The organism is Mesorhizobium sp. M1334, from assembly GCF_040317995.1.
Taxonomy (GTDB): Bacteria; Pseudomonadota; Alphaproteobacteria; order Rhizobiales; family Rhizobiaceae; genus Mesorhizobium.
Window position 1 is genome coordinate 509,054 of record NZ_JAMYLM010000001.1, and the last position, 113,468, is coordinate 622,521.

At 63.5% G+C, this 113,468-nt stretch carries 103 protein-coding genes, 1 tRNA gene and 2 pseudogenes; 55 read left to right on the forward strand and 51 right to left on the reverse strand.

The window, feature by feature from the left end:
* The first annotated feature begins 353 nt into the window (after window positions 1–353).
* From NKH17_RS02465 to NKH17_RS02475, 3 genes are read left to right on the forward strand one after another with little or no spacing between them, the layout of a single operon-like run.
* The gene (locus tag NKH17_RS02465) at window positions 354–773 is read left to right on the forward strand and encodes an HIT family protein (protein WP_352448577.1); all 420 of its coding nucleotides are present in this window, start codon (window positions 354–356) and stop codon (window positions 771–773) included.
* A 38-nt stretch (window positions 774–811) separates the two neighbouring features.
* Complete coding sequence (nudC, locus tag NKH17_RS02470) at window positions 812–1,753, forward strand: NAD(+) diphosphatase (RefSeq protein WP_352899557.1); 942 nt, start codon at window positions 812–814, stop codon at window positions 1,751–1,753.
* 25 nt (window positions 1,754–1,778) lie between these two features.
* Window positions 1,779–2,081: a Dabb family protein gene (locus tag NKH17_RS02475; RefSeq protein WP_254816201.1), complete on the forward strand. Its 303-nt coding sequence runs from the start codon at window positions 1,779–1,781 to the stop codon at window positions 2,079–2,081.
* 25 nt (window positions 2,082–2,106) lie between these two features.
* Here NKH17_RS02475 and NKH17_RS02480 read toward each other — a convergent pair whose 3' ends face one another.
* From NKH17_RS02480 to NKH17_RS02510, 7 genes are all read right to left on the reverse strand, one after another.
* Window positions 2,107–3,048, reverse strand: a complete 942-nt coding sequence (locus NKH17_RS02480; RefSeq protein WP_352899560.1) for a 2-hydroxyacid dehydrogenase — start codon at window positions 3,046–3,048, stop codon at window positions 2,107–2,109.
* A 95-nt stretch (window positions 3,049–3,143) separates the two neighbouring features.
* A complete protein-coding gene (locus NKH17_RS02485) occupies window positions 3,144–4,772 on the reverse strand; it encodes an ABC transporter ATP-binding protein (protein WP_352899563.1) in 1,629 nt (542 codons plus the stop codon).
* Window positions 4,769–5,908: an ABC transporter permease gene (locus NKH17_RS02490; protein WP_254816204.1), complete on the reverse strand. Its 1,140-nt coding sequence runs from the start codon at window positions 5,906–5,908 to the stop codon at window positions 4,769–4,771. The genes NKH17_RS02485 and NKH17_RS02490 overlap by 4 nt, the downstream gene beginning before the upstream one ends.
* A complete protein-coding gene (locus NKH17_RS02495; protein ID WP_352970019.1) occupies window positions 5,908–6,999 on the reverse strand; it encodes a microcin C ABC transporter permease YejB in 1,092 nt (363 codons plus the stop codon). Before NKH17_RS02495 ends, NKH17_RS02490 begins: the two co-directional genes overlap by 1 nt.
* Window positions 7,000–7,029: 30 nt before the next feature.
* Window positions 7,030–8,898 carry an extracellular solute-binding protein gene (locus NKH17_RS02500; protein WP_352899568.1) on the reverse strand — a complete coding sequence of 623 codons (1,869 nt, stop codon included), beginning with the start codon at window positions 8,896–8,898 and terminating at the stop codon, window positions 7,030–7,032.
* Complete coding sequence (locus NKH17_RS02505) at window positions 8,898–10,781, reverse strand: extracellular solute-binding protein (protein ID WP_352899570.1); 1,884 nt, start codon at window positions 10,779–10,781, stop codon at window positions 8,898–8,900. Before NKH17_RS02505 ends, NKH17_RS02500 begins: the two co-directional genes overlap by 1 nt.
* Before the next feature lie 173 nt (window positions 10,782–10,954).
* Window positions 10,955–11,608, reverse strand: coding sequence for a c-type cytochrome (locus NKH17_RS02510; RefSeq protein ID WP_352476004.1), 654 nt, complete (start codon window positions 11,606–11,608; stop codon window positions 10,955–10,957).
* A gap of 192 nt (window positions 11,609–11,800) precedes the next feature.
* Between NKH17_RS02510 and NKH17_RS02515 the strand changes: the two genes are divergently transcribed.
* Both NKH17_RS02515 and NKH17_RS02520 read left to right on the forward strand, forming a co-directional pair.
* Window positions 11,801–12,529 (forward strand): 3-deoxy-manno-octulosonate cytidylyltransferase, encoded by a 729-nt coding sequence (locus NKH17_RS02515; protein WP_352899573.1) that lies wholly within the window; start codon window positions 11,801–11,803, stop codon window positions 12,527–12,529.
* Window positions 12,530–12,559: 30 nt separating this feature from the next.
* Entirely contained in the window at window positions 12,560–13,423 is an 864-nt protein-coding gene (locus NKH17_RS02520) for a prephenate dehydratase (protein WP_254816209.1), read from the forward strand.
* Between the two features lie 7 nt (window positions 13,424–13,430).
* On the opposite strand, the gene NKH17_RS02525 is transcribed toward NKH17_RS02520, so the two are convergent.
* Both NKH17_RS02525 and NKH17_RS02530 read right to left on the reverse strand, forming a co-directional pair.
* A complete protein-coding gene (locus tag NKH17_RS02525) occupies window positions 13,431–13,787 on the reverse strand; it encodes a hypothetical protein (RefSeq protein WP_352476005.1) in 357 nt (118 codons plus the stop codon).
* A gap of 55 nt (window positions 13,788–13,842) precedes the next feature.
* Window positions 13,843–14,787, reverse strand: coding sequence for a methyltransferase domain-containing protein (locus tag NKH17_RS02530; RefSeq protein WP_352476006.1), 945 nt, complete (start codon window positions 14,785–14,787; stop codon window positions 13,843–13,845).
* A gap of 108 nt (window positions 14,788–14,895) precedes the next feature.
* Between NKH17_RS02530 and NKH17_RS02535 the strand changes: the two genes are divergently transcribed.
* Together NKH17_RS02535 and NKH17_RS02540 are read left to right on the forward strand one after the other, a co-directional pair.
* The gene (locus tag NKH17_RS02535; RefSeq protein ID WP_352805500.1) at window positions 14,896–15,906 is read left to right on the forward strand and encodes a ligase-associated DNA damage response exonuclease; all 1,011 of its coding nucleotides are present in this window, start codon (window positions 14,896–14,898) and stop codon (window positions 15,904–15,906) included.
* 22 nt (window positions 15,907–15,928) lie between these two features.
* A complete protein-coding gene (locus NKH17_RS02540; RefSeq protein WP_352476008.1) occupies window positions 15,929–17,530 on the forward strand; it encodes a cisplatin damage response ATP-dependent DNA ligase in 1,602 nt (533 codons plus the stop codon).
* Window positions 17,531–17,632: 102 nt separating this feature from the next.
* Here NKH17_RS02540 and NKH17_RS02545 read toward each other — a convergent pair whose 3' ends face one another.
* Window positions 17,633–18,784, reverse strand: coding sequence for a hypothetical protein (locus NKH17_RS02545; protein ID WP_352476009.1), 1,152 nt, complete (start codon window positions 18,782–18,784; stop codon window positions 17,633–17,635).
* 341 nt (window positions 18,785–19,125) lie between these two features.
* Here NKH17_RS02545 and NKH17_RS02550 point away from each other — a divergent pair.
* A tRNA-Thr gene (locus NKH17_RS02550) sits at window positions 19,126–19,201 on the forward strand.
* Between the two features lie 317 nt (window positions 19,202–19,518).
* Here NKH17_RS02550 and NKH17_RS02555 read toward each other — a convergent pair.
* The 5 genes from NKH17_RS02555 to NKH17_RS02575 form a co-directional block, all read right to left on the reverse strand.
* Window positions 19,519–21,108 (reverse strand): indolepyruvate oxidoreductase subunit beta family protein, encoded by a 1,590-nt coding sequence (locus NKH17_RS02555; RefSeq protein WP_352899766.1) that lies wholly within the window; start codon window positions 21,106–21,108, stop codon window positions 19,519–19,521.
* Window positions 21,101–23,254 carry a thiamine pyrophosphate-dependent enzyme gene (locus tag NKH17_RS02560; RefSeq protein WP_352476011.1) on the reverse strand — a complete coding sequence of 718 codons (2,154 nt, stop codon included), beginning with the start codon at window positions 23,252–23,254 and terminating at the stop codon, window positions 21,101–21,103. The genes NKH17_RS02555 and NKH17_RS02560 overlap by 8 nt, the downstream gene beginning before the upstream one ends.
* Before the next feature lie 45 nt (window positions 23,255–23,299).
* Window positions 23,300–23,779 carry a MarR family winged helix-turn-helix transcriptional regulator gene (locus NKH17_RS02565; protein ID WP_352455076.1) on the reverse strand — a complete coding sequence of 160 codons (480 nt, stop codon included), beginning with the start codon at window positions 23,777–23,779 and terminating at the stop codon, window positions 23,300–23,302.
* Window positions 23,779–25,350 carry a phytoene desaturase family protein gene (locus NKH17_RS02570; protein ID WP_352476012.1) on the reverse strand — a complete coding sequence of 524 codons (1,572 nt, stop codon included), beginning with the start codon at window positions 25,348–25,350 and terminating at the stop codon, window positions 23,779–23,781. Before NKH17_RS02570 ends, NKH17_RS02565 begins: the two co-directional genes overlap by 1 nt.
* A 312-nt stretch (window positions 25,351–25,662) precedes the next feature.
* The gene (locus tag NKH17_RS02575; protein WP_352822559.1) at window positions 25,663–26,454 is read right to left on the reverse strand and encodes a cyclase family protein; all 792 of its coding nucleotides are present in this window, start codon (window positions 26,452–26,454) and stop codon (window positions 25,663–25,665) included.
* A gap of 117 nt (window positions 26,455–26,571) precedes the next feature.
* On the opposite strand from NKH17_RS02575, the gene NKH17_RS02580 reads away from it, so the two are divergent.
* From NKH17_RS02580 to NKH17_RS02655, 16 genes are all read left to right on the forward strand, one after another.
* Window positions 26,572–28,146 carry a phytoene desaturase family protein gene (locus NKH17_RS02580; protein WP_352899771.1) on the forward strand — a complete coding sequence of 525 codons (1,575 nt, stop codon included), beginning with the start codon at window positions 26,572–26,574 and terminating at the stop codon, window positions 28,144–28,146.
* A gap of 107 nt (window positions 28,147–28,253) precedes the next feature.
* Entirely contained in the window at window positions 28,254–29,780 is a 1,527-nt protein-coding gene (locus NKH17_RS02585) for an ABC transporter substrate-binding protein (RefSeq protein WP_352899773.1), read from the forward strand.
* Between the two features lie 64 nt (window positions 29,781–29,844).
* Complete coding sequence (locus tag NKH17_RS02590; protein WP_352895780.1) at window positions 29,845–30,852, forward strand: ABC transporter permease; 1,008 nt, start codon at window positions 29,845–29,847, stop codon at window positions 30,850–30,852.
* Complete coding sequence (locus NKH17_RS02595) at window positions 30,845–31,693, forward strand: ABC transporter permease (protein ID WP_352899776.1); 849 nt, start codon at window positions 30,845–30,847, stop codon at window positions 31,691–31,693. The genes NKH17_RS02590 and NKH17_RS02595 overlap by 8 nt, the downstream gene beginning before the upstream one ends.
* Entirely contained in the window at window positions 31,690–32,580 is an 891-nt protein-coding gene (locus NKH17_RS02600; protein ID WP_352899779.1) for an ABC transporter ATP-binding protein, read from the forward strand. The genes NKH17_RS02595 and NKH17_RS02600 overlap by 4 nt, the downstream gene beginning before the upstream one ends.
* Window positions 32,573–33,403 carry an ATP-binding cassette domain-containing protein gene (locus NKH17_RS02605; RefSeq protein ID WP_254816228.1) on the forward strand — a complete coding sequence of 277 codons (831 nt, stop codon included), beginning with the start codon at window positions 32,573–32,575 and terminating at the stop codon, window positions 33,401–33,403. Before NKH17_RS02600 ends, NKH17_RS02605 begins: the two co-directional genes overlap by 8 nt.
* A gap of 80 nt (window positions 33,404–33,483) precedes the next feature.
* Complete coding sequence (locus NKH17_RS02610) at window positions 33,484–34,083, forward strand: VOC family protein (protein ID WP_352903174.1); 600 nt, start codon at window positions 33,484–33,486, stop codon at window positions 34,081–34,083.
* Between the two features lie 143 nt (window positions 34,084–34,226).
* Complete coding sequence (locus NKH17_RS02615; RefSeq protein ID WP_352903176.1) at window positions 34,227–36,521, forward strand: bifunctional salicylyl-CoA 5-hydroxylase/oxidoreductase; 2,295 nt, start codon at window positions 34,227–34,229, stop codon at window positions 36,519–36,521.
* Window positions 36,518–37,291 carry an SDR family NAD(P)-dependent oxidoreductase gene (locus NKH17_RS02620; RefSeq protein WP_352970031.1) on the forward strand — a complete coding sequence of 258 codons (774 nt, stop codon included), beginning with the start codon at window positions 36,518–36,520 and terminating at the stop codon, window positions 37,289–37,291. Before NKH17_RS02615 ends, NKH17_RS02620 begins: the two co-directional genes overlap by 4 nt.
* A complete protein-coding gene (locus tag NKH17_RS02625; RefSeq protein WP_254816232.1) occupies window positions 37,285–37,755 on the forward strand; it encodes a MarR family winged helix-turn-helix transcriptional regulator in 471 nt (156 codons plus the stop codon). Before NKH17_RS02620 ends, NKH17_RS02625 begins: the two co-directional genes overlap by 7 nt.
* Window positions 37,752–38,564, forward strand: a complete 813-nt coding sequence (locus NKH17_RS02630) for an enoyl-CoA hydratase family protein (protein ID WP_352476021.1) — start codon at window positions 37,752–37,754, stop codon at window positions 38,562–38,564. Before NKH17_RS02625 ends, NKH17_RS02630 begins: the two co-directional genes overlap by 4 nt.
* A gap of 237 nt (window positions 38,565–38,801) precedes the next feature.
* The gene (locus tag NKH17_RS02635; protein ID WP_352897338.1) at window positions 38,802–39,950 is read left to right on the forward strand and encodes an acyl-CoA dehydrogenase family protein; all 1,149 of its coding nucleotides are present in this window, start codon (window positions 38,802–38,804) and stop codon (window positions 39,948–39,950) included.
* Window positions 39,951–40,023: 73 nt separating this feature from the next.
* Window positions 40,024–40,419, forward strand: a complete 396-nt coding sequence (locus NKH17_RS02640; RefSeq protein ID WP_254816235.1) for a RidA family protein — start codon at window positions 40,024–40,026, stop codon at window positions 40,417–40,419.
* 177 nt (window positions 40,420–40,596) lie between these two features.
* Window positions 40,597–41,388 (forward strand): ABC transporter substrate-binding protein, encoded by a 792-nt coding sequence (locus NKH17_RS02645; protein ID WP_352878317.1) that lies wholly within the window; start codon window positions 40,597–40,599, stop codon window positions 41,386–41,388.
* Between the two features lie 108 nt (window positions 41,389–41,496).
* On the forward strand, window positions 41,497–42,171 hold the full coding sequence (locus NKH17_RS02650; protein WP_292656040.1) for an amino acid ABC transporter permease: 675 nt from the start codon (window positions 41,497–41,499) through the stop codon (window positions 42,169–42,171).
* A gap of 71 nt (window positions 42,172–42,242) precedes the next feature.
* On the forward strand, window positions 42,243–43,535 hold the full coding sequence (locus tag NKH17_RS02655) for a cysteine desulfurase-like protein (RefSeq protein ID WP_352805531.1): 1,293 nt from the start codon (window positions 42,243–42,245) through the stop codon (window positions 43,533–43,535).
* Here the strand turns inward: NKH17_RS02655 and NKH17_RS02660 are convergent.
* Window positions 43,466–44,337, reverse strand: a pseudogene (locus tag NKH17_RS02660) (NAD(P)H-dependent oxidoreductase). The gene NKH17_RS02655 and the pseudogene NKH17_RS02660 overlap by 70 nt on opposite strands.
* Before the next feature lie 93 nt (window positions 44,338–44,430).
* Between NKH17_RS02660 and NKH17_RS02665 the strand changes: the two are divergent.
* A complete protein-coding gene (locus NKH17_RS02665; protein ID WP_352897344.1) occupies window positions 44,431–45,351 on the forward strand; it encodes a LysR family transcriptional regulator in 921 nt (306 codons plus the stop codon).
* Between the two features lie 22 nt (window positions 45,352–45,373).
* On the opposite strand, the gene NKH17_RS02670 is transcribed toward NKH17_RS02665, so the two are convergent.
* The 5 genes from NKH17_RS02670 to NKH17_RS02690 are packed head-to-tail and all read right to left on the reverse strand — an operon-like array spanning window position 45,374 to window position 50,658.
* Complete coding sequence (locus NKH17_RS02670) at window positions 45,374–46,204, reverse strand: dipeptide ABC transporter ATP-binding protein (RefSeq protein WP_352897346.1); 831 nt, start codon at window positions 46,202–46,204, stop codon at window positions 45,374–45,376.
* Window positions 46,201–47,076, reverse strand: a complete 876-nt coding sequence (locus NKH17_RS02675; RefSeq protein WP_352822789.1) for an ABC transporter ATP-binding protein — start codon at window positions 47,074–47,076, stop codon at window positions 46,201–46,203. Before NKH17_RS02675 ends, NKH17_RS02670 begins: the two co-directional genes overlap by 4 nt.
* 4 nt (window positions 47,077–47,080) lie before the next feature.
* Window positions 47,081–47,998, reverse strand: a complete 918-nt coding sequence (locus NKH17_RS02680; protein ID WP_023676823.1) for an ABC transporter permease subunit — start codon at window positions 47,996–47,998, stop codon at window positions 47,081–47,083.
* 1 nt (window position 47,999) lies between these two features.
* Window positions 48,000–49,007, reverse strand: a complete 1,008-nt coding sequence (locus NKH17_RS02685) for an ABC transporter permease subunit (protein WP_254816243.1) — start codon at window positions 49,005–49,007, stop codon at window positions 48,000–48,002.
* A gap of 58 nt (window positions 49,008–49,065) precedes the next feature.
* The gene (locus NKH17_RS02690) at window positions 49,066–50,658 is read right to left on the reverse strand and encodes an ABC transporter substrate-binding protein (RefSeq protein ID WP_254816244.1); all 1,593 of its coding nucleotides are present in this window, start codon (window positions 50,656–50,658) and stop codon (window positions 49,066–49,068) included.
* A gap of 414 nt (window positions 50,659–51,072) precedes the next feature.
* Between NKH17_RS02690 and NKH17_RS02695 the strand changes: the two genes are divergently transcribed.
* The 3 genes from NKH17_RS02695 (at window position 51,073) to NKH17_RS02705 (ending at window position 53,816) form a co-directional block, all read left to right on the forward strand.
* Window positions 51,073–51,291: a hypothetical protein gene (locus NKH17_RS02695; protein ID WP_352970038.1), complete on the forward strand. Its 219-nt coding sequence runs from the start codon at window positions 51,073–51,075 to the stop codon at window positions 51,289–51,291.
* 61 nt (window positions 51,292–51,352) lie between these two features.
* Window positions 51,353–53,098 (forward strand): long-chain fatty acid--CoA ligase, encoded by a 1,746-nt coding sequence (locus NKH17_RS02700; protein ID WP_352970040.1) that lies wholly within the window; start codon window positions 51,353–51,355, stop codon window positions 53,096–53,098.
* A 7-nt stretch (window positions 53,099–53,105) separates the two neighbouring features.
* Window positions 53,106–53,816, forward strand: coding sequence for a class I SAM-dependent methyltransferase (locus NKH17_RS02705; protein ID WP_352897351.1), 711 nt, complete (start codon window positions 53,106–53,108; stop codon window positions 53,814–53,816).
* A gap of 8 nt (window positions 53,817–53,824) precedes the next feature.
* Here NKH17_RS02705 and NKH17_RS02710 read toward each other — a convergent pair whose 3' ends face one another.
* The 3 genes from NKH17_RS02710 to NKH17_RS02720 form a co-directional block, all read right to left on the reverse strand.
* Entirely contained in the window at window positions 53,825–54,547 is a 723-nt protein-coding gene (locus tag NKH17_RS02710; protein ID WP_352897353.1) for an HAD family hydrolase, read from the reverse strand.
* A 5-nt stretch (window positions 54,548–54,552) separates the two neighbouring features.
* The gene (gene pgi / locus NKH17_RS02715; protein ID WP_352897354.1) at window positions 54,553–56,196 is read right to left on the reverse strand and encodes a glucose-6-phosphate isomerase; all 1,644 of its coding nucleotides are present in this window, start codon (window positions 56,194–56,196) and stop codon (window positions 54,553–54,555) included.
* A gap of 93 nt (window positions 56,197–56,289) precedes the next feature.
* The gene (locus NKH17_RS02720) at window positions 56,290–56,445 is read right to left on the reverse strand and encodes a hypothetical protein (protein WP_254816186.1); all 156 of its coding nucleotides are present in this window, start codon (window positions 56,443–56,445) and stop codon (window positions 56,290–56,292) included.
* A gap of 5 nt (window positions 56,446–56,450) precedes the next feature.
* Between NKH17_RS02720 and pdxR the strand changes: the two genes are divergently transcribed.
* Both pdxR and NKH17_RS02730 read left to right on the forward strand, forming a co-directional pair.
* Complete coding sequence (pdxR, locus tag NKH17_RS02725; RefSeq protein ID WP_352800342.1) at window positions 56,451–57,944, forward strand: MocR-like pyridoxine biosynthesis transcription factor PdxR; 1,494 nt, start codon at window positions 56,451–56,453, stop codon at window positions 57,942–57,944.
* 192 nt (window positions 57,945–58,136) lie between these two features.
* Window positions 58,137–59,726: a trimethylamine methyltransferase family protein gene (locus NKH17_RS02730; RefSeq protein ID WP_352897356.1), complete on the forward strand. Its 1,590-nt coding sequence runs from the start codon at window positions 58,137–58,139 to the stop codon at window positions 59,724–59,726.
* 3 nt (window positions 59,727–59,729) lie between these two features.
* Here NKH17_RS02730 and chrA read toward each other — a convergent pair whose 3' ends face one another.
* From chrA to NKH17_RS02750, 4 genes are all read right to left on the reverse strand, one after another.
* The gene (chrA, locus tag NKH17_RS02735) at window positions 59,730–61,118 is read right to left on the reverse strand and encodes a chromate efflux transporter (RefSeq protein ID WP_352800338.1); all 1,389 of its coding nucleotides are present in this window, start codon (window positions 61,116–61,118) and stop codon (window positions 59,730–59,732) included.
* Window positions 61,115–61,954 carry a chromate resistance protein ChrB domain-containing protein gene (locus tag NKH17_RS02740; protein ID WP_352897359.1) on the reverse strand — a complete coding sequence of 280 codons (840 nt, stop codon included), beginning with the start codon at window positions 61,952–61,954 and terminating at the stop codon, window positions 61,115–61,117. Before NKH17_RS02740 ends, chrA begins: the two co-directional genes overlap by 4 nt.
* 271 nt (window positions 61,955–62,225) lie before the next feature.
* Window positions 62,226–64,031, reverse strand: coding sequence for an IlvD/Edd family dehydratase (locus NKH17_RS02745; RefSeq protein ID WP_352897361.1), 1,806 nt, complete (start codon window positions 64,029–64,031; stop codon window positions 62,226–62,228).
* A gap of 235 nt (window positions 64,032–64,266) precedes the next feature.
* Window positions 64,267–65,451 carry an Mrp/NBP35 family ATP-binding protein gene (locus NKH17_RS02750; protein ID WP_352476039.1) on the reverse strand — a complete coding sequence of 395 codons (1,185 nt, stop codon included), beginning with the start codon at window positions 65,449–65,451 and terminating at the stop codon, window positions 64,267–64,269.
* Between the two features lie 195 nt (window positions 65,452–65,646).
* On the opposite strand from NKH17_RS02750, the gene NKH17_RS02755 reads away from it, so the two are divergent.
* Window positions 65,647–66,024, forward strand: a complete 378-nt coding sequence (locus tag NKH17_RS02755) for a VOC family protein (protein WP_352644573.1) — start codon at window positions 65,647–65,649, stop codon at window positions 66,022–66,024.
* Between the two features lie 38 nt (window positions 66,025–66,062).
* Here NKH17_RS02755 and NKH17_RS02760 read toward each other — a convergent pair whose 3' ends face one another.
* Window positions 66,063–67,067, reverse strand: coding sequence for an inorganic phosphate transporter (locus NKH17_RS02760; RefSeq protein WP_254816178.1), 1,005 nt, complete (start codon window positions 67,065–67,067; stop codon window positions 66,063–66,065).
* The gene (locus NKH17_RS02765; protein ID WP_254816177.1) at window positions 67,067–67,708 is read right to left on the reverse strand and encodes a DUF47 domain-containing protein; all 642 of its coding nucleotides are present in this window, start codon (window positions 67,706–67,708) and stop codon (window positions 67,067–67,069) included. The genes NKH17_RS02760 and NKH17_RS02765 overlap by 1 nt, the downstream gene beginning before the upstream one ends.
* Before the next feature lie 193 nt (window positions 67,709–67,901).
* On the opposite strand from NKH17_RS02765, the gene NKH17_RS02770 reads away from it, so the two are divergent.
* The 10 genes from NKH17_RS02770 to NKH17_RS02815 all read left to right on the forward strand — a co-directional run bounded on the left by NKH17_RS02770 (window position 67,902) and on the right by NKH17_RS02815 (window position 78,021).
* Window positions 67,902–68,801, forward strand: a complete 900-nt coding sequence (locus NKH17_RS02770; protein ID WP_254816176.1) for a LysR family transcriptional regulator — start codon at window positions 67,902–67,904, stop codon at window positions 68,799–68,801.
* 133 nt (window positions 68,802–68,934) lie between these two features.
* Window positions 68,935–69,414 carry a formate dehydrogenase subunit gamma gene (locus NKH17_RS02775; protein WP_352897364.1) on the forward strand — a complete coding sequence of 160 codons (480 nt, stop codon included), beginning with the start codon at window positions 68,935–68,937 and terminating at the stop codon, window positions 69,412–69,414.
* Window positions 69,411–70,967 carry a formate dehydrogenase beta subunit gene (locus NKH17_RS02780; protein ID WP_352897366.1) on the forward strand — a complete coding sequence of 519 codons (1,557 nt, stop codon included), beginning with the start codon at window positions 69,411–69,413 and terminating at the stop codon, window positions 70,965–70,967. Before NKH17_RS02775 ends, NKH17_RS02780 begins: the two co-directional genes overlap by 4 nt.
* A gap of 12 nt (window positions 70,968–70,979) precedes the next feature.
* Window positions 70,980–73,892 (forward strand): formate dehydrogenase subunit alpha, encoded by a 2,913-nt coding sequence (gene fdhF, locus NKH17_RS02785; protein WP_352897368.1) that lies wholly within the window; start codon window positions 70,980–70,982, stop codon window positions 73,890–73,892.
* 3 nt (window positions 73,893–73,895) lie between these two features.
* On the forward strand, window positions 73,896–74,726 hold the full coding sequence (fdhD, locus tag NKH17_RS02790) for a formate dehydrogenase accessory sulfurtransferase FdhD (RefSeq protein ID WP_352897370.1): 831 nt from the start codon (window positions 73,896–73,898) through the stop codon (window positions 74,724–74,726).
* Window positions 74,716–75,021 carry a formate dehydrogenase subunit delta gene (locus tag NKH17_RS02795; RefSeq protein WP_352895724.1) on the forward strand — a complete coding sequence of 102 codons (306 nt, stop codon included), beginning with the start codon at window positions 74,716–74,718 and terminating at the stop codon, window positions 75,019–75,021. Before fdhD ends, NKH17_RS02795 begins: the two co-directional genes overlap by 11 nt.
* A 105-nt stretch (window positions 75,022–75,126) precedes the next feature.
* Window positions 75,127–76,680 carry an alpha/beta fold hydrolase gene (locus tag NKH17_RS02800; RefSeq protein WP_352897372.1) on the forward strand — a complete coding sequence of 518 codons (1,554 nt, stop codon included), beginning with the start codon at window positions 75,127–75,129 and terminating at the stop codon, window positions 76,678–76,680.
* 111 nt (window positions 76,681–76,791) lie between these two features.
* Entirely contained in the window at window positions 76,792–77,265 is a 474-nt protein-coding gene (locus NKH17_RS02805; RefSeq protein ID WP_352448517.1) for a carboxymuconolactone decarboxylase family protein, read from the forward strand.
* An 82-nt stretch (window positions 77,266–77,347) separates the two neighbouring features.
* On the forward strand, window positions 77,348–77,710 hold the full coding sequence (locus NKH17_RS02810; RefSeq protein ID WP_352702422.1) for a nuclear transport factor 2 family protein: 363 nt from the start codon (window positions 77,348–77,350) through the stop codon (window positions 77,708–77,710).
* 131 nt (window positions 77,711–77,841) lie between these two features.
* Complete coding sequence (locus NKH17_RS02815) at window positions 77,842–78,021, forward strand: hypothetical protein (protein ID WP_352897374.1); 180 nt, start codon at window positions 77,842–77,844, stop codon at window positions 78,019–78,021.
* A gap of 91 nt (window positions 78,022–78,112) precedes the next feature.
* On the opposite strand, the gene NKH17_RS02820 is transcribed toward NKH17_RS02815, so the two are convergent.
* Window positions 78,113–78,613, reverse strand: a complete 501-nt coding sequence (locus NKH17_RS02820; protein WP_254816394.1) for an MmcB family DNA repair protein — start codon at window positions 78,611–78,613, stop codon at window positions 78,113–78,115.
* A gap of 132 nt (window positions 78,614–78,745) precedes the next feature.
* Here NKH17_RS02820 and NKH17_RS02825 point away from each other — a divergent pair, with 132 nt between their 5' ends.
* Window positions 78,746–78,934, forward strand: coding sequence for a DUF1059 domain-containing protein (locus NKH17_RS02825; RefSeq protein WP_352897376.1), 189 nt, complete (start codon window positions 78,746–78,748; stop codon window positions 78,932–78,934).
* A gap of 628 nt (window positions 78,935–79,562) precedes the next feature.
* Here the strand turns inward: NKH17_RS02825 and NKH17_RS02830 are convergent.
* The 4 genes from NKH17_RS02830 to NKH17_RS02845 all read right to left on the reverse strand — a co-directional run bounded on the left by NKH17_RS02830 (window position 79,563) and on the right by NKH17_RS02845 (window position 82,426).
* Window positions 79,563–79,754 carry a hypothetical protein gene (locus NKH17_RS02830; RefSeq protein WP_352970051.1) on the reverse strand — a complete coding sequence of 64 codons (192 nt, stop codon included), beginning with the start codon at window positions 79,752–79,754 and terminating at the stop codon, window positions 79,563–79,565.
* Window positions 79,732–80,487: a hypothetical protein gene (locus tag NKH17_RS02835; protein ID WP_352897379.1), complete on the reverse strand. Its 756-nt coding sequence runs from the start codon at window positions 80,485–80,487 to the stop codon at window positions 79,732–79,734. The genes NKH17_RS02830 and NKH17_RS02835 overlap by 23 nt, the downstream gene beginning before the upstream one ends.
* A gap of 587 nt (window positions 80,488–81,074) precedes the next feature.
* On the reverse strand, window positions 81,075–82,022 hold the full coding sequence (locus NKH17_RS02840; RefSeq protein WP_352897381.1) for an IS1595 family transposase: 948 nt from the start codon (window positions 82,020–82,022) through the stop codon (window positions 81,075–81,077).
* Between the two features lie 104 nt (window positions 82,023–82,126).
* Window positions 82,127–82,426 carry a DUF1330 domain-containing protein gene (locus NKH17_RS02845; RefSeq protein WP_352476053.1) on the reverse strand — a complete coding sequence of 100 codons (300 nt, stop codon included), beginning with the start codon at window positions 82,424–82,426 and terminating at the stop codon, window positions 82,127–82,129.
* A 153-nt stretch (window positions 82,427–82,579) separates the two neighbouring features.
* On the opposite strand from NKH17_RS02845, the gene NKH17_RS02850 reads away from it, so the two are divergent.
* The 4 genes from NKH17_RS02850 to NKH17_RS02865 all read left to right on the forward strand — a co-directional run bounded on the left by NKH17_RS02850 (window position 82,580) and on the right by NKH17_RS02865 (window position 84,275).
* Entirely contained in the window at window positions 82,580–82,906 is a 327-nt protein-coding gene (locus NKH17_RS02850; RefSeq protein WP_352476054.1) for a GYD domain-containing protein, read from the forward strand.
* A 159-nt stretch (window positions 82,907–83,065) separates the two neighbouring features.
* The gene (locus tag NKH17_RS02855) at window positions 83,066–83,194 is read left to right on the forward strand and encodes a hypothetical protein (RefSeq protein ID WP_352702424.1); all 129 of its coding nucleotides are present in this window, start codon (window positions 83,066–83,068) and stop codon (window positions 83,192–83,194) included.
* On the forward strand, window positions 83,195–83,320 hold the full coding sequence (locus NKH17_RS02860) for a hypothetical protein (protein ID WP_352476056.1): 126 nt from the start codon (window positions 83,195–83,197) through the stop codon (window positions 83,318–83,320). It begins immediately after the preceding gene.
* A gap of 337 nt (window positions 83,321–83,657) precedes the next feature.
* Window positions 83,658–84,275, forward strand: a complete 618-nt coding sequence (locus tag NKH17_RS02865) for a L,D-transpeptidase (protein WP_254816165.1) — start codon at window positions 83,658–83,660, stop codon at window positions 84,273–84,275.
* Window positions 84,276–84,430: 155 nt separating this feature from the next.
* Here NKH17_RS02865 and NKH17_RS02870 read toward each other — a convergent pair whose 3' ends face one another.
* The 5 genes from NKH17_RS02870 to NKH17_RS02890 form a co-directional block, all read right to left on the reverse strand.
* Window positions 84,431–85,000 (reverse strand): NifU family protein, encoded by a 570-nt coding sequence (locus tag NKH17_RS02870; RefSeq protein WP_023676386.1) that lies wholly within the window; start codon window positions 84,998–85,000, stop codon window positions 84,431–84,433.
* Window positions 85,001–85,278: 278 nt separating this feature from the next.
* Window positions 85,279–85,770: a universal stress protein gene (locus tag NKH17_RS02875; protein ID WP_023717912.1), complete on the reverse strand. Its 492-nt coding sequence runs from the start codon at window positions 85,768–85,770 to the stop codon at window positions 85,279–85,281.
* A 209-nt stretch (window positions 85,771–85,979) separates the two neighbouring features.
* Window positions 85,980–87,056: a tryptophan--tRNA ligase gene (gene trpS, locus NKH17_RS02880; protein ID WP_352897383.1), complete on the reverse strand. Its 1,077-nt coding sequence runs from the start codon at window positions 87,054–87,056 to the stop codon at window positions 85,980–85,982.
* Window positions 87,057–87,337: 281 nt separating this feature from the next.
* Window positions 87,338–88,936, reverse strand: a complete 1,599-nt coding sequence (murJ, locus tag NKH17_RS02885; protein WP_352476058.1) for a murein biosynthesis integral membrane protein MurJ — start codon at window positions 88,934–88,936, stop codon at window positions 87,338–87,340.
* 46 nt (window positions 88,937–88,982) lie between these two features.
* Window positions 88,983–91,781 (reverse strand): [protein-PII] uridylyltransferase, encoded by a 2,799-nt coding sequence (locus NKH17_RS02890; RefSeq protein ID WP_352897385.1) that lies wholly within the window; start codon window positions 91,779–91,781, stop codon window positions 88,983–88,985.
* 228 nt (window positions 91,782–92,009) lie between these two features.
* Here NKH17_RS02890 and NKH17_RS02895 point away from each other — a divergent pair, with 228 nt between their 5' ends.
* From NKH17_RS02895 to NKH17_RS02905, 3 genes are all read left to right on the forward strand, one after another.
* Window positions 92,010–94,514 (forward strand): heavy metal translocating P-type ATPase, encoded by a 2,505-nt coding sequence (locus NKH17_RS02895; RefSeq protein WP_352476060.1) that lies wholly within the window; start codon window positions 92,010–92,012, stop codon window positions 94,512–94,514.
* A gap of 42 nt (window positions 94,515–94,556) precedes the next feature.
* Window positions 94,557–94,943 carry a CopM family metallochaperone gene (gene copM / locus NKH17_RS02900; protein ID WP_352455040.1) on the forward strand — a complete coding sequence of 129 codons (387 nt, stop codon included), beginning with the start codon at window positions 94,557–94,559 and terminating at the stop codon, window positions 94,941–94,943.
* 109 nt (window positions 94,944–95,052) lie between these two features.
* Complete coding sequence (locus NKH17_RS02905) at window positions 95,053–95,898, forward strand: aldo/keto reductase (protein ID WP_352476061.1); 846 nt, start codon at window positions 95,053–95,055, stop codon at window positions 95,896–95,898.
* Window positions 95,899–95,983: 85 nt separating this feature from the next.
* On the opposite strand, the gene mutS is transcribed toward NKH17_RS02905, so the two are convergent.
* Window positions 95,984–98,632, reverse strand: a complete 2,649-nt coding sequence (mutS, locus tag NKH17_RS02910; protein ID WP_352476081.1) for a DNA mismatch repair protein MutS — start codon at window positions 98,630–98,632, stop codon at window positions 95,984–95,986.
* A gap of 202 nt (window positions 98,633–98,834) precedes the next feature.
* Between mutS and NKH17_RS02915 the strand changes: the two genes are divergently transcribed.
* Window positions 98,835–101,114, forward strand: coding sequence for an NADP-dependent malic enzyme (locus NKH17_RS02915; protein ID WP_352476062.1), 2,280 nt, complete (start codon window positions 98,835–98,837; stop codon window positions 101,112–101,114).
* Between the two features lie 297 nt (window positions 101,115–101,411).
* Here the strand turns inward: NKH17_RS02915 and NKH17_RS02920 are convergent, their stop codons facing one another.
* Window positions 101,412–102,368: an IS5 family transposase gene (locus NKH17_RS02920; protein WP_352897388.1), complete on the reverse strand. Its 957-nt coding sequence runs from the start codon at window positions 102,366–102,368 to the stop codon at window positions 101,412–101,414.
* 91 nt (window positions 102,369–102,459) lie between these two features.
* Window positions 102,460–103,452, reverse strand: a complete 993-nt coding sequence (locus NKH17_RS02925; RefSeq protein ID WP_352479882.1) for an adenosine kinase — start codon at window positions 103,450–103,452, stop codon at window positions 102,460–102,462.
* Between the two features lie 208 nt (window positions 103,453–103,660).
* On the opposite strand from NKH17_RS02925, the pseudogene NKH17_RS02930 reads away from it, so the two are divergent.
* A pseudogene (locus NKH17_RS02930) lies at window positions 103,661–104,068 on the forward strand (DMT family transporter); the annotation flags it as partial.
* Window positions 104,069–104,153: 85 nt separating this feature from the next.
* Window positions 104,154–104,849: a sulfate transporter family protein gene (locus NKH17_RS02935; protein WP_352479881.1), complete on the forward strand. Its 696-nt coding sequence runs from the start codon at window positions 104,154–104,156 to the stop codon at window positions 104,847–104,849.
* Here the strand turns inward: NKH17_RS02935 and NKH17_RS02940 are convergent.
* The 4 genes from NKH17_RS02940 to NKH17_RS02955 form a co-directional block, all read right to left on the reverse strand.
* The gene (locus NKH17_RS02940; RefSeq protein ID WP_352479880.1) at window positions 104,846–105,844 is read right to left on the reverse strand and encodes a proline racemase family protein; all 999 of its coding nucleotides are present in this window, start codon (window positions 105,842–105,844) and stop codon (window positions 104,846–104,848) included. The genes NKH17_RS02935 and NKH17_RS02940 overlap by 4 nt on opposite strands.
* Window positions 105,845–105,858: 14 nt before the next feature.
* Window positions 105,859–106,662 carry an isocitrate lyase/PEP mutase family protein gene (locus NKH17_RS02945; RefSeq protein ID WP_352897390.1) on the reverse strand — a complete coding sequence of 268 codons (804 nt, stop codon included), beginning with the start codon at window positions 106,660–106,662 and terminating at the stop codon, window positions 105,859–105,861.
* Between the two features lie 77 nt (window positions 106,663–106,739).
* Window positions 106,740–107,597, reverse strand: a complete 858-nt coding sequence (locus NKH17_RS02950; RefSeq protein WP_352808030.1) for a hypothetical protein — start codon at window positions 107,595–107,597, stop codon at window positions 106,740–106,742.
* A gap of 75 nt (window positions 107,598–107,672) precedes the next feature.
* Window positions 107,673–108,083: an SRPBCC family protein gene (locus NKH17_RS02955; protein WP_352897392.1), complete on the reverse strand. Its 411-nt coding sequence runs from the start codon at window positions 108,081–108,083 to the stop codon at window positions 107,673–107,675.
* 81 nt (window positions 108,084–108,164) lie between these two features.
* Between NKH17_RS02955 and NKH17_RS02960 the strand changes: the two genes are divergently transcribed.
* Window positions 108,165–108,749 carry a TetR/AcrR family transcriptional regulator gene (locus NKH17_RS02960; protein WP_352808029.1) on the forward strand — a complete coding sequence of 195 codons (585 nt, stop codon included), beginning with the start codon at window positions 108,165–108,167 and terminating at the stop codon, window positions 108,747–108,749.
* Window positions 108,750–108,775: 26 nt separating this feature from the next.
* Here the strand turns inward: NKH17_RS02960 and NKH17_RS02965 are convergent, their stop codons facing one another.
* From NKH17_RS02965 to NKH17_RS02975, 3 genes are all read right to left on the reverse strand, one after another.
* Window positions 108,776–109,432, reverse strand: coding sequence for an HAD family hydrolase (locus tag NKH17_RS02965; protein ID WP_352808028.1), 657 nt, complete (start codon window positions 109,430–109,432; stop codon window positions 108,776–108,778).
* Window positions 109,432–109,917 carry a dUTP diphosphatase gene (gene dut / locus NKH17_RS02970; RefSeq protein ID WP_352808027.1) on the reverse strand — a complete coding sequence of 162 codons (486 nt, stop codon included), beginning with the start codon at window positions 109,915–109,917 and terminating at the stop codon, window positions 109,432–109,434. The genes NKH17_RS02965 and dut overlap by 1 nt, the downstream gene beginning before the upstream one ends.
* An 84-nt stretch (window positions 109,918–110,001) precedes the next feature.
* Entirely contained in the window at window positions 110,002–110,472 is a 471-nt protein-coding gene (locus tag NKH17_RS02975; protein WP_352808026.1) for an Lrp/AsnC family transcriptional regulator, read from the reverse strand.
* Between the two features lie 115 nt (window positions 110,473–110,587).
* On the opposite strand from NKH17_RS02975, the gene NKH17_RS02980 reads away from it, so the two are divergent.
* Together NKH17_RS02980 and NKH17_RS02985 are read left to right on the forward strand one after the other, a co-directional pair.
* A complete protein-coding gene (locus NKH17_RS02980; protein ID WP_023717932.1) occupies window positions 110,588–110,803 on the forward strand; it encodes a DUF6356 family protein in 216 nt (71 codons plus the stop codon).
* Between the two features lie 170 nt (window positions 110,804–110,973).
* The gene (locus tag NKH17_RS02985) at window positions 110,974–112,347 is read left to right on the forward strand and encodes an amidase (protein WP_352897474.1); all 1,374 of its coding nucleotides are present in this window, start codon (window positions 110,974–110,976) and stop codon (window positions 112,345–112,347) included.
* Here NKH17_RS02985 and NKH17_RS02990 read toward each other — a convergent pair.
* A complete protein-coding gene (locus tag NKH17_RS02990) occupies window positions 112,341–113,417 on the reverse strand; it encodes an NAD(P)/FAD-dependent oxidoreductase (protein ID WP_352897395.1) in 1,077 nt (358 codons plus the stop codon). The genes NKH17_RS02985 and NKH17_RS02990 overlap by 7 nt on opposite strands.
* Window positions 113,418–113,468 lie beyond the last annotated feature (51 nt).

The window sequence follows — 113,468 nt, forward strand, 5'->3', positions numbered from 1 at the left end:
TCCATATCGGCAATCCGGCGATGAAATGCAAGTGCGGATGATAGGGGCCCTGAGCGGCGACGAAAGCTGAAACCAAAACCCGCCTCGGCGGGCGGGTCATTGGTGCGAATAATCACCATAGCGAGATTAGTAGCATAGCTGCCGGCACAAAGCAAGAACAAAATGTGGCCGCGATCAAAATCGTCGATCTCGGCGGGCAGCGCCAACCTGATGCAATTTGCCCGGGCCTTCACTTTCTTCGCGCACAATCAGCGCCGCGACGGCCAATGTTGCTTGCTGCCCCTTGCGGCCCTTCGGAAGCCGCTCTAGCGTCGATAGAGTTCAAAAAACGTCAAAAAGTGAGGGAAACGCCGATGCTGCCGGGCCTCAAGGCCGGATTCACGCTTGACGCCCAGCTGGAAGCCGACAGCGAACAGCTGATGTGGCTCGGCCTGTGCGAACTGCGCGTCATGAACGACCGCCGCTGGCCATGGCTGCTGCTGGTGCCGCAGCGGCCGGGCATCGAGGAAATCCACGATATGACGCCGCTCGACCAGGCGATGCTGACCTTCGAGACCAACATGGTGGCGCTGGCGCTGAAGCGGGTGACCGGCTGCACCAAGATCAACACCGGCGCACTCGGCAACATCGTGCGCCAGTTGCACGTACACGTCGTTGCGCGCTCGGAAGGCGATCCCGGCTGGCCTGGCCCGGTGTGGGGGCACGGCCTGCGCGAGCCCTATCAGCGCTCCGACCTTCGCAAGTTTGCGGAAAAGATCAAGGCAGCGCTATAAGCCTCCCCCGTGTCCATCTTGAACCTTCCCGAGTCTGCATGAGCTTTCGCCTGTTTGACGCGCCCTTGCGCGAGCCGAGCCAGTTCGTCGGCTTCGCCGGCAACATTATCGACCGGCAGTCCGAAAACCGCGCCGACGATTCCGTCGAAAAGGCGCTCGCCGATCCTTCGGCACGGCTTTTGCTGATGCGTGGCGGCCGGCTCTATCTGAAGCTTGCGCAAGGCGCATTCGACCCCTGGTTCGGCGTGGCCGAATGCCGGCCGCTCGAAGCATCGCTCGAAAACGGCGTGCTGCTCGGTTTTTCCGAAAGCGGCCCGGTGCTGGCGGTGCCGGCCGGGGTCGAGCCGGAGCAGCTTCCCGAGACGATCAAGGCCATCGACTATCGCTCGGTCTATATGCAGGGGCTGATCGACGAAGCGGCCGCCGGCGCGCTGGCGCAAGGGGCGGCGCTGCTTGCCTGGCATGCCAGCCATCGCTTCTGCAGCAAGTGCGGCACCGAAGCCGAGATGCGGGCGGGCGGTTACAAGCGGCATTGCCCGGCCTGCGGCACGGAGCACTTTCCGCGCACCGACCCGGTGGCGATCATGCTGACGGCGACGCGCGAAAAATGCCTGCTCGGCCGCGGCCGGCATTTCGGGCCCGGCATGTATTCGGCGCTCGCCGGTTTCATCGAGCCGGGCGAGACGATCGAGGCGGCGGTGCGCCGCGAAACGCTGGAGGAAGCCGGCATTCGGCTAGGCCGCGTCGTCTACCACGCCAGCCAGCCCTGGCCGTTTCCCTATTCGCTGATGATCGGCTGCTTCGGCGAACCGCTCAACGACGATATCCACCCCGACCTCAACGAGTTGGAAGATTGCCGCTGGTTCTTTCGCGACGAGGTGCTCTCGATGCTGGCCCGTGAGCATCCGGGCGGCCTGGTGACGCCGCCGAAGGGGGCGATCGCCTATAATCTCATCCGCGCCTGGGCCGACAGCGCGTGATACGAAGACATCGCAGGAGCAAAAAATGATCCGTCACACCGTCGTGTTCACGCTAAAGCACCCGCCGCATTCGCTCGAGGAAAAAAGGTTCCTCGCCGACGCCAAGACGATCCTCACGGCGATAAAGGGCGTCACGCATTTCGAGCAGTTGCGGCAGGTCAGCCCCAAGAACGACTACCGTTTCGGCTTCTCGATGGAGTTCGCCGATCAGCGGGCTTACTCCGGCTACAACGACCATCCCGACCACGTCGCCTTCGTCCGCGACCGCTGGATCCCGGAGGTCGAGGCGTTTATGGAGATCGACTACGTGCCGCTCGGCTGGGGCTGAGACTGAAAAGCGACGTTCTAAAAAATCAATACCCCGCGTCGCGATCCACCACATTTTCCAGCGCTTCGCCGCGCTCGAAGGCGTCCATCTGACGCAGCATGATCGGCGCCAGGTGGACCGGATCGGAAGTTGCCGCCGCGTGCGGCGTCACGAACACTTTCGGGTGGCTCCATAGCGGGCTGGTCTTCGGCAGCGGTTCGACCTCGAACACGTCGAGGCTGGCTTCCTTCAGCGTGCCGTCGTCCAGCGCGCGCAAAATGTCGGCGTCCTTCTGCAGCCTGCCGCGCCCGGCATTGATCAGCACCGAGCCGCCGAGGCCGTTGCGCTTGCGCAGCTCCTTCAGCACGCCGTGGTTGATGATGCCGTGCGTCTGTGGCGTCAGCGGCAACAGCACCACCAGGATATCGGTGGCGTTGAGGAACGGGATCAGGCCGGCCTCGCCCGCGTAAGTCGAGACACCTTGCATCGGCCGATCGCTGCGCGACCAGCCATTAACGGGAAAGCCGAGCGACAACAGCACCGACGCCGCCGCGCGGCCAAGCGTGCCGAGCCCCATAATGCCGACCGAGATGTCGCCGGCCGGCCGCTGCTGCGGCTCGTGCCAGATCTTCTTCTGCTGCTGGGCGCGGTAGAGCATGCCCTGGCGATGGTGGTCGAGCACCCGCCAGACTACGTATTCGGTCATGTACTGGGTCAGGTTGTCGGCCACCACCTTGACGACCGGTACGTCGGGCAAGGTGGGATCGGCGAAAATGTGGTCGACGCCGGCGCCGATCGAGAAGATAGCCCGCAGATTGGGCAGCGACGACAACAGGTTCGGCCGCTGTTTCCACACCACCGCATAGGTAATCGAGGGATCGCCGGCGCCATTCGGCTCGAGCACCACTTCGCGCTCCGCCGACAGCAGTTCGCGCCAGCGCAGCGGATGAATACCGGTGAGGGCAAGCAAGATGCGGCCTTTTTCCATTGCGGATTGTTTTTCCCTTTTACCAACAGCGTTCGCGTCCGGACTCGCAAGGGCGCGGCAGCGTTTTGATTTTGTGCATGATCTCTGGCGAAAATCTACTCGCTGACGATACCGACCGGCGCCGTTTCGATCTTGAAGGCGGCCGAGATCAACGCCTTTGTATAGTCGGTCCGCGGGTTGCCGAAAATCTGTTCGGAAGGACCGGCCTCGACGATCCTGCCGTTGCGCATGACGATGACTTCGTTGGCGAGCGCGCGGATGACCCTCAGATCGTGGCTGATGAAGAGGTAGGCGAGGTCGTGCTTGGCCTGCAGGCTGCGCAAGAGGTCGACGACCTGCGCCTGCACGCTCATGTCGAGTGCCGAGGTCGGCTCGTCCAGCATGACGAAACGCGGGTTGAGCACCATGGCGCGCGCGATGGCGACGCGCTGGCGCTGGCCGCCGGAGAATTCGTGCGGATAGCGATTGCGCGTCGCCGGATCGAGGCCGACTTCCTTCAGCACGTCGACGACACGCTCGTCGCGCGCATCAGGAGACAGTTTCGGCTCGTGGATCTTCAACCCTTCCTCGATGATCTCGGCGACCGACATGCGCGGACTGAGCGAACCGAACGGATCCTGGAAGACGATCTGCAACTCGCGCCGCAACGGCCGCATTTCGCTGAAGGACAGCTGATCGATGCCGCGTCCGTTGAACTGGATGGTCCCCGTCGACGAGATCATCCTGGCCAGCGCCAGGCCGAGTGTCGTCTTGCCTGAGCCGGATTCGCCGACGACGCCAAGCGTCTGACCGGCCCGCACGGTGACGTCGATGCCGTCGACCGCCTTCACATTGTCGACGGTGCGCCGGAAGAAGCCCTTCTTGATCGGAAACCAGACCTTGACGTCCTTGCCGACCATCACCGGCTTGGCGGCCTGGTTGGCCGCCGGCGGCTTGCCTTTCGGCTCGGCGGCAAGCAGATGCCGCGTGTAGGCGTGCTGCGGATTGGCGAATATCTCCTTGGTCGGGCCGGTCTCGACGATTTTGCCCTTGGTCATCACGCAGACCCGGTCGGCGATCTTCCTGACGATGCCGAGATCGTGGGTGATGAACAGCATCGACATGTTCTTGCGGCTTTTCAGGCCGGCGAGCAATTCGAGGATCTGCGCCTGGACGGTGACGTCGAGTGCCGTCGTCGGTTCGTCGGCGATCAACAGTTCAGGCTCGTTGGCGAGCGCCATGGCGATCATGACGCGCTGGCGCTGGCCGCCGGAAAGCTGGTGCGGATAGGCGTCGAGCCGTTTTTCCGGTTCCCGGATGCCGACCTCGTGCAGAAGTTCCAGCGTGCGCGCCTTGGCGTTGCGATCGCCCAGGCCCTGGTGCAGCTTCAGCACCTCGACGATCTGCTGCTCGATCGTGTGCAGCGGGTTGAGCGAGGTCATCGGCTCCTGGAAGATCATGGTGATCTTGTTGCCGCGCACGCGGCGCAAGTCTCTCTCGTCCGCGGCAAGCAGGTCGGCGCCGAGGAACAGGATCTTTCCCGACGGGTGGCTGGCGGTCGGATAGGGCAGCAGCTTCAGCACCGACAGCGCGGTGACCGACTTGCCAGAGCCGGATTCGCCGACCAGCGCCACCGTCTCGCCCCTGGCGAGGTCGAAGGAGATATGGTCGACGGCGATCGACTGGCTGCCGCTTTGCGTGAAGGCGACGCTGAGGTCCTGGACCGAGAGGAGAGGGGCGGTCATCTGAACGTCTTGCGCGGATCGAAGGCGTCGCGGGTGGCCTCGCCGACGAAGACCAGCAGCGACAGCATCAGCGAGATGACGACGAAGCCGGAAATGCCGAGCCAGGGGGCGTTGAGGTTGCGCTGCGCCTGCTTCAACAGTTCGCCCAGCGAGGCGGAGCCGGGCGGCAGGCCGAAGCCGAGATAGTCGAGCGAGGTCAGCGTCGAGATCGAGCCACTGAGCAGGAAGGGCAGAAAGGTCAGCGTCGCCACCATGGCATTGGGCAGCAGATGCCGGAACATGATGGTGATGTTGGGCACGCCGAGCGCGCGCGCCGCATTGACATATTCGAAGTTGCGGGCGCGCAGGAACTCGGCCCGCACCACGCCGACCAGCGCCACCCAGGAGAACAGCAGCATCAATCCGAGCAGGATGAAGAAGCCGGGCGGCAGGATGGCGGCGACGATCAAGAGCAGGTACAGCACCGGGATCGCCGACCAGATCTCGATGAAGCGCTGGAACAGAAGGTCGGTCCAGCCGCCGAAATAGCCCTGCAAGGCGCCGGCCGCCACGCCGATCAGCGCCGAGCCGGCGGTCAGGATCAGGCCGAACAGCACCGAGATCCTGAAGCCGTAGATGACGCGCGCCAGCACGTCGCGGGCCTGGTCGTCGGTGCCCAGCCAGTTCCAGTTGCCGACGTTGCAATTGGGGTCCGCTTCACCTTTCGGATACTGGTTGCAGCGCGTCTTCTTGTCGTAGAGCCAGGACGGCTTGGTCGGTGCTGCTTCGGGAATGGCGTTGTTGACGGTCTGGTAGGAGTAGCGCACCGGCGGCCAGACCATCCAGCCATTGGCATTGATCTCGTCCTGGATGACCGGGTCGCGGTAGTCGGTGACCGCATAGAAGCCGCCGAACTTCTCCTCGGGATAGGCGACCAGGACCGGAAACAGGATCTCGCCCTTGTAGGAGGCGATGATCGGCTTGTCGTTGGCGATCAGTTCGGAAACCAGCGACAGCACGAACAGGAACAGGAAAATCCACAACGACCAGTAGCCGCGCCGGTTGGACTTGAAGTTCTGCAGGCGCCGCTGGTTGAGCGGCGACAGAAAGGGCCGCGCGATCCGAGGCGGCGCCGTTTCGGCTGTCGCCTGCGCCATCAGACGTCTCTCCGCTCGAAGTCGATGCGCGGATCGACCCAGGTATAGATCAGGTCGGACAGCAGCCCGACGAACAGGCCAAGCAGCGAGAAGATGTAGAGATTGGCGAAGACCACCGGATAGTCGCGCTGCACCACCGAGTTGAAACCAAGCAGGCCGAGGCCGTCGAGCGAAAAGATGTTCTCAATCAGCAGCGACCCGGTGAAGAATGCCGAGATGAAGGCACCGGGGAAACCGGCGATGACGATCAGCATGGCATTGCGGAAGACGTGGCCATAAAGCACCTGCCGCTCCGACAGGCCCTTGGCGCGGGCTGTGACCACATATTGCTTGCGGATTTCCTCGAGGAAGGAATTCTTGGTGAGCAACGTCGTCGTGGCGAAGGCCGACAGCACCAGCGCCGTCAGCGGCAGGGTCATGTGCCAGAAATAGTCTCCGATCCGCTGCGGCCACGACAGTTGGTCCCAATTGTCGGAGGTGAGGCCGCGCAGCGGAAACCAGTCCCAGAACGAGCCGCCGGCAAACAGCACCATCAGCAATATGCCGAACAGGAAGCCCGGAATGGCGTAACCGACAATGACGACACCGCTGGTCCAGACGTCGAAGGTGGAGCCGTCCTTGACCGCCTTGCGGATGCCGAGCGGGATCGAGATCAGATAGGACAAAAGCGTGATCCACAGCCCGATCGAGATCGACACCGGCATCTTTTCCAGGATCAGGTCGAGCACCGATATGTCGCGGAAATAGCTGTCGCCGAAATCGAAGCGGAGATAGTTCCACAACATCATGCCGAAGCGCTCGAGCGGCGGCTTGTCGAAACCGAACTGCTTCTCCAGCTTTTTGATGAATTCAGGGTCGAGCCCTTGGGCGCCGCGGTATTTCGAGCCGACGTCGCCGGCAACGTCGAAATTGGCGCCGCCGGCATCACCGCCGCCGCCAAGGCGATCGCTGCCGCCCTGGTTGGTCAGTCTGGCAATGACCTGCTCGACCGGCCCGCCCGGCGCGAACTGGATGACGGCGAAGGATACCGCCATGATGCCGAACAGGGTCGGGATCATCAACAGGATGCGGCGCAGTATATAGGCGCCCATCAGGTTCCCTGCCTCGCTTGTGCAAAAATCTCAGCCTTTGCCAATCTTTGCCGCCTTGTCTTTGTCGAACCACCACGACGTCTCGACCGGAAAGTCGTAATCCGGCTTTTGAGCGGGAAAGCCGAACATGTCCCAGAAGGCTGCTCGGTGATTCGCCAGATGATATGTTGGAATCCAGTCTAGCCGCGCGCGCAAGACCCGATCGAGCGTGTTGAGCGCGGTGACCAGTTCGATCCGGCTCTGCGCCTTGCCGGCTGCCTCGATCAGCGCGTCGATGGCTTTGCTTTCCGTACCCGGATAGTTGCGCATCCCCGGCGTTTTCGCCATTCGGGAAGCGTAGAGAATCTCCAAACCGTCGGCGGTGGGCGTCGCTCCGATCGACCATGCGAGCATGTTGAAGTCGAAGTCGAAATTGCTCTGCCGCGCTTCAAATTGCGTCGAGTCGACCTGCCGGATCGAAGCGTCGATGCCGATCGCCTTCATGTTCTCGGACCACGGCGCGAAAATACGAACGAGACCCTCGTCCTCGGCAAGCATTTCCACGCGCAGGCGCTCGCCTTTGTCGTTGAGGACGAAATTTCCCGCTCGCTTCCAGCCGCCTTCGGCAAGCAGCCTCGAAGCCTCGCGCAGCAGCTTACGGTCGTGCCCGGAACCGTCGGAGACGGGTTGCATCACCGGTTCGCCGAAGGTCTCCGGCGGCAACTCGGCTCGAAACGGCTCCAGCAGGGCCAACTCCTTGGGTGAGGGCAGGCCCTTGGCCTTGTAATCCGATCGCTCGAAGTTCGATTGCGAACGCTCGTAGGAGTCGAAAAACAGAACCCGCCGGGTCCATTCGAAGTCGAAGCAATAGGCGATTGCCCGTCTCACGCGAATGTCGCGGAACTGCGGACGGCGCTGGTTCAGCGCGACAGCCTGCATGGATGGCGTTTTCTCGCCGGGAAATTCGCGTTTGACGACCCTGCCATCCTTCAGTGCTGGAAAGTCGTAGCCGGTCGCCCATACCCGCGAGGTGAACTCCTCGCGAAAATGCGTATCCCCTTTCTTGAACGCTTCAAAGGCTGCCTGGCGATCAAGGTAGAAATCGATACGGATGCGGTCGAAATTATAACTGCCGCGATTCACGGCCAGATCGCGGCCCCAATAGTCGGCGACGCGTTCATATTCGACAGTCTGCCCGGCCACCACCCGTCCAACCCTGTATGGTCCGGAGCTGAGCGGTGGCGTCATCGTCGAGGCGTCGAAATCATTGGCGGTGTAGAAAGCTTTCGACACGATCGGCATTACGACGATGGCGAGGATATTCTGCGCGGACTGTTGGCCGTTGAAGGTGAGGTTGACTGTAAGCGGATCGATTGCGACCGCTTCCGTCATATGCCGCAGCGCTTGGGAAAGGTTCGGATGTCCCCGGTCTTTGTAGAGGTTCAAGGCGAAGGCAATGTCTTCGGCGGTCAGCGGCGACCCGTCATGGAAGCGCGCTTGTGGCCGCAGGCTGAAGCGGTAGTCATTGCGATCCTGCGACAAGGTAACGGATTCGGCAAGCAGGCCGTAGACCGCATCCGGTTCGTCGACTGCCCTTGCCATCAGCGAATCGAAGCAGAGCTCGGTGCGCGGCGGCGAGTCCCCCTTCAACACCAGTGAGTTCAGCGTGTTGAAAGTCAGGAAGCTCTGATTGAGGGTGGAGTTCGGCGGGGCGAAATTCATCCGGCCGCCCTTGGGAGCGTCCGGATTGACATAGTCGAAATGCGTGAAATCCGGCCCGTATTTGAGATCGCCAAAAGCCGACAACCCGTGCAGTTTTACGCCGGTTGGAATGGCCGCGAAAGCCCGGCGGGGCAGCAGCGCTGCGGCCGCGGCGGCACCGCCCAGGGCGAGGAAGTCGCGACGGGGCAGCGCCGCCATCAATTACCGCTCTTGTATTTGGCCGCCAGCGCCTTTTCCTTGGCCGGGTCGATCCACCAGGAATTCTGGTCGACGCCGCTATAGGCGGGCTGCTTTTCCGGCATACCGAACTTGTTCCAGTAGGCGAGCCAGACCACGGCGCGGTAATATTGCGGCACGACGTAGAAATTCCACAACAGCACCCGGTCGAGCGCATGGGTGGCGGCAACGAGATCGGCCCGGTCGGTGGCATAAATGATCCGGTCGACCAGCGCATCGACGACCGGATTCTTGATGCCGGCGTAATTGCGCGATCCCGGCGAATCGGCGGCCTTGGAGCTCCAGAAATCGCGCTGTTCATTGCCGGGAGAGTCCGACTGGCCGAGTATCGAGGTGACCACGTCAAAGTCGAAATGGGTGACGCGGTTGATATACTGGGTCTGGTCGATCAGGCGCAGCGTGGCGTCGACGCCGATTTTGCGCAGATTGGCGATATACGGGCTGGCGATGACCTGATCGGTGTCGTTCCAGCCGAGGATCTCGAATTTGAACGGTTCGCCGGTCTTGGCGTTGACCATCTTGCCGCCCTTGATCACCCAGCCTGCCTTGGCGAACAGATCGACCGCGGCCTTCAGGTATTTGCGCTCCGCCTGCGGGGTGTCGTAGACCGGCAGCTTGAATTCCTGGGTGAAGACTTCGGGCGGCAGCTTGTCGCGGTACTGCTCCAGGATCTCCAGTTCCTTGCCTTGCGGCAGGCCGCTCGACGCCAGTTCCGTGCCCTGGAAATAGCTGCTGGTGCGGGTGTTGGAACCGAAGAACAGGGTCCGGTTCATTGTCTCGAAGTCGAACGGGTACATCAGCGCGGCGCGCACCAGGCGATCTTGGAACAGCGGGCGCCTGGTGTTGAGCATGAAGGCCTGCATCGGTTCCGGCGACGCGGTCTTAAATTCCTTCTTGATGACGTCGCCGGCCTGGACAGCCGGGAAATTATAGGCCGTGTTCCAGCGTCTCGAACTGTTCTCCGGCTTGATGTCGTCCAAGCCGCCCTTGGTGAAGGCCTGCCAGGCGGCATTGTCGTCGAGAAAATAGGTGAAACGCTGCCTGTCGAAATTCTCGCGGCCAATTTTCACGGGCAGCTTGGCCGCCCAGTAATCGGGCACGCGCTGCCAGATGATTTCGGAGCCCGGCTTGAAGCTGGCGACCTTGTAGGCGGCCGAGCCGAGCGGCGGCTCCTGCGTCGGCCTGGTGACGTCGCGTTTCTTGCCGCTGGCGTCCGTGCCTTCCCACCAGTGCTTGGGCAACACGACGAGGTCGCCGATGATCTTCGGTAGCTCCCGGTTGCCTTTCTGACTGAAGTGGAACTCGACCTCGCGGTCGGAGATGGCGACGGCGTCGGTGACGTTCTCGAAATAGCGGCTGTATTGCGGACTGTTGGCCTTCAGCACCTGAAACGACCAGATCACGTCGTCGGTGGTGATCGGCTGGCCGTCATGCCACTTGGCCCGCGGGTCGAGCCGGTAGGTCGCCGAGGAATAGTCGGCCGGATATTTGTAGGCGTCGGCGATCAGCGGATGGCTGGTGCTGCCTTCGTCGGTCGCCTGCTCCATCAGCGTGTCGTAAAGCAGGCCGCCGCCGAACTGCGCGAAGCCGGCGGCCGGCGAACCCTGCACGATGTAGGGATTGAAGCTGTCGAACGTGCCAAGCACCACGGAATTCACCGTGCCGCCCTTCGGTGCATCCGGATTGACGTAATCGTAATGCTGGAAATTGTCGCCATATTTGGATTCGCCGATCAGCGACGAGGTCGTGCGCCATTCGTCCGCGAAGGCCACCTGCAGGCCGCCGGCAAAGGCAGCCAGCATCAGCACTGATTTCAGAAGCGTCCGCGCTCGGCCAACCGTCATGCGTTCTCCTCTTCGCGATATAGCGCCGTCACCATAGCGTCTGGGCCCAATCTAGATCATTTGGCGGCGCTGAAAACCGCAACCGAGTGGCTTTGTCGTCGCATATGCATTTTCCCTAACGAAAAAGCCGGGCTGAACCCGGCTTTTTCAAGGATTATGTCATTACAGTTTTGTTATTTTGCGGGTGCGGCCGGAGCGGCCGGAGCCGCGCCTTCTGCCGGCTTGGCAGGGGCTGCACCTTCGGCCGGCTTGGCGGGCGCGTTCTCGGCCGAGGCGCCGGGCGCCGGCAGCGGCTTCGGATTGTCCGACAGCGTGCGCAGATAGGCGATGACGTTGGCGCGGTCCTCATCCTTCGGCAGGCCGGCGAAGCCCATCGCCGTGCCCTTCACGAACTTCTTCGGCGAGGTGATGAAGTGGTTGAGATTGTCGTAGGTCCACTTCTCGCTGCCGCCCTTGGAGAACTCCTTCATGCCGGCCGAATAGGCAAAGCCCTCATGCTCGGCGACCGGACGGTCGATGATGTCCCACAGATCGGGGCCAACCTTGTTGGGGCCGCCTTTTTCGCCGGAGTGGCAGGCCTGGCATTTCTTGAAGATGGCGGCACCCGCTTCGGCGTTGGCGGTGGCCAGCAGCTCGGCGATCGGCTTGGCCTCCGCGGCGGGAGCGGCCGGGCCGCCTTCGGCGGGCTCGGTCGCCTCGATGGCGAAGCCGGGCTTTTCCGGCGTCGGCGAGGCAAACAGCGCGTCGGATACGATGCCAACGGAAAAGACGATGAACACCGTGCCGAGGAAACCGGCGAGCAGCTTATTGACTTCGTTGGAATCCATACGCCCCAGGCTCCCTTTTCCGGCGGACCGATCCGTCCACTCCGTCCGTCGGTATCGTGAACCACCCTGCGAGGCGGTCAAATCGCGCGGAAACTAGGTCTTTTGCTCCGGCGTTGCAACACCTATAAGGGCGCTGCCAGTGAGACCTTTTGCCACTTTTGTCCCCCTCTTTTTCGAGCCCCTGCCCGCCTCATGTCCACGCTCATCCTGATCCCGGCCCGCATGGCCTCGACCCGCCTGCCGGGCAAGCCGCTGGCCGACATTGCCGGCACTCCGATGATCGTCCACGTCGCCCGCCGTGCTGCCGAGGCGGGGCTCGGCCGGGTGGTCGTCGCCACCGATACGCAAGGCGTTGCGGAGGCGGTGCGCGCCCATGGTTTCGAGGCGGTGATGACGCGGGCGGACCACGAAACCGGCTCCGACCGCATCTTTGAAGCGCTGACCATTCTCGACCCTGGCAACAGCGTCGAGACCATCGTCAATGTGCAGGGCGATCTGCCGACCATCGACCCCCTTGTTATCGGTGCCGCGCTGAAGCCTTTCGAGAACGCGGCGGTGGATATCGCCACGCTCTGCGTCGAGATCGTCCGCGATGAGGAAAAGACCAATCCGAACGTCGTCAAGCTGGTCGGCTCGCCACTCTCGACGACGCGGCTCAGGGCGCTCTATTTCACCCGCGCCACCGCCCCTTGGGGCGAAGGCCCGCTCTACCATCATATCGGCCTCTATGCCTATCGCCGCGCCGCACTCGAATGCTTCGTTGCGCTAAGGCCGTCGCCTCTGGAGCGCCGCGAGCGGCTCGAGCAGTTGCGGGCGCTGGAGGCTGGCATGCGCATCGATGCCGAGATCGTGCAGTCGGTGCCGCTTGGCGTCGATACGCCGGACGATCTCGAACGCGCCAGGGCGCTCCTTTCCAACTAAGAAATTCCCCCAATTCCCGAGACTCCGCGCATGCCTGAAAAGACCAACAAAATATCCTTCCAGGGCGAGCCGGGCGCCAATTCCGACACCGCCTGCCGCAACATGTTCCCGTCGATGGAGCCGTTGCCGTGCCCGACCTTCGAGGACGCCTTCAACGCCGTCGAGACCGGCAAGGCCGATCTGGCCATGATCCCGATCGAGAACACCATTGCCGGCCGCGTCGCCGACATCCATCACCTCTTGCCGGAATCGAAGCTGCACATCATCGGCGAATACTTTCTGCCGATCCACTTCCAGCTGATGGTGCTGCCGGGCGTCAGGCGCGACGAGATCAGGACCGTGCACAGCCACATCCACGCGCTCGGCCAATGCCGCAAATACATCCGCAAGAACGGCTGGAAGGCGGCGGTTGCCGGCGACACCGCGGGCGCCGCCAAGATGGTCGCCGCGATGAAGGACCGCACCATGGCCGCGCTGGCGCCGGCGCTGGCCTCGACCCTCTACGGGCTCGACATCATCGAGGAGAATGTCGAGGACACCGACAGCAACGTCACCCGCTTCGTGGTGCTGACCAAGAACAAGCAATGGGCCGAACGTCCCTCGGCCGACGCCAAGATGATGACGACCTTCATCTTCCGCGTCCGAAACGTGCCGGCGGCGCTCTACAAGGCGATGGGCGGGTTTGCCACCAACGGCATCAACATGACCAAGCTGGAAAGCTACCAGCTCGGCGCGTTTACAGCGACGCTGTTCTACGCCGACATAGAGGGCCATCCCGACGATCCGCTGGTGAAGCTGGCACTCGACGAGTTGCGCTTTTTCTCGCGCGAAATGCGCATTCTCGGCGTCTATCCCGCCAGCGCCTCGCGCGAGCAGTGGAAGGTGGCGGATTAGGATCCGGTCAGGTCAGGCCGAGCTTGTTCTTTTTGGCCGGCTTGCCGCATTCGCGGCGGGCAATCGACCGGTTCATGGCGTCGATCTTGCCGCTTGCCTGGTCGGCGTCGCGCTTGGCTTTTGAGCGCATATCCGGCGTGAACGGGCCAAAGCCCGTCGCCGGGTTGGAGAAGGACGGCTTGGCGTCCACCGGCAGATGATATTGCTGCGCCAGGCCGTTTCGTTGCGCCAGCAATTGATCGCAAGGCACCTTGTCATACAGCAGCGAGGACTGGACGTTTTCGTCCTGCCGTTCGGACATCGAATTGCCGACGCAGCCGGCCATCGCCAGGCAAGATGCCAAGACCGTCATGTTCCAGCGCATGAACGTGCTCCTTGTCTTTCGCAGCTGCGGCTTCTCATGCGCAGCGGCAGAAGTCTTAGCCAGATTTTACGCTGCCGGAAAGCAAGCTTGCCACTACGGCCAGCCCTTCGACCGGTTCGCGGCGATCCTGCCGGATGATCGTTGCCTGCAGCGACAGGACCGAAAAGCCGTCGGCATCCAGAACCCGCTCTATATAGCCTTGCCAATGCGCGTAGCGGCGCGACGGCTGCAGGGCGAAGCCGGCGCGGTCAGACGATTCTCCGCCCGGGAGCGTCTCGACAGAGAACGCAAACAGACCGCCGCCGGCAAGCATTCCGGCAATCTTGTTCACCACCCTGTCGAGTGCGCCGACATAGATGAACACATCGGCCGCCGTCACCAGATCGGCTTTCGGGCCAGAATAGCAAAAATCCTGCAGGTCCGTCTTGACGAGCAGATCGTAGAGGCCTTTGGCGCGCGCCTGCCGCAGCATGCCGGCCGAGATGTCGTAACCCTCCAGCCGATCGGCGATCGGCCGCAGCTTCTGGCCCATGAGGCCGGTGCCGCAGCCGAGATCGAGTGCCAGCGAAAACCGGCCCGGCCGTGCTGCCCGAATGGCGCGGTCGAGGCATTCGGGCAGACGGTAGCCGAGCCTGTCGACCAGCTCAGCCTCGAAGCTTTCGGCATAGTAGTCGTAAAGCGTCTCAACAAAGGCGCTGGGCGGCGCCTGGGCAGCCGCTGCCCTGCCGATCAATTGCAGCTTGAGCACCGCGCCGAGCCTGTCCGCCGGGTCGAGCCGCAGTGCCGTCGTCCAGGCCTGCGCGGCACGATCGGGCGCGCCCGCCGCTTCCTGCATCTCGCCGAGGCGGAACCAGCCGGCTGGCCATTGCGGCGCCAGTTCGAGCGCGCCGAGCAGCAATTCCGCGGCGGCCGCATGATCGCCGGATGCATGGAGCATTTCGGCATAGTCGGCGCGGCGGTCGGCAGTCAAATCGCCGGACGAGGTCTGGAGCGGTTTCATCGTGATCGAATTCCGCCGGGTGTTTGCAGCCGGCTTGCGCTCTATGCTGGAGTCAGCAGTGACTTACAACAGGCTTCCCGCGCCGGAATTAGTGCCTATCTTGGGGCCATGCGCGCCAGCGACCTGCTTCATCCCCGGCCGGAAGGGCTGTATTGCCCGCCCGGCGATTTCTTCATCGACCCGGTGCGGCCGGTCAACCGGGCGCTGATCACGCATGGCCATTCCGACCATGCCCGCTCCGGCCACCGCTCGGTAATGGCGACGCAGCAGACGCTCGATATTATGGGGCTGCGTTATGGCGAAGGTTTTGCCGGAACGACGCAAGCCGCCGTGCTCGGCGAGACGATTGCGCTTGGCGGTGTGGCCGTCAGCTTTCACCCGGCCGGCCATGTGCTGGGCTCGGCGCAGATCAAGGTCGCGCATCAGGGCACATGCATCGTCGCGTCCGGCGACTATAAGCGCCAGAAGGACGCGACTTGCGAGCCGTTCGAGCCGCTCAAGTGCGACGTCTTCATCACCGAGGCGACGTTCGGCCTGCCGGTGTTTCACCATCCGCCCGATTCCGACGAGATCGCCCGGCTGCTGAAATCGACCGAACAGTTTCCCGAGCGCACGCATCTGGTCGGCGCTTATGCGCTGGGCAAGGCGCAGCGTGTCATGCGGCTGCTGCGCCATGCCGGCTACGAAAAGCCGATCTACATCCATGGTGCGCTGGCCAAACTCAGCGAATATTACCAGAGCCAGGGCATCGATCTCGGCACGTTGGAGCCGGCGACGGTCGAGGCCGGCCAAAAAAGCGACTTTGCCGGCGCCATCGTCATCGGCCCGCCATCCGCCTTCGCCGATCGCTGGGCGCGGCGTTTTCCCGATCCGATGTCGTGCTTCGCCTCAGGCTGGATGCGCATCCGCCAACGCGCCAAGCAGGGCGGCGTCGAGCTGCCGCTGATTATCTCCGATCACTCCGACTGGGACGAGCTGACAGCAACGATCAAGGAGACCGGCGCGGAAGAAATCTGGGTGACGCATGGCCGCGAGGAGGCGCTGGTGCGCTGGTGCGAACTCGAAGGCATCGCCGCCAGGCCGCTGCATCTCGTCGGCTATGAGGACGAGGGCGATTGATGGTACTCATGGCGCTCCGCTCATGAACCGCTTCGCCGAGCTTCTCGACCGGCTGGTGCTGACGCCGTCGCGCAACGGCAAGCTGACGCTTTTGACCGACTATTTCCGCAGCGTCGAGGATCCGGATCGCGGGCTGGCGCTGGCGGCCATTACCGGCGATCTTTCCATCGCCGCGGTCAAGCCGGCAATGCTGCGCACGCTGGTCGTCGAGCGCATGGATCCCGTGCTGTTCGGCTATTCCTACGACTATGTCGGCGACCTGGCCGAGACCGTGTCGCTGGTCTGGCCGCAAGCGCCTCTCGATATTGCGAACCACGCGCCGACGCTGGCCGAGGTGGTGGCCAAGCTGCAGGCGGCAAGCCGTTCCGACGGGCCGCAGGTGCTGGCCCGGCTGCTCGACAGCGCCAGCACGTCCGCGCGCTTTGCCATCATAAAGCTGGTCACCGGCGGCCTGCGCATCGGTGTCTCGGCGCGGCTCGCCAAGCAGGCGCTGGCCGATTTCGGCAAGGTCGATATCGCCGAGATCGAGGAACTCTGGCACGGGCTGACGGCGCCTTATGCGGCTCTGTTCGCCTGGCTGGAGGGCAAGGCGGAAAAACCCAGGAAGACGGCGCTGGCGCTGTTTAGGCCAGTGATGCTGTCGAACGCCGTCGGCGACGGCGACCTCGAAAAGCTCGACCCGGCCGACTACGCGGCCGAATGGAAATGGGACGGCATCCGCGTCCAGGCGGTTTGCGAAGGCGGCATTCGCCGGCTCTATTCGCGCACCGGTGACGATGTCTCCGGCGCCTTTCCGGATCTTGCCGAGGCGATGGATTTTTCAGGCGCCCTCGACGGCGAGCTTCTGGTCGGTGACCCCAGGCAGGCGACGGGCACGTTCTCGGACCTGCAGCAGCGGCTGAACCGCAAGAGCGTGTCACCCAAGATCCAGCAGCAATACCCCGCCTTCATGCGCTGCTACGATGCGCTGCAGATTGGTGACGAGGATGTGCGGGGATTGCCCTTCCGCCAACGACGCGGCCGGCTCGAGGCCTTCGTGAGGACACTCGATCCGAGTCGCTTCGATCTGTCGCCGCTGGTCGAATTCACCACCTGGCAGGCGCTGGAGGAATTGCGCCGCAAGCCGCTGCATCCGGTCATCGAAGGCGTCATGCTGAAGCGCTGGGATTCGCCCTATGTGGCCGGGCGACCGAAGGGCCCGTGGTTCAAATGGAAGCGCGATCCGCACACGGTCGACGCCGTGCTGATGTACGCCCAGCGCGGCCACGGCAAACGCTCGAGCTTCTATTCCGACTACACATTCGGCGTCTGGTCCGGGCCGGAAGGATCGGAGGAGCTGGTGCCGGTGGGAAAGGCCTATTTCGGCTTCACCGACGAGGAACTGAGGCAAATCGACAAATATGTTCGCGACAATACGATTGAGCGCTTTGGCCCGGTGCGCTCGGTACGGGCCGACCGCAGACATGGCCTGGTGCTGGAGGTGGCGTTCGAAGGGCTTAACCGTTCGACGCGGCACAAATCCGGCGTCGCCATGCGCTTTCCGCGCATTTCGCGGCTTCGCTGGGACAAGCCGGCCGCGGAAGCCGACCGCATCGAGACGCTGCAGGCGCTGCTCGATAGTTAATGCATGTCGCGCAAAAAGCGTGCAGCGGTTTTGCGGTACCGACATGCATCAAAACAAGAATTTAAACTGCGTCGCATGAGGCCGGTCCGAACGCGACGTGCTTTACGGAACGACCGAGACGCGAATCTCGTAGATGTCGACCGACTTGCCCTGCTTGTCGAAGTCGGAATTGATGGCGATGGTGCCGGCAGCACCCGGATGCTTGTCGGGAAAGCGCACGTCGAACAGATATTCATTGCGCTCGCGACCGACGGCATAGCGTTTGCGGCCGCAGTCGCCGAGTTCGCCGAAATTGCAATCGACGGAAATCTGCGTCTCCTGGCCCTCCTCGGAGCGCGCGATGATGTCGAATGTGGCATGCTTGCCGGCGAGTTTTTCCAGCACGCCTTGCCCGACGTCGAAGCTGATGGCCGAACCGGATGCACCCGAGCGGATGCGCAGGAAGGAACCGCTTTCGTCCTGGATGACGTCGGCCTTGGCGTCCGACGGTGCGTTGACCTGCGTCGGGTCACCCGGCGAAAAGACGTTGATCCAGTCGCGCGCCTGGTCCTGCTCGCCCTGCTTCGGCGGCGAAGCGGTGTCGTCCGGCGTGAAATCATCGCCATCGACCGTTGGCGGCGCTTCCGGCGGCGCCGTGTCGAGTTCGGTCGCCGATTTGAAGACGCCGGTCTGGTTGGCGAAATAAAGGCCGATGCCGGCGGCTGCGAGCAGCGTCACGCCGAAGAAGATCGCGGTCAAAGGCAGGCGCCGCCGCCTCGCCCGCCGGTCGTCGCGGTCGGGCGTCACTTCCGCGTCGTCTGTTTCGGCGTCGGCTTCGGTCGGAGCCGAGGCCCCCATGTCGATCACCGGCGCGTCGGGAACAGGCGCATCGGGCATTATGTCGGGGACGACCGGCAGGACGCGCGACCGGGGCGCATCGGATTCGGGCGGCTGTGCCGGACCGTCAATGACGACATCGGGCGACGGCGCGGGCTCGGCTTCGGCCGGAGGCTCCACCTCCGGTGCTGCCTCCAAACTGTCGGTCGGCGCGGCGACGTCGGCAACCGCCGGCAGGAATTCCGATTCGATTTCGGTGATCTTCGCCTGGACCGCCTTGCGGCGCTTGATGGCGACTTCCACGGTGACGTTTGGATTGGCCTGCAGGGCACGGTCGAGTGCCGCGAAAGCCGATCGATAGACCCGCTCGCGAAACGCCCGGTCGTCGGCATTGCCTTTCTCGAAGGCGTTGCGGATCGCTTTTTCGATCGCGTCCAAACGAATTCCCTCTGCAATTTCACTCACATTGTCATGATCGTTAGCCGCAGGCGACCAATCAATCAACAAGCGAGCGGCTGCATTCTGCCTTGCGGAGGGATACAAAGCTCATTTCGGCGGTTTTCGGTAAAGAAATCAACCTTTTTCGCTGATTTTCCGTCACGGCCCCGACGTGACGGACGGGGCGGCCTGCCGATACGGCATCGCATCGGCGCGGCGGCTGCCCTTGTGCCCGTCCTGGGACGGAGACGAATTGCTCGTCCTGAATTCGCGGCAGCCATCTTGAATTCGCGGCCAGTTGCGTCTATCACCCAGCCCATCTTGGAAGCACGGCTTCCCGGGCCGCTTTAGCTCAGTTGGTAGAGCACATCATTCGTAATGATGGGGTCGCGTGTTCGAGTCACGCAAGCGGCACCAGTTATCCCTTGGAATTGCGGCAAATTTAGCCCTGTCTGTTAGAGACGTTATTTGGACGCAAGCCCCAATAAGCGAAACCCATGTCCGTAGACGACACGTCGGGCACCCCGGATTTCCAGGGTGCCCTTCGTAGTTCAAGCAAGCGCCGGTTGCTTCTCGTAATAGAGCGAGATCTGTTGCGCCTGTCGCGGGGGTAGAAGTCGGCGTGCTGGAGGCGGCGATCGCTGAGATCATTGGCCTGAGAATTGCCGTGCAGACCGCCGCGTCGAAGGCGACATGGACGACAGACTGAGTTGCAGCCCGGTCGAACGTGCGCCTCAGCTCGGCGAGGTGTCGCCCAGCGACGCCACGGTCTTCAGCGCGCCGTCGAGCATGTCGCCCTTCTCGTCCTTCAGCGCCGCTTCGCGCAGGCGCCGGATCCAGTCGGCGGCGTCCGGGCGGCCCTTGACCATGTCCAGCGCCGACAGCACCCGGTCGAATTTCGACTGCGCGCGGGCGTGGGTGTCGCTGTAACCCTTGATCAGCCGGCGGCAGTTGAGGATCTCCGTACCAAGCGCGTAATCCTGGCCGACCTGGCCCAGCGCCAGCGCATACCAGCGATCGAGATGCGCGGTCTCGACCTTGTGGCGCAACAGGCGGCGGCGCCAGCGGCGCAGGCCGCCGATGAACCACAAAGCGGCAAAGCCGGCGAAACTGTCGGTGCGGATGTGGCGGCCGCGATTGATGCGGCGGTCGAGAAAGGCGGCGAGCTTCGGCCGGTCCTCGATGTAGCTGCCGAGCCCGGCCGGCAGCGTGCCGCAGAATTCCTCAATGCGCGGATGGAAATATTCCGTCACCTGCAGGACTGAGCCTTGCTTGACACCGACTTCGCGGCGTACGCGGTGGTCGCGCGTCGAGCGTGTCTTCAGATCGGCGACGCGGATCATGTCGTCGTAGCACATGGCGTTGGCCAGATGCTTGGCCGCGGCGATCGACAGCACGTAGTCATGTTCGGCATTGTCCAGGACGACCGCCCGGTCGAGCCGGTCGACATACTCGCCGCCATAGGCGACGTCCTGGTAGTCGACGACTTTTTTCAGGCCGCGAAGCGCCATGTCGTGCACGGGTAAAGGCAAAGCAGCGACGCGCGCCGCCAGTTGTTGCCAGCCCTTCAACAGGCTTTCCGGGCCGCTGACATTTGTCGCCGCGGCCGAGCGGGTTTCAGCGGCCGCCGGCTGTACAGTCTTGTCGCCCGAAGGCGCACTCGCGATGGCGCGCGCCCGATCGTAGGCGGCGGCGAAGGCAGCGAGGCTTGCCTTGACGCCGCGGCCGCCGGCGCCGATGGCCTGCTCATAGCTCTCGCGTGTGAACGGCAAGGCATCGGACCCGGCCAGCGCGCCGAGCAAGCTGGCCGAGATCATCGAGCCGTTATCGACGGCGATCTTCTCCATGTCGAAGGCGATGAAGCGCTTGGCCGCGGCTTCAGCCGTGGCATGGACCTTCGAGGACGATGCGCGGCCGTCGCCGGGTTCGATCTTCTCGGAGACCGCTGCGATGCGGTGCGACGAGGCGATCAGCGTGGTGCGCTCCGGCGTGACGAACCCGCGGATGATGGCGCGGCCGGCTTCCATCAGTTCGGCGGCGATCAATATATCGACGTCGCCCTGCGACGGCGACAGCGCGAAGACCGGCAGCCGGCCGGTGTCGCGGCACATTTCGACATAATAGATGGTGGCGCCGGTGCGCTGGGCGACGCCCGCAACCGAGGTCGATTGGGCGACGTAGCCGTTGCGCTCGGCGACGTCGGTGATCCAGTCGGCCAGCACGCCGCCGCCCTGGCCGCCGACCGCCAGCACAGCAAGCTTTATGACGCGCTCATCGCCCTGCGCGCCGGCCTTGGAACGGGTTGATGGGACAGCGTCAAGCATCGGCAAATATCAGCCGCCGGCTTTCGCGGCGGCGCTGCAAGAGGCGGATCGTGGCGCGCCGCGCGGCTTCAAGCAAACGGTCCCAGCGGCTTGGATTATGCACCACGTCGGCTCTGTAGAAGGATGGGCACAGCACCGCCGCATCGGCAACCTCGCCGCAATTGCCGCAGCCGACGCAGCTCTGGTCGATATGCGCCACCGGATCGTCGCGCAGCGGGTCATCGAGCGACTTCACCGACAGCGACGGACAGCCGGAGAGCCGCATGCAGGCATGGTCGCCGGTGCAGATGTCCTCGTCGACGCCGAATTTCGGCTTGACGACCCGCTCACCGCCCTTGATCGCCTTTTCGACCAAAGGCTTCTCGCGACGCTGGCGGTTGAGCATGCATTCGGACGAGGCGACGATGACTTTCGGGCCCTTCTCGTCCGTCGTCAGCGCCTCGCGCAGCGTGTCTTGCATCCTGGTCACATCATAGGTGCGGTCGATGTGGCGCAGCCATTTGACGCCCATGCCTTTCACCGCCTCGGTGATCGGATGCTTGGTCGACTTGGTCTTGTTGCCGGCGCGGGAGGAAAGGATATCCTGCCCTCCCGTCGCCGCCGAATAGAAATTATCGACGATGACGATGACGCCATCGTTCTTGTTGAACACGGCATTGCCGATCGAGGACGTCAGGCCGTTGTGCCAGAAGCCGCCGTCGCCGACGAAGGAGATCGAGCGGCGCTTGGCATCGGGCGAGTTGAACGCCGAGGCCGAGGCCGGCCCCAGCCCGTAGCCCATGGTGGTGGCACCTAGCTCGAAAGGCGGCATGATCGAGAACAAATGACAGCCGATGTCGGAGGCGATGTGGTGCTTGCCCAGCTCCTGCTCGACCAGCTTGGTGGCGGCGAAGATCGGCCGCTCCGGGCAGCCGACGCAGAAGCCGGGCGGCCGGCCCGGGACGACGTTGATCAGGTCGGCGGTGTCGAGCCCGTCGCCGATCTTGTTGGGCGCGCGGACCTCACTTGGCAGCAGATGCGGGATGGTGGCACGCAGGAACGATCCGATGCCGTCGAGCATCACCTGGCCGGTATATTCGCCGGCCATAGGCAGATGTTCCTTGCCAACGAGCTTGGTGCCGCGGCCGGCCTTGTGCAGCATCGCGGCAAAGGCCTGTTCGATGTAGTTGGGCTGGCCTTCCTCGACGACGAGCACGGCGTCCTTGCCTTCGCAGAAGGACAGGAATTCGTCATCGACCAGTGGATAGACGGCGTTCAGCACATAGAGCGGCACGTCGGTGTCGCCATAGGTGTCGGCGAGGCCGAGCCGCTGCAGCGCCCGGATGACCGAATTGTACATGCCGCCCTGCATGACGATGCCGACCGAGCCGTGCTCTGGGCCGAAAAACTCGTTGATCTTGTTGGTGCGGATGAAGTCGACCGCCGCCGGCCAGCGTTTCTGCACCTTTTCCTTCTCGTGCAGGAAGGACGCGGGCGGCAGCACGATGCGGCCGGTGTCGCGGCGCGGCGCGGCGAGCGCATCGGCCACTGTCATCGCCGGGCGCTTGTTGTCCTTGGCGATGAAATGGCCGTGGACATGGCAGCAGCGAATGCGGACCTGCAGCATGACCGGTGTGTTGGAAACCTCGGACAGCTCGAAGCCGTCCTCCACCGCCTTGACGATCGACGGCAGGTTCGGGCGCGGGTCGAGCAGCCAGACCTGACTCTTCATGGCGAAGGCGTGGCTGCGCTCCTGCATGATCGAGGAGCCTTCGCCGTAATCCTCGCCGACGATGATCAATGCACCGCCGGTGACGCCGCCGGAAGCGAGATTGGCGAGCGCGTCGGAGGCGACATTGGTGCCGACCGTCGACTTGAAGGTGGCCGCACCGCGGATCGGATAATGCACCGATGCCGCCAGCATGGCGGTGGCGGTCGCTTCCGAGGCGCTTGCCTCGAAATGCACGCCGAGCTCGCCCAGGATATCCTGCGCGTCGGCCAGCACGTCCATCAAATGGCTGATCGGTGCACCCTGATAGCCGCCGACATAGCCGACGCCGCATTGCAGCAGCGCCTTGGTGATGGCGAGAATGCCTTCGCCGGAAAACTCCTCGCCGGCGCCGAGCCTGAGCTTTTCGACTTCCTTGGCAAAAGACCGTTCGGCCATTTTTTGCTCCTTCCGTTACCGTCCCGATGGCGGCGCGTAAGATCGTCAGATGTCGTGCTTGCGAATGTTCTTCAGCATCTTCTGCAATGTCGCGATCAGCGCCGCGTATTCGGCATCGTCGACATCGTCGAACATAGCCTCGAAAGCGTCGTGCATGGCCGGCCAGGCGCGCGCGAACTCGGCGCGGCCATCGTCGGTCAGGAACACATGGCGGATCCGGCTGTCTGTGACCCCCTGCTCGCGCCGAACAAACCCTTGTCCCTCCAGCGTGTCGAGCGTGCGGCTCAAGGTCGACTGCTCGATGACGGTATAGACCGAGAGATCGTTGACGGTGACGCCATCGGTGACCGACAATACGGCCAGCGTGCGCACCTGCGGAATGGTCAGGCCCTGCTTGCGGAAATTGTCGCGCAGCGTGGCGTTGTAGCGGCCCATGATGCGGTTCATCAGATAGGGCGCGAACTGCTGCAGGCCGATCTGGCCCAAAGTCGAGATGCGCTGGCGTTTTTCAACCTTCTGTTCCATCACAGCCTCCCCGCCAGGAGAAAGCCGGAGCCGCCGCCCAAGCCAGCACCCGGATGGGTCGAGGCGCCGATGTGGTAGAGACCCCTGACCCCGGTTTCGTGATTGCGGCTCGTCTTGAGCGGCCGCCACAGAAACGACTGGTCGATGGTCGAGGAACCGCCATAGGGGTCGCCGCCGACCAGATTGATGTTCATCGCTTCCAGGTCGGCCGGCGAACAGGCGCGGCGCGCGATGACGCTGTCCTTGAACCCATCGATATGGCTGGCGAGGATCGCTTCGGCACGGTCGGCATAGGCTTCGCGCAGCGCCTCGGTCCAGCGACCGTCTGCCGGTGTTTGCAGTTTGCCGGCGGCATCGCCCTTGATATGGCGTGGCGCCTCGGGCAGTTGCAGCCACAGGACCGCCTTGCCGTCCGGGCAGCGCGATGGGTCGAGTACGTGCGGCTGGCCGACGCAGATGGTCGGCACCTCCGGCAGCATGCCGCGCATGGCTTCGTTGCAGGCCTTCGAGACGCCGTCGAGCCCCGGCGTCAGATGCAGCAGCGCGACCTTGTCCAGGCCCTCGCCGCGCCATGCCGGCGGCTTGTCCAAGGCATAGTGGATCTGGAAATTGCTCTTGCCATAGCGGTATTTTTGCGCTGCCTCGACGTCGGCTTTCGGCGCCGCGTCGCCGAGCAGCCGCCCGTAAAGCTGGGTCGGCGTGACCGAGCAGATGACGCTCTTGTTCACGCTGATCGTTTCGCCCGAAGCCAGCCGCACGCCGGCGGCGCGGCCTCCGCCTTGGACAATAGCCGCGACGTCGGCGCCGGTGCGGATTTCGCCGCCACGTTCCCTGATCAGGGCTTCGAAGGCAGACAGCAGATTCCTGGCACCGCCCTTGACGATCGGCGCGCCGGCCGCCTCAAGCGCGAAGGCGATGACCTTGGCGATCTGGCCGGAGAACGCGTCCTCAGGCCCAAGGCCGGCATGCAGCACCCAGGGCGCCCACAGCGCGCGCATGGTTTCCGACTGGTAGGTGCTTTCCAACCAACCGCGCGCTGGCACCAGCGCGCGGCCGAGAAAGGCGGCAAGGCCACGCGGGCCGCGCCGCCAGGCTTCGCCCGCGAGCAGCTTTACCGTCGGGTAAGACCACAGGCTGCCGCCGAGCAGACCGAACAGCAGGCCAGCATTGCGTTCGATCTCGCCGACATCGTTTGCGTGCCGGTCGCCGTCGCCCGCGGCAAGCGCATTGATCGCCGCTACATTGGCGATACGATCGGTGCGCAGGACGGCATGGCTGCCGTCCGGGCGCAGCACACCGGTCGGCGTGGAGGTGTTGCAAAACTCCAGGCCGTGCCGCGCCAGATCCTTGCCCAGCGCGGCATAGGCCGGCGAGGTGATGAACAGGACAAAGGTCGTCGCCATCACGTCGTGGATGAAGCCGGGCGCGGTGATTTCTTCGGTGCGCATGCAGCCGCCGATGCGGTCGTTGCGCTCGAGCACCAGCACCTTCGCCCCCTTGCCGCCAAGCATCGCCGCGCAAACCAACGCGTTGATGCCGCTACCGACGATGATGTGATCGATATCGCTCATCGAGGGTTGCTCCGGGTGAGCGGAAGGTGGAATTCATTTGCGTGGACTGGCGTTCCTTCGCGCCCCCCCCTGTCCTGCCGGACATCTCCCTCACTTGGCGGGAGAACGGCTGTCACCGCGGCCTTCGCCACTCTCCTACGTCGCAGGAATGAGCGGCGCGCCGAAACTGCCAATCTCCCCCCAAGTGAGGGAGATGTCCGGCAGGACAGGGGAGGGCGCCGTAGAGCCGCAGCCTTGCAAGACTGCCGCTCCCAACTCGTCACCACAGCATTGCCTGCAAGCATGATCTTCTCCCGAAGACCGCCAGTTGCCCTATTGTCTCGGCACGAGTGCCAGTGCGCGGATCGGGCTGCCGGTGCCGTGCTCGATCTTGAGCGGTGCGGCGATCAGGATCGCGCCCTTCGGCGGCAGCCGGTCGAGGTTGCACAGGCTGGCGAGCCCATAGCGGTTGGCCTTGTGCATCAGGCTGTGCGCCGGGAATGGCGGCTCCATTCCCCCTGCTTTGCCAGCATCCGTGCCGATCGTCTCGCTGCCCCAGCCCCTGACGTCCTTGCTGATCAGATACTGGATGGCCTCGGCCGTCGGTCCGGGCGTGTGCGGTCCGGTCTCATTGGCGTTGAGGAACTCGGCTTCCGAGCCGTTGCGCTTGTACCAGTCGGTGCGCATCACCACCCATTCGCCCGCGTTGATAGCGCCATGTTCGGCTTCCCAGGCCTTGATGTGGTCGACGGTGAGCAGGAAGTCGTGATCGGCGGCGGCTTGCTTCGAGCAGTCGATGACATTGACCGGGCCGACGAAATTCTGAACCGGAATGGTGTCGGTGGCACCGTCCGGATAATCCTTGCCGGTGATCCAGTGCTGCGGCGCGTCGAAATGCGTGCCCGAGTGTTCGCCGAGCTTCAGCCAGTTCCAGGCCCACCACGGACCGTTCTTGTCATAGTGGGAGATGGCGTGGATCTCGACCTTCGGCGTGTCCACCGCCAGCTCCGGCGGCAGCTTGATCAGCGGCGTGTTGGGCCCGAGCGGCGCCGTCAGGTCGACCACCTGGATGGCGCCTGAAAGAAGCTGGCCGGCGACGTCGCCGAGGAGTTGTTGTGTGTCCATGGTCTCTGTTCCCTCTTTCTCGATGGTGCTGAAGGCTCTCGCGGCCCTTAATATCCTACTAGACGAAAACATATGCATCTGCAATTATCTTTAAGCATAAAGGAAATGGGACGGGGCGTGAGCGAGTTCGACGCCATATTTGTCGGAGCAGGCCACAACAGTCTGGCATGCGCCGCGCATCTGGCGCTCAAAGGCTGGAAAACAGCGGTTTTCGACCGCAATCCAACGATCGGCGGCGCCGTCCAGACGCGTGAATTCACGCTTCCAGGCTTCCGGCACGATTTCGGTGCAATGAATCTGGGCCTGTTCGCCGGCTCGGCCTTTCATAAGAAATATGCAAATGAATTGAAAACCCACGGGCTGGAATTCGTGCCGGTGGCCGACTGTTTTGCCAGCGCCTTCCCCGACGGTCGCTGGTTCGGCGTCAGCAGCGACCTGGAGAAGACCACTGGACGGATGACCGCCTTCTCCGCGACCGACGCAGCCACATGGCGCCGTCTGGTTGCGGCATTCCCGGCGGAGGCCGAGCATCTGTTCCGGCTGCTGGGCTCGCCGATGAGTGGGCGTGCGCTCGCCGGCACGGCCTGGAAGCTCTGGCGCAAGAAGGGTATTGGCGGCGCGCTCGATACCGGCCGATTACTGCTTTCCTCACCCCGCGCGTGGCTCGAGCAGACTTTCGAGTCACCGCATGTCAGGGCGACGCTGGCCACCTGGGGCATGCATCTCGATTTCGCGCCTGACATCGCTGGCGGCGCGGTGTTCCCTTACCTCGAATCCATGGCCAACCAGTGCTTCGGCATGCTGCTCGGCAGAGGCGGCGCCGACACGATCATCCGCGCTTTGTCGGGCATGCTCACGGCCGCCGGCAGCAAGATCGTCACTGGGGCTGATGTCGCCGAGATCACGGTTTCGGCCGGCAAGGCGACCGGCGTGCGGCTCGCTTCCGGCGAGACTCACACCGCCACCAGGGCCGTCATCGCCGGTGTCGCGCCCAAGGCGCTGACCGGGAAACTGCTGCCCAATGGATCGGGCGACGCCGGCTTCGACACGGCCATGAAAAAATTCCGCCACGCGCCGGGCACGATGATGATCCATCTGGCACTCGACGATTTGCCGGACTGGCGCGCCGGCGCCGAGCTTCGGCAGTTCGCCTATGTGCATCTCTCGCCGTCGCTCGACGCCATGTCGCGAACCTATCAGCAGGCGATGGCAGGCATGCTGCCGGACGAGCCGGTGCTGGTCGTCGGCCAGCCGACGGCGGTCGATCCGTCGCGCGCGCCGGACGGCAAGCATGTGCTCTGGGTGCAGGTGCGCATGCTGCCGGCCGAGATTGTGGGCGATGCGGCGGGCATGATCGCACCGGCCCACTGGGACGAGGCTAGGGAGCGCTACGCCGAGCGCGTCCTCGACATTATCGAGCGCTATGCGCCCGGCCTTCGCCGGAAGATCCTCGGCCGCGCCGTGTTCTCGCCCATCGACCTCGAACGCGAGAACCCCAACCTGGTCGGCGGCGACCAGGTCTGCGGCAGCCATCATCTGGCGCAGAATTTCCTGTTCCGGCCGGCGCGCGGTTACGCCGGCTGGAACACGCCGATCGGCAATCTGCACCTGACCGGGGCGGCAACATGGCCGGGCGCCGGCACCGGGGCGGCGTCGGGCTTCATGCTCGCACAACAAATTGGCGGGAGGTAGGCTCCATTTTTCATCCAGGGTGAAGGAGGACAAGGCGCGGTTGCCCAAGGAGCCTGAACCCACCGATTGACAACGACACCGCGCATAAAAGCAACAGGGGAACGACCATGACAATCAACAGACGAGAATTGCTCGGATACGGCGCGGCCGCACTTGGCGCCACGGCGCTCGGCCTGCCGCAAATCGCCAAGGCTGCCGGCGAACTGACTATCGCCTACAACGTCAACCTGCCGTCCTGGGACCCGACCACCGGGCCTTCGGCGGTCAACCCGACCATCCAGGGTCTCTACCAATCGGTGTTCGACCAGTTCATCCCGCAGAAGCCGGATCTTTCTTTCGCGCCCGGCCTGCTCACCGAGTGGGGCTGGAACGAGGATCGCAGCAAGATCATGATGACGGTGCGCGAGGGCGTCACCTGGCATGACGGCTCGCCGTTCACGGCCGAAGACGTGGTCTGGTCGCTGCAGCGGGCGGGCGATGAAAAGACCGGCAACCCGATCCAATTCGTCTGGAAGAACGTCAACAACTTCAAGATCGACGGCAACAAGATCACCGGCGACGTCGTGCAATTCGACCCGGTGTATTTCAAATGGATGTCGTTCCTCACCGGCTACATCATGCCGAAGGCGTATTACGAAAAGGTCGGAGCCGAGGGTTTTGAGAAAGCCCCGATCGGCACCGGGCCCTATATGGTCGACAAATTCGAGCGCAACGCCTTCGTGCGGCTCAAGGCCAACCCGAACTACTGGGGAGGCAAGCCGGCCTTCGAAAACGTAGCCATCAAGTTCGTCACCGATGCGGCGAGCCGCGTCGCCGAGATCGAGTCCGGTTCCTCGCAGGTGACTCTCGAACTCCCCTATGAGGAATATGACCGCCTGATCGGCAAGGACGGACTTGCCGGCTCATGCAAGAATGTTTCCGACATCGGCATGATCTTCTTCAACGACATCGACGTGATGCTGGACAAGAACGTGCGCCAGGCAGCGGTGATGGCCGTCGACAAAAGGCTTTTGGTCGACCGGCTGCTGCGCGGTTACGGCCAGCCCATCGATACGCTGGAGACGCCGGAATACGCCGCCTACGATGCGTCGATCAAGGCCGAACATAACCCGGAAAAGGCCAAGGAATTGCTGGCCGCCTCCGGCTATTCGCCGGAAAAGCCGGTCAAGTTCACGATACAGACGACCAAGGGCTTCAAGCCCAAGGACTACGAGATGATCCAGGCGATCGTCGGCATGTGGCGCAAGGTCGGCATCGAGGCGACGATCGAGGTCTACGAGATCGCCAAGCACTATGAGTTGCGCGCCGCCGACAAGCTGGCGCCGGCCGCCTTCTACAATTGGGGCAACGCCATCGGCGACCCGACCACCTCGACCGGCTTTGCCATGTATGGCCCGAGCCCGCATTCGGTGTGGGACAGCCAGGATCTGATCGACATGATCAACCCGCTGTGGGGCGAGAAGGACGAGGCCAAGCGCATTGCCGGCTGGAAGGCCGTCGACAAGTACATTGCCGAGCAGGCCTATGTACTGCCGCTGATCCAGTATGCGCAGCCGATCGTGCATGCCAAGGGCGTCAATGTCGTGCAGCATGTGTCGGGCGCGCTGTTGCCGGCGCTGATGAGCCCGGCCTGAGACAGTCTTCGGCTTGCCGCGCGCCGTCCGGAACGACGGCGCGCATTTTCTGTCACGGGCGACCATGCTGCTGCAAAGATTCCTGATCCGTCTTCTGACGATGGCGATCACGCTCTTCGGCGTGGCCGTCGTCGTCTTCGTCGTCATCCGTGTCGCGCCAGGCGATCCGATCGCGATGATGCTGCCGCCCGGTGCAACCGATGCCGACATCGCGCGTCTGCGCGCGCTTTACGGGCTGGACAAGACCATCGTCCAGCAATTTTTCATCTGGCTGGCAGGTGTCGTCAGGGGCGATTTCGGCACTTCGATTTCGCTCCGGCAGGATGTTCTGGGCCTGGTCTTCAACCGCCTGCCGGCGACGCTGGAACTCGCGATCATCGCGCTCTTGATGGCGCTGGCGATCGGCGGCACGACGGCGATCCTCGGCGCGCGCGAACGCGGCACCGCAGTCGAGGCTGGCATCGACATCGCCAGCGGTGCGGCGCTCTCGATTCCCGATTTCCTGTGGGGTTTGGTGCTGATCCTTTTGTTCGGCGTGCTGGTGCCGGTTTTCGACATTTCCGGCCGGGTGTCGCCGCAACTCGATCTGCCCTTCGTCACGCAGTTCTATCTGTTCGAGAGCATCGTGCGGCTGCGCTTCGACCTGACCAAGGATCTGCTGGCGCATATGCTGATGCCGGCCGTGGCTCTGGCGCTGCCACTCGCCGCGATCATCTCGCAGCTGCTGAAACAATCGCTGAAGGAAGTGCTCGACCTCGACTATGTCGTGCTGGCGCGGGTAAAGGGCTTTTCGGAAACGCAGGTCATCCTGCGCGAGGCGTTGAAGAACGCCGCCCTGCCGACGCTCACTCTGGTCGGCGTGCAGTTCACCTTCCTGATCGGCGGCACGGTCATCGTCGAGCGGCTATTTTCCTATGAGGGTCTCGGCAACATGGCGATCGATGCCGTCATCAACCGCGACCTGCCGCTGATCCAGGGCATCGTGCTGGTGTTCGCGCTGTTGTTCGTGCTGATCAACCTCAGCGTGGACATGATGTATGCGCTGCTTAATCCGAGGCTGCGCCATGGATGAGGCCCGCATTTCAAGACATGGCTCGCGGGCACGCCTGTGGCTGGCCGGCGGCTGGCTGCTGATTGGGCTGCTGGCCGCGATTTTTGCGCCGTTGGTCGCGCCGCAGGACCCACTGGCGCAGGATTTGATGCTGGAGCGGCTGCCGCCGTTCTGGCTGAGCGGTGCTGAGCCCGGCTACTGGCTCGGCACCGACAGCCTCGGCCGCGATCTTCTGTCACGGCTGATCTTCGGTGCCCGCATCGCCTTCATCGTCGCCTTCGCGGCAGCCCTTGCCGCCTGCCTGGTCGGCTCGACGCTGGGGCTGATCGCCGGCTATTTCGGCGGCTGGGCCGACCGCATCATCTCGCGTATCGTCGATGTCTGGATGGCGTTTCCGCCGGTGCTGTTTGCCATCCTTCTGGTCGCTGTGCTCGGCACCGGCTTGATCTCGGTTATCATTGCCATTGCCGTCATCGACTGGACGCGCTTCTGCCGGGTGATCCGCGCCGAGACGATGGGCCAGTCGCGCATGGACTATGTCGAGAACGCCCGCATCGCCGGCTACGGCCGCATCGGCATCATGCTGCGCGAAGTGCTGCCCAATGTGGTGCCGTCGATCGTGGCGCTGCTGTCGCTGGAGATGGGCATTGCCGTCATCGTCGAGGCGATCCTGTCCTTCGTCAATCTATCGATCTCGACCGACGACCCGACCTGGGGCGGCATCATCGCAGAGGGTCGCCTATCGATCCATCAGGCCTGGTGGGTGCTGGTGTTCCCGCTGGTCACCCTGATCCTCACGGTGCTGTCGTTCAGCCAGTTCGGCGAAGGTCTCAGGGCACGTTTCGACCCGGTGCTGCGATGAACGTGCTGGCGAAATCCTGCCTCGACATACGCGACCTTAGCGCGGTGCTGCCTAATGGCTTGCGCGTGTTGCGCTCGGTATCGCTTTCCGTTCAACCCGGCGAGGTCCGCGCGCTGGTCGGCGAGAGCGGCGCCGGCAAGACGATGATCGGCAAGGGGGTGCTCGGCGTGCTGCCACCCAGCGTGCGCATTGTCGAAGGCGACATGCTGCTCGAGGGCGAGGACCTCGGTCGGTTGGCGCCAAAGGCAAGGCGCACGCTGATCGGCGCGCGCACCGCGCTGATCCCGCAGGACCCGCTGACCGCGCTCAATCCGTCACGGCGAATCGGCCCACAGACGACCGACCGGCTGGTGCGCATCCTCGGCTGGAGCGGTGAGAAGGCCGATACACGCATCCGCCAATTGCTGGACGAGGTGCAGATCCGCGACCCCGAGCGTGTCCTCAAATGCTATCCGCACGAGCTGTCCGGCGGCATGCGCCAGCGCGTGCTGATCGCCGCGGCGTTCGCAGCCGAACCAAGGCTGATCGTCGCCGACGAGCCGACCACGGCGCTCGACGTGACCGTGCAGAAGCAGATCTTGCGGCTGATCGCGCAATTGCAGCGCGAGCATGGCACGGCGATCCTGTTCGTTACCCACGATCTCGGCGTCGTCGCCAAGATCAGCCAGAAAGTTTCGGTGCTCTATGCCGGCAAGGTGGTGGAGGAGGCCGAGACGGCTGCTCTCTTCGCTGCCCCGCAGCACCCCTATACGCGGGCGCTGATGGCCGCGACGCCGCGCTACACCGATCCCCTCGCTTCGCTGAAACCCGTGGACGAGGCGGTACTGGCCGGGCTGGCCGCGGAGATCGCCGCCGCCGATCAGGCCTGGAGGCACCCGCATGGCTGAGCCGCTGTTTTCCGTGCGCGGGCTGAAGGTTGCCTTACCGGACATGACGCGCAAGCCGTTGTTTGGCCGCGCTCCGCTGGCCGAGATCCTGAAAGGCCTGGACTTCGATCTGCCCAGGGGATCGGTGACCGGCATCGTCGGCGAATCTGGGTCGGGGAAATCGACGCTCGGCCGCGCGCTGGTGCGTCTGCTGGAGCCCAGCGCCGGCAGCGTCAGCTTCGACGGCCGCGACATCACGCATCTGCCTGAGGCGGAGCTGCGGCCCGTGCGCCGCAATCTGCAGATGATCTTCCAGGACCCGATGTCGTCGCTTAACCCACGCCGCACCATCGCCAGCATCATCGCCGCACCACTCAAACAGAATGGCCTCGGCGACAATCTGAAGGCCCGAGTTGCTGAAGCGCTTCAGCGCGTCGGCCTGCCGCAAGGCTTCGCCAGCCGTTATCGTCATGAATTGTCGGGCGGCCAGCGCCAGCGCGTCGGCATTGCCCGCGCGCTGGCGCTGTCGCCGAAATTCGTGCTGGCCGACGAAATCGTCTCAGGCCTCGACGTGTCGACGCAGGCACAGATCCTGACGCTGCTGGAAAAACTCGCCGCCGACATGGGCCTGACCGTTGCCTTCATCAGCCATGACCTGTCGGTGATCCGGCGGCTCTGTCGGCAAGTGATCGTCATGCGCGAAGGCGCGATCGTCGAAGCCAGTGCGACGGATACTTTGTTCGAGAAGCCGCAGCAGGCTTACACGCGCGACCTCCTCGCCGCCATTCCGCTGCCCGAGATCGATGACGCCTGGCTGCTTCCCGCCGCAAAGGCGCCGGCATGAACACATTCCTACTCGCACACCGAAGAGCGGGCCTCGGACGTGCGCCGACAAGTCAGCTCGCGAAACGGAGGAGAACTGGAATGAAATACGCAATCAGAAACACGATGCTTGCGGCCGCTCTGGCCGGCTCGATGGGAGCAGCCTCGGCTGATTCGATACCCGGCATGCGTGGCCACGACCACACCGGCGTCACCGTCCCCGACATGCAGCAGGCCGTCGAGTTTTTTACCGAGGTGGTCGGCTGCAAGAAGGCGATGTCGTTCGGCCCGTTCGCCGACGACAAGGGCACGTTCATGCAGGATCTGCTGGGCGTCGATCCCAAGGCAGTGATCGAGGAGATCACCCTGGTCCGCTGCGGAAACGGGTCGAACATCGAGCTGTTCAAATACACCGCGCCGGACCAGAAGGACCTGACGCCTCGCAACAGCGACATAGGCGGCTTCCACATCGCCTTCTATGTCGACGACATCGCCGCCGCAAAAGCCTATCTTGACGGCAAAGGCGTCAAGACGCGGATGGGGCCGCTGCCGGTTACCGAAGGCCCGGCCGCCGGCCAGACCATCCTTTACTTCCAGGCGCCCTGGGGCTTGCAGTTGGAAGCGATCAGCTATCCCAATGGCATGGCCTATGAAAAAGATGCGGAGACGGTGCTGTGGAGTCCGAAGAACCCGGAAAAATAGCCCGGAGCTTTCCTGGCCAGCGCAGGCCGACTGCCGGGAAGCTTGGTTTCTGAGGCGGATTGTTTCAATCCTGAAACTTCAAGCTTGAATTAATCTGCTTCAGGCGTAAACTCGACTGACAGAAGCGAAGAGGAGATCGCACGATGAAAGTTGCGGTTCTCGGCGGCGGACCAGCCGGGCTCTACTTTGCAATCTCGCTGAAGCTCAGGGATGCCGCGCATGAGGTCACGGTATTCGAGCGCAACCGTGCCGATGATACGTTCGGCTGGGGCGTCGTGCTGTCGGCCGAAACGCTGGAGAACCTGACCAAAAACGACCCGGTCAGCGCCGTCTGGATCCGCAAGCATTTCGCCTATTGGGACGATATCGCCGTCATCCATGACGGCGTGCGAACGGTCTCGACCGGTCATGGCTTTTGCGGCATCGGCCGCAAGCGGCTGCTCACCCTGCTGCAACGGCGGGCGCGCGAGCTCGGCGTCAAGCTGGTCTTCGAATCCGATATCGCCGATCCAAAGCCGTTTATGGAAACGCACGACCTGGTTGTCGCCGCCGACGGGCTGAACTCGAAAGCGCGGGGCACCTTCGTCGACGTGTTCAAGCCCGATATCGACATCCGTAAATGCAAGTTCGTTTGGCTTGGCACCCACCAGAAATTCGACGACGCCTTCACGTTCATCTTCGAGAAAACCGAGCATGGCTGGGTGTGGGCGCATGCCTACCAGTTCGACAGCGATACCGCGACCTTCATCGTAGAATGCAGCGAGCAGACCTGGCAGCGCTTCGGCTTCGGCGCGATGTCGCAGCAGGAATCAATTGCCGTCTGCGAGCGCATCTTTGCCCGTCATCTCGGCGGCCACGCGCTGATGACCAACGCCAATCATATCCGCGGCTCGGCGTGGATCAATTTCCCGCGCGTCTTGTGCGAACGCTGGTCCTACAAGAACCTGGCGCTGATGGGCGACGCGGCGGCGAGCGCGCATTTCTCGATCGGTTCCGGCACCAAGCTGGCGCTGGAAAGCGCGGTGGCGCTGGCCGACTATGTCGAGTCCGAACCGGACCTCGAGGCAGCCTTCCGCAAATATGAGGACGCCCGCCGCACCGAAGTGCTGAAGCTGCAGTCGGCGGCGCGCAATTCGCTCGAATGGTTCGAGGAGGTCGAGCGCTATCTCGGCCTCGATCCGGTGCAGTTCAACTATTCGCTTTTGACGCGTTCGCAACGCATCAGTCACGAGAATTTGCGGCTGCGCGATGCCGAATGGCTGGCCGGCGCCGAGGAATGGTTCCAGCGCCAGGCCGGCGCCGGCGGCAACAATCTGCGTCGCGCGCCGATGTTCGCGCCGTTCCGGCTGCGCGGCATGGCGCTGCAGAACCGCGTCGTCGTCTCGCCGATGGCGCAGTACAAAGCGGTCGACGGCTGTCCGACCGATTGGCACTTCGCCCATTACGCCGAACGGGCCAAGGGCGGCGCCGGTCTCCTCTACATCGAGATGACCTGCGTCAGCGCGGAGGGCCGCATCACGCCTGGCTGCCCCGGCTTCTATGCGCCCGAGCATGAGGTCGCCTGGAAGCGGCTGGTCGAGTTCGTCCATGCCGAAACCGAAGCCAAGATCTGCGCCCAGATCGGCCATTCCGGTGCCAAGGGGTCGACCAGGCTCGGCTGGCAGGGAACCGACGTGCCGCTGCCCTCAGGCAATTGGCCGGTCATGGCAGCCTCTTCCGTGCCGTGGTCGCCGGAAAACCAGGTGCCGAAGGCGATGGACCGCGCCGACATGGATATGGTGCGCGACCAGTTTGTCGCTTCGGCCGAGATGGCGGCGCGCTGCGGCTTCGACATGCTCGAAATCCACGCCGCGCACGGCTATCTCCTGTCCTCCTTCATCACGCCCTTGACCAACCGGCGCACCGACTCCTATGGCGGCTCGCTGGAAAACCGCATGCGCTATCCCTTGGAAATCTTTCATGCGGTGCGCGCCGCATGGCCGGCCGAGAAGCCGATCTCGATGCGCATATCCGCCAATGACTGGCTGGGTATCGAAGGCGTGACGCCGGCCGACGCCGTAGAGATCGCGCGGCTACTGCATGAGGCCGGCGTAGACATCTGCGACGTATCGGCCGGCCAGACTTCGGCCGTGGCAAGACCGGTCTATGGCCGCATGTTCCAGACGCCGTTTTCCGATCGCATCCGCAACGAGGTCGGCATGGCGACGATGGCGGTCGGCAATATCTATGAGCCGGACCACGTCAACTCGATCCTGATGGCGGGCCGCGCCGATCTCGTCGCACTGGCTAGGCCGCATCTTGCCGATCCGTACTGGACGCTGCACGCGGCCGTCACGCTTGGCGATCGCGGCGTCAAATGGCCGGATCCCTATCTGCCCGGCCGCGACCAGCTCTACCGGCTGGCCGAGCGCGAAGCGGCAGCGGGGTTGAAAGTATGAGTGCCACGGCGACGATTTCGGGACGTCACGCGCTGGTCACCGGCGGCGGCTCCGGCGTCGGCCGCGCGATCGCGCTGGCGCTGGCCGGCGCGGGCGTTAACGTGACCATCTGCGGCCGGCGCGTGGAGCCGCTTGCCGAGGTTGCCGCCGAGAACAAGCGCATCTTCGCAGTTGCCGCCGACGTCACCGACGAGGCATCGATGACGGCGCTCTACGAGGCCGCGGAAGCGGCACACGGAGCGTTCGACATCGTCGTTGCCAATGCCGGCATGTCCGGCAGCGCGCCGGCGCTGCGGACCTCGCTGGCAGACTGGCAGCGCACGCTCGACGTCAACTTGACCGGTGCGTTCCTGACGGTGAAGCCGGCGTTGGCCGGCATGGTAGGGCGCAAGACAGGCCGTATCATCTTCATCGCTTCCACCGCCGGATTGAAAGGCTATCCCTATGTGTCAGCTTACGTTGCCGCCAAGCATGGCGTCGTCGGCCTGATGCGGGCACTCGCCGTCGAGACCGCCAAGTCCGGCATAACAGTGAATGCCGTGTGCCCGGGGTTTGTCGAAACCGAGATGCTGGAGAGCGCCGTCCAGCGCATCGTCGAAGCGACCGGCCGCTCGTCCGAGCAGGCACGGGCAAGTCTTGCCGCGACCAACCCGCAAGACCGCTTCATCCAGCCGGAAGAAATTGCGGCCGCGGTACTTTATCTGTGTGGCGACGCCGCCCGGTCGATTACCGGGCAGACGATTTCGATCTCCGGAGGTGAGACATGGTAGCCGGTCCCCTACCCGCCCCGTCCGGACCCGGCAAGGACCGCCTGCGGCTGTGGATTCGCCTGCTGCGCGCCTCGCGCACCATCGAGGCCGAGCTGCGCGAACGCCTGCGCCAAGAGTTCAACACGACGTTGCCACGCTTCGACGTGATGGCCGCGCTCTACCGCGCGCCGGAAGGCATGCTGATGAGCGACCTGTCGCGCTTCCTGCTGGTGTCCAACGGCAATGTCACCGGCATCATCGACCGGCTGGTCTCGGAAGGGTTGGTGATGCGGGCCCGACGCAATGGCGACCGCCGCACTTCGATGGTACGGCTGACGGAAGAGGGATCGAAGACTTTCGCTGTGATCGCCGCCGCGCATGAAAAATGGGTCGGCGAGTTGCTGGGCAATGTGAGCGAGGACGAGGCGCGCCGGCTGACCGGCATGCTGACCTCCTTCCGCAGCAATTGGGAGGGACGGGAATGACGAAGATGGCTGGCCGCAAGCCGAAGCATTTCCTCTGGCAGGTCGAAGGCAAGATCGCAAAAATCCGGCTCGATCGGCCGGAGCGCAAGAACCCGCTGACCTTCGACAGCTATGCCGAATTGCGCGACACTTTTCGCGATCTCGTCTATGCCGACGATGTCGATGCGGTAGTGTTCCTTCCCAATGGCGGCAATTTCTGCTCGGGCGGCGATGTCCACGAGATCATCGGCCCACTGGTCAAGATGGACATGAAGGCGCTGCTCGCCTTCACCCGCATGACCGGCGATTTCGTCAAGGCGATGCTGAATTGCGGCAAGCCGATTATTGCTGCGGTCGACGGCGTGGCGGTCGGCGCCGGCGCAATCATCGCCATGGCGTCCGATATCCGCATCGCCACGCCACAGGCCAAAACGGCCTTCCTGTTCACCCGCGTCGGCCTTGCCGGCTGCGACATGGGCGCCTGCGCGATCCTGCCGCGCATCATTGGCCAGGGCCGCGCCGCCGAGCTGCTCTATACGGGCCGCACGATGAGCGCCGAGGAAGGCGAGCGCTGGGGCTTCTACAACCGGCTGGTCGATGCCGCAACGCTAGAGGCCGACGCGCTCGACATGGCCGCGCGCGTCGTTTCCGGCCCGACCTTCGCCCATGGCATGACCAAGACGCAGCTGAATCAGGAATGGTCGATGGGGCTTGACCAGGCTATCGAATCGGAAGCGCAGGCGCAGGCGATCTGCATGCAGACACGCGATTTCGAACGGGCGTACGAGGCTTTCGTCGCCAAGGAAAAGCCGGTGTTCGAGGGGAATTGAGGATGTTTTCTTCGATAAAGACCGACAGGTTCGCGGGACAGCGCCCCCCTCTGTCCTGCCGGACATCTCCCCCACTTGGGGGGAGATCGGATGTCACCGCCGGTTTCGCCATTCGCCAGCGTCGCAGGAAAGGCGCTGCTGGCCAAGCTGCCAATCTCCCCCCAAGTGGGGGAGATGTCCGGCAGGACAGAGGGGGGCGCTGTAGAGCGCGAGGCCCGAAGCATAGCGGAGGCGGAAATGCCTGATCGGTCCTTCCTCAACTGGCCGTTCTTCGAGGACCGACACCGCGCACTCGCCGAAGAGCTGGATGCCTGGTGCGGGAAAAACCTGCCGGTCGCCCATGACGATGTCGACGCCGCCTGCCGCGAGCTGGTGGCCAAGCTCGGCCAAGACGGCTGGCTGAAACCAACGGCGCTCGACACGGAAAGCCCCGGGCCGCTCGACGTGCGCGCGCTCTGCCTCACGCGCGAGACGCTGGCCCGGCATGATGGGCTCGCCGATTTCGCCTTCGCCATGCAAGGGCTCGGCACTGGCGCGCTCAGCCTGTTCGGCACGCCAGACCAGCAGCACTGGCTGGCAAAGACACGGGCCGGCAAGGCGATTTCGGCTTTCGCGCTTTCGGAGCCGCGTTCGGGCTCGGACGTTGCCAATATGGAAATGACCGCCGCGCGTGACGGCGACAGCTATCACCTATCCGGCGAAAAGACCTGGATCTCCAACGGCGGTATCGCTGACTTTTATGTTGTCTTTGCCCGTACCGGCGAGGCGCCCGGCGCCAAGGGGCTTTCCGCCTTCGTCGTGCCTTCCGAGGCCGAGGGGCTGACCATCGCCGAGCGGCTGGAGGTGATCGCGCCGCACCCGCTCGCCCGGCTATCTTTCGACAATGCACGCGTCCCAGCCTCGGCGCTGATCGGCAAACCCGGTGACGGTTTTCGCATCGCCATGTCGGTGCTCGACGTATTCCGTTCGACTGTCGGCGCAGCGGCGCTCGGCCTTGCCCGGCGCGCGCTGGACGAAGGCATCACAAGAGTGGCCGAGCGCAAGCTGTTCGGTGCACCGATGGCCGAGCTGCAGATGGTGCAGGGCCATATCGCCGACATGGCGCTGGATGTCGATGCCGCCGCCTTGCTGGTCTACCGCGCCGCCTGGACCAAGGACATGGGCGCGGCCCGGGTTACCCGCGAAGCCGCCATGGCCAAGCTGTTCGCTACCGACAAAGCGCAAGAGGTGATCGACAAGGCTGTCCAGCTGCATGGCGGCGACGGCGTCCGCAAGGGGCATATCGTCGAAAGACTGTATCGCGAGATTCGGGCACTGCGCATCTACGAGGGGGCGTCCGACGTGCAGAAAGTGGTGATTGCACGGCAAGTGATGGGAGCGGGCTGAGACAGGAGTTTGCGTAAAAATTGATTGTCCTTGAGTTTTAAGCGACCGGATTTGAGCATTGGGAGGTTTTGACATGCACACCATCCTGCAGCCGGAAGGCTGGGCGAAACCCGTCGGCTACGCCAATGGCGTCGCCGCGCGCGGGCAGCTTGTCTTCGTCGGCGGGCAGGTCGGCTGGAACGGACAGGGCTGCTTCGAGACCGATGATCTTGTCGGTCAGGTGCGGCAAACGCTGGCCAATATTGTCGCCGTGCTCGCCGAGGCCGGCGCCAAGCCGCAGCATATCACCTCGATGACCTGGTACTTTACCGACAAGGCGGAATATCTGGCCAATCTCAAGGGGATCGGCGAGGTCTATCGCGAGGTGATCGGCCGGCATTTTCCGGCGATGGCCGCCATGCAGGTGATGGCGCTGGTCGAGGATCGCGCCAAGGTTGAGATCCAGGCCACGGCGGTTATTCCGGAGTGACGGCAACACGCGGCAATTTTTTAAGCTTAAACTTTCGCCTTGAAAAGCGCGGTACTTTGGATAGCATCCGATGTCTTACGACTGCCGTGCCGGGAGGGCTTTCCGGCAGTCCCGTCACTTGGCGCATCAAAACCGTGCGGGGCCAAACCCGCCCGATCACAACCAGAGGGAACGAAAATGAACTTCACCCGTCGCAACCTGCTTCTTGTTGCTGCCGCCATCGGCATCGCCGGCGGCCCGGCCTACGCCGAAGGCACGCTGAATGTCGGCGCCTATCCGACCAATCCGCCTTTTGAATACAAGAACGAGAGCGGCACGTTCGAGGGTTTCGAAGTCGACATCATCAATGAGGCGGCAAAGCGTATCGGCATGACCACCGATATCGCCGATCTCGGTTTCCAGGCGCTGTTCGCCGCCACCACCTCGAAGCGCATCGACGTCGCCATCTCGTCGATCACCATCACGCCGGAGCGGCTGAAGTCGCAGTCGTTCACGCAGCCCTACTATGATTCCGACATGGGTATCGCCGCGAAGGCCGACAGCCCAATCAAGGCCGAGGCCGACCTCAAGGGCAAGATCGTCGGCGTGCTGTCCGGCTCGACCGGCGAAGCCTGGGTCAAGGCCCACCAGGAGGCGGACGGGTTCAGTGACGTCAAAGGCTACGACACCCAGCAGAATTTGCTGCTCGATCTCAGTTCCGGCCGCGTCGATGCAGCGGTCAGCGACATTCCGGGCCTGGAATATTCTTTCACCAGGATGAAGGATCTCGCCGTAAAAGAGCGCATCAAGACCGGCGAGCAGTACGGCCTGATGATGACCAAGGACCACCCGCTGCTCGGCAAGCTGAACGACGCGCTGACCGCGATGAAGAAGGACGGCACGCTGGCCGCGATCCACAAGAAGTGGTTCGGCAGCGACGCACCGGCCGATTCCTCGAGCGTCAAGGAAATGCCTATGCCGAAGGCCTGAGCGGCAGTTCGCTCTTAAATTTCGTGCCGGCTTTCGTGCCGGCACGATTTCGGATTTCGGGCTTGGGCTCGAGCGTCGCGGGACGCCAAACGTTTTGGAAATGCTGCGATGTCGCTGCTGGACACCTTCTTCAACGCCGACGTCATGGTCTCCAGCCTGCCGGCGCTGCTGCGCGGTTTCCTGAACACCCTGCTGCTCGGAATCATGAGCATCGGCATCGGTATTCCCGTCGGCCTCGCGATCAGCCTGGTGCGGCTCTATGCGCCAAAGCCGCTTCGGCTGCTGGCTGTCGGCTACATCGACATTTTCCGGGCGATGCCGGTGCTGGTCGTGCTGATCCTGATCTACTATGCACTGCCGTTCCTCGGCATTCGCCTGTCATCGTGGACTTCCGCGGTGATGGCCTTCGCCATTATCATGGCGGCCTATTCGGCCGAGGTGTTCCGCTCCGGCATAGAGAGCATTCCGCGCGGCCAGTTCGAGGCGGCGCAGGCGCTCGGCCTGCCGTTCTTGCTGACCTTGCGCAAGGTAGTGCTGCCGCAGGCGATCCGCGTCGTCATTCCGCCAATGACCAGCAATTGCGTTTCGATGTTCAAGGACACCTCGCTCGCCTCCACGGTAGCATTGCCTGAACTGCTGAAGGAAGCGACCAACGCGCAATCGCTCTATGCCAATCCCTCACCGCTGATCGGCGCGGCGCTGGTCTATCTGATCTTTCTCTGGCCGATGGTCCGACTCGTCAGCCTCCTGGAACGCCGCTTCCAGACCGAAAAGACCCGCTGAGGTCGCCAACGATTTCCGTCCGCCAATTCCCCGAATATCAACTTCCGTTAGGCACTTCGCAGGAGACGAGCTTGAACCAGCATCAGATTTCGAAAACCGGCGATGCCGCAGCTTTCCCGGTCGAGACGATCCGCGCCATGTTTCCCGCCTTGCAGCAAGCCGGAGACTTCGTCTTCATGGACAATGCCGCCGGCGCGCAGATCCCGCAAAGCGTGCTCGATGCGGTCACCAACCATTTGGTCGCGCATAATGTGCAGCGCGGCGGCCGCTATGGCCGCAGCGTCACCGTCGATCAAGCAGTGGCCGGCGCGCGCGAAAGCGTGGCCTTGCTGATCAACGCTACCAACCCGGCGGAGATCTGCTTCGGCATGAACGCCACTTCGTTCATCCGCCTGGTCAGCCTCGCCATCGGCCAGATGCTTTCCGAGCGCCCAAACGGGGAGCGTGACGAGATCGTCATCACCGACATGGATCACGACGCTAATATCGCGACGTGGCTGGCGCTGGCGCCCGCCGGCGCCAAGTTCAAATGGTGGCGGATGCGCGAGGACGGCAATCTGCATGTCGACGATTTGCGCCCGCTGGTCTCAGAGCGCACCCGGCTCGTCGCCTGCACGGTGACGGCGCATTCGATCGGCTCGATTGTCGACGTTGCTTCCGTGGCTAGGATTGCGCATGCGGCAGGCGCCGAAGTGTTCCTAGACTGCGTGCATTACGGCCCGCACGGGTTGATCGATGTGCAGGCCTGGGATTGCGATTATCTGGTCTGCTCCGGCTACAAGAATTTCTCGCCTCATATGGGCTTCCTGTGGGGCCGCTTCGAAACACTGAAGCGCTTGCCGACCTTCCGCGAGGATTTCATCCCCGACGAGCCGCCTTACAAGATCGAGGCCGGTACCTTCATCTACGAGAACGTCTCCGGCATGGATGCCGCGGTGCGCTATCTCGAGTCGATCGGCCGCAATTTCTTGTCCGAGAATAACCGGTCGCGTCGCGACAACATCGTCGCCGGCATGAATGCCATCCGCGATTACGAGCAGGTGCTGGCGCGCGAAATGCTGGCGGTGCTCAAGGGTTGCGGCGCGACGATCTATGGTGTCGCCGACGAAGCACGCCTCAGCGAGCGCGTGCCGACTTTCTGTTTCAACATCGGCACGCTGTCGCCGCAGAGGATCGTCGAGGAAATGGCCGAGATGCAGATCGGCATTCGCGACGGCCATATGTATGCGCCGCGCCTGATGAAGCGGCTCAACTTAAGCATGGACAGCGGCGCCGTCCGCGCCTCCCTGGTGCATTACAATACGATTGAGGAAGTTCGGCGTTTCGGCGAGGCGCTGCGTACCGTCATCGCCCGGCTGTCCTGATCGGGCTGTCCGGCTGCGCTTGCGCCGTTCTGGTGGAGCGCGAAAGCGGTTGCACCCGGGCTCTCCAGGCCGGGGCGCAACTGCATGCTTGGGATCAGGTAATCGCCGCCATTCTGCTGCCGATAAGGAATGGGCCGGATTGTCTCGAGCGTCCGCATCCTCTCGCGCAGCCGCTCCGCGACAGGCTCGAAATCGGCTTCCCCAAAACGGTCCACCCTGTAAACCACGAACGGCGGAAGCACGTCGTAGCCCGGATAATAGAGAATTCCGTGATTGATCGGGAACAGCAGGTCGTCGATCGGGCCGTTGACGCCGCGGGCAGAATAATGCTCCTCCCAGCCGCCGGTGGTCACGATCAGCATTGCGCGCTTGCCGGCGAGCGTTCCCTCACCAAAGCGGTCACCCACCGCTTGTCGCTGTGCTCGCCAACGCCATAGGCGAAGCCGTAGGCGTACACGCGATCGACCCAGCCCTTGAGGATCGCCGGCATGGCGTACCACCACAGCGGGAACTGGAGGATCAGGGTGTCGGCCCATAGCAGCTTGTCGATCTCGGCTTTGACGTCATCGGTCAGAGTGTTGGTCGCGAAAGCCTTTTTGGAGGCGCCGGCCGGCAGGAAGCGTGCTTCGGCCGGCCACGCCGGAAAGTCGGCACGGTCCACCTCGGCTTTCCAGCCGTCGGCATAGAGGTCCGACACCCGCACCTCGTGGCCTTGGGCCTCGAGTTCCCTGATGGCGACGTCACGCAGCGCGCCGTTGAGCGAACGCGGTTCAGGATGAGCAAAAACAAGCAGGACTTTCATGGGTCTACTCCGAAGAAGGACGATAGACACCAAAGGTAGCCAGCCGCGGGCTGATCCACTATATGTATGAAATGTATAAGATTATGCCGAATAATGGATAGATCGGACGTCACTCTCGAGCGCATGCGCACCTTCGTTCGCGTCGCCGAGCGCGGCAGCCTCTCGGCGGTGGCGCGCGAGCTCGGAGTTGGGCAGTCGACGGTCACACGGCATTTGCGAGAACTCGAGGAGGCCGTCGGCGTGCCCTTGCTCAGCAGGACCACCCGGCGTGTGACGATGACCGATGAAGGCAGCCGTTACTATGCCGACAGCGTCCAGATCCTGCGCCTCGTTGAGCAGGCCGGTGATGAGGCGCGGGGCACGCGCGGCGCGTCGGCCGGCACGATCCGAATATCCTGCACGGCGGCGCTCGGGGTCTTGCACGTCAGCCGGCTGATCTTCGCCTTTCAGGACCGCTATCCCGATATCGGCATCGATCTTAGCCTCACCGACGAGCGCATCGACCTTGTGCGGGAGGGCGTCGATATTGCGCTTCGCCTAGGTCCGCTCACCGACAGCTCGATGAAACTGCGGGCGCTCGGACAATCCCGGCGTCTGCTGGTGGCGGCGCCGGCATATCTGGCGGCGCGGGGCAGACCGGCTGTCCCGCAGGGTCTGCCTGGCCATGAAGGCATCCGGATGTCGAACATCGCGGGAAGCGACACACTCGCCCTGCAGGGGCCGGGCGGCGAGACCTTTGCGGTGCCCTTTGGCGGTCGATTTCGAGTCGACCATGGGCTTGCCGCGCGCGAAGCCCTTGTCGCCGGACGCGGCATCGCACCCGCCCACCATTGGCTTGTCGACGATCTCCTGACGGCCGGCCGGCTGGAAGTGGTCCTGCCGGGCTGTTTTCCGCCCCCCGTCCCGCTGAGCATGCTGATCGTCCCGGAACGCGCCGGCATTGCCCGGGTGCGGCTGCTGGTCGACTTTCTCGTCGAGCAGATCTCCAGCATTCCGGGGATCGAGAAGCCGTAGCCGGCCGGCAAACCTCGCCGGATCAGGCGGCCTTCTTTTTCGCCAACCTTGCCTTGATGCTGGCGACGTCGGCACGCGGCGTCGCCGCGAACAGCGTCCTGGTGTAGCTGTGCTTGGGGTCGGCGAAGACCTCGTCGCGCGAGCCGTATTCGACCGCCTCGCCGAAATACATCACCATCACTTCGTCGGCGATATAGCGTACCACCGACAGGTCGTGGCTGATGAAAACATAGGTCAGCTGAAACTCATCCTGCAGGTCGGCGAGCAGGTTCAGCACCTGCGCCTGCACCGAAAGATCAAGTGCCGAGACGGGCTCGTCCAGCACCAGAAGGCTGGGGTTGAGCATCAGCGCGCGGGCAATGGCGATCCGCTGGCGCTGGCCGCCCGAAAACATATGCGGGTAGCGATTATAGTGCTCGGGGCCAAGACCGACCTTCTTCAGCATCTTCATGGCGAGATCGCGCCGCTCGTCGGCCGTGCTGTCGGTGTTGATGAGCAGCGGCTCGCCAAGCACATCGCCGATCTTCTGGCGTGGATTGAGCGAACCATAGGGGTTCTGGAAGACGATCTGCACCTTGCGGCGCATTTCCTTCGACAGACCATCCCTCGCGATGTCGACCTTCTTGCCATCGATGAAAAGCTCGCCGGAGGTCGCCGGGTCGATCAGGGTGATGATGCGGGCGAGTGTTGACTTGCCGCAGCCGCTCTCGCCGACGATGGCCAGCGTCTTGCCCTTGTCGACGCTGAACGAAACACCCTTAACCGCATGAACCGTACGGGAGGGGCGGAAAAGCCCGCCGCCGACATGATAGTCGCGCACGATGTTCTTGCCTTCGACTACCGTCACGCTCATGAGGCGGTTCCTCCTGCGGATCGGGCTGCGACTACAGAGGGGGCCGGCTCGAACAGCATGTCGGAAACAGTCGGCAACCGGTCGCCGACGGCGTTTTCCGGCAGCGCCGAGAGAAGCGCGCGGGTGTAATTGCTCTTGGGGGATTCGAACAGCGACAGCACGTCGGCCTCTTCCATCTTGCGGCCCTTGTACTGGACGATGACACGGTCGGCGGTCTCGGCAACGACCCCCATATTGTGGGTGATCATGATCAGGCCCATGCCGTATTTGGCCTGCAGGCCGACCAGCAGATCGAGGATCTGCTTCTGGATGGTGACGTCGAGTGCCGTGGTTGGCTCGTCGGCTATCAAAAGCTTCGGATTGCAGGCGATGGCGATGGCAATCATGACGCGCTGGCACTGGCCGCCCGACATCTGATGCGGGAACGAGCCCAGCCGTTCCTCGGGGTCGGCGATGCCGACGAGCTTCATCAGTTCAATGGCGCGCGCCCGGCGCTGAGCACGGTCCATGCCCATATGAAAGCGCAGCACCTCCTCGATCTGGAAGCCGACGGTGAAGCATGGGTTGAGGCTGGCGACCGGTTCCTGGAAGATCATCGAAATGTCCTTGCCGACGATCTTGCGCCGCTCGGATGGGCCGAGCTTGAGCAGGTCGATGCCGTCGAAGGCCATGCGGTCGGCCCTCACCGTCGCCGTGTTGGGCAAGAGCCCCATCACCGCCAGCATCGCCACCGATTTTCCGGAACCGGATTCGCCGACGATCGCCAGCACCTCGCGCGGTTCGACCGACAGGTCGATGCCTTGTACCGCCATGAATGGTCCGGCGGCGGTGTCGAAGGAAACGGTCAGGTTCGTGATCTCGAGAAGAGGCATTGGATCATGACCTCTTCAGCTTGGGGTCGAAGGCATCGCGCAGGCCGTCGCCGATCAGATTGATTGCAAGCACAGTGATCAGGATGGCAAGGCCGGGGAAGGTCACCACCCAAGGCGCGCGCAGGATGAATTCGCGCGCCGAAGCGAGCATCGTGCCCCATTCCGGTGTCGGCGGCTGCGCACCGACACCGAGGAAGCCGAGCGCCGCAGCCTCGAGAATAGCGTTGGAGAAGGACAGCGTGGCCTGCACGATCAGCGGTGCCAGGCAGTTCGGCAAGATCGTCCTCACCATCAAGCGAAGATGACCGGCGCCGGCCACCTTGGCGGAGATCACATATTCGCGGTTCTTTTCGGCCATCACGGCGGCGCGGGTGAGACGTGCGAAATGCGGCTGCAGCACCAGTGCGATCGCCAACATGGCATTGAACAGGCCCGGGCCGAGGATCGCCACCAGCACCAGCGCCAGAAGCAGCGACGGGAAGGCCAGGATGATATCCATGATGCGCATGATCAGCGTGTCGACCCAGCCGCGGAAATAGCCGGCGAGCACGCCAAGCACGATGCCGCTGGTGAGTGAGAAGACGACGACCACCAGGCCGATGAACAGCGAAAAACGTGCCCCGAAGATCAACCGCGAAAGCATGTCGCGGCCGACCGCATCGGTGCCGAGCAGGAACATCGATTTGCCGCCTTCCTGCCAGGCAGGAGGCGCCAGCAGTGCATCGCGAAACTGCTCGTCGGGCGAATGCGGGGCGACGAACGGCGCAAAGATCGCCACCAGCACGAGCGCCGAAAACACGACAAGACCGATGACGGCCCCGGTGTTCATCGAGAAGTAATGCCAGAACTCGGCAAACGCCCTTTGCCTGCCGCCTGTCGGGATGGAGGCAGCGGTGGCTTCGGCGGCGGATTCGTCGGTCATCTCACTGCACCCGGATGCGCGGATTGATGACGGCGTAGAGCACGTCGACGATCAGGTTCACCGCCATGACGATCAGCGCGATGATCAGCAATCCGCTCTGCACGACGACATAGTCGCGCTTGCCGATGGCGTCGATCATCCATTTGCCGATGCCTGGCCAGGAAAAAATGGTTTCGGTCAGAATGGCGCCTGCCATCAACGTGCCGACCTGCAGTCCAATGGTGGTGACCACTGGGATCAGCGCGTTGCGAAAAGCATGCAGCCCGATGACACGGCGCGGCGCCAGGCCCTTGGCACGCGCGGTGCGGACATAGTCCTCGCCCAGCACCTCGAGCATCGCCGAGCGCGTCTGGCGCGCTATGACGGCGAGCGGGATCGTCGCCAGCACGATCGATGGCAGGATCAGATGGCTGACGGCGGATTTGAAAGCGCCGCTCCTGCCGGAGATCAGGCTGTCGATGAGCATGAACCCGGTCGTCGGCCTGAAGAAATACTGCAGGCCGATTCGGCCGGAAACCGGCGTCCAGCCGAGATAGCCGGAGAAGAAGATAATGAGCAGCAGCCCCCACCAGAAGATCGGCATCGAATAGCCGGTCAGCGCGACACCCATCGTCGCCTGGTCGAACCAGGAGCCCCGCTTGACCGCAGCGAAAATGCCGGCAGGGATGCCAAGCAGGATGGCGATGATCAACGCCACCGTCGCCAGTTCCAGCGTGGCCGGAAACAGCGCCTGGAATTCGCCGAGCACTGGCCGCTTGGTGGCAATGGATATGCCGAAATCGCCGGTGAGGACCCTGCCGATATATTCCAGGTACTGGATGACATAGGGCCGGTTGTAGCCAAACTGCTCGATGAGCTGGGCGTAGCGTTCGGGGCTGACGCCGCGCTCGCCGGCCAGGGCCAGGATGGGATCGCCGGGCAGAAGCCGGACGAAAGCGAACGCCGCCAGCGATATGCCGAACACGGTCGGGATGATCAAAGCGAGCTTGTGGAGGAGATAACGGAGCATCTTGCTTCATAGAACGGCGGCGCGGGAAGTCCAGCGCCGCCGTTCAATTTCTCAGGACTTATTCGGTGACGTCGACGCCGTCAAACCGATGAATGCCGAGCGGGTCCATAACGAAGCCCGACACCTTCTTGTTCATCGGCATGAAGACCTTGGAGTGGGCGATGGTCAGCCACGGAGCCTCACGCTTGAACACCACCTGAGCTTCCTCGTAGATCTTGGTGCGCTCGGCGACGTCCGTCGTTGCCTTGCCTTTTTTCAGCAGGGCTTCGAATTCCTGATTGCACCAGATCGCATAATTGGACTGGCCGATGGCATCGCAACCGAGCAGGAAAAAGAAGTTGTCCGGATCGCCATTGTCCCCGGTCCAGCCCAGTTGGAAGGCGCCGTCGCGATCCTTGGCTTTGCCGCGCTGGCGATACTCGGTCCATTCGTAGCTGACGATCTCCGCCTTGACGCCGACGGCGGCATAGTCGGCCTGGATCAACTCGGCGACGCGCTGGGCGTTCGGGTTGTAGGGGCGGCTGACCGGCATAGCCCAGATCTTCATCGACAGATCCTTGACGCCGGCGTCGGCCAGCATCTTCTTGGCCGCCTCCGGATCGTAGGGATCGTCCTTGATGTCCTTGTTATAGGACCACATGGTCGGCGGGATCGGGTTGATGGCCGGCGTGCCGGCACCCTGATAGACCGCGTCGATGATTGCCTTCTTGTTCACCGCCATGTTGAGGGCCTTGCGGACCTCGACCTTATCGAAGGGCGGCTGCGTTGTGTTATAGGCCATGTAGCCGATATTCAGGCCTTCCTGCTCATCGACCTTGAGGTTCGTGTCGGCCTGCAGTCCGGCAATGTCGGCTGGCGCCGGGTACGACATGATATCGCATTCGCCCGCCTTCAGCTTCTGCGCGCGCACGGCGGGATCGGGCGTGATGGCGAAGATCAGATCGTCGATCTTCTGGCGGCCGCCATAGTAGCCGTCCCATGCCGCGTAGCGGATGACCGCGTCGACCTGGTAGTCGACGAACTGGAACGGACCGGTGCCGACCGGCTTCTGGGTGAACTGCTGCCTGGTGCCGGCCTTGTCGAGTTGGTCGGCATACTCTTTGGAAACGATCGAGGCGAAATCCATGCCGAGGTCCGGCAGGAACGCGACTTCAGGCTTGTTCAGCACGAATTTCACCGTCAGGTCGTCGACCTTGACGATTTCCTTCAGGAGATCGGGGAAGCCCATGCCGGTGAAATATTCCCAGCCGGTGCCTTCCAGATAGCTGTACCACGGGCTTTCTTTCTTCCACTGGCGTTCGAAGGAAAAGATCACGTCGTCGGCGTTGAGGTCGCGCGTCGGCGTGAAATAATCGGTCGTCTGGAATTTCACACCAGGGCGAAGCTTGAAGGTGTATTCGAGACCGTCGTCGGAAACCGTCCAGCTCTCTGCCAGGCCGGGGGAGATGGTGGTCTTGCCATGCTCGAACTCGACCAGGCGCGAATAGATGGTGCGCGACGAGGCGTCGAAGTCGTTGCCGCCGCTCCATGGCGACGGGTCGAAGCCGGCCGGCGAAGCCTCCGAGCAATAGACCAGTTGTTTTGCGTTGGCCATGCCGCCGAGGACGCTTGCAGCCAGCAACGCGGCTGCAAAAGTCAGTTTCTTTTTCATTGAGCACTCCCTGATGTTCTTCCAAGCCCCTCTATCAGGCTCGCGAAGGCCGCATATAAGCACCGTTTTTCTAGCTTTGGAACTGCTTGTTTGCCTAACCCACGGGAAGCAGAAAAAAATTCCGGCACGCGGCAAATTGTGGAAAAAACGAGCCGAATCCGCAGATCACGACATTATTAGCGACTTCAATTTTTTGTTGATCGGCGATGCCGCCAATTGTGGGATCGAGCCTTTCGGTTCAAGAGACCCGCGTCCGAAAACCGGTCGCGGCCGAGAGGTTTGACGGCAAGTCTTACCGCACTCCTGGTGGCGAAGGCTTGCATGGCCGCCGCTTGTGGCAATACATAGATAGATGGGCAGCGTGCCGGATTTTCCCGGGTTTCGGGCATTGCGGCAAGCGTTGGGATATCTTTGTTGATCAGGGCGGTGGTGGCGCGCAAGCATGCCGAAACAATAAGAACGATTGAGGGAGCGACAGGTGGCAAAACCGGCAAAGACAACCAGCGCGGCGAAAGCAAAGGCCGAGGCAACATCGAAAGCAGTCAAGTCAAAAGCGGCCGACGCCAAGCCGGCGGCTACCGCGAAGGCAAGCGCGAAGCCGGCGGCGAAGACCACGGCTGGAACGGCTGCTAAACCGGCAACCCGCAAGACGGCGCCTGCTGCAAAGTCTGCCGCCAAGCCGGCGGCGAAGGCAGTGCCGACAGCGCCCCGACCGTCGGCAGGTCCGGCCAAGAGATTACCAAAGGCGATCACGTCGCTGGCCGCCGGCCTGCCGGAAAAACCGTGGCTCAAGAGTTATCCAAAGATCGTGCCGGCCGAGATCGGCGCCCTGCCCGCCAGCTCGATCGGCGACTTTCTCGTCACCGTGTGCAAGCAGTTTGCGAATCGGCCGGCCTTCGTCTGCATGGGCAAATCGATCACCTATGCCGACCTCGAGCGACAGTCGGCCGCCTTCGGCGCCTATCTGCAATCAACGGGGCTGCAGAAGGGCGCGCGCGTCGCACTGATGATGCCGAATGTGCTGCAATATCCGGTGGCGATCATGGCAGTGCTTCGCGCCGGCTATGTCGTGGTCAATATCAATCCGCTCTACACGCCGCGCGAGCTGGAGCACCAGCTCAAGGATTCCGGCGCTCAAGCCATTGTCATCCTCGAAAATTTCGCCTGCACCCTGCAGGCGGTGATCGCCAGGACCGCAGTCAAGCATATCGTGGTCGCCTCGATGGGCGACATGCTAGGCGGGCTCAAGGGAACGATCGTCAACTTCGTTGTACGCCGCGTCAAAAAGATGGTCCCGGCATGGTCGCTGCCCGGCCATGTCAAATTCAGCGCCGCGCTGAAGGCAGGCGCCGGCATGGCCTTCAGGCCCGCAAAGGTCGCGGCCGACGACATCGCCTTCCTGCAATACACAGGCGGCACGACCGGCATCTCCAAGGGCGCGATGCTTTTGCACAGCAACATTTTGGCGAACGTCGCGCAGAACGCGCTGTGGGCTGAAGACGCCTTTACCGTCAAGCCTAAGCCGGCGCATCTGAACTTCCTCTGCGCGCTGCCGCTCTATCACATTTTTGCGCTGACGGCGAACGTGCTGGTAGGCATGCAGCAAGGCGCACAGAATGTCCTCATCCCCAATCCGCGCGACATTCCCGGCTTCGTCAAAGAGCTGCAGAAATACCCGATCCACATCTTTCCGGGCCTCAACACGCTGTTCAATGCGCTGCTCAACAATGAGGATTTTCGCAAGCTCGATTTCAAGCCGCTGATCCTGACGCTGGGTGGCGGCATGCCGGTGCAGAGGGCCATCGCCGAACGTTGGAAGGCGCTGACCGGCTGCCCGATCAGCGAGGCCTACGGGCTTACCGAAACCTCACCGGGGACAACCATCAACAAATTCAGCGACGGCGTTTACACCGGCACGATCGGCCTGCCGCTGCCCTCGACCGAGATCGCCATCCGCGACGACGACGGCAACAATTTGCCGCTCGGCGAAGTCGGCGAAATCTGCATCCGCGGACCGCAAGTGATGGCCGGCTACTGGAACCGGCCGGACGAGACCGCCAAGGTGATGACTGAGGACGGCTTCTTCAAGTCGGGCGACATGGGCTTCATGGACGAGCTTGGCTACACCAAGATCGTCGACCGCAAGAAGGACATGATCCTGGTCTCCGGCTTCAACGTCTATCCGAACGAACTCGAGGAAGTGGTGGCGCAGCATCCGGGCGTACTCGAAGTGGCGGCGATCGGCGTGCCGGACGAGCATTCGGGTGAAGTGCCGAAGCTGTTCGTCGTCAAGAAGGACCCTGGGCTGACCGCCGAAGCGCTGGCGGCTTATTGCAAAGAGAACCTGACCGGCTACAAACGCCCCAGGCATATCGAGTTCCGCACCGAGCTGCCCAAGACACCGGTCGGCAAGATCCTGCGACGGGCGTTGCGGGGCTAGGCGCAGCTTGAGCGATTGCATCGCCGGCGCCAATGCGGTGGGTATAGGCTCGCGCCCAGATCCGGCAGAGTTCATCCGGGCGAACATGCGGATCGCGGCAGTACCTGCGATTCCCGAAATTCGGCTTTACACCGCCCATCCGGGAAGCGGGCTCAGGCGGCTTGTCGAGTGGAACCAACACGCGACCGAAGAGGACGGACCTGAACCGGAGCCACCGTATTGGGCCTATATCTGGGCCGGCGGCGCGGTGCTCGCCCGCTATATTTTCGACCGGCCGGAGACCGTGACCGGCCGTCGCGTGCTCGACCTCGGCGCCGGCTCGGGCCTCGTCGGCATTGCAGCGGCAAAAGCCGGCGCAAGCGCGGTGATCGCGGCCGAGATCGACCGCAACGGCGTTGCCGCGATCGGCCTCAATGCGACGGCGAACGGCGTTGTGATTGCGACAATCGGCGGGGACATAACCAGCGGTCCGCCGCCACCGGTGGATGTCGTGGTGGTCGGCGACCTGTTTTACGCCCATGATCTTGCCGGCCGGGTCGTCCCCTTCCTCGACCGCTGCCTCGCTGCCGGCATCGAGGTGCTGGTCGGCGATCCAGGCCGCGCCTATCTGCCCCGCTCGCGGCTTCGCCTGCTGGCCGAATACGAGGTGCCGGATGTCGGCGAAGGCAGGAATGCGGCGATGAAACCGAGCGGCGTGTTCTCGTTCGGACCAGCTTAGCTGCGAGTCTAGACCGTCTCGCTGACTCGGGCCGCAAGAAAATCGGGCAGATCGGCAACTGAATCGAGGATGACGTCGGCGATCTGCGACAGCGATTCCCGTGTGCCGGTGCCGGACAGCACGCCGATCGCCAGGCCGCAGCCGCCGGCGCGCGCCATCTCCAGATCGTGGCGATTATCGCCGACCATTGCGATCGCCGCCGGCCTGAGCCCTGTCAGATCCGAGAAGGCAAGGATCGTATCCGGCGCCGGTTTTGGATTGGCCACCGCATCGTAACCATAGGCGGCGTCGAAAAGCTGCGCGACGCCCAGCGTGACCAGGGTCTTTTCCGCGCCGCTGGTCGAGTCGTTGGTGGCGACGCCAAGCCGGTAGGATTTTCGGTGAAGCAGGCCAAGCGTCTCGACCACACCCGGCAGCGCCACCGCCATTGCCGATCCCTGCGCCGAAGTGATGGCGTTGAAGCGGGCGACGGCAAGCATCTGGTCCTCGTCGGACAGCCGTGGAAACCACAGCTCGACGACGTCCATGTTGGTACCGGAGGCAAAAATCGAATCCGGCTTGAAGCGCTTGCTGGCGAAGTCGAAGCCCGCCGCCGCAAGCAGCCTGTCTGCTTTCCAGCGATCGCCTTCGGCCGCATCCATCGCCATGAAGTCGGCGATGCCCAGCCATGTCGCGTTGAAATCTACGAGCGTGCCGTCCTTGTCGAACAATATTCCCTTGATGTCCGCCAAGCTTTTCACTCCGGGCCGCGCAAGCGGTGAATGTATTCCACCAGTCCGGCAGTCGAGGCGTCCCGCTTTGCGGCGTTCTCCTTGCCTTCAACGACGGGCAGCAGCCCGGTCGCCAGTTCCTTGCCGAGTTCGACGCCCCATTGGTCGAAGGAGTTGATGTTGAACAGCGTGCCTTCGACGAAGACGCGGTGCTCGTAGAGCGCAATCAGCCGTCCGAACGTGTGGGGGTCGAGCTTTCTGTAGAGGATCGTCACCGAGGGGCGGTCGCCGGAGAAGACGCGGTGCGGAGCAATCCTGTCGACATCGGCCGGCTTCATGCCTTTCGCCAGCATCTGTGCGCGGGCTTCCTCAAGCGTACGGCCCTTCATGAAAGCTTCCGACTGCGCCAGGCAATTGGCAAGCAGAAGGTCGTGGTGATGCTTCAGTTCCGGCTCGTGGCCGACGGCAGCGGCGAGGAATTCGACCGGAATGAAATCGGTGCCCTGATGCAGAAGCTGGAAGAAGGCGTGCTGGCCATTGGTGCCGGGCTCACCCCAGACCAGCGGGCCGGTCGGCGTCGTCACAGCGCCGCCGTCCAGGGTCACGCTCTTGCCGTTCGATTCCATGTCGAGCTGCTGCAGATAGGCCGGGAGCCTGGACAGACGCTGATCGTAAGGGATGACGGCGCGAGCGGGGTATTTGCAGATCACGCGGTGCCACCAGCCGATCAGCCCCATCAGCGCCGGCAGGTTCTTCGCCAGCGGCGCGGTGCGGAAATGCTCGTCCATTTCATGGGCGCCGTCGAGAAAGGCGCGAAAATCCTTCGGGCCGATGGCGATCATCACCGGCAGGCCGATCGCACCCCAGACGGAATAGCGGCCGCCGACCCAGTCCCAGAAGCCGAAGACGCGATCGGGCGCGATGCCGAATTTGGCGACCAGGTCGAGCGCCGTCGAGACGGCGGCGAAGTGCTTGCCGACCGCTCCCTTGCCGAGCGCCTTCTCGACCCATCCGCGCGCGGTCTCGGCATTGGTCATAGTCTCGACCGTGGTGAAGGTCTTGGAGGCGATGATGAACAGGGTGGTTTCGGCGGAAAGTCCCTTCAGCGTGTCGTGGATATGCGCACCGTCGATATTGGATACGTAATGCGCGCGCGGCCCGTCATGATAGGGCGCCAGCGCCAGCGTCGCCATGGCAGGGCCGAGATCGGAGCCGCCGATGCCGATGTTGACGATGTCGGTGATCTTCTTGCCGGTCGCGCCGGCTGCCTTGCCGGAACGCACCGCGTCGGCGAAGGCACCCATCGCGTCGAGTACGGCAAGGACTTCCGCCTTCACGTCATGGCCGTCGAGCACGATGCCTTTGCCGGTCAGGTTGCGCAGCGCCGTGTGCAGCACGGCGCGGCCTTCGGTGACATTGATCTTCTTGCCGGCAAACATCGCGTCGCGCCGGCCTTCGAGGTCGGCGGCCTCGGCCAGCTTCTCCAGCAACTCCATCGTCCGCGCATCGACCGCACATTTCGACCAGTCGAGCAGCAGGTCACCGTCGCTGGCGGAGAATTTCTCGAAGCGCTGCGGATCGGCGGCGAAAGCCTCGCGCATCGAGCCCGATTTGGCCGCACGATGATCGCGCAACGCGCCGAGCTGCTTTTGAAAGGACGGTTGATCCACTGCCTCGCTCCGGTTCTTGAGGTGCATCTTATCAGGCCGGATGTTTCCGGCGCGTGTCGTCGCGGCAAACTATCGGGTCGAATTCCATCTGTTTCAATGCGCAGCGATGCCGCAGCGCAGCGCGGGCCGGCGCAAAGGATCACTGGCATAAATCCCAGCGATCAGAAAAATTGATTGGCGCAACACCTTGTGCCACCGGTACATTCGACTGGTCCAGCCAAGTGAAAAAAGCTGGCCATCGAGGAACATCTCCCATGCCACAGCGAAACGACACGGCCATATGGTCCGGCCTGTTCCGGATTTCGGCGGACTCCGGTCAGACCCTGCAGGCGCAGATCCGCCAGGCGATCGTCGCCGCCATCCTCGACCGGCAGATCGCGGCTTCGATGCCGCTTCCGTCCTGCCGGATTCTTGCCGAAAAACTCGGCGTAGCGCGCGGCACCGTGGTGCTGGCGTTCCAGCAGCTGGTCGACCAGGGCTTCCTGGTGGCGCGCGAGCGCCGCGGCCACTTTGTCAATCCCGAGGTGCTGGCGACGCCGGCCAAGCCGCACCAGAAGGCGCCCGACCAGGCCAACGAGATCGACTGGAAGGCGCGCCGGCAGATCGCAGCGAGCGACATGCCACCGCCGGCCAAGCACGACAACTGGATCAAGTCGTCCTACCCCTTCGTCTACGGCCAGTTCGACCCGGCGCTGTTCCCGACCGCCGAATGGCGCGAGTGCAACCGCATGGCGCTGGCGGTGCTCGAAATCCGCAACTGGGCATCCGACATGGTCGACCGCGACGATCCGCTCCTGATCGAGCAGATCCAGGCCCGGCTGCTGCCGCGGCGCGGCATCTTCGCCAATCCGGACGAGATCATCGTGACGCTGGGCGCGCAGAACGCGCTTTACATGCTGGCCACGCTGTTGATGACCAAGGGCTCCAAGGTGGCGATGGAAGACCCCGGCTATCCCGATGCACGCTCGATCTTCCGGCTGGCCGGCGCCGATATCCAGCCGGTTCCAGTCGACCACTCCGGCATCGTAACCTCTGCCGTTCCCAGTGATTCCGGCTTCGTCTTCGTCACGCCCAGCCACCATTGCCCGACCATGGTGCCGCTGTCGGCGGAGCGGCGGCAGGATCTTCTGGCGCGCGCCAACCGGCACAACCAGATCATCATCGAGGACGGCTATGACAGCCAGCTCCTGGACGAGGCGCCGCAGCAGGCGCTGAAGAGCCTCGATCGGTCCGGCCGCGTCGTCTACGTCGGCTCGATGTCGAAGACGCTGGCTCCCGGCCTCAGGCTCGGCTACATCGTCGCCTCGGCCGGGCTGATCTCCGAGCTTCGGGCGCTACGCCGCTTCATGCTGCGCCATCCGCCGGCCAACAACCAGCGTGCCGTAGCGCTCTTCCTGTCGCTCGGCCATCACGAGGCGCTGGTGCGACGGCTGTCGAGCGCCTTCGACGAGCGGCGCAAGCGTCTGGTCCATGCGATTTCCGCCTTCCTGCCTGAGTGGCGCTCGACCGATTCGGCCGGCGGTACGTCGCTCTGGCTCGAGGGGCCGCGCGGCACCGATTCGCGCGGACTGGCGGAGGCCGCAGCCTCGCGCAGCGTCATCATCGAGCCCGGCGACCGCTTCTTCGATCGTACCGAAAAGCCATCGCGTTTCATGCGCTTGGGCATTTCCTCGATCGCGTTGCAGCACATCGAACCCGGCATCCGCGAACTGGCCACGGCAGCTGGACGCAGGCCGGCAGCGGCCTGATCTCCCTTCCCCGACCGGAGCCTGGCGCGTGTAGTGCGGCTCCGGTTCTTTAGCACCTTGGCATATGCGACGGGATCGGCTGGCACATAGGCTGTGCCAATGCCGGCGGCATAGTCGGAGTATAGGGGACGAAGCGGGCAGATGGTGGACCAACCGCCGCGCCCGCTCCGCAGCTAAAGTTGGAGTGCCTTCATGCCAATGGCCCATGAGAAGCAGGACGTGTCCGCAGACCAGCGTTCGCGGCGGTCCGGCGGGCGCGAGGCGCGCCGCGCCATGCGGGCGGCACCGCTTGCCGACGACGTCAAGCCGGTGCGCGCCGGCCTCGAAGGCGGGAGCTACAGCCCGCTCAGCGGCAATGATTGCGAACGTATCCATGAGGCCGTGCTTACCCTTCTGGAGACAGTCGGCTTCGCCAATGCCATCCCCTCCTGCATCGAGGCACTGACCAAGGCGGGCGCGACCCTCGGTGAGGACGGCCGCCTGCGCTTTCCTCGCGGCCTTGTGCTCGACACCATCAAGAACGCGGCGCGGCATTTCACCCTGCACGGCCAGGATCCGAAGCACGACATGGTGATCCAGGGCAAGCGTGTGCATTACGGCACGGCTGGTGCTGCGGTGCATCTTGTCGATGTCGAAAAGCGTGAGTATCGCGAGTCGCTGCTGCAGGATATCTACGATGCCGCGCGCCTGGTCGAAGGGCTCGACAACATCCATTTCTTCCAGCGGCCGATGGTGCCGCGCGACATTCCCGACCCGCTCGATATGGATTTCAACACGCTCTACGCCTGCGTCTTGGGTACGTCGAAGCATGTCGGCACCTCGTTTACCGTGCGCGAGAACGTCAAGCCGGCGCTCGATATGCTCTATGCGATCGCGGGCGGCGAAGCGAATTTTCGCGCCCGACCTTTCGTCTCCAATTCGAACTGCTTCGTCGTGCCCCCAATGAAGTTTGCCGAGGACGCCTGCGGCGTTCTCGAAGCCTGCGTCGAGGGCGGCATTCCGATCCTGCTGCTGTCGGCAGGACAGGCGGGTGCGACGGCACCGGCGGCGATTGCGGGCGCCGTGGTGCAGGCAGTCGCCGAAGTGCTCGTCGGCCTTATCTATGTCAACGCGATCAAGCCCGGCCATCCGGCGATCTTCGGCACCTGGCCGTTTGTCTCGGATCTCAGGACCGGCGCCATGTCGGGCGGTTCGGCCGAGCAGGCGGTGCTGACCGCGGCCTGCGCGCAGATGGCGCAATTCTACGACCTGCCGGGCGGTTCGGCCGCCGGCATGACAGATTCGAAACTGCCTGACATTCAGTCCGGCTACGAAAAGGGCATAACCGACGTGATGGCCGGTCTCGCCGGCCTCAACCTGGTCTATGAGTCGGCCGGCATGCACGCCTCGCTGCTCGGCTTTTGCCTTGAGAGCCTGATCATCGACAACGACATGCTCGGCCACTGCCTGCGCTGCGTGCGCGGCATCGAAGTGACGGACGAGTCGCTGTCGATCGACACCATTGCCGATGTCTGCCTGAAAGGGCCGGGCCATTATCTGGGCAACGAGCAGACGCTGCGGCTGATGCAGACCGAATATTTCTATCCGGCCGTCGGCGACCGCTTTTCGCCGAAGGAATGGAATGAGAAAGGCAGGCCCGATATCCTGCAACGGGCGATCATCGAGAAGAAACGCGTGCTTGCCGAACGCTTCCCGCGCCATGTGCCAAAACCGGTCGACGACAAATTGCGCGCCCGCTTCGGCGATATGATCAAGCTGCCGCGCGACAGAATGGGCGGCTGAGCGTTACCCGCTCGCCGCGAGCAACAACACACCGGCCAGCGCCGATCCGGCAAGCGTCGGCAGCATGCCGATCTTCAGCTTCAGGATGGCGATCATCGAGGCACAGGAAAGCAGCGCCGCGCGCCAGTCTATCGATGAAAGCACCGGCACGTCCATTCCAAGCCCGACATTGCGCACTTCGCCGAAGATGACGTGCAAGCCGAACCATAGAGCGAGGTTCATGATGACGCCGACGACGGCGGCGGTGATCGCACCGAGCGCCGCCGACAGCGCCTTGTTGCCGCGCAGCGCTTCGATGTAAGGCGCGCCAAGGAATATCCACAGGAAACATGGGGTAAACGTCGCCCACAGCGTAAGCAGCGCTCCAAACAATCCGGCAAGAAGCGGCGCGAGCGCGCCGGAGTGGCGGAAGGCGGCGACGAAGCCGACAAACTGCAACACCAGGATGAGCGGACCCGGCGTGGTTTCGGCAAGTCCGAGGCCGTCGACCATTTCACCCGGGGCGAGCCAGCCGAAGGACTCGACCGCTGCCTGCGCGACATAGGCAAGGACGGCGTAGGCGCCGCCGAAGGTGACGACCGCCATGACACTGAAAAAGCCACCGATTTGCGTCCAAACGCTGGCAGAGCCGGTAAAAGTCCAGACCAGCAGAACAGGCCCGAGCCAGATCGGCAGCCAGATCGCCAAAATGCGCGGCGCATGCCATCGCGTCGGTCTGACGTGAGTCAGTTCGCCGCGCTCGAACATCAGATCGACCGCGCCTTTGACGTCGGGAACATCGCCCTTGCCCTGTGGTGCGCCGGAAAAAAATGCCGGCGCACTACGGTTGCCGATCCAGCCTGCCAGGCCGGCAAGCAGCACGATCAGCGGAAACGGCACGTTCAACGCGTAGATGGCGATGAAGGCGGCGAGTGCGATCGACACCATGACCGGGTTTTTCAGCGCGCGTCTGCCGATCCGGATCACCGCCTCGATGACAATGGCGAGCACGGTTGCCTTGACCCCGAAAAACAGCGCCGCGACGAGTGGTACATCGCCATAGAGCGCATAGAGGCTGCTCAGGACGAGCATTACAAGCGCGCCCGGCACGACGAAGAGAATGCCGGCAACAAGGCCGCCGACCGTTTTGTGCAGCAACCAGCCGATATAGATGGCAAGCTGCTGGGCCTCGGGGCCAGGCAGCAGCATGCAGTAGTTCAACGCATGCAGGAAGCGCTGTTCGCCGATCCAGCGCCGTTCCTCGACCAGTTCCTTGTGCATGAGCGCGATCTGCCCGGCCGGGCCGCCAAAGCTGAGCACCCCGATTTTCGCCCAGACCTTCACGGCCTGCCGGAAGCTCGGCACAACCGGCTCCCGGATCTCCGCCGGCTTTTTCGAAAGGACGGCGCTCACGATGGTTTGCCCGTGCCGAGACTGACTGCGCCGGCGGCCGGCCAGTTATGCGTCTCCTCGGTGGCATCGCGGCACCAGCGGAAGAACGCATCGTAGAGCAGCATGCCGGCCTCGAGCTGCTCCAGATCGTCGCGAAACATCCGTGACAGGCCAAGCGAGGCGGCCAGGAAGCCGGCCGCCTGTGGAACAAGATCGAGGCTCGCAGTATCGGCAGCGCGTATGATCGTGGCCAGGCGATCGAGCGCTTCCGATTTGAGCCCGAACTCCTCGATCATGGTGTCGAATGTGCAGCGTTCGCCGCGGTGGCTCCAGAACACGTTCTCGATGTCGAACGGCACGGCCTGAAAGCGATCGGCGACGGCCGACACTTCAGCCGGCTCGACGAAGAGAAAGACCGCGTGAGGATCGATGAAGCGCCGGATCAGCCAGGGGCAGGCGATGCGATCGACCTTCGGGCGCGTACGCGTCACCCAAACGGTGCGGCCCTTGGCGTCGGCGGGCGGTATCTTGTCGGCGTGAACGAGAAGGCCCTTGGCATCGCGCCATGCTTCAAACCCGCCGTCGAGCGATTCGGCGGCTATGCCCTCGTGCCGCAGCCATGCGGCCACGCCTTGCGAGAGCTTTTTCCCCTGCTGGCAGACGACTGTCACTTGCCTGCCGGCGAAGTCGGCAGCCCAGTTCGAGACAGTCCTGAAATCACGCCGATCCGACCCCGGCAGCAGGCGCGGATCGGCGTTGTAGTCATCATCGATGCGGACGTCGATGACTGCGGGCGCACCCGGCAGCCCAATCAGACGGGATAGTTGCGATACGGTGATAGCGGTTGTTGACGGCATGGCGTCCACCTCCTTGAAAGAGAAGCTTGGACGCGAACGTTGGGCTGACGCCTCACGGGGTCGTCGCGATGCACCCCTTGCGATGATCGTGGATTTGTCACGCTCGCTTGTCAAGCATTTGTCCCTGCTGTCGCAGGACAATCGTTTTTGACAAACGATCGCGTCCAACTCTGTGCCGGGCATTTCTCCCCGTTAGCGGGCTGTTAACGGGGAGAAATGAGGTGACCGCAACACCGGCGACCTGACGGCTGGCCCGTGCCATGGACCCTGGTCAGTGATTGTCCCTCGGCACGCCGCTGGTATGAGCCACATCCTGGTATTTCACCGCCGGCTTCAGCACCATGCCTTCGGAAAACTGGTCGACCATGCCGCGCTGGATTTCCTGCCAGGGCGTCTGGTGCTTCGGATAGTGATAGCCGCCATTGTTCTGCAGCTCGGCGCGGCGCCGCGTGATCTCGTCGTCGCTGACGAGGATGTCGGCGGTGCCCTTGCGCAGGTCGATGCGGACGCGGTCCCCGGTCTTCAGTAGTGCCAAGCCGCCGCCGACAGCGGCTTCCGGCGAGGCGTTGAGGATCGATGGCGAGCCCGACGTGCCCGACTGACGACCGTCGCCGATACAGGCCAGCGCGTGGATACCCTTTTTGATCAGATAGGCAGGCGGCTGCATGTTGACGACTTCGGCGCCGCCGGGATAGCCGATCGGACCGGCGCCGCGCATGAACAGGATGGTGTGCTCGTCGATGCCCTGTGCCGGGTCGTCGATGCGGGCGTGATAGTCCTCGGGGCCGTCGAAGACCATGGCGTTGCCCTCGAAGGCTTCGGGGTCCTTCGGGTTCGACAGATAGCGCTCGCGGAACTCGGGCGAGATGCCGCTGGTCTTCATGATCGCCGAATCGAACAGATTACCCTTGAGATTGATGAAGCCGGCATTGGCTTTCAGCGGCTCGGCAACCGTGCGGATGACGTCGAGGTTCTCGTTAACGGCGCCGCGGCAATTGTCGCCGATGGTCTTGCCGTTAGCGGTCGTGGCTTCCGGATAGGGCAGCAGGCCGCCCTTCATCAGTTCGGCGATCACGGCCGGCACGCCGCCGGCATGGTGATAGTCCTCTCCGAGATATTCGCCCGTCGGCTGCAGATTGACGATGAGCGGTATGTTGAGGCCGACCTTCTGCCAATCGTCATTGTCGAGCGGCACGCCGAGATGGCGGGCGATGGCGTTGAGGTGGATCGGCGCATTGGTCGAGCCGCCGATCGCCGAGTTGACGACGATGGCGTTCTCGAAGGCCTTACGGGTCATGATGTCGGAGGGCTTCAGATCCTCATGCACCATGTCGACGATGCGCTTTCCGGTCTCGTAGGCGATCTGGCCGCGTTCGCGATAGGGGGCGGGGATAGCGGCCGAGCCCGGCAATTGCATGCCGAGCGCCTCGGCCAGCGAATTCATCGTGGTGGCGGTGCCCATCGTGTTGCAATAGCCGGTCGACGGCGCCGAGGAGGCAACGATATCCATGAACTCGTCATAGCCAATCTCGCCGGCCGACAGGCGCTGGCGCGATTCCCAGACGATAGTGCCGGAGCCGGTGCGCTTGCCCTTGTGCCAGCCGTTGAGCATCGGCCCGACCGAAAGCGCGATAGCCGGGATGTTGACGGTGGCCGCGGCCATCAGCATGGCCGGCGTCGTCTTGTCGCAGCCGATGGTGAGCACCACACCGTCGAGCGGATAGCCGTAGAGCACCTCCACCAGGCTGAGATAGGCAAGGTTGCGATCAAGTGCAGCAGTCGGCCGTTTGCCGGTCTCCTGGATCGGGTGGCAAGGGAACTCGAAAGGGATGCCACCCATCGAGACAATGCCTTCGCGCACGCGCTTGGCCAGTTCGATGTGGTGGCGGTTGCAGGGCGACAGGTCCGAGCCGGTCTGCGCGATGCCGATCAGCGGCTTGCCGGACATCAGTTCGGCCCGCGTCAGCCCGTAATTCAGGTAACGTTCCAGATAGAGTGCCGTCATGCCCGGATTGTCGGGATTGTCGAACCACTCCTGCGAGCGAAATTTTTTCTTGCTGGTGGGGGCGCCTGCCATCGTGGTCTCCGTATTTGTATGACAAATCGATATGACAACGCGCGGGAGCAGGCAAGGGGCACGCGCCATCCGAATCCGCACTTTGGTGCGATAGACACACATCTGCCTCCGCGCTAGTCGGGATCGTGGTTTGTCAGCCCGCTATCCCGGAAAAGCTGGAACGTGTCGCCGCGGACCTACCCGGCCGTTCCGGCCGCCCTCCCCTCAAGGTCCCACTTGGGGGAGGACATCCGCATCACTCGAACACGATGCTCGGCACTGCAGCCTCGGCCGCGCCGCGCTCTTCATTGACGCGGTCCCAAACCTTGGCGGCGATGTCGCGGTAGATTTTCGCCTCGGCGCCATCGGGTTTCGAGACCACCACCGGCGTGCCAGCATCCGAGCTTTCGCGGATGCCCATCTCGAGCGGCACTTCGCCAAGGAAGGTGACCCCGAGACGCTCGGCCTCGCGGCGCGCGCCGCCATGGCCGAAGATGTCGTAGCGTTTTCCCGTATCGGGGGCGAGAAAATAGCTCATATTTTCGACGATACCCAATAGCGGCACGTCGACCTTTCTGAACATGTTGAGGCCTTTGCGCGCATCGATCAGGGCCAGGTCCTGTGGCGTCGAGACGATGACGGCGCCGGCCAGCGGCACCTGTTGGGCCATGGTCAGCTGGGCGTCGCCGGTGCCGGGCGGCATGTCGACGACGAGCACATCGAGCGGTCCCCATTCGACCTCGCGCAGCATCTGCGTCAATGCCGACATCACCATCGGCCCGCGCCAGATCATCGGCGTCTCCTCATCGACGAGGAAGCCCATCGACATGACCTTGAGGCCATAATTCTGCATCGGTTTCAGGATCTTGCCGTCGACGGTCTGCGGCCTGCCACGAATGTTGAGCAGACGCGGCATGGAAGGGCCATAAATATCGGCATCGAGCACGCCGACCCGCAGCCCGTTGGCGGCAAGCCCAAGGGCGATATTGACGGCGGTGGTCGACTTGCCGACGCCGCCCTTGCCGGAAGCGACGGCGATAATCGCTTCGATGCCGGGTACGCCGCGCTTGCCCTGGCTGTGCGAGGCGGGCGCCTGCGGCGCGGGACGTGCAGGTGCGGCCGGCGGAGCGGGCCTCTGAGCCGGTCTTTGCGGAACCGGGGCCTCCATGCCGCCACCCTTCTTTTCCGCCGTCAGCGCGACCACGGCGCCGGCAACACCGGGGATCGCCTTGACGACACGTTCGGCCGCCGCACGCAGCGGCTCCATCTCCTGGGCACGGGCAGCGGGAACGGTGATCGAGAAGAACACCTTGGCATCGGCAATGAAAATCTCGGAAACCATGCCGAGGTCGACGATATTGCCGGTGAAATCCGGCCCATTGACCGTCTTCAGGCGCTCGATAACCATTTCCTTGGTCACGTTTTCATGGGCGGCGGGCATGAGTTTTTCCTCTACTTTTCCGCTCCAGATAATGCACTTCCGGAACAGAACCAAGCGATGGACCAACAGTTGCAGCGGCGTATCGGGGAGGAAGCGACCATACGACAGCATTTCCAGCGGGAGTGGCCGTCGCCAAATCGTCAACGCAACCTATTTCAGTGGACATGGAATGACCGCCAGGGAAGGAGACGAATCATGCTCGCAAACAGCAACGCAACGGCCAATCTCGCTGTGAAGGACCTGGCCAAGGCCAGGGCATTCTACGAAGGGGTCCTCGGCCTGAAAGAAGTGAACAATGAGGGTGGTGAACTGATCGTCTATGAAAGCGGCGATACCGCCATCAACGTCTACCGTTCGAACTTCGCTGGGACCAACAAGGCCACAGCTGTGACCTGGACGGTCGGCGATGAACTCGGCAAAATCGTTGAGGCATTGAAATCGAAGGGCGTCGCCTTCGAGCATTACGACATGCCAGGCCTGACGCTTGAGGGCGATGTCCATGTCGGCCAGGGCATGAAGGTCGCATGGTTCAAGGATCCGGACGGCAACATCCTGAACCTTGTGGATAGGTAGATACGGCGCATCGCCTGCCGCGCAGTGCTACGGTGCTGTCACCATGCCAGGCCGACCGCGAGGTAGGTGAGAGCCGCGATGGCCGCGGTTGCCGGCAAGGTGACGATCCATGCCACCACGATGTTGCCGGCAATGCCCCAGCGAACGGCGGAGACGCGGCGGGCGGCGCCGACGCCGATGATGGCGCCGGTGATCGTGTGCGTGGTCGATACAGGAATACCGAGCCAGGTGGCGGCGAACAGGGTAATCGCACCGCCGGTCTCGGCGCAGAAACCCTGCATCGGGTTCAGCCGGGTGATCTTGGAGCCCATGGTGTGGACGATGCGCCAGCCGCCGAACAATGTGCCCAGCGCCAGCGCCGACTGACAGGTGATGACGACCCACAGCGGCACGTAAAAATTCGCGCCGAGCATGCCTTGCGAATAGAGGAGCACGGCGATGATGCCCATGGTCTTCTGCGCGTCGTTGCCGCCATGGCCGAGCGAATAGAGCGAGGCGGAAAAGAACTGCATGACGCGGAAGGTGCTGTCGACGGCAAACGGTGTCTGCCGCAGGAACAGCCAGGAGACCGCGAGGATCAGGACGAGCGCCAGCAGAAAGCCTGCCGCCGGCGATAGCACGATGGCCGCCGTGGTCTTGCCCAACCCGGCCCAGACGATGGCGCCGGTGCCTGCCTTGGCGACGCCGGCGCCGACCAAACCGCCGATCAGCGCGTGCGAACTGCTGGACGGGATGCCGACGAGCCAGGTGACGATGTTCCAGACGATGGCGCCGACAAGTGCTGCGAAGATCACTGCCGGCGTGACGATGCTGGCGTCGATGATGCCGGTTCCTAGCGTCTCCGCCACGTGGAGACCGAAGAACATGAAGGCGATGAAATTGAAGAAGGCCGCCCAGAACACCGCATAATGCGGCCGCAGCACCCGGGTGGAGACGATGGTGGCGATGGAGTTGGCGGCATCGTGCAGGCCGTTGAGGAAATCGAAGAACAGCGCGACGACGACAAGGCCGACCAGCACGGGAAAGGCTATCGCGGCTTCCACTATACGTTCTCGATGACGATGCCGCTGATTTCGTTGGCAACGTCCTCGAAGCGGTCGACCACCTTCTCCAGCTGGCCGTAGATCTCGCTGCCGATCAGATAGGCCATCGGGTCGCTGCGGCCATGCCGCTTGAATAGGTCCTTCAAGCCTTGCTCGTGCAGGTCGTCGGCCCGGCCTTCGGCGCGCATGACTTCCTCGGCGATGGCATTGAGGCGCACCGTGTGCGCCCCGACCTTGCCGAGCAGCGGGATCGCCTCGGCCACCAACTTGGCGGCCTCGACGATGACGCCTCCCATTTCCTGCATCAGCGGGTCGAATTCCTTCTTCTCGAACAGCCTTACCGTCTTGACGGTCTTGTGCATCATGTCGATGGCATCATCCATCGACTGGATCAGGTCCTTGATGTCGCCGCGATCGAAGGGAGTGATGAAGGAGCGCCGCACCGCAAGCAGCACCTCCGCGGTGATCTGATCGGCTTCGTCCTCGAGATCGATGATCGTCTGACACCAGCGGTCGATGTCGTTGCCCTGCAGAAGCTGCTGCAGTGCCTCGGCGCCACCGACCACGGTGCGGGAATGCCGCTCGAACAGGTCGAAGAAGCGATCTTCGCGCGGCAAAAGCTTGCGGAACCAGCCCAGCATGTTCGGTCTCCCGTCGTGTCCAGTCCACGACCCCGTCTGATCCACATAGCGCCGCATTCCATTGCGGGAAACAGTAAGCCGGCTGAAAGATGTGGATGCGGACGATTTACACAGGCGGCTTGCGGCCGAAGGCGATTTCCACGACCTTGCGCGCTACGACAGGACATATCGTCCGTGACAGGCTCCCGACGGCATGATCGACAAGCTGGAATTCTTCATAGCACTTGCCAAGGAAGAGCATTTCGGCCGGGCGGCCGAAGTATGCGGCGTCACCCAGCCGACACTTTCGGCCGGCATCAAGCAGCTGGAGGGCCAGCTCGGCGTGATGCTGGTGCTGCGCGGCTCGCGCTTCCAGGGGCTGACGCCGGAAGGCAAACAGGTGCTGGTGTGGGCGCGCCGCATCGTCGGCGATAGCAGGACCATGCGCGAGGAGATGCGGGCGGCGCGTCACGGCCTGTCAGGGCGTATCCGCATCGCGGCGATCCCGACGGCACTGGCCATGGTGGCGCGATTGACGACGCCGTTTCGGGCAAAACACCCCGGCGTCACCTTCTCGGTGCTGTCGCGGACCTCGATCGAGGTGCTGTCGCTGCTCGGCAATTTCGATATCGACGCCGGCATTACCTATCTCGACAACGAGCCGCTCGGACGCGTCACCAGCGTGCCGCTCTACGACGAGCGCTATCAGCTGATCACCGCCGTCGGGAACCCGTATTTCGACCGCGACAAAGTGACATGGGCCGAGCTCAGTCAGCTGCCGCTCTGCCTGCTGACGCCGGACATGCAGAACCGCCGCATCATCGACCAGCATCTGGCCGAAGCCGGCGTGCAGGTGCGGCCGACATTGGAATCCAACTCGATGATCGTGCTGTTCTCGCATATCCGCACCGGCAAATGGTCGTCCATCATGCCGCTTAACCTTGCGGAAACGTTCGGCTTTTCCGAGCCGATCCGGGCTATCCCGATCGTCGAGCCGGATGCCAGCCACACCGTCGGGCTGGTGGCGGCGCCGCGCGAACCGCACACGCCGCTGGTCTCGGCGCTGTTGGACGAGGCAATGGCGCTGGCGGACGATTTCCGCACCCGTCGCTAGGCTAGACAATGCTGGTGATCGCGAACGATAGAAAATTTCTATCGAGCAACGGATCGGCTTTATTGATTTAGCGGGTTTCCTCTGATTTCCTAAGCACTTAGCGGAAGACCGCCACGACCAGGGAGGGCGCTGCATGACGATGCAGCCTGCAAGTACCGAGATCGCATCGCGCACCGCGGCGATCATCCACGAGCTGAAAGGCCTCGAAGGCCCGCTGTTGCCGATCCTGCACGGCATACAGGAAGAGTTCGGCTATGTGCCGCAGCATGCGCTGCCGGTCATCGCCGAGGCGCTGAACATCTCCAGGGCCGAGGTGCATGGCGTCGTCACCTTCTATCACGATTATCGCAGCCAGCCGGCCGGCCGGCATGTGCTGAAGCTCTGCCAGGCGGAAGCCTGCCAGTCGATGGGTTCGGATGCGATTGCCGCCAGGCTCAAATCATTGCTGGGCATAGGCTTCCACGAGACAACCCGCGACGGTTCGGTGACGCTGGAGCCGGTCTATTGCCTCGGCCTTTGCGCCTGCTCGCCGTCGGCGATGCTGGACGGCGAGGTGATCGGGCGGCTCGACGACGAAAAGCTCAATGAAATCGTTGCCGAGGTGCGCTCATGATCCCGCGTATCTATATTCCCGGCGATTCCGGCGCGCTGGCGCTGGGTGCGGAAAAGGTTGCCAAGGCGGTTCGGGCGGAATTGGTCGAGCGCGGCATCGAGGCCAAGATCGTTCGTAACGGCTCGCGCGGTGCCTATTTCCTCGAGCCGATGGTCGAGGTGGCAACGGCCAATGGCCGTGTCGCCTATGGGCCGGTGAAGCCATCCGACGTCAAAAGCCTGTTCGACTGCGGCTTCCTCACGGGCGGTCACCACAAGCGCTGGCTCGGCGCTCCCGACAAGATCCCATTCCTGGCCAGGCAGACGCGGCTGACCTTTGCGCGCTGCGGCGTCACCGATCCGCTGTCGCTCGATCACTACAAGGCGCATGGCGGGCTGAACGGCCTGCAGAATGCAGTGGCGATGACGCCGGCCGACATCGTCAAGCAGGTGACCGAGTCCGGGCTGCGCGGTCGTGGCGGCGCCGGCTTCCCGACCGGCATCAAATGGAAGACGGTGCTCGATACGTCGGCCGAGCGCAAATACATCGTCTGCAATGCCGATGAAGGCGATTCCGGCACGTTCGCCGACCGCATGATCATGGAAGGCGACCCTTTCGTGCTGATCGAAGGCATGGCGATCGCCGGCATCGCCACCGGTGCGACGAAGGGGTTCATCTATATCCGCTCCGAATATCCGCATGCGGTGGCGGTGATGCAGAAGGCCGTCGAGATCGCCCGCAAGGCCGGCGTGCTCGGCGTCAATGTGCTCGGCTCGGCCAATTCATTCGACATGGAAGTCCGCGTCGGCGCCGGCGCCTATGTTTGCGGCGAGGAGACGGCGCTGCTCGACAGCCTCGAAGGCAAGCGCGGACAGGTGCGGGCCAAACCGCCACTGCCGGCGCACAAGGGCCTGTTCGGCAAGCCGACGGTGATCAACAACGTCATCTCGCTGGCCTCGGTGCCGGTGATCATGGACAAGGGCGCCGCCTTCTACAAGGATTTCGGCATGGGCCGTTCGCGCGGCACCATCCCGATCCAGATTGCCGGCAACGTCAAATATCCCGGTCTTTACGAGGGGGCGTTCGGCATGACGCTGGGTGAGATCGTTGACGATATCGGCGGCGGCACGGCGACCGGGCGTCCGGTCAAGGCTGTGCAAGTGGGTGGCCCGCTCGGCGCCTATTTCCCGCGCGCCCTGTTCGACACGCCATTCGACTACGAAGCGTTTGCTGCCAAGGACGGGCTGATCGGCCATGCCGGCATCGTCGTTTTCGACGACAGCGCCGACATGCTGAAGCAGGCACGCTTTGCCATGGAATTCTGCGCTATCGAAAGCTGCGGCAAGTGCACGCCGTGCCGCATCGGCTCGACGCGCGGCGTCGAGGTGCTGGACCGGCTCGCCCAGAACATCGAACCGGAAAAGCAGATCGCACTGGTCACCGACCTTTGCAACACGATGAAGTTCGGCTCGCTTTGCGCTCTCGGCGGCTTCACCCCATATCCAGTGATGAGTGCACTCAACCATTTCCCGGACGACTTTCGGCCGACGCCGGTCGCCGAAGCAGCGGAATAGGAGCGGACAGGCATGAACGCGGCATTCGACATCAAATCGCTGGTCCAGGAAATCGACTACGGCACACCCGCCTCCGAAGCCGAACAGCAGGTAACGCTGACAGTCGACGGCAAGTCGGTGACGGTGCCGGCGGGTACCTCGATCATGCGCGCTTCGATGGAAGCGGGCGTTGAAATCCCGAAGCTGTGCGCGACCGACATGCTGGATTCGTTTGGCTCCTGCCGGGTCTGCCTCGTCGAGATCGACGGGCGCGGCGGCACGCCAGCCTCGTGCACGACGCCGGTCGGCGAGGGCATGGTCGTGCACACACAGAGCGACCGGCTGAACGCCATTCGCCGCGGCGTGATGGAACTCTACGTGTCTGACCACCCGGTGGCGTGGGGCGAAAAGGCCGGCACCGGCGCCAGCGAGTTCGACAAGGTCGTCAGGACGGTCGGCCTGACCGAGAACCGCTATGGCGTGGACGGGCGCAACCACGTCAAGCAGGAAAACGGCGTGGCGCCCGGCCATGGCTCGCTGACCATCGACTATATCGCCCGCGATGAATCCAACCCCTATTTCACCTACGATCCGGCGCAATGCATCGTCTGCTCGCGCTGCGTGCGCGCCTGCGAGGAGGTACAGGGCACGTTCGCGCTGACCATCGAGGGCCGCGGCTTCGAATCCAGGGTCTCGGCCGGCATGCACGAGGCGTTCGTCGATTCCGAGTGCGTGTCGTGCGGGGCCTGCGTGCAGGCCTGCCCGACCGATGCGCTGAGGGAGAAGGCCGTGCTGGCGAAAGGCCTGCCCGAGCGCTCGACCGTCACCACCTGCGCCTATTGCGGCGTCGGCTGCTCGTTCAAGGCCGAGGTCAAGGGCGACGAGGTCATCCGCATGATGCCCTACAAGGCAGGCAAGGCCAACCACGGCCACTCCTGCGTCAAGGGCCGCTTCGCCTATGGCTATGCGACGCACAAGGACCGGATCCTGAAGCCGATGATCCGCGAGCGGGTCAGTGATCCGTGGCGCGAAGTGTCGTGGGAAGAGGCGCTCACCCACACGGCGAATGAATTCCGCCGCATCCAATACCAGTACGGCCGCACCTCGATCGGCGGCATCACCTCCTCGCGCTGCACCAATGAGGAGACCTACCTCGTCCAGAAGCTTGTCCGGCAGGGCTTCCGCAACAACAATGTCGACACCTGCGCCCGGGTCTGCCATTCGCCGACCGGCTATGGTCTCGGCCAGACCTTCGGCACCTCAGCCGGCACGCAGGACTTCGATTCGATCGAGCAGACGGACGTCATCCTGCTGATCGGCGCCAATCCGACCGATGCGCATCCGGTGTTCGCTTCGCGCATGAAAAAGCGCATGCGACAGGGCGCCAAGCTGATCGTGCTCGATCCGCGCCGCACCGATATCGTGCGCTCGGCCCATGTCGAGGCTCAGTACCATCTACCGCTGAAGCCGGGCACCAACGTCGCCATGCTGACGGCACTTGCCCATGTGATCGTCACCGAAGGCCTGTTCGATGAGGCCTTCATCCGCGAGCGCTGCGACTGGGACGAGTTCCAGGACTGGGCGTCGTTCGTGGCACTGCCGGAAAACAGCCCGGAGGTCGTCGGCCAGCTTGCCAATGTCGATCCCGACGACATACGCGGCGCGGCCCGGCTCTACGCCCGCGGCGGCAACGGCGCGATCTATTACGGCCTCGGCGTGACCGAGCACAGCCAAGGCTCGACCACTGTCATCGCCATTGCCAACCTCGCCATGGCGACCGGCAATATCGGCCGGCCGGGCGTCGGCGTGAACCCGCTGCGCGGCCAGAACAATGTGCAGGGCTCTTGCGATATGGGCTCGTTCCCGCACGAGCTTCCCGGTTATCGCCACATTTCAGGCGACGCGGTGCGCGCGATCTATGAGAGCCTGTGGGGCGTCAAGCTCGACGACGAGCCCGGCCTGCGCATCCCCAATATGCTGGACGCAGCCGTCGACGGTTCGTTCAAGGGGCTCTATGTGCAGGGCGAGGATATCCTGCAGTCGGACCCCGACACCAAGCATGTCGCCGCCGGACTGGCGGCGATGGAATGCGTGGTCGTGCACGATCTCTTCCTCAACGAGACGGCCAATTACGCGCATGTCTTCCTGCCGGGCTCGACCTTCCTTGAGAAGGACGGCACCTTCACCAATGCCGAGCGCCGCATCAACATGGTGCGCAAGGTGATGGAGCCGAAATGCGGCTATGCCGACTGGGAAACGACGCAGGAGCTCGCCAAGGCGCTCGGCCTCGGCTGGACCTACACGCATCCGTCGCAGATCATGGACGAGATCGCCAAGACGACGCCGAGCTTCGCCGGCGTTTCCTTCGACCTCCTCGACAGAGTGGGCTCGGTGCAGTGGCCCTGCAACGAGAAGTCGCCGGAGGGCACGCCGATCATGCATATTGGTGGCTTCGTGCGCGGCAAAGGCAAGTTCATCCGCACCGAATACGTCGCGACCGATGAGAAGACCGGGCCGCGCTTCCCGCTGCTGCTGACCACCGGCCGCATCCTGTCGCAATACAATGTCGGCGCGCAGACCCGGCGTACCGAGAACGTGGTCTGGCATAGCGAGGACCGGCTGGAGATCCATCCGCACGACGCCGAAAATCGCGGCCTGCGCGACGGCGACTGGGTGCGGCTGACCAGCCGCTCCGGCGAGACGACGCTGCGCGCGCTGATCACCGAGCGGGTGTCGCCAGGCGTCGTCTATACGACCTTCCACCATCCCGACACCCAGGCCAACGTCATCACCACCGACTTCTCCGACTGGGCGACCAACTGCCCGGAATACAAGGTGACCGCGGTGCAGGTGGGCGCGTCCAACGGCCCGTCGGAATGGCAGCGCGACTATGACGAGCAGGCAAAGCAAAGCCGCCGCATCACGAAGTTGCAAGCGGCGGAGTAGTCCTTGACCGCGCGCCGCAAAGCCATTGCGCAGATCTCGCGGCTGGCGCGCCGCGCGGGCGGCACCGCGGCCGCCAACCGGATGGTGCCGGAAGAGACGCCGGTGGCGTTCTCCTTTGCCGGCACCACGCATGCGGTGATGATGGCAAGCCCGGCCGATTTCGAGGATTTCGCGCTCGGCTTCTCGCTGACCGAAGGCATTATTGCCTCGCCGGACGAAATCGAAGCCATCGAGGTCGAGGATCACGGCGCCGGCATCGACATCCAGATCCGGCTGAAGGACCAGGCCAACACCCGCTTCGAAGCGCGGCGCAGACGGCTGGCCGGCCCGGTCGGCTGCGGGTTGTGCGGCATCGAATCGATCGAGGAGGCGATGCGCTCGGTAAACTCGGTCGGTGCGTCAACACTTACGCTTCAGGGCAACGACATCGTCCGTTCGGTCAAGCTGCTGTCGAAGGTGCAGCCGCTGCACGCCGAAACTGGTGCCGTCCACGCCGCCGGTTTTTACGTTCCCGACAAGGGCGTCGTCATGGCGCGCGAGGATGTCGGCCGCCACAATGCGCTGGACAAGCTGGCCGGCGCGCTGGCCAGGGCCGGTATCGACGGTGCCAGCGGTGCCGTCGTCGTCACCTCGCGCGTTTCGGTCGAGATGGTGCAGAAGACGGCGGCAATCGGTGCTGCCGTCATCATCGCCGTCTCGGCGCCGACCGCACTTGCCATCCGCACCGCGGACGACGCCGGCATGACGCTGGTGGCGCTGGTGCGCGGCGATGATTTCGATATTTTCACCCATCCTGACCGCGTGGTTTCCGGAGTTGCCAAGCATGTCGCATGACGAAGGCCATCTCATGAGCACCAGCGAAAAGCTGGTTCGCATGGCCAACCAGATCGCCGCCTTTTTCCACTCCAAGCCGCGCGAGCAAGGCATTGCCGGCGTCGCCGAGCACATCAACAAGTTCTGGGAGCCGAGAATGCGCCGGCAATTGTTCGAGATGCTTGACAGCGGCGGCGAAGGTTTCAACGAGCTTGTCGTCGCGGCCGCGCCACACATCAAGCGGCCGGGCGCGCCGGAGGGCGCAGGTTTTAGCGTCGGCGGAGCGAGCACCGAGACCGCCGCGTCACAGAAGTAGGCGTCGCGCGCCCACATTCACTCGCGCTAAAGTTTCATCTGCCGCAAGCTGCGCGGCTCTGCTATGATCCGGCGATAAGAAATCGTCGGGTCGGGCGGACAATTCGTGAGGCCGATCGAAACTCGATACGCGCTCAGTGGCGACGTGCGGATCGCCTATCAGGTGGTCGGCCAGGGATCGCTCGATCTCGTCTTCGTGCCGGGTTTCATTTCCAATCTCGACCTGCACTGGGAAGACGAGGGCTACAGCCGGCTGTTGAAGCGGCTTTCCGCGTTCTCACGGCTGATCCTGTTCGACAAGCGCGGGACCGGCCTGTCCGACCGCGTCGATGTCCACCACCTGCCCAGCCTCGAAACCCGCATGGACGATGTGCGCGCCGTGATGGATGCGACCGGCAGCGGCCGCGCCGCCTTGCTCGGCGCTTCGGAAGGCGCGCCGATGGCAATGCTGTTCGCCGCCACCTACCCGGAGCGGACGCGGGCGCTGGCGCTTTATGGCGGCTATGCGCATTTCCACAAATGGGTGATGCCGCCGGAACGCCTCGAGGCCTTCATCGCGACGGCGGAGACCGCATGGGGCACCGGCGCCACCCTGCCGCATTTCGCGCCTGGTCGCGTCGACGATCCGCGTTTCGCCACATGGTGGGCGCGCTTCGAGCGGCTGTCGGCGAGCCCGACGGCGGCTATCGCCCTTGCCCGCATGAATGCAGCAATCGACGTGCGCGGCGTGCTGGCGGCGATCAGCGCACCGACGCTGCTGGTCCACCGCCGAAACGATGCACGCGTCGACCCGGAGGCCAGCCGCTTCCTGGCTAGGAATATCCCGAATTCGCGATTGGTCGAGGTACCGGGGCGCGACCACCCGATCTGGACCGGCGATGTCGACCGGGTGGCTGATGTGATCGAGGAATTCCTGACCGGAGCGCGCGCCGTTGCCGAGGTGGAACGAGTGCTGGCAGCACTTCTGGTCACCCGGATTTACGACACGGCGCGGCTTGGCGACCGCATGTGGAGCGAGCGCAGCCAGCGTTTTCAGGAAACATGGCGCCTGCTGGTTGGGCGCCATGGCGGCCGCCCGGCCGGCACGCATGGCGAGCTGATGATGGCGCGCTTCGACGGCCCGGCGCGGGCCGTACGCTGCGCGGCGGCGCTGCGCGATGCGGCGCAGGAAATCGGCGTCGCCAACGCGCAGGGCGTGCATGTCGGCGAGGTCGAGTTGCGTGGGCCGCCAACGGGATTGATTGCGCGCGTGACGATGCAGCTTGCCGCGCATGCCGGGCGCGGCGACATCCTCGCATCGCGGCTGGTCGCCGACCTCGCTGCCGGTTCAGGCCTTCATTTCAATGACGCCGGGCGCATCGCACTTGACGAGCTGGATGAGCCGCTGGCGCTGGTGCAGGCGACCTCGGAACAGCATCTGGAGCCGACCTTCCGGCCGAAGGCCAAGGCTGCCGAGCCGGCCGCACTGACGGCGCGCGAAAGCGAGGTGGTGAACCTCATTGCCGACGGCAAGAGCAATGCCGCGATCGCCGCCGAACTCGGGCTGAGCGAACACACGGTCAAGCGCCACGTCGCCAATATTCTGCTCAAGCTGGACCTGCCGTCGCGGGCGGCGGCAGCGGCGTTCTCGGCCCGGCACGCTGGCCCGCACGGGCCATAGCAGCCATGGCGCTTTCGGGCGAAGCGGCTGGGCATGCCTGAGCGCTATCACTTCGTCCCATGCAGGCCAGGCGGATATCGCCGGGAAAGGCGCTGCGAAGGGAGAAATAAAATGCTGAAGTCGACACTCAAATCGCTGGTGCTGGCGGCAGGCGTTGGCGCGCTGCTGGCGATAGTTCCTGCCAAGGCCGAGGACGCCTCGGCGACGGCCGCCTACAAGGACATCCAGGCAACGCTCGGCTCGGTGCCGGACATGTTCAAGACGCTGCCGGACGTCGCTGTCGCCGGCGCCTGGGCCGAGATCAAGGGCGTGCAGCTCAACCCGAACACCGCTCTCGACGGCAAGACCAAGGAATTGATGGGCCTCGCCGTCGCCTCGCAGATCCCCTGCCAATACTGCATCTATTTCCACACGCAGGCGGCCAAGCTCAATGGCGCCAGCGACGAGGAAATCAAGGAGGCGGTGGCGATGGCCGCGATCGTGCGCCACTGGTCGACGATGCTCAACGGCAGCCAGGTCGATCTCGCCACCTTCAAGAAGCAGTCCGATGAGGTGTTCGCGGCCGTCAAGGCAAAGTCGCAGTGAAAAACCGCTGCCCGGCGCGAGCGCCGGGCAGCGGCTGATCAAGCAACCGCCCGATCGTCAAGACGGGCCCATGGAGGACAAAATGCTGACCAAGACACAGGCGGTAGACGGCGCGGCGATCAAGAAGGCGATCGAGGGCCGTGATGGAAAATTGCTGGCGAGCTTCTATGCCGACGACGCATTGGTGCGGGTGATCGACCGCAACAACCCGCCGAGCAAGCCGCGCGAAATCCGCGGGCGCGCGGCAATCAGCACGTTCTGGGACGACATCTGCAGCCGCGCGATGACCCACAAGGTCGACACCACCATCGCCGACGGCAACAATCTCGCCTTCACCCAGGCCTGCGCCTATCCGGACGGGACCAAAGTGTTCTGCGCGGCGATGCTGGAGCTGAAGAACGGCCAGATCGCGCGGCAGACCGTCGTGCAGGCATGGGACGAATGAGGCGGCGGCGATGTTCAGTGCCAGATGGCAGATCGACGCCAAGTTCGGCCACAAGCAGACCGCGCTTTGTTGAAGAAACGGCAACACGAGATCGGCTCGCAGGTCGGTCTGGACGACCTCAGGTCCAGATCATGGCCGGATCGATCGGCGCGAACCGACGGTCGAGTCACCAGGTCGAAGGTTTCGCCCAGTTAGAGGCGTTCTTCGCCAGGATCGCCACGATCGACGCGCACGCCAAATGCGGCAAGGAGATGGAGCCCTACGTCGTGTCGGACACCAGCCTGTGGAACATCTACCGCATCGTGGAATAGCAGTCCGGCCATCTCCCTTCTCCCCGTCACTTACGGGGAGAAGGTGGCGGCAGCCGGATGAGGGGCAGCGCGACATTACTAGGGAGGCCCCCTACTCGCTCTCACCCTCCAGCGCCGGCACCGACACACCAGCAAGCTCCGCAGCCAGCAGCCGCGCGGCACCGGCGCGCGCGATCCGCAGCATCAGCGCCTTGCGCGTCGCCGCCGCCATGCGGTGCTCGGGCGCATCGCGCAAAATCTCGGCACCATAGCCGTCGGAGAGAATGAAGCCGCACTCTTCCGGAAAGATTTCCTGGGGTACGCCGGGATGGGTGGCGAAGAACAAGCGGTCGGAATGCAGCCGGTAGTCCGGCCATTTACGGTCGACCCTGAAATCCTCGATCGAGGATTTGATCTCGATGATCCAGATGTCGCCCTGGCGGGTCAGCGCCACGAGATCGGCGCGGCGCCCGGTCGCCAGCGACAGTTCGGGCAAGACATGCGCGCCCATGTCCTTGAGCAGACGCTGCACGCCACGCCTGACCAGCATGGCGCGCTCGGACTGGCGGCCGTCGATGAGCGGGTTGAGGGGAATCGGCGAGATGATCGGCATGGCAGCACCATGCCAGATTTTGTTCACGGTTTGAACCCGTTTTTTTCAGGGCGATTATATATTTGACAGACCCGGCGTTCGGAATTCAGGCCATTGCGTGCTATTCTGCCGAAAACACGGGAGGCTGAAGCCATGGCCTACTCATATCGGTGCAAGGACTATCCCGGAAATGAAGCCTGTCCAGCGGTATTCACGGCAGCGACCGAGGCGGAAGTAATGAAGCATGTCGAACTTCACGGCGCGCTCGCTCACGGGGAAGACCCGGAACAGTGGTCGCCGGAAGACCGTCAACAGGTCAAGAAGCTAATTCACAATTCGTAAGTCGCGCTGGGGGTTCGTTCGCTTTTTACAGAAAATACGAAAACGCTCGACCGGAAGGGAGCGGCGTTTATCAAGTGTGGCGTCCTAATCCCTAGACGAAACCCCGATTGGTCGGGGCCCGTCGGACTTGAACCGACGTTTCCAGCTTGTTCGCTATTAACCTTTAGATGGTGATCTCCCGTCGTCCTTGCAAGCGAGTCGAACGCTACACCCAGCCGTAGGGGAATTGCCCTGTGAAAATCGGGCGCGGCGGGTTCTTGGAGTCGTCGGGCGCATTCGAATCACTTAACGTTTGATTTGGTCTAACTCCAGACCGACCACGGGACCACGCCCTGATAACGGGCGGGGCGCAATCCCGCGTTCCGGTTAACCGGGGACCATCCCGGCGGAGGACACGAACATGATCGCATGTTCTTGGCCGAAGGCCGTACACGTCACCTTCTACGTGCGTGTACGTTTTGGACGACTTGAGTTCGTCCGCGAGCATTGCAGGAGTCTTCCGTCCTACTAAGACGGTAATCTCCTCTTAGTGCCAACTGGCCCCGCTTCTGCGGGGTCTTTTTTTAGCAAGCGAATCTTGGCTGAATTCGCTGTCCTTTGCAAATCGTTTCGTCCCCGTTTCGGTCAATTATTTTGATGTCTTGGACTTCTTTTCAGGCAGCGGCGGCGCCTTGTCATCCTTAGGATGCGCCGCCTTCGCCACCTTCTTCAACACGCGGTCAAAGGCTTCCTCTGACTGGTCCGTTTCCAGTTCGCGCGCTGCTTCCTTAAACTTGTCGACCTGAGACTTGTCTGGCTTAAGGATAGGTTTCTTCATCATCCCCCTTCACCACGCCAAGGCCATGGTCATCCTCAAATTCTTGCATGGCCTCGAACGCGGCTTTCTGTGCCCGTAGGACATTCATTAGCCGGTCGATGTCTCGAACTGACGTGATGGCAATCGTACCAGTTAGCATGGTTCCATCAAAGCCAATCGTAAAGGGCTTGCCGGCCACCATGGCCGGTGGCATCGCCGTCAACTGGTTGGGCGGGGGGGCGGCTGGCGTCATCTGATCCTCCTTGAGCGGGGGTGTCCTAGACGAATCATGCTCCGGTTGGCGAGGCAGTGCAATTTCTAATGTTTCTCGATAAAATTGGATAACTTGCTCTGCCGCCGTTGACGAGAAACCTTCTCGGAGCAGGTAAGATCGCAGACTGTCGTCCGTTGGCGGACGGTCTGGCCATTTCTCCAGCAGCTTGGCGAACAGCGCGGGACGGAACGCCGCTTTCCGTACCGCTTGGAGCCGTTCATTCTGATCATGCGGAAACAATATAGTCATTGCGAGTTCGCTGACCTTCGCTTCGCCGTCGCCGACTTGCTCCAAAAGCCCATATTTTGCTAGGGCCGACAGCATGGTAGCGGACGCGCCGTTGAGTCCACCAAACCCAAGGTGTTTAGCAACGACCTCTCTAGCGACCGCATTGCGGCCTTCCAGCCCCTGGACAACACGAATGCGGTCTATGGCTGCTGGCAGGCTTAGAGCGGGATAGTTCGGGCTGCGGACGCGCGCCATGGCGAATCTCCAATTAGAATGACTGGCGGAGATTTATCTGCGCGCGCGGAAAAAATCAAGGTTTATCCAGATAAAGACGAATTACGCGGCGGACCGTTGCCTATAACGCGCTTTTGGCATATTCTGAAACGAATCGAAAAGACGGAGCGGCTATGACCAGATCTATGCAGCCCCAGCGCCCGACCACCGGCTGACTGCGGGAGACTAACGAAGAAGGCCGATCCCGCGCTAACGGAAATCGGCCTTCGTGGTGGTCAAGCAACCGGAAAGAGGTGGTAGCCTCTGCGGTCCTCTCCCTATTCCAACTGAGAGAATCGCACTTCTGCCGCCTCTTTTCAAGGCCCCTCCCTTGAAAGAGGTGATGCTATGGTGTGGGTGAACCCCTACCAGCGCTTTCGCTTTGGTCGCACCGAATCGGTCTGCGGCCATTTCCGTAGCCGCTAACTGGGCGTCGGCGGCGTAGCCGCTCCGCTTGTCCGATCAACCCAATTCGCCGGGACGCCAATCAGGCTCCCGGCTTTTTCTTGCGCTGCTTGTGCCGCCAGAAAGGGAACGTCAATTGGACCGGGCGGCGATAGTGCTGGTGCTTAGATTGCAGCAGGTCTGCGGTATGTGAGGCGACGACCCTTGAAGCCTTTGAGCGCCAGCAGCGAACGAACGTTGTCCTCAATCCCCATGGCCGAACGGTTCGAATAGCGAAAATCGAATTCGGCCAGATAGCGGTGCAGATGGTGTTCAGCGCAATGCTGGTAGACGCCCTTCATGCCGCGCTTGAAGATCGAATAATAGCCTTCAACGGTGTTGGTGTGGACGATGCCGCGAACGTATTCGTCCTTGGAATGCGTTACGAATTCATGCGAGGCGAATTCCATGCCGACGCGACGGTATACGCCGGCCTCGTCCGTCATCAACGCGCTTTCCTTCGCGATGCTGGCGCGGACGATAGGCATGATCGTGCCAATGCGGGCGGTATCGACATGGAAGGAACGGGCGCGACCGCCGCGTTCGACCAGCGTAACGACAGTGTTCTTGTGAGCGCCGCCGCCCGGCTTCACAGGGGTTCCAGCCAGACGGCCGATATACGTCTCGTCAACTTCGACGGTCTTGCCATTGCCGCCCATGGGCGAGAAGTCGCCGGAGTGCATGGCCTCACGAATGCGATGGCAGAGAAACCATGCGGTCTTGTAGGTGACTTCCAAGACGCGGTGCATCTGGTGAGCGCTGATACCCTTCTTTGAAGAACACATGAGGTGGATGGCCTGCAACCACTTGTGCAGGGGCAAATGGCTTTCCTCAAAGATCGTGCCCATGCGGACGGTGAACTTCTTGCGGCAATCGCTGCACTTGTAGAGGCCGTGAATTTCGATGCCGTTCGGGTTCTTCTTCGAAGCCTTGGTGTGACCGCCCTTCAATGCGTAGTGCTTTTCCATCGAGCCGCAGTGATGGCAGACCGGACCCTGCGGCCAAAGCATCGCCTCGACATGCTCGAAAGCGGCGGCTTCGTCGTGGAAGTAGGGGCGGGACAAAACGGACATGGCGAAAATTCCTAAGTGACTGGAATCTTTCTACCTTATCGATTTGGGTCTGTCAAATATAGTCGCCTTTTTCAGGGTGATTTATCCGACTGGCAAGCCCGGCCTTAACTAACCGGCATCAAGCCCTCCAGAGCAATAATTCTCGTCTTTGCGCAGCGTTCGCGGATGGCTTTGAGGCGGCCGTATTCTGGAGAGTCGTACCATGCCAGGAGGGAAGCCATGTCCGGGAATTCCACGATGACGAGGCGATGAGGTTCCCAATCGCCTTCCAGAACTTTGGTGGCCCCGCCGCGAGCGATGTACCTCCCCCCATAGCGGGCTTCGGTTGCCGGCACATCCCGGCGGTATTCCTCGAAAACGGCGGCGTCGGTTATATCTACATCAGCAATGAGATATGCGGCCATTGACCTTACTCCCCTTGGGAAAGGCAATTGAAACAGGTCTATTAGCGGCCCCGCAACTAAGCCAGCGGTACTACGCCTCGGAAACGACTCGCGTTCTCCCGGATTGGAGCGCTTAACTGTCTTCGTGGGGGCAGCTCTGGGAGGAGACGAACCATGCCGATGTATCTCACGCGATTCAGCTACAGGCCCGAAACCTGGGCGCGCTTGATGGATAATCCCGAGGATAGACGCGAGGCTGCCCGCTCCTACATCGAGTCGGTCGGCGGAAAGCTGCACGGGTTCTGGTATGCCTTCGGAGAGTACGATGGCTGGAACCTGTGGGAGGCGCCGGACAACGTGTCGATGGCCTCTGTCATGCTCGCCATTGGTGCGGGAGGCGCGCTCAGCTCATACGAGACCACCGTCCTGTTAAGTGTCGAAGAGACGATGGAGGCGCTTGGGAAAGCGAAGTCGATCCGGTATCGCCCACCGGGATCGTGACCGCCGCCTGCGCTTTGCGGAGTGTGGAAGGCTAGGTAACGCTTACTCGCGAACGGCGCACGTTCCTAAACTTTTGCGCAAAAGAGTCCGCTGCGGCTCTTGGCAGCGCCGGCAGCTTGCGCTTTCAATGTCGACCACGGATTCTACGAGGAGCATTAGATGACGGAAGATGACGTCCGGAAATCAGCGACGCCGGAGGAAATCCGCTCGGCCGTTAGAGGATGGGCGGTGCTTGGGGCAATCATCGTTGCCGTGTTTGGTGCCGCTTACGTCATGATCGATAGTTGAATGGCCGACGATCCTGGTCGCCCCGATGGACTGCCTGAAACGATCGGCACGGTCCTTGGCGCATTGGTGGTGATTGGCACGTTCGGGCTTCTGGCTTGGACCGTGCTTCGCGGCGTCCTTTATTGAACCCGGCCCGTCAGGATTATCTCCTGCAGCGGCCGCGTCTCAGGCCGATCTCCTCGTAGCAACGTATGGTCTTGGCCGCAGGCCGGAGCGCCAGGCAGCGTCACCGACATTCACGGTGATGTCCTCGTCTCCTGGTTCTTGTTCTTGGCCCATTGATTTTGCAACATAATCCTGCGGGGGCTGTTGCCGAAATACCATAGTCGCAGGTTTACCAGCACGCAAGCCCAAGGATATAGGCATCGCCCGCTTGGCAAGCAAAGCAAATGCCAGCATGAATGAAGATGAAAAAAGCGGCCGACTCGAGCCGCTGTTGTTTGGGCAGGCATCGGACCTTTTCATGCGCATGAAGTCACTTGCAATCGTCGCGGCCCTGGCGCTGTCGACGGCTGTCGCCGGTTGCAGCACCATCGGCTCGCAGATCTTCACTAACAATTACGGCGCGGTGACCGATGCCGGCTATCACCTGCCGCGCGTTCCGATCGAAAAGGTGCCGTTCAAATACCGCCGGCAGATCGTCGACTACGACACCAAGGAAAAGCCGGGCACCATTATCGTCGATACGCAGAACAAGTTTCTCTACTTCGTCATGGGCGACGGCCAGGCGATGCGCTACGGCATCGGCGTCGGCCGTGAGGGTTTCGAATGGCACGGCACCGCCCGTATCGCGCTGAAGCGCGAATGGCCGACCTGGACACCGCCTTCGCAGATGATCAAGCGGCAGCCGGAGTTGGCCAAGTTCGCCGGCGGCATGGAGCCGGGGTTGAAGAACCCGCTCGGCGCGCGCGCCATGTACCTGTTCAACAAAGGCGGCGACATGGGCTACCGCCTGCATGGCAGCCCGGAATGGAATTCGATCGGCAAGGCGATGTCGTCGGGCTGCATCCGGCTAATGAACCAGGACATTATCGACCTCTACGACCGCACCTCGGTCGGCGCCAAGGTCATCGTTCTGTAAGACCATAATCAGTGGGATTTCGGACAAGACCATGGTCAGACAAGAAGAGCTTTATACGCGGACCGTCTAGGCAACACACAGACGTCGCAAACAGAAAACCGGGCACTTTTGCCCGGTTTTTTGTTGTCTATCGATGTTGACAATGGAACGGCGCGTCAGGAGACCTGTTCGACGTGCTGCACTTCCGGCACAAAGTGCCGGAGCAGGTTCTGGATGCCGTGCTTCAGCGTCGCCGTCGATGACGGGCAGCCGGCGCAGGCGCCCTTCATGTGCAGGAACACTGTGCCGTTCTCGAAGCCGCGGAAGGTGATGTCGCCGCCATCCTGGGCCACGGCCGGGCGCACCCGCGTGTCGAGCAGCTCCTTGATGGTGACGACCAGCTCCTCGTCGGCCTTGTCGTAGAATTCGCCGGTCTGGCTGGTCTCGGCGGCGGGGCCGGCCTTGGCCATCACCGGGGCGCCGGACATGAAATGCTCCATAATGGCGCCGAGGATAGCCGGCTTCAGATGCTGCCAGTCGGGGCCGTCCTTGGTCACGGTGATGAAATCATAGCCGAAGAAGACGCCGGTGACGCCGGGAATCTCGAACAGCCGGCCGGCCAAAGGCGAAGCCGTCGCGGCACTGTCGGCATCGCGGAAATCGGCGGTGCCTTCTTGCAGCACTTCCTTGCCGGGCAGGAATTTCAGCGTCGCCGGGTTTGGCGTCGACTCGGTCTGGATGAACATGGCCGTCTCCGTGCCCATTTCGGGCAGCTAGTTTGGAATAGTTCTAATTAGGCTTTATCCGCCCGACATTCAAGCGAAAGCCATCGCCGGGAACGGCTGGCTGGCGGAATGTTTTGCTAGCGCCCTGAAACGCTTGGAGATGTGTTGAGATTCAGGTCAGGCCGAGCCGAAAATGGTGGGTTCCGAGAACCGGAGCGGAGCGTACTTTTGGTACGTGAGCACCGGAAGCGCAGGAAGCCGCCAATTGCAGGCCGGCCTCACCTGAATATCAGCGCATCTCAGGCGAGGCTGTCGATCTCTTCGTCCGACAGGTTCTGCGGCACCACCGTGACGGGAATCGGAAAGGCGGCGCCCTTGCCGGCGACCGCGCCGACCAGCGGCCCGGGTCCTTCCTTGCCGGCGCCTGCCGCCAGCACCAGGATGGCGATGTCCTGGTCTTCCTCGATCAGCTTGTGGATCTCTTCGGTCGGCTTGCCTTCGCGCACCACCAGTTCCGGCTCGATACCGAGCTTCTGGCGCACCTTGTTGGCATAGCTGTCGAGTGCGGCGCGCGCCGTGGCGGTCGCCTCCTCGCGCATGATCTTCTCGACGCCCAGCCAGTGCTGGAAATCATCCGGCTCGATGACATAGAGCAGCACAAGCACGCCGCCCGTGCTTTGCGCCCGCTTCGAGGCGTAGGCGACGGCGCGCTCGCATTCCGGCGTGTCGTCGATGATCGCCAGGAACTTGCGGCGATGACCGGCTTCGCGGCTGAGGCGTTTGGAGACCATATTCACCCTATTCGATGGTTTCGGTCGCAATCTGCCACCGCCACAGCCCGCCCGCAAGCGACAGGCGGCTGTGGCAATGCTGGTGCGGCTTGAAGCGCGTCGCGTTCGACCAGCGACGCGCTTCAGGTTCTTGTTTTATGCATGTCGTTATCGCAAACCGCTGCACACCCTCGGGTCAAGCCCGAGGGCATGCTTTTGCGCGACATGCATTAGCCTTGCAGCAGGCCGATAATGTCGCGCACGGTCTTCATGGTCGCTTCGGCCAATGTGCCGGCACGCTCGCCGCCATCCCGCAGCACCGCGTCGACATAGGCGCGGTCGCCGGAGATGCGGCGCATCTCACCGGCGATCGGCGCCAGCTTTTCCACGGCGAGATCGGCAAGCGCCGGCTTGAACACCGAAAACTGCTGGCCGCCGAACTCTTGCAGCACCGCCTCTTTCGATATTTCGGCGAGGCCGGCATAGATGCCGACGAGGTTCTCCGCTTCCGGCCGGCCGGCAAGGCCGTCCAGTTCGCCGGGCAAAGCCTCCGGGTCGGTCTTGGCCTTGCGGATCTTCTTCGAGATGGCGTCGGCATCGTCAGTCAGGTTGATGCGCGACAGGTCCGACGGATCGGATTTCGACATCTTCTTCGAACCGTCGCGCAGCGACATGATGCGCGCTGCCGGGCCGCCGATGACCGGCTCGGTCAGCGGGAAATAGCCGTTCACCGTCTCTTCGCCGACCTGCATCTCGACGCCGACGCCAAGCGCTGCGATGCGGTCCGAAAAGTCGTTGTTGAATTTCTGCGCGATGTCGCGGGTCAGCTCCAGATGCTGCTTCTGGTCGTCGCCGACCGGCACGTGGGTGGCGCGGTAGACGAGGATGTCGGCGGCCATCAGGGAGGGATAGGCGAGCAGGCCGAGCGAGGCGTTCTCGCGGTCCTTGCCGGCCTTGTCCTTGAACTGCGTCATGCGGTTCATCCAACCGATGCGCGCCACGCAGTTGAAGATCCAGGCAAGCTCGGCGTGCTGCATCACCCGCGACTGATTGAAGACGATGTGCTTGGTTGGGTCGATGCCGGAGGCGAGAAACGCCGCGGTGATCGACCGCGTCTGGTCCTGAAGATCCTCATAGACGAGCTGTGCGGTCAGCGAATGCAGATCGACGACGCAGTAGATGCAGTCGGAGGTGTCCTGCAGGGCGACGAATTTCTTGATGGCGCCGAGATAATTGCCGAGATGCAGATTGCCGGTTGGCTGGACTCCGGAAAAGACGAGCGGTTTGAAGGCGGGCTGATCGGTCATGGTGTTTCCCTGGCTTGTGGAGGGCCGTTTCGCGCGCGGCGAAAGTCTTGCGACGGCGCGCTTATGGACGAGAGCGAGGAGACGATCAAGAGGGGCGTTGGCCAGGGCGCGCAGGCTTTGACGTCGGCCGAACAGAAGGCTGTTTGAGGGATGGCGCCGACCAGAAATAAAAACCCGCCTCGGTGGGCGGGTCGTTGGAGCCAATTAGCACCATACCGAGATTACTAGCATAGCTGCCGGCACAAAGCAAGAACAAAATTGGCGCTGATGAATTTTCCCCCTCACGGATCCGGAGATTGCTCCTTGACCGGCTGGGACGCCTTCCGCCCGATATTGCGGCGGATCATGCCGAAGTCGGCGCCGCCGGTGGCGAAAGCGGTGACGAAGTAAAGCAGCGCCCCGCCGGCGATGAGCGCAAGCAGGGTTACCGCCTTGATCACCAGCGGCGAGCCGGAGCCGAGACTTGCGGCGAACCAGCGTTCGGCAAAATAGAGCGCCGCGGCCATCACCGCCGCCGACAGCACCAGCCGCGGGATGCGTTTCATGAGCGGCACGTCGCGGCCCCAATGGCCGCGCCGGATCAGCACGGCGAGCAGCATCGCCGCATTGACCCAGCCGGCGACAGCGGAGGCAACGGCAATGCCGGGCGCGCCCATGATCGGAAACAGCGTCAGCGCCGTCGTAATGTTAACCGCCACCGAGATGGCGGCAAAAATCATGGGCGTGCGCGTGTCCTCGCGGGCGAAATAGCCGGGGGTGAACGCCTTGATCAGCACGAAGGCCGGCAAGCCGAGGCCGAAGATCGCCAGGATTGCCGCGACCGTCGGCGTCGAATTGTTGGCGGCGAAGGCGCCGCGCTCATAGACCAGCCGCACGATCGGCTCGGACATGACCAGCAGCGCGGCCGCCGCCGGCAAGGTCATGAACAAGGTGAACTCGACCGAGCGGTTCTGCAGATTGGCGGCCTCGACCAGATTGCCCGATTTCAGCGCCCGCGACAGTTCCGGCAGAAGCACGATGGCGACGGCGACGCCGACGACGCCCAACGGCAGCTGGTAAACGCGGTCGGCATAGGCCAGCGACGACACCGCGCTGTCCTGCGCCGATGCGATCGCCGTGCCGATCAGCTGGTTGATCTGGGTGATGCCGCCGGTGATCGCCGCCGGCAGTGCCAGGATCAGCAGCCGCTTGACGTTCGGCGTCATCTTCGGCCGGCGGAAGCCGATCGAGATGCCGGCATGGCGCACCGCCGCCCAGACGATCGCCAGCTGCACCAAGCCGGCCGCCAGCACGCCCCAGGCCAGACCGAAACCGACGGTGCGGGCGTCCGAACCCTTGTACCAGGCATAGGCGAGCACGGCGATAAGGATGACGTTGAGGAACACCGGTGCCACCGCGGCGGCGAAATAGCGGCGCAGCGAGTTCAGCATGCCGGCCATCATGGCGCCGAGCGACATGCAGATCAGGTAGGGGAACATGACGGTCGCCAGCGCCACCGTCGTTTCGAATTTTCCCGGCGTATCCGCAAAGCCCGGCGCCACCAGGTAGCGCACGATCAGCGGCATCGCCAGTTCCATGGCGATGGTCAGTGCCAGAAGCGCCGTGAACAAGACGCCGAACACCTCTTCGGAAAAACGCTTGGCGCCGTCGGTGCCGTGCGTCTCGATCTCCTTGGCGAACAGCGGCACGAAGGCGGCGTTGAAGGCGCCTTCGGCGAACAGTCGGCGAAAGGTGTTGGGGAACTGGAAGGCGGCGTTGAAGGCGTCGGCGATCGGCCCGGTGCCGAGTGCGGCGGCCATCAGCATCTCGCGGCCGAAGCCGAGAGCCCGGCTCATCAGCGTGCCGGAAGCGACCGTGGCGAATTTCTTGACAAGGCTCATGCGCTGGAAGACTGCCTGTGGGATTGGGGCAAATGGAAGGTAACAGTCACTCGGCGGCCGTTTTGGTCTTGCCGCGCTCGGACGCCGTGCCCTCGAGCACCGCGATCAGCCTGTTGCGGATGGTCGCCGTACGCGACGGGCTGTCGATCTTCTGGCCGGTGAGATCGGTGACGTAGAACGTGTCGATGACCTTTTCGCCGAAGGTGGTGATGTGGGCCGAGGCGATGTCGAGCGACAGGTCCGACAACATGCCGGTGATCTCCGACAGAAGCCCCGGCCTGTCCAGCCCCTCGACCTCGATCACCGAGAACCGGTTCGACAGCGTGTTGCGGATCTCGGCGCGTGGCGGGATGCGGAAAACCTTGGCGCCGCGACGCGGCTTGGTGCGCTTCTCGATCATTTCAGGCAGCCAGCTCTTGCCCGACAGCACGTCCTCGATCAGCCGGCCGACGCGCTCGGCGCGGCGGCGCTCGTCTTCGTCGCGGTCGAACTCCCTCGAGATCAGGATGGTGTCGAGCGCGCGGCCATCCGAGGTGGTGAAGATCTGCGCGTCGACGATGTTGCCGCCGGCCGCGGCACAGGCGCCGGCAATCACCGAGAGCAGGCGCGGATGGTCCTGCGCCAGCACGGTGATCTCGGTCACCGCCTCGAACTGGTGGGTTTTCACCATGGTGGCGAGCTTCTTGCCGGCATGGTCGGCTTCGCGGATGAATTCGGCATGGCGGAGCTGGTCGGGAAGATCGACCGCCAGCAGATAGTTCTCGTAGTGCTGGCCGACATAACGCTTGCGGGCCTTTTCCGGCCAGTCGGCAAGCGCCTCGGCCAGTTGTTCGCGCGCCGCCGCCGTCCGTTTGGCGCGCGACACCTCCGAAAACCCGCCGGTCAACAAAAGCTCGGTCTCGTAGTAGAGCGTGCGCAGCAACTGGCCCTTCCAGCCATTCCAGACACCAGGCCCGACGCCACGGATATCGCAGACGGTGAGCACCAAAAGCATCTTCAGCCGTTCGACCGACTGCACGATGGCGGCAAAGTCCTCGATCGTCTTGCGGTCGTTGAGATCGCGGGTCTGCGCCGTCATCGACATAACGAGGTGGTTCTCGACCAGCCAGGCAACCGTTTCGGTGTCGGCCGGCGAGAGCCCCATATGCGGGCAGATGCGCCGGGCGATCCTGGCGCCGGCTTGCGAATGGTCCTCCGGCCTGCCTTTGGCGATGTCGTGCAGCAGCACAGCGACATAGAGCGCCTCGCGGCTCTTCTTCAGCCCCGGCATCAGCGAGTGGGAGAGCGGATGGACCTTTTCGCCGTCGCCGCGTTCGATCTCGGCCAGCACGCCGATGCAGCGGATCAAATGCTCGTCCACCGTGTAGTGGTGGTACATCGAGAACTGCATCATGGCGACGATCTTGCCGAAGTCCGGGATTAGCTTAGCAAGCAATCCGGCCTCGTTCATGCGCCGCAAGTTGAGCTCGGCGTTGCGGTCCGAGGTCAAGATGTCGAGGAACAGCCGGTTGGCCTCCTCGTCGCGCCTAAGCGCCTTGCCGACGAGGCCGAGCGAACGCGTGAGAAGCTTCAGCGCATCGGGGTGGAATTCCAGGCCGTGCCTGTCGGCAAACCAGAACAGCCTGAGCAGGTTGACCGGATCGCGCTCGAACACGTCGTCGTCGGCAATGTTGATGCGGTGGTTGTCGACGATGAAATCGGCCGTGCCGGCGAGCTTGCTTTTGCGCCGCGAGAAGGTGAGGAAAATGCGGTTGAAGCCCGGCACATGCTTGGCCTGCTCCTCCTCGAGCGCGGCGCAGAAAATGCGGGTCAGGTCACCGACGTCCTTGGCGACGAGGAAGTAGTGCTTCATGAAGCGCTCGACCGCCGACAGGCCGGGATGGGTGGTGTAGCCGAGCCGCTCGGCAATGTCGCGCTGGATGTCGAAATGCAGCCGCTCCTCGGCCTTGCCGGTGAGGAAATGCATGTGGCAGCGCACCGCCCACAGGAAGTCCTCGGCCTTCTGAAATTCCCTGTATTCGGCGTCGGTGAAGACACCCTTGTCGACCAGTTCCTCGCCGGTGCGCACCCGGTAGAAATATTTGCCGATCCAAAACAGCGTCTGCAGGTCGCGCAGGCCGCCCTTGCCGTCCTTGACGTTGGGTTCGACCAGATAGCGGCTCTCGCCGGCCTTGGCGTGGCGCTCGTCGCGTTCGGCGAGCTTGGCCTGGACATATTCGGGGCCGGTGGTGCGCACCACTTCGTGGTCGAAGCGCTGCAAAAGCTCGTCATAGAGTTTTTGCTCGCCCCATAGGAAGCGCGCTTCCAGGATCGAGGTGCGGATGGTGACGTCGGTGCGCGACAGCCTGAGGCATTCGTCGATATTGCGCGTGGCGTGGCCGACCTTCAGCCCCAGATCCCACAGCATGTAGAGCATGTATTCGACAATCTGCTCGCCCCACGGCGTCTGCTTGTAGGGCAGCAGGAACAGGAGATCGATGTCGGAGCCGGGCGCCAGCGTGCCGCGGCCGTAGCCGCCGACGGCGACGACCGCCATGCGCTCGGCGGATGACGGGTTTTTCACGCGATAGACGTGGGTGGCGGCGAAATCGTAGAGCGCGCGGATGATCTCGTCCATCAGATGCGACAGCCGGGCGGCGCAGGCGGTGCCGCTGCCGTCGTCCATCAGCATGCGTTCGGCGACCGTGCGGCCGTCGGCGAGTTGGCTTTTGAGGAGCTTGAGAACACCGCTGCGCGCGGCCTTGCCCGAACCGTCGCCTGCCGTGGCCGCGGTCACTTCGGTCATCTCGCGACGCAAGGCCTCGCCGTCGACCAATTCCTCGAGCTTCAGTGATATTCTTGCCATAGATGCCGTTCGGCCTCGCCGTTTCGGCGGCGTCTATAGCGCGTTTTCGCGGCGCTGGGTATGGGGCTGACGGACGCGTTCTCCGCAGCGGTGGAACTGGACGATCGTCTCGTGCCCGCAGCCGGTTCGGTTTGGGATTGGCCGCGAAAAATCGAAAATCGGCCCTTGACCTTCCAGTTACTGGAAGCACTACCTCCGCCGCAACATCGAAATACAGGGGCTTTCGGCATGACGCATTCCGACCACCATCATCACGCCCATGGCAGCTGTTGCTCGGCAAAAGGCGCCACCTCTGCTGCGGACGCCGTCGCCCGCGATCCGGTCTGCGGCATGACCGTCGATCGGGCTGCCGGCAAGCCGACGGCCGAGCATGGCGGCCATCGCTATCATTTCTGCAGCGAAAGCTGCCGCTCGAAGTTCGTCGCCGAACCGGAAAAATACCTGACGGCCAGCGATCCCGTCTGCGGCATGAGCGTCGACCGCGCCACAGCCAGGTACTTTTTGCGGCACGAGGGCCAGGGTTTTTATTTCTGCTCCGCCGCTTGCCAGGCGAAGTTCGAGGCCGAGCCGGCAAAGTATCTCGGCGACAGGCCGGCGCCGCAGGCGATGCCGAAAGGCACGCAATACACCTGCCCGATGCACCCGGAAATCATCCGCGACAAGCCCGGCTCCTGCCCGATCTGCGGCATGGCGCTGGAGCCGATGGGGGTGCCTACCGGCGACGAGGGTCCGAACCCGGAACTGGTCGACTTCACCAGGCGCTTCTGGGTGAGCGCAGTGCTGTCCGTGCCGTTGCTGGTCATCGCCATGGCACCGATGCTCGGCCTGACGTTCCAGGCTTTCATCGACGACGGTGCGAAGGTCTGGCTGGAACTGGCGCTGGCCAGTCCCGTGGTGCTGTGGGCGGCATTCCCGTTCTTCCACCGCGGCTTGGATTCGATCCTGAACCGCAGCCCCAATATGTGGACGCTGATTTCGCTGGGCGTCGGTGCCGCCTATCTCTACAGCGTCGTCGCCACCCTGTTTCCGGGCCTCTTTCCGCACCAGTTCCGCGGCCATGACGGCACCGTGCCGGTCTATTTCGAGGCGGCGGCGGTGATCGTCGCGCTGGTATTCCTCGGCCAGGTGCTGGAATTGCGCGCCCGTGAGAAAACCGGGTCGGCGATCCGTGCGCTGCTCGACCTGGCGCCGAAGACGGCGCGGCTCATCGGCGCGGACGGTTCCGAAAACGACGTGCCGCTCGATACGATCAAGGCCGGCGACCGCTTGCGCATCCGCCCCGGCGATGCCGTGCCGGTCGACGGCATTGTGCTCGAAGGACGCTCCTCCATCGACGAATCGATGATCACGGGCGAGCCGCTGCCGGTCGAAAAGACCGAAGGCGACGACCTCACCGGCGGCACGCTCAACAAGAACGGCTCCCTGGTCATGCGCGCCGAAAAGATCGGCGCCGAGACGACGCTGGCACGCATCGTCGAGCTGGTCGCCAAGGCGCAGCGTTCACGCGCACCGATCCAGGGGCTGGCCGACCGCGTGTCGTTCTACTTCGTCCCGGCTGTCGTGCTGGTCGCGATCATTGCGTTCGTCGCCTGGGCGGTCATCGGACCGCAACCCAGCCTGGTCTTTGCCGTCGTCGCGGCGGTCTCGGTGCTGATCATTGCCTGTCCGTGCGCACTGGGCCTCGCGACACCAATGTCGATCATGACCGCCACCGGGCGCGGCGCGCATGCCGGCGTGCTGATCAAGGAAGCGGCGGCGCTCGAACGTTTTGCCTCGGTCGACACGCTGATCGTCGACAAGACGGGAACGCTGACGGAAGGCCGGCCGCGACTGACCGACGTCGTCGCCGTCGAAGGCATGGCACAAGACGATCTGCTGGCGCTCGCCGCCGGGCTGGAAAAAGGCTCGGAGCATCCGCTGGCCGAGGCTATCGTCGACGGCGCCCACGAACGCGACGTGAAGGTCCCCGACGCGAGCGGCTTCGAGGCCGTCACCGGCAAGGGCGTTTCCGGCACGGTCTCGGGACAGAAGGTGGCGCTCGGCAACGCCGCGATGATGGCCGATCTCGGCATCGACACGGCATCGGTCCTGGCCAGTGCCGAGGCGCTGCAGGCCGATGGCAAGACCGCGATGTTCGTCGCTGTCGCAGGCAAGCTCGCCGGCCTCGTTGCCGTCGCCGATCCGATCAAGGCGACGACCGCCGAGGCGATCAAGGCGCTGCATGACAGCGGGCTGAAGATCGTCATGGCGACCGGCGACAATGAGCGCACCGCCAAGGCCATCGCCGCCAAGCTCGGCATCGACGCGGTGCGTGCCGGGCTTTTGCCCGAACAGAAGAACGCGCTGGTCGAGGAATTGCGTGCCGGCGGTGCGGGCGTCGCCATGGCCGGCGATGGCGTCAACGATGCGCCCGCACTTGCCGCCGCCGATGTCGGCATCGCGATGGGCACAGGCGCCGATGTTGCGGTCGAAAGCGCGGGAATAACGCTGGTCAAGGGCGATCTCAACGGCATCGTCAGGGCCAGGACGCTGGCCCGCGCGACGATCCGCAACATCCGCCAGAACCTGTTTTTCGCTTTCCTCTACAATGTGCTTGGCGTGCCGGTCGCTGCCGGCGTGCTCTATCCGCTCACCGGCACGCTGTTGTCGCCGATGCTCGCGGCGGCGGCGATGAGCCTGTCTTCGGTTTCGGTCATCGCCAACGCATTGCGGCTCAGGACGTTGAAACTCTGAGTAAAACTTCCAGATAGACCCTGTTCAAAAAGGAGACGATGAATGACCTTGGCCAAGAAGATCGTGCTGCTGATGATGGCGGCGGGAATGCTGCTTGCTGTTTTCCTCGAAAGCGTTCCGGCACAAGCCGAGGAGATGAAGCACGACATGGGCGCAATGGGCGCGCAGAGCCCCTCGACCGAGGGCTACAAGGCGGCGATGGACAAGATGCATACCGACATGATGGCAATCGAATATTCCGGCAATGCCGATGTCGATTTCGCCCGCGGCATGATCCCGCATCACCAGGCGGCCATCGATATGGCCAAGATCGAGCTCGCCAATGGCAAGGATCCGGAAATCCGCAAGCTGGCGGAAGCAGTGATCGCCGCGCAGCAAGCCGAGATCAAGCAGATGCAGGACTGGCTCGCCGCCCATCCGGTGAAGTAGGCGTCACGCTGTCGGGGAATCCGGGCGAGAGGCTTCACCTGGATTTCTGCTTCACCTGGATTTCCCTTGGCGGCTATGGTGCTATCCGGGCCTCGGACTGGAGCATGCCATGGCATCGACGATAAGAACGACCACCCTGCCCTGCGGCGAAGCCGTGCCGGTGCTCGGCCAGGGCACCTGGAAGATGGGCGAGGACGGCCGCCGCCGCGCCGACGAGGCCAATGCCCTGAAGCTCGGGCTGGATCTCGGCATGACGCTGATCGACACCGCCGAAATGTATGCCAGCGGCGGTGCCGAGCAGGTGGTGGCGGAGGCCATCGCCGGGCACCGCGACGAGGTTTTCCTGGTCTCCAAAGTGCTGCCGTCCAATGCCTCGCGCGCCGGCGTGAAACGGGCCTGCGAGAACAGCCTGAGGCATCTCGCCACCGACCGCATCGATCTCTATCTCTTGCATTGGCCGGGCAGCGTTCCTTTGATGGAAACGGTAGAGGCGTTCGAAGCGTTGAAGGCGGCCGGCAAGATCCGCCATTGGGGCGTCAGCAATTTCGATACCGATGAGATGGAAGAGCTGGTTCGGTTGCCGGCCGGCGGCAACGTCCAGACCAACCAGGTGCTCTACAATCTGTCGCAGCGCGGCGTCGAGTTCGATCTCGCCCCGTGGAGCCGGCAACGCGGCATGCCGCTGATGGCCTATTCGCCGGTCGATCAGGGGGTATTGGCGCGCAACGCCAGGTTAGATGCCATCGCCGCCCGCCACGGTGCGACGCCGGCGCAGATCGCACTTGCATGGGTGATGGCGCAGGAGGGCGTGATCGCGATTCCCAAAGCTAGCCGCGCGGAGCATGTCCGGCAGAATGTCGCGGCGTTGGAGATCGAGCTCACGAGCGAAGATTTCGCCGAAATTGACCGCGCCTTCCCACCGCCGAGGCGGAAGTCGGGCTTGGCGATGATTTGAGGGTGAAGCTGCCAATCTCCCCCCTCGTGGGTCCCTCGAGGGGGAGATTGGCGGTTTCGCCGACGCCGCTCCGATTGCAGAAGCCCTACTTCGCCAGCATCCCCTTCAATCTGTACAGCGCCTCCAGCGCCTCCCTTGGCGTCATCTCGTCGGGATTGATCTCCGCTAGCGCCAAACCCAGCCCATCACTCTTCGCCGGCTTCGACGCTTCCCGCTGCGCCGCCACCGAAAACAGCGGCAGGTCGTCGACCAGACGGTTGGCCTTGCCCGAGACCTCGCCGGCTTCGAGCTGGTGCAGCACTTCCTTGGCCCGGCCGACGACGGCTTCCGGCAGGCCGGCCAGCCGCGCCACCTGGACGCCGTAGGAACGGTCGGCCGCACCCTTGCCGACCTCGTGCAGGAAAACCACGTCGCCTTCCCATTCCTTGACCCGCATGGTGACGTTGTGGAGCCGTGCAAGTTTCCCGGCCAGCGCCGTCATTTCGTGGAAATGCGTGGCGAAGATCGCCCGGCAGCGGTTCTTCTCGTGCAGATATTCGACCGCCGCCCAGGCAATCGACAGGCCGTCGAAAGTGGCGGTGCCGCGGCCGATCTCGTCGAGGATGACCAGTGCGCGCTCGCCTGCCTGGTTGAGGATCGCCGCCGTCTCGACCATCTCGACCATGAAAGTCGAGCGGCCGCGCGCCAGGTCGTCGGAGGCGCCGACCCGCGAAAACAACCGATCGACGACGCCGATATGGGCTGATGCCGCGGGCACGAAAGAGCCGGTCTGGGCAAGGATGGCAATCAGCGCGTTTTGCCTGAGGAAGGTCGACTTGCCGCCCATATTGGGGCCGGTCAGCAGCCAGATCGCGCCGGTCTTGGCATCGCCTTGCGGCGACAGATCGCAATCATTGGCGACGAACGGGCCTTCGCCGGAACGCCGCAGCGCCTGTTCGACCACCGGGTGGCGTCCGCCCGAAATCTCGAAGGCAAGGCTCGCATCGACCAACGGCCGGCACCAGGCCTCGCTCTCGGAAAGCAAGGCAAGTGCGGCCGAAACGTCGAGCACGGCGAGCGCTTCGGCGCCGGCACGGATCCTGTCGGCGTGGCCGACCACTTGCGCCGTCAGCGCCTCGAAAGCGGCAAGCTCGATCGCCAGCGCCCGGTCGGCCGCATTGGCGATCTTGGTTTCCAGCTCGGCGAGTTCGGTGGTGGTGAAGCGCATGGCGTTGGCCATGGTCTGGCGATGGATGAAGCGCGCCCTGGCGCCGTCGCTGCCGGTCATCAGCGCATGATGATTGGCGGTGACTTCGATATAATAGCCCAGCACATTGTTGTGCCTGATCTTCAGCGAGCGGATGCCGGTCTCGTCGATCAGCGAGCGCTCCAGCCCGGCGATCACTTTTCGCGACTCGTCGCGCAACGCCCGCATCTCGTCGAGTTCGGCGTGGTAGCCGCCGCGGACGAAGCCGCCGTCACGCTTGAGCAACGGCAGCTCGTCGCTCAGCGCCTGCGCCAGATGCGCCGCCAGTTCATTGGGCAGCGTCTTGATAGCTCCCAACGCCGCGGCCAGTTCGCCCGGCAAGGCGATTTGGCCGAACAGTTCGGCGATGGCGCCGGCCGCTTCGAAACCGGCGCGCAGCGCGCCGAGGTCGCGCGGGCCGCCGCGGTTGAGCGCCAGCCTGGACAGCGCGCGCGGCATGTCGGCAACGCTTTTCAGGCTTGCCCGCACCGCCTGGCAAAGGCGCGTCTCGGAGCGGAAGAACGACACCGAGTCCAGCCTTGCAGCGATTGCCGCCGGATCGGTCAGCGGCGCCATCAGCCGGTCGGCGAGCAGCCTTGCCCCGCCGCCGGTCACCGTGCGGTCGATCGCCTTGAACAGCGATCCGTCGCGGCTGCCGGACAGCGTGTGCAGCAGTTCCAGGTTGGCGCGCGTCGCCGGGTCGATGAACAGCGTCGAGCCCTGCTCCTCGCGCTCCGGTCGCGACAGCGGCGGCCGCTCGGCTTTCTGCGTCTTTTCGACATAGGCGATGACGCCAGAGATCGCCGACAGCTCGGCGCGCGAAAACGAGCCGAAACTGTCGGGGGTCGCCACCTCGAAGAAGCGGGCGATGCGGCCGGCGGCCGAAGCCGAATCGAACAGCGACGGCGGCTGCGGGCTGGCGACGCGGCCGAGCACGTCGAAGACCGGTTTCAGCTCCGGGTCGTAAAACACCGGCTCGGCGACGATCAGCTCGCGCGGGTCGACGCGGAAGACATCGGCGAGCAGCCGGTCGGCGGTGGTCTCGGCGACGCGGAAGACACCGGTCGAGATCTCGATCCAAGCCAAGGCAAAGGAATGCTCGACCCCGCCCTTGACCCGTCCCAGCGCCATCAGAAAACTCGATTCCGACGGCGCCAGCAATTTGTCTTCGGTGATGGTGCCGGGCGTTACCAGCCGCACCACGTCGCGGCGCACCACCGATTTGCCGCCGCGCTTCCTGGCCTCCGCCGGATCCTCGATCTGCTCGCAGACGGCGACGCGGAACCCCTGTCCGATCAGCTTCTGCAGATAATCGTCGGCGGCATGCACCGGCACGCCGCACATCGGGATGTCGAGCCCCTGGTGCTTGCCGCGCTTGGTCAGCACGATACCGAGCGCCCGGCTTGCTTTCTCGGCGTCGTCGAAGAACAGCTCGTAGAAATCGCCCATGCGGTAGAACAGCAGCGAATCCGGGTTCGCCGCTTTGATCTCGATATACTGCTCCATCATCGGCGTCGCCGGCGCGAAGGCCGGCGTGGCATTGTCGCTTCGAATGGGCGTCTCGTCGTTCAAGAAGCTGCTTCCAAAATTTTCCAGGCCATGCTTGGCGGTTTACAGCGGCGAAGTGTAGCCTTAATCCCGAACCTTCCACAAAAGAAAGCATGCGCACCCATCCCAAGCGGTGCCGTACGGGCGAGGAACCGAAAGCATCATGGCCAAGAAATCCGAAAGCAACGGGCCCTCCGTCAGCGCCCAGGAGGCATTGGAATTTCATGCCATGGGGCGTCCGGGCAAGCTGGAGATCGTCGCCACAAAACCGATGGCGACGCAGCGCGATCTCAGCCTCGCCTATTCGCCGGGCGTTGCCGTGCCCGTTCTCGCCATCGCCGAGGATCCGAGCCGCGCCTTCGACTATACGGTTCGCGGCAACATGGTCGCCGTCATCTCCAACGGTACCGCCATCCTTGGCCTCGGCAATCTCGGCGCGCTTGCTTCGAAGCCGGTGATGGAAGGCAAGGCGGTGCTGTTCAAGCGCTTCGCCGATGTCGATTCCATCGATCTCGAGGTCGACACCGAGGATGCCGACGAATTCATCAACTGCGTGCGTTTTCTCGGCCCCTCCTTCGGCGGCATCAACCTTGAGGACATCAAGGCACCGGAGTGTTTCATCATCGAGCAGCGGCTGCGCGAGCTGATGGACATACCGGTCTTCCATGACGACCAGCACGGCACCGCCATCATTTCGGCCGCCGGCCTGATCAACGCGCTGGAAATCACCGGCCGCGACATGAAGACCACGAAAATGGTCTGCAACGGCGCCGGCGCTGCCGGCATCGCCTGCATCGAACTGATGAAGGCGATGGGCTTTGCGCCAGAAAATATCATCCTGTGCGACACCAAGGGCGTGGTCTTCCAGGGCCGCACCGAAGGCATGAACCAGTGGAAATCGGCGCACGCCGTGAAAACCGGTGCGCGCTCGCTGGCCGAAGCGCTGGACGGCGCCGACGTGTTCCTCGGCCTCTCGGCCAAGGGCACGCTGACCACCAGGATGGTGCAGTCGATGGCCAAGAACCCGATCATCTTCGCCATGGCCAATCCCGACCCCGAGATCACGCCGGAGGAGGTCGCCGAGATCCGCACCGACGCCATCATGGCGACGGGGCGGTCCGACTATCCCAACCAGGTCAACAACGTGCTTGGCTTCCCCTACATTTTCCGCGGCGCGCTCGATGTGCGGGCGACCACCATCAACGACGACATGAAGATCGCCGCGGCCAAAGCGCTCGCCGAACTGGCGCGCCAGGACGTGCCCGACGACGTCGCCGCCGCCTATCAGGGCATGCGGCCGAAATTCGGTCCAAACTACATCATCCCGGTGCCGTTCGATCCGCGCCTGATCTCGGCGATCCCGATCGCGGTCGCCAAGGCGGCGATGGACTCCGGCGTCGCCCGCAAGCCGATCCTCGATCTGGACCGCTACGCGCAGGAGCTTTCCGCCCGCCGCGACCCGATCGCATCGACGCTGCAGCGCATCTACGACCGGGTGCGCCGCCAGCCCAAGCGCATCGTCTTTGCCGAGGGCGAGGAGGAGCAGGTGATGCGCGCCGCCGTCTCCTATGTGAACCAGCGGCTCGGCACCGCCATCCTGCTCGGCCGCGACGACATCATCAAGGAAAACGCCAGGAACGCCGGCATCGACCTCGGCAAGCAAGGCATCGAGATCATCAATGCAAGGCTGTCGCGGCGCAACTCGGTCTACGCCGACTATCTCTACGAGCGCATGCAGCGCAAAGGCTTCCTGTTCCGCGACTGCCAGCGGCTGATCAACAACGACCGCAACCATTTCGCCGCCTGCATGGTGGCGCTGGGCGATGCCGACGGCATCGTCACCGGCGTCACCCGCAACTATTCGACGGCCCTCGACGATATCCGCCGCGTCATCGACGCAAGGCCCGGCCATTGCGTCATCGGCGTGTCGATCGTGCTGGCGCGGGGCCGCACCGTCCTCGTTGCCGACACCGCCGTGCACGACATGCCGAATGCTGAACAGATCGCCGACATCGCCGAGGAGGCCGCCGGCTTTGCCCGCCGCATGGGCTACGAGCCGAGGCTCGCCATGCTCGCTTATTCGACCTTCGGCCATCCGCAAGGCGAGCGCTCCGAGCGCGTCCAGGAAGCGGTGCGCATCCTCGACAAGCGCCGCGTCGATTTCGAGTATGACGGCGAAATGGCCGCCGACGTGGCGCTCAACGCCCGCGCCATGGCGCAGTACCCGTTCATCAGGCTGACCGGCCCGGCCAATGTGCTGATCATGCCGGCTTTCCACTCGGCCTCGATCTCGACCAAGATGCTGCAGGAACTCGGCGGCTCTACCGTCATCGGCCCGCTGCTGGTCGGCCTGAACAAGCCGGTTCAGATCGTCTCGCTCAATGCCAAGGATTCGGACATCGTCAATATGGCGGCGATCGCGGCGTATAGCGCGGGAGCTTGAGGAGCGCCTAGCGGCAGCGTCTCTTCCTTCTCCCCTTGCTTCTTGTGGGAGAAGGTGTCGCCGAAGGCGACGGATGAGGGGTGCTCCAGCTTGGCTCGGACGGCATTCCTTCCAACACCCCTCATCCGTCTCGGCGCTGCGCGCCGATGCACCTTCTCCCACAAGGGGCCTGTTGCGCAGTAATCGGGGATGTTTAGATGGGGCGGGATCGCAGGGATTTCGCTCGTCTTTGTGAGCTCCGCCCCCTTGTTTGGGCTTTCGGCGGCGGTTTCGGCCCGGGCGGGGCTGCGGGCGCACCTATCCCGTGATGGCGGCCCATCGGCGCATGTTGAAGGCGATCGCCGCCAATGTCACCTGGGCGGTGGCCTTCGCCAGTCCGACATAGCGGATATTGGTCAGCTTCATCCGGTTCTTGAGCGTGGCGAAAGTGGTCTCCACCGCCGCTCGCCGTCTGGCGATCAGGCGGTTGTAATGTTTGAGCCGCGGCGGCAGCGCATGGTGCTTGTTGGGGCGGCGCGCGATGCGCACCTTCTTGCCCTCGGCCTTGAGCCGGGCGTGGCGGGCATGGGTGTCGTAGGCGGCGTCCGCCCACACCGTCTTCTCGTCGCCGCAGATCAAGTTATCGGCCATCACCGTGTCGTTGACGTTGGCTGGCGTGGTAATCACCGTGCGGATCAGGCCAGAGCCCTCATCCACCCCGACCTGGGCTTTGTAGCCAAAGGTGAAGCCGCCCTTGCCCTTTCGCGCGGTGAGCCGGGCATCCGTATCCTTCGAAGTCCGCTCGTCCGTCGGGGGCAATGAAACCGCATTGATCAGCGTGGCATCCAGCATCGTTCCCCGCTTCAGGATAACACCGGCTTTCTCCAACTGCCGGTCCAGTTCGCCAAACAGCTTCTCCAGCAGCCCTTCGCTGACAAGCAGATTGCGAAAACGCGAAAGCACCGTGTGGTCGGGAACGCTCTCCTCCAGCCCGAGCCCTACAAAGCGCCGGAACGACAGCCGGTCGCCAAGCGCCTCCTCAAGTTCGCGATCCGACAGGCCGTAGAGTGACTGCAGCAAAAGCGCCTTGAACAGAACCAGCGGTGGCCAAGCTGCCCGTCCGGGTCCGCCATCGCGCAGCGGGTTGAGCAGCTTCTCGAAGCGATACCACTTCACCAGACCCGACAATCGATCAAGCGGTGAAGAACCGCCAGCCAACTTGCCGCCCAGAAAAGCCTCCGCCAAGCTCAACTGGCCCATCTGCTTCACTGCCATCGCGATTCCCTCCGAGCTTCGTCTCAGAGAATCACAATCAGCGAATTACGCAACAGGCCCACAAGGGGAGAAGGGGAAGAGGTGCTGCTAGCTATAGCAACCCCGCCTGTTCGGCCTCGTGGCGCAAATTCTGCCTTGGCCTTGGGCCGATCTGCTGGATGACCAGCCCGGCCGCCAGCGAGCCGAGGTCGCCGCACTGCTTCAGGCCGCGGCCTTGCGTGTAGCCGTAGAGGAAGCCGGCGGCGTAGAGGTCGCCGGCGCCGGTGGTGTCGACCAGCTCGCGGATCCTGGTCGCCTCGATGGTGACGGTCTCGTCGCCGCGCACGATCACCGAGCCCTTTTCCGAGCGGGTGACGGCGGCGATCTTGCAATCCTTGCGGATCTGCGCCAGCGCCTCGTCGAAGGACGCGGTCTGGTAGAGCGACTTGATCTCGTGGCTGTTGGCAAAGACGATGTCGACGGTGCCGGAGCGCATCAGATCGAGGAACTCGTCGCGGTAGCGGTCGACGCAGAACGAGTCCGACAGGGTCATCGACACTTCGCGCCCGGCGGCATGGGCGAGTTTCGCCGTCTGCCGGATCGCTTCCTTGGCGCGCGGCGGATCCCACAGATAGCCCTCGAAATAGGTGACCGCGGCGCCCGACGCCTTGTCGGCCTCGACGTCCTCCGGGCCGAGTTCGACGCAAGCGCCGAGATAGGTGTTCATCGAGCGCTCGCCGTCCGGCGTGACGAAGATCATCGAGCGCGCCGTCGGCGGTTCGCCGTTGAGCGGCTTTGTGTCGAAGGCGACGCCCTGGGCATGGATGTCATGCGCGTAGATTTCGCCGAGCGCGTCGTTGGAGACCTTGCCGAAGAAGGCGGCGCGACCGCCGAAGGAGGCAACGCCCGCCGCCGTGTTGCCGGCGCTGCCGCCCGAGGCTTCAATGGCCGGGCCCATGCGGCTGTAGAGCAGTTCGGCGCGCTTCGTGTCGATCAAATTCATGGCGCCCTTGATGATGCCGTTGGTCTCCAGGAACGCCTCGTCGCACTGGGCGATGATGTCGACGATGGCATTTCCGATACAAAGCACGTCATATTCCGGCATCAATTCATGTCTCCGCCAAAAGCCACCGGCTTTCTGCCACGCCGGGCGCGGGCGGGTCTAGCGGTTTGATGCGGCTTTGCCTAGCGGCGATCCGACGAATGTCAGCATAGCGACCATCGTTGGATGGCGGCCGAAGCATTTCCCGCGGGCCTGGCTTACAAGCATCGCTGAGATGAGCGATGCCCAGAGGTTCCAGCCGGCCATGTCCATGAAAACCGACACCAGGATCGAGCTGGTGCTGCTCGTCGTATTGGCGGTGCTGTGGGGCGCATCCTACAGCTTCATCAAGATCGGCGTCGCGACGATCCCGCCGGTAACGCTGATCGCCGCGCGAACCCTGATCGCGGGTGGCATCCTGTTCGCCTTGATCCGCTGGCGCGGGCTGGCCTTGCCGGGTGATGCCGCAAGCTGGCGCCGGTTTGCATTCCAGGCATGCCTGAACAGCGTCGTGCCGTTCACGCTGATCGCTTGGGCCGAGCGCTCGCTGGATGCCGGGCTGGCCACGATCCTGAATGCGACCTCGCCGATCTTCACCTTCTTGCTGACCGCCCTGATCACCCGCCATGAACCGGCGACCATGCGCAAGCTGTTCGGTGTCGCGGCGGGAATCGCCGGAAGGAAGCCGCGCTTGCGACTTGGGCGGTCTCCGCCTATTCGGAGATATCAGCCACGGGCATGTTTGACAGGGAATTGGAAACGCCGTGATCCTCGATGCCGCCCGCGCCGCCTTGAGCCGGCTATTCTCGCCCGAATTCCGTTCCGTGTTCGTGAAGACACTGGGGCTGACCTTGCTGGCACTGGCGGCGCTGTGGTTCGGAATAAAGAGCCTGTTCGAATGGCTGGCCTGGCCGTGGATCGATGCATGGCTGCCCGCCCTTCCCTCCTGGGCCGGATGGCTGGGCGCCGTTGTTGCCGGCGTCGGCCTTGCGCTGGGGCTGGCGCTTTTTATCGCGCCGGTGACGGCGATCATCGCCGGCCTGTTCCTTGACGACGTCGCCGAAGTGGTCGAGCGCACCGACTATCCCAACGATCCGCCCGGCCGCGCCGTGCCGGCGCTGCGCTCGCTGGTGCTGGCGATCAGGTTCTTCGGCGTCGTCATCCTCGGCAACATCATCGCTCTGCTGCTTCTGCTGGTGCCGGGCATCAACATCGCCGCTTTTTTCATCGTTAACGGTTATCTGCTCGGGCGCGAGTTCTTCGAGTTCGCCACCATGCGCTTTCGCCCGGAGGCCGAGGCCAGGGCGCTGCGCAGAAAGCACGCGGTCACCGTATTCCTGGCCGGGCTGGTCGTCGCCGCTTTCCTGGCCGTGCCGCTGCTCAATCTTTTGACGCCGCTGTTCGCCGCCGCCATGATGGTGCATCTGCACAAGGCGATCTCGGCGCGGGAAGCGAGCTAGCGCAGCAGGAAACCCCTGCCCAGTTCATCATCGTCCTCGACGATGAATTCGGCCCGTCCTGAGTAATAGGCGCGGCCGCCGACGCGGGCGATGATGGCATCATGCGGCCCGGCTGTGGCCGTGCGTGCGACCGCGCCGGAAAAGCGCGAGCCGGCGATGCTCTCGAACAGCCGCGTCCGGCCAATCTCGATCTGGCCTTTGGCGTGCATTGCCGCCAGCCGCGCGGTGACGCCCGAGCCGGTCGGCGAACGGTCGACCTCGGCTTCGGCGAAAACGCAGATGTTTTTGGTCGGCGTATCGGAGAACGCATCCTGTCCGTCGGTCAGGATGGTGCCGTAGAGAAAGGCGAGATCTGCATGGTCGGGATGCGACAGCGGCAATTCGGCCTTGAGCTTATCGGTCAGCGCGGTCGCTGCATCGACGAAATCGCGCACCCGGTTCCTGCCGAATTCCAGCCCGAACTGGCGGCAGTCGGCGAGCGCATAGAAGGCGCCGCCATAGGCGATGTCAAAGCCGACCGGACCATAGCCCGGCAGCTCGATCCGCCGGTCGCGGGCGAACAGAAACGCCGGCACGCTTTCGAAGGACACCGCACCGGCCTTGCCATCCCTCACCTCGACCGCAGCCGAGATCAGCCCGCATGGCGCCTCGATGTTGACGGTCGTCAGCGGCTCGCGTGGCGCCACCAGCCGCTCGTCGACGGCGTATCGGCCGAGCGCGACGATGGCGTGGCCGCACATCGTCGAATAGCCCTCATTGTGCATGAACAGCACCGCGAGGTCGGCGCCCGGCAGGTCGGGCTCCACCAGCAGCGCGCCATACATGTCATAATGGCCGCGCGGCTCGAACATCAGGATCTTTCTGAGATGATCGAGATGGTCGCGCACATAGGCACGCTTTTCGAGGATCGTGCCCTTGGGAATGTCGGGGTAGCCGCCGGTGACGATCCGCAGCGGCTCGCCGCCGGTGTGCATGTCGACGACGGTGAGGGTCATTCGCTGGGCCCGACCTAGGCTGAAGATTTGGCAAACAGCGCCTGCAGCTTGCCGAACGGCATGGCGGCGCGGGTGAAGCCGAAGGTGCCATCCTGCTGGATCTCGCGCGCCGCGGTCTCCAGCATGCCGAAGGCGAAATTGGTGAGCCATGGACCGAGCGAGACCCGCTTTACCCCCGCCGTGGCCAGGTCGGCGATGGTGAAGCCGGGCCTGGCCATGACGTTGACCGGCTTGGTCAGCGCCGAGCAGACGGTTCGAACCATCTCGATGTCGCCCAGCCCCGGTGCATAGAGCACGTCGGCGCCGGCCTTCTCGAAGGCCTGCAGCCGCTTGATCGTATCGTCAAGATCGGGCTTGCCCCACAGGAAATTCTCGGCCCGCGCGGTGAAGACGAAATCGCGTTTCAGTGCCCGTGCCGATTCTGCCGCCGCCGCGACGCGCTCGACGGCATGCGCAAAATCATAGATCGGCTTGTCGGGCTCGCCAGTATGGTCCTCGATCGAGCAGCCGGCGAGGCCAGCCGCCTCGGCGGCGAAGATGGTCTCGCCGGCACTTGCTGCGCTGTCGCCCTTGCCCTTTTCGAGATCGGCCGAAACCGGCAGCCCGGTCGCCGCCGACACTTCACGGCAATGATGGATCATCGCCTCGAACGTCACCGCACCATCGGGCAGGCCGCGCGAAAAGGCAAAGCCGGCGCTGGTCGTGGCCAGCGCCTTGAAGCCGAACGAAGCCAAGAGCTTGGTCGTCCCGACGTCCCAGGAATTGGCCATGACGAAGATCGAGGCATGCAGGTCGCGAAAAATCTTACCCTTGTCCATGGATGCTCCCCTCCAGTGCAGAATGTGAGGCAAATTCTAGCCCGGCGGAAGGCGCCGGGCAAACAAATGCGGTTGGCTCAGAAGCGTTTGGCGTTGTCATCTGCCAATCGGTCCAGCGCATCGGAATCCTTGACGTAGCGCGAAGCATTTTTGTTCCAATGATAGGTGACGGAAATGTCGCGCGAAGACGCCTCTGGCGGCGGCTGGCCGTCGCAGCTTTCTTCTCCCGGTAGCGTCGCGTCGGTCACTGTGACCTTGATGGCTGCATAAGGCTGGCCGTCGGCGATCACCTGGAACGCCGCATTCTGTGTCCTCCTATGAGTGCAGAGGTTTTCGTCGAACGTGTAGATCATGTCGATCAGCTCGAACCTGTCGTTGCGGACCATGATCAGCGGCGTGATCCCATAGCCCTGGCTCGAATTGAAATGCATGCTCATGCTGATGATAGCGTCGTCACCAGGCCCGATCGGCAGCTTGCCCGGATCGCGAAGATAGGTGATGCGGTCGACGGCGACATTGACCGCGTCGAGCAGCGCCGGCTTGCCGGTGATGTCATAGAGTGCCAGCACGGCATAGCCCTCGGCGCTGTCAGGCGAGTCGCCAAGGTCGAACAGCATGGTCAGCCGCTCCTTGCCGCCGGCCTTGATGCCGAGCACGCCGGCGTTGGAAAGACCCGACGTCGCCGGCGGGGAGCCGTCGTAGTCCGGACCAGCGATGTGGCGCATCTCGATCGGCGTCGAACCCCGGAAAAAGCCGTCCTTGTCCGCGGCCAGATCGGGAATGACCATCCTGGCGAGGTCGAGATAGGTGACATCGCCGTGGCCGGGGACGGCGCTGCCGAGCTCCGGGAAACTGACGGCCTCGGCGCTGGCCGTCGTCCAAAGACAAGGCAGCAGCAGGCAGGCAAGGATGAAACGAACCAGCGAGAAGGCCATGCGCGCGCTCGTTATGTCGGGCGCGCGCAAGCTAGAGCATTTTGCGGCCAAGAGGAAACACCTGGCGTTGCCTCGCTATGTTGGTTTGGCTTCGGTCGCCAGGGTCTGCTGGAAAACCGGCACCAGCTGATCCATGGCGGCTGCGAGCCACGCGCCGAGTTCGTCCGGCAGAGTGTCATGGATCCAGACCAGGCGGCTCCGGCCCTCGCCCTCGGCAAAGACCTGCATGGAGGTGTTATCGTGGGTGACCTCATCGCCGAGCCATCCCCACACGATGCGCCGGCTCTGCTCGTCGCCGGCGATGAGCCGCTCTCGCACAATCTTGCCGTCGGCGAAAGTAAGGGCCCGTACGTCGTCCTCATCCACCCTGCAGTCGACGAAAACGCCTGGGGCTATCCGTTGGGCGCCGCCGGCGAAGTCGCCGACCGTCGCCCATACGCTTTCCGGTGAAGCATCTACGATGATTTCCCTGACTATCGAAGCCATGTTCGCCTTTCCTTCATTAGTAGGTAGACCTGTCTGTCTACATATGGATGTATACAGACCTGTCTGCTATATAGTCAAGGCATGTCCGCAGCCCGAATCAACGATCGTCCCGAAAGTCTTGCGCGTCGTCGCATCCTCGATACGGCGACCGCGCTGTTTTCTCTGGAGGGGGTGCGCGCAGTCGGCATCGACCGCATCATCGCCGAGGCCGGCGTTGCCAAGGCCACGTTCTATCATCATTTCGCGGCCAAGGACGATCTGGTCCGCGCCTACGTCGAGGAGCTCAGCAAGGGAGGACGGGCGGCAATCGCGAAGCTTGGGCGGCGGCCACCTCGGCAGACGATTCTTGCGATATTCGATCTCATCGCCGATGCGGCAGATCAGCCGGGCTACCGCGGCTGCCCGTTTCAGAATGCCGCCGCTGAATATCCGGATCCCAGCAGCCCGGTTCGCCAGGCGATCGATCAGCATCGTCACTGGAAGTGGGGTATCCTCAGGGATCTGCTGATCGCGGACGCAAATCCCGATCCGGACCGCACAGCGGACGCGCTAACGGTGGCGGCCGACGGCCTCCTTGTCGTCAGTCATCTCGACAGGCCGGCCAAGCTGCGCACTCTCATACGCGACACGGTCGACCGAGTACTTGGAGCCCCACGCCCGGTCTGAGACCGGATGCGCATGCAGCCTGCCGGTCAGTGGATCGGCACCAGCCCGGCCAGTTCACGCATGTCATCGAACAGGATGCCGCCAGCTTCGATCAGTCCATCGCGGTCGGAAAGCGGGTCGCCGTGGTAGGAATAGACGCGCATGCCGGCGGCGATGCCGGCTGTCGTCCCGGCGACGCTGTCCTCAATGACGATGCAGTCGGCGGGCGCGAAGCCCATCGTCGCTGCCGCATGCAGGAAGAGGTCGGGGAACGGCTTGCCGCGCGAGACCATGGTCGAGCTGAACAGCGCATGCTCGAACAGCGGCAGCAGCCCGGTCTGGCCGAGTGTGATGTGCATTTTCGACACCCGTGCCGACGAGGCGACGCAGGTGGCGATGCCGGCGGCGTGCACGGTTTCGATGAACTCGCGAACGTAGGGGATGGCCTCGACGCCATGTGCGAACAGGTCCGGCAGGCCGGCGTTCCAGCGCTCGACAAAATCGGCGCCAAGGCTGACGCCGGTCGCCTCGACTTCCTTCTGCACCGAGACCATGCTGCGGCCGGAGAAATTCCTCCGGCAATATTCGAAGCTGGCCGGAAAGCCTGCCGCGGTCAACCATTCGGCGAGGCGCCGATTGGCCAGGTTCTCGGTATCGACCAAGACCCCGTCGCAATCGAAGATGACGAGTTTGGGTATTTTCATCAAACAGTGCCGGTCGATCCGAAGCCGCCCGAGCCGCGCGCTGTGCCGCCGGCCAATGTGCGCTCCTCGACGGTCGCCTGCGTTACCGGGGCGAAAACGATCTGGGCGATCCGCATGCCGCGCGTCACCGCGAAATCCTCGTCGCCGAGATTGATCAGCAGCACCTTGACCTCGCCGCGATAGTCGCTGTCGATGGTGCCCGGCGTGTTGAGGCAGGTGAGCCCGTGCTTGAAAGCGAGGCCCGAACGCGGCCGGACCTGGCCTTCGACGCCCTCCGGAATTTCCAGGACCAGCCCGGTCGGCACCAGCGCGCGCTTTCCCGGCAGGATCAAAAGCGGCCTGTCGTCGGGGACGGCGGCGCGCAGGTCCATGCCGGCAGCGCCCGAGCTCTCATAGGCGGGAAGCGGCAAGCCCTCGCCATGCGGCAGCCTGACGAAACCGACAGCCGGACCGATGACGGAGGTAGGATAAGGTGCTGCGCGCATAAGGCTGATCCTATCGTCGCGAACGCTGGTTCAGTCAACTCGGCGGCAATGCTATCAACGGCTTTCTTTCAGCGCAGTTCCGCCTCAGCGCAGTTCCATCGGAACGACCGTGGTCTCCTTGATCTCCTCCATGACGAAAGAGGCCGAAACGTCCGACAGCGCCACCTTGGCGATCAGCCGCTGGTAGAGCCGGTCATAGGCCTTCACGTCGGCGACGCGGGCGCGCAGCACATAGTCGAGATCGCCGGACATGCGGTAGGCGCCGGTGATCTCGGCAAAGCCGGTCACCGCCGCCCGGAATCTTTGCAGCCAGTCGGGATCGTGGTTCGAGGTGCGGATCAGGATGAACACCGAAAGGCCGAGTCCGAGCTTGTCGGCGTCGACCAGCGCCACCCGACCGGTAATGATGCCGTCTTCCTCCAGCCGCTTGACCCGGCGCCAGCAGGCATTGCGCGACAGCGATATTCTTGCCGAGAGCTGGTCGACGGACAGCGTGCCGTCGCGTTGCAGCTCGGCCAGCAATCTCCGGTCAATTTCGTCGATTTCCGCCATCATGTGGGATGTTTGTCCCAAAATTTGGCTTTAGACAAGGACAATTTGAGACCGATGAACCTGATAGCCGTGGCAGGATATTCATCGCTGGCTCTTCATGCCGGCAGGAGGGATCGACATGACAGCACGGCTCGCAAGACTTTTCACCTCTCACCCGGCCGCGGTCGGCGAGAGCTATTTCGGCCATATGGCTTTCGCCGCATGGTTCTCGTCGCGATTGTTCATGGCGGCCTTTGCCGCGCTCATTCATGCTTTCTTGCCGTTTCTGTTCGAGACCACGGCAAGCGGCATCATCCGTGAGCTCTACGAACGGACGCATAACCGGGGACGGTAAGCCGTAGAGGTGCCGATCGCGGCGAGGCCGCGGTACAGCGCCCCCTCAAAACATCCCGGCAGCGCAATCCCGATCAAGCGCCGCCGTCGTCGAAATGCCGAGCCAGGCTTGAAGCCGCGCCGCAATCCACCATTTTGAGGAGCGCGACGCGATAGCCCGGAGCGGTCATGATGGATATCGTCTTTTCCTCGACCACCAAACTGGCCGCGGCCATCCGCGACCGTACGGTTTCCGCAATAGAAGTGCTGGACGAGCATCTGGCGCAGATCGACAGGCACAATGAGGCGGCCAATGCCGTCGTCACGCTCGACAGGGAGGGGGCTCGCGCTCGAGCGAAGAAAGCCGACGAAGCGCAGGCGCGCGGCGAGGCACTTGGGCCGCTGCATGGCCTGCCGTTCACACTGAAGGACACGCACGAAACCGCTGGCATGAGAACCACCGTCGGCTTCCCGGCCTTCGCCGACTATGCCCCGAGGGCAGACAGTTCGGTCGTTGTCCGGCTAAAGGCGGCAGGCGGCATACTGGTGGGCAAGACGAACGTGGCGACGATGCTGGGCGACTGGCAGTCGAGCAATCCGCTATTCGGCCGCACCGGCAATCCCTGGGATCTCCAGCGCACCGCCGGCGGCTCCAGTGGCGGTGCGGCGGCGGCGCTCAGCACCGGAATGACGCCGTTCGAGGTCGGCACCGACATGCAGGATTCGATCCGGCTGCCGGCCGCCTTTTGTGGCGTCTACGGCCTCAAGCCGACCGAGCACCGCGTCTCGCTCGCCGGCGCCTTCCCCGATCCAGGCGGGGCGCCGCGCAGCGTGCGGCTGATGTCCTGCCTCGGACCGCTGGCGCGCAGCGTCGAGGACCTGGCGCTCATCTACGGCCTCATCGCCGGGCCGGATGGAAGCGATACCGACCTTGCGCCGGTCCCGGTCGAAACCATGCCGGAGCTGGACCTCAAAAATTTGCGCATTGCCGTCGCGCCGTCCTTTCCGGGCTTTCCAGTGGCCGGCGAGATCAGCGCGGCGGTCGAAAGTCTGGCAAAAGCGCTTCAGGCTGCGGGCGCCATCGTCGAGGAAGCCGAATTGCCGGAGCTCGACCTGCATGACGACCTGAAGCAGGGCGGCGTCCTGATCGGCATGATGCTGGAGGCGGCGCAGCCCGAACCGCCGGAGAAGCCGACGCCGGTCTCGCGCTGGTTCGAGGCGCTCGCCCGCCGCGACCGCTCCATCCTGGCATGGGAACGGTTCTTCGACGGTTGCGACGCCTTGCTGTGCCCGGTCGCCATGGTCACCGCCTTCGCGCATTGCGAGCCGGGAACGCCGATCGAGGTCGACGGCGAGAAGCAAAGCTACTGGATGCTGCCGGCCTATGGCGCGGTGTTCAACTACAGCGGCCACCCGGCACTGTCGCTGCCCTGCGGACAGGATCGCGACGGCCTGCCCATCGGACTACAACTTGTTGGCAAACGCTGGTCGGAGTCGCGCCTGCTCGGGATCGCCAGGGCCATCGAGCCGCTGGCCGGCGGCTTTCGCCGGCCGCCCGGTTATTGAGTAAACCGCGCCAGCCCGTAGGGATCAAGCAGCGGATCGCGCTCGCCGTCGAGGATTTCGCGGGCGGCGAACAGGCCGACGGCCGGCGCCAGCGTGATGCCGGAATGCATAACGGCGACGTAGACGCCGCCCGTGCCTTCGGCGCGGCCTATGATGGGAAAGCCATCGACCGGCGTCGGCCGGTAGCCAACGGTGTGGAAATCGAGTTCCAGCCCATCCGCGCCGCGCAGCATCGCCTTCATCGCCGCAAACAGGTCGCGGGCGGTGGCCGCGGCATCCATGCCGGGATCGGCGCCGCCGAAATCCGAGCCGGCGATGACGCGGCCTTCCGCTGTCTGGCGCATATGCAGGCGGTCGCCGATCACCAGCCCGTTGAGCAGCTTTTCGTAGGGGCGCGAGTGCACGATCAAGCCGGGTGGCGTCTCGATCGGCAGTTCTATCCCGGCTGTTGCCGCTAGTGCCGGAGAGCCGGCTCCGGCCGCGATCACCACCTCGTCGGCAGCAATCCGCCCGCCGGATGTATCGACGCCGGCAATCCTGCCGTTGGCCTGCACAAGCGCGGTCGCGGTAACTCCCGTCAGCAGCCGCGCGTCGCGCCGTTCGGCGTCGGTCAGCAACGCTTGCGTAGCAGCGACCGGTTCGGCGACACCTTCCTTGGCGACATAAAGGGCGAAGTCGGGAAGCTCGGTCAGGTTTGGCTCGATGCGTGCTGCGGCGGCGCGGTCGACACGCTCGATGCCATAGCCCCATGAGGAATGTTCGGCGGCATAGGCTTCCAGTTCGGCCGCGGGCAGGTCCCAGCACAGGCCACCGCACCATTGCAACGGGATGCCGGGCACCTCGTTCGCCAGCCGCGTCCATTCGGCCATAGCGCGAACGCGCAGCCGGAAGTACAGCTCTGGATTGCCCCAGCTGGCATTGATCCAGGCAAAGGAATTCGGTGTCGCAACGCCGCCGGTGCCGCTGCCGGCAATGACCGTCACCTTTGCTCCGGCTCTGGTCAGGTGCCAGGCGATGGAGGCGCCGATGATGCCGGCGCCGATGACGATGACTTGTCTCGCCGCTGCCATGCTTCACTCCTCGTTCCAACACCACCACTGCGATGCCATTGCCCGTGGGTT

Bases quoted from the DNA above. Each gene is read 5' to 3' on its own strand.
- NKH17_RS02465 (WP_352448577.1), top strand. From the start codon at position 354: ATGCTGCCGGGCCTCAAGGCCGGATTCACGCTTGACGCCCAGCTGGAA.
- nudC (WP_352899557.1), top strand. From the start codon at position 812: ATGAGCTTTCGCCTGTTTGACGCGCCCTTGCGCGAGCCGAGCCAGTTC.
- NKH17_RS02475 (WP_254816201.1), top strand. From the start codon at position 1,779: ATGATCCGTCACACCGTCGTGTTCACGCTAAAGCACCCGCCGCATTCG.
- NKH17_RS02480 (WP_352899560.1), bottom strand. From the start codon at position 3,048: ATGGAAAAAGGCCGCATCTTGCTTGCCCTCACCGGTATTCATCCGCTG.
- NKH17_RS02485 (WP_352899563.1), bottom strand. From the start codon at position 4,772: ATGACCGCCCCTCTCCTCTCGGTCCAGGACCTCAGCGTCGCCTTCACG.
- NKH17_RS02490 (WP_254816204.1), bottom strand. From the start codon at position 5,908: ATGGCGCAGGCGACAGCCGAAACGGCGCCGCCTCGGATCGCGCGGCCC.
- NKH17_RS02495 (WP_352970019.1), bottom strand. From the start codon at position 6,999: ATGGGCGCCTATATACTGCGCCGCATCCTGTTGATGATCCCGACCCTG.
- NKH17_RS02500 (WP_352899568.1), bottom strand. From the start codon at position 8,898: ATGGCGGCGCTGCCCCGTCGCGACTTCCTCGCCCTGGGCGGTGCCGCC.
- NKH17_RS02505 (WP_352899570.1), bottom strand. From the start codon at position 10,781: ATGACGGTTGGCCGAGCGCGGACGCTTCTGAAATCAGTGCTGATGCTG.
- NKH17_RS02510 (WP_352476004.1), bottom strand. From the start codon at position 11,608: ATGGATTCCAACGAAGTCAATAAGCTGCTCGCCGGTTTCCTCGGCACG.
- NKH17_RS02515 (WP_352899573.1), top strand. From the start codon at position 11,801: ATGTCCACGCTCATCCTGATCCCGGCCCGCATGGCCTCGACCCGCCTG.
- NKH17_RS02520 (WP_254816209.1), top strand. From the start codon at position 12,560: ATGCCTGAAAAGACCAACAAAATATCCTTCCAGGGCGAGCCGGGCGCC.
- NKH17_RS02525 (WP_352476005.1), bottom strand. From the start codon at position 13,787: ATGCGCTGGAACATGACGGTCTTGGCATCTTGCCTGGCGATGGCCGGC.
- NKH17_RS02530 (WP_352476006.1), bottom strand. From the start codon at position 14,787: ATGAAACCGCTCCAGACCTCGTCCGGCGATTTGACTGCCGACCGCCGC.
- NKH17_RS02535 (WP_352805500.1), top strand. From the start codon at position 14,896: ATGCGCGCCAGCGACCTGCTTCATCCCCGGCCGGAAGGGCTGTATTGC.
- NKH17_RS02540 (WP_352476008.1), top strand. From the start codon at position 15,929: ATGAACCGCTTCGCCGAGCTTCTCGACCGGCTGGTGCTGACGCCGTCG.
- NKH17_RS02555 (WP_352899766.1), bottom strand. From the start codon at position 21,108: ATGCTTGACGCTGTCCCATCAACCCGTTCCAAGGCCGGCGCGCAGGGC.
- NKH17_RS02560 (WP_352476011.1), bottom strand. From the start codon at position 23,254: ATGGCCGAACGGTCTTTTGCCAAGGAAGTCGAAAAGCTCAGGCTCGGC.
- NKH17_RS02565 (WP_352455076.1), bottom strand. From the start codon at position 23,779: ATGGAACAGAAGGTTGAAAAACGCCAGCGCATCTCGACTTTGGGCCAG.
- NKH17_RS02570 (WP_352476012.1), bottom strand. From the start codon at position 25,350: ATGAGCGATATCGATCACATCATCGTCGGTAGCGGCATCAACGCGTTG.
- NKH17_RS02575 (WP_352822559.1), bottom strand. From the start codon at position 26,454: ATGGACACACAACAACTCCTCGGCGACGTCGCCGGCCAGCTTCTTTCA.
- NKH17_RS02585 (WP_352899773.1), top strand. From the start codon at position 28,254: ATGACAATCAACAGACGAGAATTGCTCGGATACGGCGCGGCCGCACTT.
- NKH17_RS02590 (WP_352895780.1), top strand. From the start codon at position 29,845: ATGCTGCTGCAAAGATTCCTGATCCGTCTTCTGACGATGGCGATCACG.
- NKH17_RS02595 (WP_352899776.1), top strand. From the start codon at position 30,845: ATGGATGAGGCCCGCATTTCAAGACATGGCTCGCGGGCACGCCTGTGG.
- NKH17_RS02600 (WP_352899779.1), top strand. From the start codon at position 31,690: ATGAACGTGCTGGCGAAATCCTGCCTCGACATACGCGACCTTAGCGCG.
- NKH17_RS02605 (WP_254816228.1), top strand. From the start codon at position 32,573: ATGGCTGAGCCGCTGTTTTCCGTGCGCGGGCTGAAGGTTGCCTTACCG.
- NKH17_RS02610 (WP_352903174.1), top strand. From the start codon at position 33,484: ATGAAATACGCAATCAGAAACACGATGCTTGCGGCCGCTCTGGCCGGC.
- NKH17_RS02615 (WP_352903176.1), top strand. From the start codon at position 34,227: ATGAAAGTTGCGGTTCTCGGCGGCGGACCAGCCGGGCTCTACTTTGCA.
- NKH17_RS02620 (WP_352970031.1), top strand. From the start codon at position 36,518: ATGAGTGCCACGGCGACGATTTCGGGACGTCACGCGCTGGTCACCGGC.
- NKH17_RS02625 (WP_254816232.1), top strand. From the start codon at position 37,285: ATGGTAGCCGGTCCCCTACCCGCCCCGTCCGGACCCGGCAAGGACCGC.
- NKH17_RS02630 (WP_352476021.1), top strand. From the start codon at position 37,752: ATGACGAAGATGGCTGGCCGCAAGCCGAAGCATTTCCTCTGGCAGGTC.
- NKH17_RS02635 (WP_352897338.1), top strand. From the start codon at position 38,802: ATGCCTGATCGGTCCTTCCTCAACTGGCCGTTCTTCGAGGACCGACAC.
- NKH17_RS02640 (WP_254816235.1), top strand. From the start codon at position 40,024: ATGCACACCATCCTGCAGCCGGAAGGCTGGGCGAAACCCGTCGGCTAC.
- NKH17_RS02645 (WP_352878317.1), top strand. From the start codon at position 40,597: ATGAACTTCACCCGTCGCAACCTGCTTCTTGTTGCTGCCGCCATCGGC.
- NKH17_RS02650 (WP_292656040.1), top strand. From the start codon at position 41,497: ATGTCGCTGCTGGACACCTTCTTCAACGCCGACGTCATGGTCTCCAGC.
- NKH17_RS02665 (WP_352897344.1), top strand. From the start codon at position 44,431: ATGGATAGATCGGACGTCACTCTCGAGCGCATGCGCACCTTCGTTCGC.
- NKH17_RS02670 (WP_352897346.1), bottom strand. From the start codon at position 46,204: ATGAGCGTGACGGTAGTCGAAGGCAAGAACATCGTGCGCGACTATCAT.
- NKH17_RS02675 (WP_352822789.1), bottom strand. From the start codon at position 47,076: ATGCCTCTTCTCGAGATCACGAACCTGACCGTTTCCTTCGACACCGCC.
- NKH17_RS02680 (WP_023676823.1), bottom strand. From the start codon at position 47,998: ATGACCGACGAATCCGCCGCCGAAGCCACCGCTGCCTCCATCCCGACA.
- NKH17_RS02685 (WP_254816243.1), bottom strand. From the start codon at position 49,007: ATGCTCCGTTATCTCCTCCACAAGCTCGCTTTGATCATCCCGACCGTG.
- NKH17_RS02690 (WP_254816244.1), bottom strand. From the start codon at position 50,658: ATGAAAAAGAAACTGACTTTTGCAGCCGCGTTGCTGGCTGCAAGCGTC.
- NKH17_RS02720 (WP_254816186.1), bottom strand. From the start codon at position 56,445: ATGTTCCTCGATGGCCAGCTTTTTTCACTTGGCTGGACCAGTCGAATG.
- pdxR (WP_352800342.1), top strand. From the start codon at position 56,451: ATGCCACAGCGAAACGACACGGCCATATGGTCCGGCCTGTTCCGGATT.
- NKH17_RS02730 (WP_352897356.1), top strand. From the start codon at position 58,137: ATGCCAATGGCCCATGAGAAGCAGGACGTGTCCGCAGACCAGCGTTCG.
- NKH17_RS02740 (WP_352897359.1), bottom strand. From the start codon at position 61,954: ATGCCGTCAACAACCGCTATCACCGTATCGCAACTATCCCGTCTGATT.
- NKH17_RS02745 (WP_352897361.1), bottom strand. From the start codon at position 64,031: ATGGCAGGCGCCCCCACCAGCAAGAAAAAATTTCGCTCGCAGGAGTGG.
- NKH17_RS02750 (WP_352476039.1), bottom strand. From the start codon at position 65,451: ATGCCCGCCGCCCATGAAAACGTGACCAAGGAAATGGTTATCGAGCGC.
- NKH17_RS02755 (WP_352644573.1), top strand. From the start codon at position 65,647: ATGCTCGCAAACAGCAACGCAACGGCCAATCTCGCTGTGAAGGACCTG.
- NKH17_RS02765 (WP_254816177.1), bottom strand. From the start codon at position 67,708: ATGCTGGGCTGGTTCCGCAAGCTTTTGCCGCGCGAAGATCGCTTCTTC.
- NKH17_RS02770 (WP_254816176.1), top strand. From the start codon at position 67,902: ATGATCGACAAGCTGGAATTCTTCATAGCACTTGCCAAGGAAGAGCAT.
- NKH17_RS02775 (WP_352897364.1), top strand. From the start codon at position 68,935: ATGACGATGCAGCCTGCAAGTACCGAGATCGCATCGCGCACCGCGGCG.
- NKH17_RS02780 (WP_352897366.1), top strand. From the start codon at position 69,411: ATGATCCCGCGTATCTATATTCCCGGCGATTCCGGCGCGCTGGCGCTG.
- fdhF (WP_352897368.1), top strand. From the start codon at position 70,980: ATGAACGCGGCATTCGACATCAAATCGCTGGTCCAGGAAATCGACTAC.
- NKH17_RS02795 (WP_352895724.1), top strand. From the start codon at position 74,716: ATGTCGCATGACGAAGGCCATCTCATGAGCACCAGCGAAAAGCTGGTT.
- NKH17_RS02805 (WP_352448517.1), top strand. From the start codon at position 76,792: ATGCTGAAGTCGACACTCAAATCGCTGGTGCTGGCGGCAGGCGTTGGC.
- NKH17_RS02810 (WP_352702422.1), top strand. From the start codon at position 77,348: ATGCTGACCAAGACACAGGCGGTAGACGGCGCGGCGATCAAGAAGGCG.
- NKH17_RS02815 (WP_352897374.1), top strand. From the start codon at position 77,842: ATGGCCGGATCGATCGGCGCGAACCGACGGTCGAGTCACCAGGTCGAA.
- NKH17_RS02820 (WP_254816394.1), bottom strand. From the start codon at position 78,613: ATGCCGATCATCTCGCCGATTCCCCTCAACCCGCTCATCGACGGCCGC.
- NKH17_RS02825 (WP_352897376.1), top strand. From the start codon at position 78,746: ATGGCCTACTCATATCGGTGCAAGGACTATCCCGGAAATGAAGCCTGT.
- NKH17_RS02830 (WP_352970051.1), bottom strand. From the start codon at position 79,754: ATGATGAAGAAACCTATCCTTAAGCCAGACAAGTCTCAGGTCGACAAG.
- NKH17_RS02835 (WP_352897379.1), bottom strand. From the start codon at position 80,487: ATGGCGCGCGTCCGCAGCCCGAACTATCCCGCTCTAAGCCTGCCAGCA.
- NKH17_RS02840 (WP_352897381.1), bottom strand. From the start codon at position 82,022: ATGTCCGTTTTGTCCCGCCCCTACTTCCACGACGAAGCCGCCGCTTTC.
- NKH17_RS02845 (WP_352476053.1), bottom strand. From the start codon at position 82,426: ATGGCCGCATATCTCATTGCTGATGTAGATATAACCGACGCCGCCGTT.
- NKH17_RS02850 (WP_352476054.1), top strand. From the start codon at position 82,580: ATGCCGATGTATCTCACGCGATTCAGCTACAGGCCCGAAACCTGGGCG.
- NKH17_RS02855 (WP_352702424.1), top strand. From the start codon at position 83,066: ATGACGGAAGATGACGTCCGGAAATCAGCGACGCCGGAGGAAATCCGC.
- NKH17_RS02860 (WP_352476056.1), top strand. From the start codon at position 83,195: ATGGCCGACGATCCTGGTCGCCCCGATGGACTGCCTGAAACGATCGGC.
- NKH17_RS02865 (WP_254816165.1), top strand. From the start codon at position 83,658: ATGCGCATGAAGTCACTTGCAATCGTCGCGGCCCTGGCGCTGTCGACG.
- NKH17_RS02870 (WP_023676386.1), bottom strand. From the start codon at position 85,000: ATGTTCATCCAGACCGAGTCGACGCCAAACCCGGCGACGCTGAAATTC.
- NKH17_RS02875 (WP_023717912.1), bottom strand. From the start codon at position 85,770: ATGGTCTCCAAACGCCTCAGCCGCGAAGCCGGTCATCGCCGCAAGTTC.
- trpS (WP_352897383.1), bottom strand. From the start codon at position 87,056: ATGACCGATCAGCCCGCCTTCAAACCGCTCGTCTTTTCCGGAGTCCAG.
- murJ (WP_352476058.1), bottom strand. From the start codon at position 88,936: ATGAGCCTTGTCAAGAAATTCGCCACGGTCGCTTCCGGCACGCTGATG.
- NKH17_RS02890 (WP_352897385.1), bottom strand. From the start codon at position 91,781: ATGGCAAGAATATCACTGAAGCTCGAGGAATTGGTCGACGGCGAGGCC.
- NKH17_RS02895 (WP_352476060.1), top strand. From the start codon at position 92,010: ATGACGCATTCCGACCACCATCATCACGCCCATGGCAGCTGTTGCTCG.
- copM (WP_352455040.1), top strand. From the start codon at position 94,557: ATGACCTTGGCCAAGAAGATCGTGCTGCTGATGATGGCGGCGGGAATG.
- NKH17_RS02905 (WP_352476061.1), top strand. From the start codon at position 95,053: ATGGCATCGACGATAAGAACGACCACCCTGCCCTGCGGCGAAGCCGTG.
- mutS (WP_352476081.1), bottom strand. From the start codon at position 98,632: ATGATGGAGCAGTATATCGAGATCAAAGCGGCGAACCCGGATTCGCTG.
- NKH17_RS02915 (WP_352476062.1), top strand. From the start codon at position 98,835: ATGGCCAAGAAATCCGAAAGCAACGGGCCCTCCGTCAGCGCCCAGGAG.
- NKH17_RS02920 (WP_352897388.1), bottom strand. From the start codon at position 102,368: ATGGCAGTGAAGCAGATGGGCCAGTTGAGCTTGGCGGAGGCTTTTCTG.
- NKH17_RS02925 (WP_352479882.1), bottom strand. From the start codon at position 103,452: ATGCCGGAATATGACGTGCTTTGTATCGGAAATGCCATCGTCGACATC.
- NKH17_RS02940 (WP_352479880.1), bottom strand. From the start codon at position 105,844: ATGACCCTCACCGTCGTCGACATGCACACCGGCGGCGAGCCGCTGCGG.
- NKH17_RS02945 (WP_352897390.1), bottom strand. From the start codon at position 106,662: ATGGACAAGGGTAAGATTTTTCGCGACCTGCATGCCTCGATCTTCGTC.
- NKH17_RS02950 (WP_352808030.1), bottom strand. From the start codon at position 107,597: ATGGCCTTCTCGCTGGTTCGTTTCATCCTTGCCTGCCTGCTGCTGCCT.
- NKH17_RS02955 (WP_352897392.1), bottom strand. From the start codon at position 108,083: ATGGCTTCGATAGTCAGGGAAATCATCGTAGATGCTTCACCGGAAAGC.
- NKH17_RS02960 (WP_352808029.1), top strand. From the start codon at position 108,165: ATGTCCGCAGCCCGAATCAACGATCGTCCCGAAAGTCTTGCGCGTCGT.
- NKH17_RS02965 (WP_352808028.1), bottom strand. From the start codon at position 109,432: ATGAAAATACCCAAACTCGTCATCTTCGATTGCGACGGGGTCTTGGTC.
- dut (WP_352808027.1), bottom strand. From the start codon at position 109,917: ATGCGCGCAGCACCTTATCCTACCTCCGTCATCGGTCCGGCTGTCGGT.
- NKH17_RS02975 (WP_352808026.1), bottom strand. From the start codon at position 110,472: ATGATGGCGGAAATCGACGAAATTGACCGGAGATTGCTGGCCGAGCTG.
- NKH17_RS02980 (WP_023717932.1), top strand. From the start codon at position 110,588: ATGACAGCACGGCTCGCAAGACTTTTCACCTCTCACCCGGCCGCGGTC.
- NKH17_RS02985 (WP_352897474.1), top strand. From the start codon at position 110,974: ATGGATATCGTCTTTTCCTCGACCACCAAACTGGCCGCGGCCATCCGC.
- NKH17_RS02990 (WP_352897395.1), bottom strand. From the start codon at position 113,417: ATGGCAGCGGCGAGACAAGTCATCGTCATCGGCGCCGGCATCATCGGC.